Consider the following 94,154-nt stretch of genomic DNA (forward strand, 5'->3'; position numbering starts at 1 on the left):
GGCGATAGCGATGTGTCATTCAACGCAGATGTCGACTGACACACCGCCTTCGCCAGCAAGCCGGCTCCTACAGGGGACCTGCCCGAATTCTCTCTCTCTCGTACTGGATCTTCCCATGAGTTCTGTTGCTGTGTTCAGCAAGGCCTCGCCGTTCGATGCGCTGCAGCGCTGGCTCCCCAAGCTGGTGCTGGCGCCGAGCATGTTCATTGTTCTGGTGGGGTTCTATGGCTATATCCTGTGGACCTTCGTCCTGTCGTTCACCACTTCGACCTTCCTGCCGACTTACAAATGGGCGGGTCTGGCGCAGTACCAGCGGCTGTTCGACAACGATCGCTGGTGGGTAGCGAGCAAGAACCTGGCGCTTTTCGGCGGCATGTTCATCGGTATCACCCTGGTGATCGGTGTGTTGCTGGCGGTGTTTCTTGATCAGCGCATTCGTCGCGAAGGTTTCATTCGCACCATTTACCTGTACCCGATGGCGCTTTCGATGATCGTCACCGGTACTGCCTGGAAGTGGCTGCTCAACCCGGGCATGGGCCTGGACAAATTGCTGCGTGACTGGGGCTGGGAAGGCTTTCGCCTGGACTGGCTGATCGATCCGGATCGCGTTGTGTACTGCCTGGTGATCGCGGCGGTATGGCAAGCCTCGGGCTTTATCATGGCGATGTTCCTCGCCGGCCTGCGTGGCGTTGATCAATCGATCATCCGTGCCGCCCAGATCGATGGCGCGAGCATGCCGCGCATTTACCTGAAAGTGGTGTTGCCGAGCCTGCGCCCGGTGTTCTTCAGCGCAGTGATGATCCTGGCCCACATCGCTATCAAGAGTTTCGACCTGGTAGCGGCAATGACCGCTGGTGGCCCGGGTTATTCCTCCGATCTGCCTGCGATGTTCATGTATTCCTTCACCTTCAGTCGCGGCCAGATGGGCATGGGCTCGGCCAGTGCGATTCTGATGCTCGGTGCGATTCTCGCGATCATCGTGCCTTACCTGTACTCCGAGCTGAGGGCCAAACGTCATGACTAGTTTCGCTACCAAACCTGCCATCAGCCTGAGTCGCATCGCGATCTATGGCGTGCTGCTCCTTGCGGTATTGCTGTACCTGATACCGCTGGTGGTCATGCTGTTGACCAGTTTCAAGACGCCTGAAGACATCAACTCCGGCAACCTGCTGAGCTGGCCGACCGTGGTCAGCGGTATTGGCTGGATCAAGGCCTGGGGCACGGTTGACGGGTACTTCTGGAACTCGATCAAGATCACCGTTCCGGCGGTAATGATCTCCACGGCCATCGGTGCGTTGAACGGCTATGTGCTGTCGATGTGGCGCTTTCGCGGGTCGCAGTTGTTCTTCGGCCTGCTGCTGTTCGGTTGCTTCCTGCCATTCCAGACGGTCCTGCTGCCGGCCTCGTTCACCCTCGGCAAGATGGGCCTGGCCAGCACGACGACAGGCCTGGTGTTCGTGCACGTGGTCTACGGCCTGGCGTTCACCACGCTGTTTTTCCGTAACTACTACGTCAGCGTTCCCGATGCACTGGTGAAGGCAGCGCGGCTCGATGGCGCGGGGTTCTTCACCATCTTCCGCTTGATCATTTTGCCGATGTCCACCCCGATCATCATGGTCTGCCTGATCTGGCAGTTCACCCAGATCTGGAACGACTTCCTGTTCGGCGTGGTGTTCTCCAGCGGTGACTCGCAACCCATTACGGTGGCGTTGAACAACTTGGTCAACACCAGTACCGGGGCCAAGGAATACAACGTTGATATGGCGGCGGCAATGATCGCCGGGCTGCCGACCCTGCTGGTCTATGTGGTCGCAGGTAAGTATTTCGTGCGCGGGCTGACGGCCGGCGCAGTCAAGGGGTAATCATGGCTACGCTCGAACTTCGCAATGTAAACAAAACCTATGGCCCCGGCCTGCCGGACACCCTCAAGAACATCGAGCTGTCGATCAAGGACGGTGAGTTCCTGATTCTTGTAGGCCCTTCGGGTTGCGGTAAATCGACCCTGATGAATTGCATCGCCGGCCTTGAGACCATCACCGGCGGCGCGATCATGATCGGTGACCAGGACGTCAGCGGCATGAGCCCCAAAGACCGCGACATCGCCATGGTGTTCCAGTCCTACGCGCTGTACCCGACCATGAGCGTGCGCGAAAACATCGCGTTCGGTTTGAAGATCCGCAAGATGCCTGCCGCCGACATCGACGCGGAAGTCGCTCGCGTGGCCAAGCTGTTGCAAATCGAACACCTGCTCAACCGCAAGCCGGGTCAGCTCTCCGGTGGTCAGCAACAGCGCGTGGCCATGGGCCGGGCGTTGGCGCGTCGGCCGAAGATCTACCTGTTCGACGAACCGCTGTCCAACCTCGACGCCAAGCTGCGGGTCGAGATGCGCACCGAAATGAAACTGATGCACCAGCGCCTGAAAACCACCACGGTCTACGTGACCCACGACCAGATCGAAGCGATGACCCTGGGCGACAAAGTGGCGGTGATGAAGGACGGGATCATCCAGCAGTTCGGTACGCCGAAAGACATCTACAACAACCCGGCCAACCTGTTCGTGGCGAGCTTCATCGGTTCGCCACCGATGAACTTCATCCCCCTGCGTTTGCAGCGCAAGGACGGCCGTCTTTTGGCGTTGCTCGACAGTGGTCAGGCGCGCTGCGAATTGCCGCTGGGCATGCAGGACGCCGGGCTCGAAGACCGCGAAGTGATCCTCGGCATGCGCCCGGAGCAAATCGTGCTGGCGAACGGCGAAGCCAACGGCCTGCCGACCATCCGCGCCGAAGTGCAGGTCACCGAACCGACCGGTCCCGACACCCTGGTATTCGTCAATCTCAACGACACCAAGGTCTGCTGCCGTCTGGCACCGGACGTCGCACCAGCCCCGGGCGAGACCCTGACGCTGCAATTCGATCCATCGAAAGTGCTGCTGTTCGATGCCAAGACCGGTGAGCGTCTGGGCGTTGCCGGCCTGCCAAAAACCGAAGCTCACAGCGCCAACGTGGCCCAGTTCAAAGGCCGCTGAAGATCAAATGTGGGAGCGAGCAAGCCCGCTCTCACAGGGGGGATTAGTGGCGGATGGAGACATCCGTCGCAATCGATGTAAACCGCGTTAGATAAAAACAGTTAATAACAATAAAACGAGGATGTAGGGATGAAGAAGAAGAACAACGCTCAGCTGATCTGCCAATTGTCAGCGGTTGCGGCGATGATGCTGGCCGGTAGCGTACACGCGGCTGACGCGTTCAGTGCCGATTCCCAGTGGATGACGGGGGACTGGGGGGGCGAGCGGACCAAGCTGATCGAGCAAGGTATCGACATCAAGGCCGACTATGTCGGTGAAGTGGGCGCCAACCTGCACGGCGGCTACAACGACGACAAGACGGCTCGTTACGCCGACCAGTTTGGTCTGGGCGTGGCGCTGGACCTGCAAAAATTGTGGGGCTGGGATAACACCCAGGCCAAGATCCAGCTCACCAACCGTAACGGTCAGAACATCTCCAATGACCGTGTCGGCGACCCGCGTGCCGGCACCTTGAGCTCCTCCCAGGAAGTCTACGGCCGTGGCCACATGGTCCGTCTGACCCAGCTGTGGATCAAGCACCAGTTCCTCGACGGGAAACTGGACGTCAAGGCTGGTTACTTCGGCGAAGGCGAAGACTTCAACACCTTCCCTTGTGAGTTCCAGAACCTGGCATTCTGCGGTTCCCAGGCGGGTAACTGGGCGACCGGTATCTGGTACAACTGGCCGGTCATGCAGGCAGCGGTTCGCGTGAAGTACAACATCACGCCTGAGTTCTATGCGCAGATCGGCGCGTACAACCAGAACCCATCGCAACTTGAGCACGGTAACGGTTTCAAGCTCAGCGGCAGTGGTACCAAAGGCACCGTCTTGCCGGTTGAATTGGTCTGGTCGCCGAAGGTCAACAACCTGCCGGGCGAATACCGTGTTGGTTACTACAAGAGCACGGCCGACGCCAATGACGTCCGTAAAGACGACAACGGCAATGATGCAGCGACCACCGGCAATGCCTATCGCAGCCATGACAGCAAGCACGGCTACTGGTTCGTGGCGCAGCAACAACTGACCACCCATAACGGTGATGCTTCGCGCGGTCTGAACATCGCGGCCAACGCCACCTTCCACGACAAGGACACCAACTTCGTCGACAACTACCAGTCGCTGATGTTTGTTTACAAGGGCCCGTTCGATGCGCGTCCAAAAGACGACGTCGGGATCGGTTTCTCCCGTATCCATGTCAACGATGACGTGAAGAAAAACTCCGAGTTGGTCAACGCCGCCAATGGTGTCACCGACTACAACGATCCACTGTTCGCGCCACTGCGCAGCACCGAGTACAACTACGAGATCAACTACGGTTTCCACGTTACCAACTGGCTGACGGTGCGTCCTAACTTGCAATACATCACTCACCCGGGTGGTGTGGATGAAGTTGATAACGCGCTGGTCGCCGGCCTGAAAATTCAGTCGGTGTTCTAACGCTGTTGCGATAAGCTCCTCTCTATGTGCGCATATTTGCGGACGGCCATGGCTGTCCGCTTTTTTTTGGGGGTGGCGCACCCTCGGGTGACAGATGATTTTCAGGACCGTGGCACATGCTTGAGCATCCGCTACAACGCTTCTTCAAATCCTTGCGCGAACGTCCGGTGTTTGCGTGGGAGCGCTATCAGATGCGCGACGTGCTGGTGATCGACCATCCGCTGTGTCAGGCGGTGTTCAGTCGTCAGGGCGCGCAGTTGTTGCACTTCCAGCCAAAGGGTCAGAAACCCTGGCTGTGGTGCGCGGCGAAATGGCCGCACGTGGGTGCGATTCGCGGCGGCGTGCCGGTGTGCTGGCCGTGGTATGGCCGCCACCCAAGCGAAAACGCCTGGCCGTCCCATGGTTGGGCGCGCCTGCTCGACTGGAAGCTGCTCGACAGCAGCAGTGACGACGATGGCGTGCGCCTGCACTGGCAGTTACAGCTGTGCGACTGGCAAGTGGACTTGCATGCGCACCTGGGCGAACGCATGGATTTGCACATGAGCACCGAGCATCAGGACGACATGCCGTGCCAGTTGAGTCAGGCGTTGCACGCCTATTGGCGTATTGGTGACGTCGGTGAGATAGCGCTGTCTGGGCTCGAAGGAGCGCAAGGTTACGACCAGTTGAACCGCCAGGCTTGCCAACAGGAAGGCGAGTTGCGGGTCGACGGTGGGTGTCAGCGGGTGTTCCAGCATGACGGCGAATTGCAGCTCAAGGACCACGCCTGGCAGCGCGAACTGTGCATCGACACCGGTGATCATGCGGACACGGTGGTCTGGCATCCCGGCTCGCGGCCATTACTGGGCGTGAGCTGGAACGAGATTTCCGAGTTCGTCTGTGTGGAAGCGGCCAGCGGCGGCACCGACAGCCTGTGCCTGGCGCCGGGGGAGCGGGCGTATCTGAGTTTGCAGGCGCGGGTTGGGGCGTAGCTGATAGTGATCATTCCCACGCAGAGCGTGGGAATGATCGTTGTAGGTTAATTAAACTCATCCCCAATCGGATACCGACTGGCATTGAGGCTTTCCTTGATCTTGCGCAAATGCGGCTGGAAGTCCACGCCTCGGCGCAAGGTCATGCCGGTGGCAAGCACATCGAGCACGGTCAGCTGAATGATCCGCGAGGTCATCGGCATGTAAATGTCGGTGTCTTCCGGCAACGGAATGTTCAGGCTCAAGGTACTGGCCTTGGCCAGCGGCGAACCTTCGGCCGTCAGCCCCAGCACCGAAGCGCCGTTTTCCCGGGCGATGCGCGCCACTTCCACCAATTCGCGGGTGCGGCCGGTGTAGGAGATGATCACGAACAACTCACCGGTGTGGGCCACCGAGGCAATCATGCGTTGCATCAGCACATCGGCATGGGCGGTCACTGCCAGGTTGAAGCGGAAGAACTTGTGCTGCGCATCCAGTGCCACCGGGGCCGAGGCGCCGAGGCCGAAGAAGTGGATCTGCCGGGCCTGGATCAACAGGTCGACGGCGCGGCTGATCAGGTTCGGGTCCAGTGCCTGGCAGGCGCTGTCCAGGGACGCGATGGCGCTGCCGAAGATTTTCTGGGTGTAAGCCTCGGGGTTGTCGTCGGCTTCCACCGCACGGCTGACATACGCCGCGCCGCTGGCCAGGCTCTGGGCCAGCTGCAGTTTCAGTTCAGGGTAGCCGCTGACACCGAATGAGCGGCAGAAACGGTTGACCGTCGGCTCACTGACCGACGCGGCCTGGGCGAGGGCGGCGATGCTGAACCGGGTCGCCTGCTGTGGGTTGAGCAGGATCACTTCGGCGACTTTGCGTTCTGCCTTGTTCAGGTCTTCGAGGCGACTCTGGATCTGTTCCAGTAAATTTCGCACGCGGTCCATATGGGGTTCCTAAATTCACCTGCGCAAACAAGCGCTCGGCTATGCAAATTGGGCCTTTGATACGGCCCATAACGGTGGCCTATCCTACTGATGGCTCCGACCGACCACCACTCGGAATCTATATTTTGCGAAAATGTTGTGGTTATTACTACATTTTCCCTTGAGTGATGCCTTGAAAAAAGGTATTTGTAGCTTAACTTGATAAAAGAACAAACATCATGCCTTCGATTACGGTTGAACCGTGCACCTTTGCCTTGTTCGGCGCTCTCGGCGATCTAGCCCTGCGCAAGCTGTTTCCTGCCCTTTATCAACTCGATGGCGCCGGCCTGCTTCATGAGGATACGCGCATTATCGCACTGGCCCGTGAACCTGGCAGCGAGCAGCAGCATCTGGCGTTCATCGCCACCGAGTTGCGTCGCTACGTGGGCGCCAAAGAGCTGGATGAAGCCGTGCTCGAGCGCTTCCTGGCCCGGTTGAGTTACCTGCATGTCGACTTCCTCAAGGCTGACGATTACGTCGCCCTGGCCGAGCAGGCCGGCAGCGCCCAGCGGGTGATTGCCTACTTCGCCACGCCGGCGGCGGTTTACGGTGCTATTTGCGAGAACCTGTCAAAGGTTGGCCTGGCCGAAAACACCCGCGTGGTGCTGGAAAAACCCATCGGTTCTGACCTGGAATCCTCGCGCAAGGTCAACGACGCCGTGGCGCAGTTCTTCCCGGAGAACCGCACCTACCGTATCGACCACTATCTGGGCAAAGAGACCGTACAAAACCTGATCGCCCTGCGTTTCGCCAACAGCCTGTTCGAAACCCAGTGGAACCAGAATTACATTTCCCACGTGGAAATCACCGTGGCCGAGCAGGTCGGGATCGAAGGCCGTTGGGGTTACTTCGACAAGGCCGGCCAGCTGCGGGACATGATCCAGAATCACCTGCTGCAGTTGCTGTGCCTGATCGCCATGGACCCGCCGGCCGACTTGTCCGCCGACAGCATCCGCGACGAGAAAGTCAAAGTGCTCAAGGCACTGGCGCCGATCAGCCCGGAAGGCCTGACCACTCAAGTGGTGCGCGGCCAGTACATCGCCGGTCACAGCGAAGGCAAGTCGGTGCCGGGGTATCTGGAGGAGCCTAACTCCAACACCCAGAGCGACACCGAAACCTTCGTTGCCCTGCGTGCCGACATTCGCAACTGGCGTTGGGCCGGCGTACCGTTTTACCTGCGCACCGGCAAGCGCATGCCGCAGAAGCTGTCGCAGATCGTCATCCACTTCAAGGAACCGTCGCACTACATCTTCGCCCCCGAGCAGCGCTTGCAGATCAGCAACAAACTGATCATCCGCCTGCAACCGGACGAAGGCATTTCCTTGCGCGTGATGACCAAGGAACAAGGCCTGGACAAGGGCATGCAGTTGCGCAGCGGTCCGTTGCAGCTGAATTTTTCCGACACCTGGCGCAGCGCACGGATTCCCGATGCCTACGAGCGGTTGTTGCTGGAAGTGATGCGTGGCAATCAGAACCTGTTTGTCCGTAAAGATGAAATCGAAGCCGCGTGGAAGTGGTGTGACCAGTTGATTGCCGGGTGGAAAAAGTCCGGTGATGCGCCCAAGCCGTACGCGGCCGGGTCCTGGGGGCCGATGAGTTCCATTGCACTGATCACGCGGGACGGGAGGTCGTGGTATGGCGATATCTGAATTGAAACTGCCTCAGGGCGTCAGCGCCCATGAGTTCAAAAAACCGATGCTGCTGGCCGAAGGCCTGGCATTGGCAGTGGCCAAACAACTGAGCGACGCGATTGCCGCACAAGGCACAGCGACGCTGGTGGTGTCCGGTGGGCGCAGCCCGGTGGCATTTTTCCAGCACCTGGCCAAGCAGGCGCTGGACTGGTCGAAGGTGGTGGTCAGCCTGGCTGACGAGCGCTGGGTGCCGGTGGAGCATGCCGACAGTAATGCCGGTCTGCTCAAGCGTTACCTGTTGCAAGGTCCGGCGGCCAAGGCCCAGTTCCTGAGCCTCTACAGTGCCACCGCCAACCTGGAGCAGGCCGCCGAGCAGGCTGATCGCTTGCTCGCCGAATTGCCGGCGATCGATGTGCTGGTGCTGGGCATGGGCGACGACGGTCACACCGCATCACTGTTCCCCAACAGCCCGAACCTGGCCGACGCCTTGAAAGTCGACGGCACTCGTCGTTGCTGGCCGATGCTGGCGCCGACCGTGCCGCGTCAGCGCCTGACCATGAGTCGCGCGCTGCTGGCTTCGGCCAGGCACACCGTTCTATCGATTTCCGGTCAGTCCAAGTTGACCACCCTGAGCGCCGCACTGGCCGGTGACGATGTCGCCGCCATGCCGATTCGGGCGTTTCTGCAACCTACGTTAGAGATTTACTGGTGCCCATGAACCAAGGATCAGCCGCTATGACAAACACATCCCCGACCGTTTCCATGGCGGACAAAGTTGCCCTGATCGACAGCCTCTGCGCCAAGGCGCGGATCCTGCCGGTGATCACCATCGCTCGCGAACAGGACGTGCTGCCGTTGGCCGACGCCCTGGCCGCCGGTGGCCTCACGGCGCTGGAAGTGACCCTGCGTTCGCAGTTCGGCCTCAAGGCCATCCAGATCCTGCGCGAAAAGCGTCCGGAGCTGGTGACCGGTGCCGGTACGGTGCTTGATCGCAGCATGCTGGCCGCTGCCGAAGCCGCCGGTTCGCAATTCATCGTGACGCCGGGCATCACCCGTGACTTGCTCGAAGCCAGTGTCGCCAGCCCGATCCCGCTGTTGCCGGGCATCAGCAACGCCTCCGGCATCATGGAAGGCTATTGCCTGGGCTATCGCCGCTTCAAGCTGTTCCCGGCGGAAGTCAGCGGCGGCGTCGCAGCCATCAAAGCCCTGGGCGGCCCGTTCGGCGAAGTTAAATTCTGCCCGACCGGCGGCGTCAGCCCGGCCAACATCAAGAGCTACATGGCGTTGAAAAACGTGATGTGCGTGGGCGGTAGCTGGATGCTTGACCCCGAGTGGATCAAGAACGGCGACTGGGCCCGTATCCAGGAGTGCACCGCCGAGGCGTTGGCGCTGCTGGACTGATCTGATTTACCGGATATACCGGATTTACCAAACACTTCGTTGTGTGTTCTACGGCTTTACGGTGCGCTTGGTCGGTGCACCGTTTTTTTTTGCCTGGTGAAAATCCCCATGACTGTCGAAATGCTCTTTTTAGGATCGACATCACGCGATACATAGTTACCGCATCTCGCCGCACGTCCAGCGTTAATCTGCGTTCATCTTATGGAAGAGAGAACGTCATGGACGACAACACCTCGGCTGCACCCCCACTACCGGTTTATCAACTGTCACCCGAGCAGATCGCCGGTCCGTATTTTCGAAATCCAAAACTGATCAGGCGAAACGTCAGCGAAGGCATGGACGGCATTCCCTTGGTGCTGCGGCTCACGATCGTCGATGCCATGACCGGTCAACCGGTTACCGGGGCATTGGTCGATATCTGGCATTGCAATGCGCGCGGGGCGTATTCGGGCTGGAGCAAGGTCAACCCGGACAAGGAAGTCGATGTGGATGATATCGGGTCGATCCCGCGCACCGACGACGACACCTACCTGCGTGGTGGGCAATTCACCGACAAAATGGGCATCGTGCGGTTTACCACTATTTATCCGGGGTTCTATGCCGGCCGCGCTTTGCATATTCACGTCGCGGTACGCATCACAGCCGGTAATAACTATCTGGAAGAGCGGCACGTCGCCTGGGTCGGCCAGCTTTACTTTCCCGAGGTCGCATCAAGGTCGGTGCTCAATGCCCGTGAGTACAGCGGTCGAGCCGTCTCACCGCTGACCAATGCGCAGGATATGTTTTATCAGCGCATGGGCGGCGAGGCCTCGACCCTGAATATTCACACCATCGGTCGAGACTCGAATGAGGACGGCTTTTTCGGGCACATGACCATCGGTGTCGACACGTTTGCGGCGTCATCGCAAATCAAGCCCGAGGACTTTGATAAATACACTGTGTGACGTCAGCGCAATTCGTTCAACACCCGGGCCAGTACATCCATGTCCGCTGCCATGGTCGTGAGCCCCGGTGTGATGCGGATGCACGGGCCACACGCCGCGCCGCTGCGCGCCACGGTAAACAGGTTGTAGTCGTTGAGCAGGCGCTCGACCATCGCCTGTTGGTCGGCATGCCGGGTAAAGCGCATCGAGGTGATGCCGCAATACAGGCGCGGGTCATCCGGGGTCAGGACTTCGATCCCCGGTAACTCCCGAACGGCATCGACCCAGCGGTTGCGCAGGTAATTGAGCCGAGCGCCCTTGGCGACGGAACCGCCCATGGCCTGATGCTCTTCGAACACCAGCGGCAGGGTCAGCAGGGCCGGGATGTTCGGGGTGCTGTATGGCGTGCGGGCGCGAATGTCGGTGGCCGGGAAATGCATCTCGCCCATATCGGGATCAATGTCGACCAGGCGCTCGGGCGCGATGTAAATGAAGCCGAGAGTCAGCGGCGCACCGATCCATTTGTGCAGGTTGTAGCCGGCGAAGGCGATGCCCAGTTCATCGAGGTTGAACTCGATCTGGCCCAGAGCATGGGCGCCGTCAAGGATCACATCGATGCCATGCTCCTTGGCGGCAGCGGCGATCGCCTGCACCGGCATTACCAGACCGGTGCGATGGGTGACGTGGGTCAGGGCCATCAACTTCAGTCGCGGATAACGTGTGAAAGCTTCGCGGTACGTGGCCAGCAAGCTGTCGAAACTGGCGGGGCGACGGTGCTCGATCTCGATCACTTCCACGCCTCGATAGCGGGCCAGCCAACGCATTGCGCTCTTGACCGTGTCGTACTCCAGATCGCACAGCAGGACCTGATCGCCCGGTTCCAGGCGATTGTAGTTGCGGATCAGCGACTGCAAGCCGTCCGAGGCGTTGCGGGTGAAGGCGACGGCTTCGGCCGGGGCGCCGATCAGTTTGGCCAGCTGCGCGCGAATCTTGACGCTTTCGCCCTGTTCGAAGCGCTGGCGCACATGCACCGAGTTGCCGCGGTTGATGAGCTCGATGTTGCGTTGATACTCCTCGACCACGGTGCGTGACATGCGCCCGAAGTAACCGTTCTCCAGGTTCAGGGGGCCGGGTTCGACAGCGTAGCGGTCGGCAAAGGTCTGCCAAAAGGCTTCATCACGGGCACGGCGGGTGTTATCGGGCATGGGCGACTCGGTGCGATAGGGCGGTTCAGTGACGAGGGGCAGGTTTGCCGTGCTTGGCGCGCAGCGGTTCGAGCAGTTCCGACAGGCCGTTGTGGTCGATTTCCTGCATCAAGGCCAGCAACCCGCCCAGTTCCCCGTGAGGGAAACCTTCGCGAGCGAACCAGTTCAGGTACTGACCGGGCAGGTCGGCGATGATACGGCCCTTGTATTTGCCGAAGGGCATCTCGCGGGTAATCAGCAGTTCGAGCTTTTCGGGATTCATCATCAGTCGTCTTGATTTAGAACAGTCTGGAAAATACAGGCATTCTGCATGCAGGCCAATTGACAGATCATGCAAAAAAAGCGGATACAGATTTCGACTAAAGATTAAATCATTGAAATATAAGTAAAAAATTTCAATTCGAAGCTGGCATGCAGGGTGCAACGATTGATTGCATCTTTCATCAACCGCAAGGAATTGAAAAATGACCGACATTAATAAAGAAGCGATCTCTGTACTCAACGACCTGATTGAAACCTGTAAAGACGGTCAGGAAGGGTTCAAGACTTGCGCTGAAGACATCAAGAATCCCGAACTCAAAAACCTGTTCATTCAGCGCTCCGCCGACTGCGCCTCTGCCGCTGCCGAACTGCAGGCCACTGTGCGTTCCCTGGGCGGTGATCCGGAAACCTCCACCAGTGTCAGCGGCGATCTGCACCGTCGTTGGGTGGATGTGAAGTCGATGTTCACCGGCAAGGATGAAGAGGCGGTGCTGAACGAAGCCGAACGCGGTGAAGACCATGCGAAGAAGGCTTACAAGGACGCATTGGATAAAATCAACAAGTACAACCTGGTGGGCATTCGTGACATCGTTGAACGCCAGTATCACGGCGTGCAACGCAACCACGATCAGGTCAAAGCCCTGCGCAACCAGGCTCGCGCACGCTCGTAAGCGTTCGTTACCCATCAAAAACGCCAGCCAGTCTGGCGTTTTTTTGTGTTCGAGATTGTAGGAGAACGAAACGCTGCATTCACCGTGGCGAGGGGGGCTTTTTGTGGCGAGGGAGCTTGCTCCCGCTGGGGTGCGCAGCGCCCCCAATCGGGCACCTCGATTCACCTGTTCCGGCGCGGAGCAGCTTTTACGACTGCTGCGCAGCCGAACGGGAGCAAGCTCCCTCGCCACAGAAGCCCATCCAGGCCACGGATGAGTGATGAATCAGCCGATGCTGATCGCCGGCAACGTCGGCAATGTCACGGTCTGCTGTTTACGCGGCGCCAGAATCTCCGCCTCGCCATCCACTACCAGTTCATCACGCTGATTGAACACTCGGGTGGCGATCCGCACACGAAACTTCGGCATTTTCTCGAGAATTTCCAGGCGCACCGTCAGCGTGTCGCCAATCTTCACCGGCTTCTGAAAGCTCATCGTCTGACCGATATAAATAGTCCCCGGCCCAGGCAGCTCGCAAGCCACCGCCGCACTGATCAACGCGCCGCTGAACATGCCGTGGGCGATACGTTCCTTGAACATGGAGGCAGCGGCGAATTCGGCGTCCAGGTGCACCGGGTTGTGGTCGCCGGACATCGCGGCGAACAACTGAATGTCGCGTTCTTCGACGGTTTTGCTGTAGCTGGCGGTCTGGCCGACTTCGAGGGCTTCGTAAGGGGTGTTGGTAACCTGGGTCATCTGTCTCGATTCCTGTGACGAATTAAATGAATCCACAAAAAAACTATTCGGCTCTGGGTGGCCGGCGGTTGCTCAAGGCCTGGGCGATCCAGTTCAGCACGTCGGCAGTCACTTCATCGCGATTGCTCTCATTGAACAGTTCGTGCCGGGCCTGCGGGTAAATATTCAAGTGCAGGCTCTGGCAGCCAGCGTCGCGCAGGGCGTGGGCCAGATCTTTCAGACGTTTGCCTTCGCTCACCGGATCACATTCGCCGCCAATTACCAGCAGCGGCAGGCCCGGATCGATCTGGGCGAGATTGGACGCTTTGCTGATTTGCTGCAAGCCGCCGAGCAAATCGATCCATAGCTGATTGGTGCAGCGAAAGCCGCAGAGCGGGTCGTTGGCGTACTTGTCGACCTCGGCCGGGTCGCGGCTCAGCCAGTCAAACGAGGTGCGAGCTGGTTTGAACTTCTTGTTGAACGAGCCGAACGACAGCCATTCGATCAATGCACTGCGACCCTTGGGGCCCTGGCGCAGGCGTTCGAGACGAGCAATTTGGCGCGCTGCGCGATAGAGCGCCACGGGCTGGAAGTTCGAGCCGCTGAGAATCGCCCCGTGCAGGCTGGCGCTGTGGTGCAGCAAGTAAGCCTGGGCGATGTAGCTGCCCATGCTGTGGCCCAACAGCACGATTGGCACGCCGGGATGCTGTTGGCCGATATGTTGGTTGAGGCAGGCGAGGTCACCGACCACTTTGCCCCAGCCATCGCTGTCGGCGAAGTGGCCCAGGGTGCCGTTTTCAGCGGTTTTGCCATGTCCACGCAGGTCCGGTGCGTAAACACCGTAGCCCTGTTCGCAGAGCTTTTCTGCCAGGCGAGCGTAGCGACCGCTGTGTTCCGCCATGCCATGGGCCAGCAGGATCACGGCTTTGAGCGGTGCAGTCGGCAGCCACTGGTTGACGAAGAGGCGGCTGCGGTCGCTCGCGGTCAGCCAGAAAGTGTCATGGATCATGGCGATTCCTTTGCATGGGACTGCATGCGGCATGGGCGTCGTTGCATTGTATAGCGCATCCCGCGCGCGCCGTCTGATCAGGCAGCGCCGGGGCAGCAAGATTCACGGGATCAATGAGGACTGTGCGCATATTTGCCTGATTCACCATAGCTGCTAGTGTCCGGGAAGCACCGCTTTTCAGAAGTGATAGAAAAAGCGGCCCCGGATAGATTCAGGTAATGAGGACAAGAACAATGCAACCTGATTTCTGGAATGACAAACGCCCGGCCGGCGTGCCCCTGGATATCGACCTTGGGGCCTATAAGTCGGTGATCGAGGTGTTCGAGCGTTCCTGCAAGAAATTTGCTGACCGCCCGGCATTCAGCAACATGGGCGTGACCCTGACCTACGCTGAACTGGAACGTTACAGCGCTGCGTTCGCCGGTTACCTGCAAGCCCACACCGACCTGGTGCCGGGGGATCGCATCGCGGTGCAGATGCCCAACGTCCTGCATTACCCGATTGCCGTGTTTGGCGCCCTGCGTGCCGGGCTGATCGTGGTCAACACCAACCCGCTGTACACCGCGCGGGAGATGCGTCATCAGTTCAAGGACTCCGGTGCCCGGGCGCTGGTGTACCTGAACGTGTTTGGACAGAAGGTCCAGGAAGTGTTGCCCGACACTGACATCCAATACCTGATCGAAGCGAAGATGGGCGACCTGATGCCCACCGCCAAGGGCTGGCTGATCAATACCGTGGTCGCCAAGGTCAAGAAAATGGTCCCGGACTATTCATTGCCCCGGGCCATCTCCTTCAAGAGCGCGCTACGTCTGGGCCGGGGCCTGGGCATCAAACCACTGAATGTCGGTCTCGACGACATTGCCGTATTGCAATACACCGGCGGCACCACCGGGCTGGCCAAGGGTGCGATGCTGACCCACGGCAACCTGGTGGCGAACATGCAGCAGGCGCGGGCATGCCTCAGTCAACTGGGTGCCGACGGTCAGCCGCTGCTGCGCGAAGGCCAGGAAGTGATGATTGCGCCGCTGCCGCTGTACCACATCTATGCCTTCACGGCGAACTGCATGTGCATGATGGTGACCGGCAACCACAACGTGCTGATCACCAATCCACGGGACATCAAGGGCTTCATCAAGGAGCTGAAGAACTGGCGGTTCTCGGCGCTGCTTGGGCTCAACACGCTGTTCGTCGCGCTGATGGACCATCCCGACTTCAAGACCCTGGATTGCTCCAGTCTCAAACTCACCAACTCCGGCGGCACGGCGCTGGTCAAGGCCACCGCCGAGCGCTGGGAACAGCTCACCGGTTGCCGGATCACCGAAGGTTACGGCCTGACCGAAACCTCGCCGGTGGCCTGCACCAACCCTTACGGCGACAAATCGCGCATCGGCACGGTCGGCCTGCCGGTACCGGGCACGACCCTGAAAGTGATCAACGACGAAGGCGTCGAGCAGCCGTTGGGCGAACGTGGCGAACTGTGCATCAAGGGCCCGCAGATCATGAAGGGCTACTGGCAGAAACCCGAAGCCACCGCCGAAGTGCTGGATGCCGACGGCTGGTTCAAGTCGGGCGACATCGGGGTGATCGACCCGGATGGTTTCGTGCGTATTGTCGATCGTAAGAAAGACATGATCATCGTCTCGGGCTTCAACGTGTACCCGAACGAGATCGAAGACGTGGTGATGGCCCACCCGAAAGTCGCCAACTGTGCGGTGATCGGCGTGCCGGACGAGCGTTCGGGGGAGGCGGTGAAACTGTTTGTGGTGGCCCGTGAGTCGGGGGTCAGCCTTGAAGAGCTGAAGGCTTACTGCAAGGAAAACTTCACGGCGTACAAAGTGCCCAAGCACATCGTGTTGCGTGAGTCGTTGCCGATGACGCCGGTGGGCAAGATTTTGCGGCGGGAGTTGCGGGATATCGCATAAACGGTCGTAGACCGAGGTGATGCCAAAAGATCGCAGCCTTCGGCAGCTCCTGAGGGGATCGCATTCCTCTGTAGGCGCTGCCGAAGGCTGCGATCTTTTGCGTTGAAAGCCGCGAATTCAGCGGCTTTCAGGGAGGTATAGGATTTTTGCTCTAAAATGACTGCTTGGCATTCTTGAGTCACAAAAGTGACTGTAGAGGCCTATTTAGGCTCTAGTCGGCCCTTGGCAAAGCTGCTACTCTCGGCGCGCTTTGTGACTTCTCGGCCTATGTAAAGCCAGATTCACCAATAGACAAACACCAATAATAATCGCATCAAATGCGGTGTTGAATTCGCGTTGCTGAGGAGTGGGCTTCCATGATCGAAGACTTTTGGAAGGATAAGTACCCAGCTGGAATTGCTGCCGAGATCAATCCAGACGAGTACCCGAATATTCAGGCAGTGTTGAAGCAATCCTGCCAACGCTTCGCTGACAAACCGGCATTCAGCAACCTGGGCAAGACAATCACCTACGGTGAGCTGTACGAATTGTCCGGTGCCTTTGCCGCTTACCTGCAACAGCATACCGATTTGCAGCCGGGCGATCGAATCGCCGTGCAATTGCCCAACGTGTTGCAGTACCCGGTCGCCGTCTTCGGTGCCATCCGCGCCGGGCTGATCGTGGTCAACACCAACCCGCTGTACACCGCGCGGGAAATGGAACACCAATTCAACGACTCCGGTGCCAAAGCCCTGGTCTGCCTGGCCAACATGGCGCATCTGGCACAGACCGTCGTGCCGAAAACCGGCGTCAAGCACGTGATCGTCACTGAAGTGGCCGACCTGCTGCCGCCGCTCAAGCGTCTGCTGATCAACAGCGTGATCAAGTACGTGAAGAAGATGGTCCCGGCGTATCACTTGCCCAAGGCCATCAAATTCAACGACGTGTTGAGCAAAGGCCATGGCCAGCCAGTGGTTGAAGCCAACCCGGCCAGCAGCGACGTGGCGGTGCTGCAATACACCGGCGGCACCACCGGCGTGGCCAAGGGCGCGATGCTGACCCACCGCAACCTGGTGGCCAACATGCTGCAGTGCAAGGCGCTGATGGGCTCCAACCTCAACGAAGGTTGCGAGATCCTGATCACGCCGCTGCCGCTGTACCACATCTATGCCTTCACCTTTCATTGCATGGCGATGATGCTGATCGGCAACCACAACATCCTGATCAGCAACCCGCGCGACTTGCCGGCGATGGTCAAGGAACTGTCGAAGTGGAAGTTCAGCGGTTTCGTCGGCTTGAACACATTGTTCGTCGCGTTGTGCAACAACGAAGCGTTCCGCAAGCTGGATTTCTCGAACCTGAAAATCACCTTGTCCGGCGGCATGGCCTTGCAACTGGCCGCGGCTGAACGTTGGAAAGCGGTCACCGGCTGCCCGATCTGCGAAGGTTACGGCATGACCGAAACCAGCCCGGTGGCCACGGTGAACCCGAGCCAGAACATCCAGATCGGCACCATCGGTATTCCGGTGCCGTCGACCCGGTGCAAAGTCATCGACGATGCCGGCGTTGAGCAGCCGTTGGGCGGCATCGGTGAACTGTGTGTGAAAGGTCCGCAAGTCATGAAGGGCTACTGGCAGCGTCAGGAAGCCACCGATGAAATACTCGACAGCGAAGGCTGGTTGAAGACCGGTGATATCGCTCTGATTCAGCCCGATGGCTACATGCGCATTGTCGATCGCAAGAAAGACATGATCCTGGTCTCCGGTTTCAACGTGTACCCCAACGAACTGGAAGACGTGCTGGCGACCCTGCCGGGCGTACTGCAATGCGCGGCCATCGGCGTGCCGGACGAGAAGTCGGGGGAGGCGATCAAGATCTTCATCGTTGCCAAACCGGGCGTGACCCTGACCAAGGAACAGGTGATGGAGCACATGCGCGCCAACGTCACCGGCTACAAGGTGCCCAAAGCCGTGGAGTTCCGCGACGCGCTGCCAACCACCAACGTCGGCAAGATCCTGCGCCGCGAGTTGCGCGACGAAGAGCTGAAAAAGCTGGGCGTGAAGAAAGTCAGCGCCTGATCAAACAAAAGCCCCGCAGATGCGGGGCTTTTTGTTTAAAGCGGTATCAAAAGCGCTTTTGTGGCGAGGGAGCTTGCTCCCGCTCGGCTGCGCAGCAGTCGCAAAAGCAGCCAGCGGCCTGATCAGGTGAATCGAGGTACCTGATTTAGGGGCGTTACGCACTCCAGCGGGAGCAAGCGCCCTCGCCACAGGGGACTCTTTGATGGCTTGAGAGGATTACTGGCGGAACTGCGCGAAATTGACGTTGGTGCCCGCCGGACGCATGTCCTGCAGGTACGAGTCCTTGTCGGCGCTCAGTTCCAGGCTCAGGGCGGCCTTGCGTTTACCCTGGTTGCGCACCACCAGGCCTTCGAGCTTCTCGCGCAGGAACACCGTCGGCACTTTCAGGTGCAGCAGTTCGTCGGTATCCGGGGTGTGCATCAGCAAGTGAATCCATTCGTACTGACCAATGGCCAGCCGCGCGACCGGGATATCGAACCAGAAAATGTTGCGGTTACGGTTCAATTCGGTGAAATGGCAGTTGTTGACGCCAAGCACGGCACCGCCAAGTTCCTGGTTTCTGCGGGCAATGGCCTGCTTTTTATCGAGTTTCATAACGTTCCTACGGGATTGGATCTTCAGCGCCATGGCCTGAATACGTTGCGCATTCTCGGGGCAAAGACTGCAAACATAAAGCCTAACCTGCCTTGCGCGATGAAATGTTCTGTTGGGAAATAAATGAAACTCCGCGCAAAGGCTTTCGGTCCACTCTTATGTAACGACTTTCCCCGTTGAAATGTTCTCAGGAGACATACCATGAGCAGCACTGGCGATAAAGTTAAAGGCATGGCAAACGAAGCGGTCGGCAACGTCAAGCAAGGCGTCGGCAAGGCCACCGGTAATGACAAAATGCGCGCCGAAGGCGTCAGGCAGGAACAGAAAGGCGAAGCCCAGCAAGCGATCGGTAAGGTCAAGGATGCTCTTAAAAAAGGTATCGACAAGGCGTAACCCGGCCKTTGACGAGTAACACAAACGGCCATCCGCGGATGGCCGTTTTTGTGTCAGCTTGAACTTGAGCAAGGAAATTGTTTCAAAGTCGCCAAGTAGGCTACTTTGTTGTAGAAAACGGCCCCTGAGTCGCCATGACTTCAACTTTTTTGCGGCGAGACGCTAATGTTTTTCCCGACCATGAAAGGTCTGCCCCTGCATCGCGTGATGATGCGCACGGTCACCGAGTTCGTCGCCGACGAGATGTCGACCTATGCCTCGGCGCTCGCCTATCAGATGCTGTTCTCGCTGTTCCCTTTCATCCTGTTCCTGATCGCCCTGATCGGCTTCCTGCACTTGCCGGACTTCTTCTCCTGGCTGCGCCTGCAATCGGAACTGGTGCTGCCGCCCCAGGCGCTGGAGCAGGTGAACCCGGTGATAGACCAGCTCCAGCAATCCAAGGGTGGTTTGCTCTCGGTGGGTATTGTGATCGCCCTGTGGACCGCGTCCGCTGGTGTGCGGCTGATGATGAGTGCGATGAACGCCGCGTACGACGTGGTTGAAGGCCGTCCGGTGTGGAAGCGTTTTCCTCTGTCGATTTTCTACACCATCGGCATTGCCGGCATGCTGCTGGCCGCCGCTGCGCTGATGGTGCTCGGGCCGCAGGTGATGGCCTGGATCGCTTCGCAAGTGGGCCTTGAAGATTTCATTGTGACCGTCTGGACCATCGCGCGCTGGCCGGTGATCGTGATTCTGTTGATGATGGCGGTGGCGCTGATTTACTACGTCATGCCCGACGTCAAACAAGAGTTTCGCTTCATCACCCCGGGTGCGGTGTTGTCCGTGGTGGTCTGGATCGTCGCTTCGCTGGGCTTCGGTCTGTACGTCAAAACCTTCGCCAACTACAACGCCATGTATGGCAGTATCGGCGCGATCATCGTGTTGTTGCTGTACTTCTATATTTCCGCCGCGGTGCTGCTGCTCGGTGCGGAAATGAACGCGGTGATCGAGCACATGTCATCCGAAGGCAAGAAACCCGGTGAAAAGGTGCACGAAGAACCCAAACAGCATGTCTCAGGACTGGGGCGAGATCACTCAATCCAGCCGACCACCGACGAAGTCATAAAATGATCCGTGAAATTCTGAAAATGGGCGATGAACGCCTGCTGCGCATCGCTCCGCCGGTGCCGGCGGAAATGTTCGACAGCCCCGAATTGTGGCAACTGATCGATGACATGTTCCAGACCATGGAAAGCGTCGGCGGGGTCGGCCTGGCCGCGCCGCAGATCGGTGTCGACCTGCAACTGGTGATCTTCGGTTTCGAGCACAGCGAGCGCTATCCGGACGCCGAAGCGGTGCCGCAGACAATTCTGATCAATCCGCTGATCACGCCCTTGAGCCCGACCCTCGAAGAGGGTTTCGAAGGCTGCCTGTCGGTGCCGGGCCTGCGCGGGGCGGTGGATCGCTATCAGCAGATTCGCTATGAAGGCTTTGATCCCAAGGGCGAGCCGATCGTGCGCATTGCCTCGGGATTTCATGCACGGGTGGTGCAGCATGAATGCGATCACCTGATCGGCCGGTTATACCCCTCGCGCATCACAGACTTCAGCAAGTTCGGGTTTACCGAAGTGATGTTCCCGGACCTTGATCCTGCGGCGGACGATTGAATCGCTAAAGGATCGCTGTTCATGCCGAACCTGGTTGCAAACCCATGGCAATCATCGGTTTGCTGCGCGCATAACGGCTCAACCGTTCGGCCAGGGCGTAGGGCAGGGGCGGGTCGAAGGTAAAACCACGACGCTCATAAAAGCCACGCAAATCCGGATGGCAGAACAGCCAGACCGGCTCTTCAAGGTGCTTGACGGCGTGGGCGATCAACGTCGCGGCGATTCCTTGTTCGCGACAGCTCGGGTCGACAAACAGCCCGGTCAGCCAATGCCCGCCGGCCACCGGCCGCAAACACAGCGCCGCGATGATCTCTTCACGTCTTGCGACCCACAATTGAGCGTCTCGCACCGCTTTCATCGACGATTGGTGGGCGCGGTAAAACTTGTTCATCAACGGCCATAATGGCTCGTCGAGCAAGGTGTACTGGGTGTTGGGCATGGGCTCGGACAGTCGGTGGGCAGGGCACAGATTATAAAAGAACACGCGCGCCGGGATAGGTGTATACCTGATCTCACATCCCCTGTTAGTGGAGTACGCATCATGTCCAAAGGTATGGAATCAAAGAAAGCCGCGAAGAAAAAACCGGCGAAAACCGCAATTGAAAAACGCGCGGACAAGAAAGCCAAGAAGGTGAATGTGTTCGGCCACTGATCCCGCGTCCATGGAGCCCGAGTCCTCGGGCTCCTGTTTTTTGCGTCTATCGAAATAACCAAACAATCTGCAAGAAATCCCGGCGCCGTTGCACAGAGGGGGATTGGTTCCCGTTCTGAGCAAAGCCATGCCCCATTACTTTGACGCTGCCCATCGTGAAGAAATCGAAACCCTGCGCCAACGTTTCACCGCTCGCACCGAGTGGCCGACCTGGCTGTTGCTGATCGGCGTTTACGTCGGCTGGTTCAGTATTGTGCTGGGCAGTGCCCGGTTGGGGCTCTGGTGGAGCACGTTGTTGCTGATTCCACTGCTGGTGTTGTGGTTGTCGGTGCAGCACGAATTGCTGCACGGTCATCCCACCCGTTGGCCAATGCTGAATAAAGTCCTCGGTTATGCGCCGTTTGCGGTCTGGTATCCCTACACCTTGTACCGCGACAGCCATTTGCTGCATCACCGCGACGAAGACCTGACCATCCCAGGTAGCGACCCGGAAAGCCGCTACCTGAGCGCTGAACAGTGGCAGCGCAGTTCGCTGTTCGAACAGGGCCTGCACTGGCTGAACAAAACCGTGCTGGGGCGCTTGGTCCTCGGTGCGCCACTGGCCTTGCTGGCGCTGGTGCGGGAGGAGCTGCAACGGCTGAAAACGGGTGAGCGCCAAGCCTGGTTGATGTGGCTGAGCCATGGTGCGCTGACGCTGCTGATGCTGGCGTTCATCGCGCGCTACAGCGTGCTGCCGGTCTGGTATTACCTGTTGCTGATCAGCGTGCCGGCGCTGTCGATTGCAATGATTCGCTCCTACTATGAACACCGTCCGCATGCGCAACCGGAGCAACGCACCGTCATCAATGAAGCGGGGTGGCCGTGGCGCTGGTTGTTCCTGAATCTCAATCTGCACCTGGTGCACCACGATTTGCCGGGGCTGCCCTGGTACGACTTGCCACGGGTGTACCGCGCGCGTCGCGATCAATGGCTGGCGCGCAGTGGCGGGTTTCTGGTGCGGGGTTATGGCCAGTGGGTGCGTTGGCACGGGGTGAGGGCGATTGACAGTCCGCGGCATCCGTTTCATTGATTTTCACTGGTGAAGAAATATTCGATGACACAACACCTCGCTGAATTACTGATGTACGTCGCTCCCGAGCCGATCCACCAAGCCAACGAGCGTTGGCTGTCGCAGATACTCGAACAGCTCGGCAGCACCCGCCTTGATGCCGAAGAACTGTCGCTGATGGACCTTTGGCTATCCCCGCACCTGCTGCTGACCCAAACCTGTGGTTACCCGTTGATGACAGCCTTGCGCGGTCGCGTCCGGGTCATTGGTCGTCCTCGTTATGAACTGCCGGACAGCAGCGGCGGCAACCATTGCAGCCTGTTGCTGACTCGCGCCGATGATCCTCGAAGAACCTTGTCGGCCTTGCGCGGCAGTCGCGGCGTGATCAACGGCGAAGACTCCAACAGTGGCATGAACCTGTTGCGTCACCGACTGGCGCCGTTGCACCGCGACGGGCAGTTTTTTGCCCGTGTCGCCATCAGCGGCAGCCACCGCGAAAGCCTGCGCTGGCTGCGTGACGACCTGGCGGACCTGGCCGCCATCGACAGCGTGACCTTCGCCTATCTGGCGCAGCACGCCCAGGCAGAAGTCGCTGGCTTGAGAATATTGGCGCGCACCGCGTTCAGTCCGACGTTGCCGTACATCGCGGCGGCTGACACCACTGATGTGCAGGCTGAACAGCTTCGACAGGTGATGAACCAGACATTGAAGGAACTGCCCGAGGTCGCCGAGACGTTGGGCCTGCAAGAAGTGTTGCCCGCCAGCGAGAGCGACTATCAGATTATTCTCGATTATCAGCGGGACGCCGAAGCGCTGGGGTATGGGCGGTTGCGATGAGGCTCATTCATGTAAATTCATTTATGGAATATAAAAATTCATTTTAAGTATTTTTAATGAATAAGGCTCCTTGCTAGGATCGCGCCACCGGATCACCGGACATTCAGCGACCCCTAACCCAAGGAGCCCCTATGTCCGGCGCCGACGTTTCCCATCGCAACGACGTGGGCGGATTGTTCCGCGCCCACTACACCTGGCTGTGCGCACGTCTGCGCCGATATCTGGGAGCCAGTCCCAGTGTCGAAGACATTGCCGCCGAAACCTTCGTGCAATTGCTCGAGTCGCCAGGCCTGACGCCGATTCGCGAACCCCGCGCCTTACTCACTACCATCGCCCAGCGATTGATTTATCAGCTGTGGCGCCATCGGGATCTGGAACGCCAACACCTCGAGCAGTTACTGCCGACTGATCCGATTGGCGGGCCATCGCCTGAAGACCTGGCGCAGTTCTCCCAGACCCTGAAGCACCTGGATCGAACCCTCGACCGCCTGCCGAGCCAGGTCAGGGCAACGTTTCTGCTGTCGCGAGTCGACGGCCTGACCTACCCACAAATTGCCGCCGAACTGGGCATTTCCCAGCGTTCGGTCAGCGTTTACATGACCCGTTCCCAGGCTCTGTGCGCACTGCTCAGCGCCAACGAACCCTTGAACCGAACGTCCTTGAACCGAACACCCCAGACCCGGAGGTCCGCATGAGATCGATCAAAACCCTGCTCGGCAGTTCGCTGCTGGCCCTGAGCCTTGTGGCTGGCCATGTTCCCGCCGCAGAAAAAGCCACACCCATCCATTTCGGCGACATCACCTGGGAAAGCGGCAGCCTGATCACCGAGATCCTGCGGCTGATCGTCGAGAAAGGTTATGGCTACCCAACCGACACCTTGCCCGGCAGCACCGTCAGCCTCGAAGCCGCGTTGGCCAAGAACGACATCCAGGTGATCGGCGAAGAGTGGGCCGGGCGCAGTCCGGCCTGGGTCAAGGCGGCATCGGAGGGCAAAGTGTTTGGTTTGGGCGATACCGTCAAAGGCGCCACCGAAGGCTGGTGGGTGCCGGAATACGTGATCAAGGGCGACCCGGAACGCGGCATTAAACCCTTGGCGCCGGAGCTGAAATCCGTCGCCGACCTGGCCCGCTACAAGGACGTATTCCGCGACCCCGAAGACCCAAGCCGCGGACGCTTCCTCAACAGCCCGACCGGCTGGACGTCGGAGATCGTCAACAGCCAGAAACTCAAGGCCTATGACCTGACCGCCAGCTACGTGAACTTCCGCACCGGTTCCGGCGCTGCGCTGGATGCCGAGGTCGCTTCATCGATCCGCCGGGGCAAACCGGTGCTGTTCTACTACTGGTCGCCGACGCCACTGTTGGGCCGCTTCAAATTGGTGAAACTCGAAGAGCCACCGTTCGACGCGCAAGCCTGGAAAACCCTGGCCGATGCCAACAATCCGAACCCCAAGGGCACGCGTTCGATGCCGGCCAGCCTGGCCATCGGCGTGTCGGCACCGTTCAAGGCGCAGTACCCGGACCTGGTGGCGTTCTTCGAAAAGGTCGAATTGCCGATCGATCTGCTCAACCAGACCCTGGGGCAGATGAGCGAAAAACGCCAGCAACCGCGTCAGGTCGCCGAAGCGTTTTTGCGCGATCAGCCGCAAGTGTGGAAGGGCTGGGTGCCGGGTGAGGTGGCGAGCAAAGTGAGTGCGAGTTTGTAGTTCAGCGGTGTTTGATAGATAGCTATCGCGGGCTTGCCCGCGAAGCGATCTAAAGCCTTACACCAACTCCGCCGCCAATGTCGCTTTCACGCTCGGCCGCTGATCAACCCGCGCCTGAAAGCGCGCCAACGCCGGCCAATCATCCAGATCAATCGCAAACAGCCGAGCCCAACGCAACACCGTAAACAGATACGCATCGGCAATGCTGAACCCGCCGGCCATCAAGTAGTCCTGCCGCTCCAGCGTCCGGCTCAACACGGCAAAGCGCTTGAACAGTTTCTCTTTGATGAGCGCCTTCACCTCGTCCGCAAACTGCGGATTGAACAGCCAACCCAGCCCGCCATGAATCTCGGTCGAAACGAAGTTCAGCCATTCCTGTAACCGCACCCGCTCGAACGTTCCGCTCGCCGGTGCCAGGTTTGCCTCCGGGTGCAGATCCGCCAGGTACTGCAGGATCGCCGGGCCTTCGGTCAGCACATCGCCGTTATCCAGCTGCAATGCCGCGACGTAGCCTTTGGGGTTAATGGCGAGGAAGTCATCGCCGGTGACGGTTTTCTTGCTGCTGTTGTCGACGCGGACCAACTCGAACGGCAGCTCCAGTTCGCGCAGCACAATGTGCGGCGCCAATGAGCAGGCTTGCGGGATGTAATACAACTTCATGGGCAGGGCTCTGGTTGCGGATTTGCGCCAGTGTCATAGTGCGCGGCACCCTCGGTAAAATTAATCTTTCAGAAAACTGCCATAAGGAAAGCTACTGCCATGATGAACCTGATGCATTGGCGAATGGTGGTGGCGGTGGCCGATACCGGCAACATTACCCGCGCCGCTGAACGGGTCGGCATAACCCAATCCGGTGCCAGCCAGGCACTGGCCTTGATTGAAGAAACCCTGGGCGTTCAGCTGTTCAGCCGGGAAAACCGCCAGACCTTGCCGACCGCCATCGGCTTGCCTGTGATCGAACAGGCACGAACCATGCTCGGTGCCCTGGAAAACATCCGCAGCACCGTCGACGCCGCTAAAGGCATCCAGCGCGGGACGATTCGTCTGGCCAGTTTCCCTATGGTGCTGACGACGTTCCTGCCGCCACTGTTGCGCCAGTTCAATCGGCTGTATCCCGGCATTCAAGTGGTGGCGCTAGAGGTCAGCGACGATGAAGTGGAAACGTTGCTCAGTGCCGGGTTGGTGGATGTCGGTGTGGCGTTGAACCCGGCACCTGCGCGCAATGCCGGGCGTTTGGGGCGTGATGCCTGGGTGGCGGTTCTGCCCGGTGGCCATCCTTTGGCGCGCCGCTCGAATGAAGAGGGCGTCTCACTGGCGGAACTGGCGGAGCAACCCTTTGTGCTGGCCACGGGCGGGTGTTCGACCAATGCCCGCAGCCTGGCGGCTGATGCCGGGTTGCAACTGCTGGATGTGCGGGCCGAGGTGCGTGAGTGGAGCAGTGCGTTCACCCTGGTGCGGGAAAACATCGGCGTGACCGTGGTGCCGGAAATGACCCTGCCGACTCATCGCCAAGGCTTGCGGATAGTGCCGGTGACGCCGCGCATCGACCGGGAGTTTGCCTTGGTGGTCGCGCCCGACAAAGAACCTTCGGCGGCGGTGCGGGCGCTGCTGAGGATGCTCGCAGAACATCAGTTATCGGCTGATTCGTCCGGGAACTGAAAAGGAGGGCGATCAACCCTTGCCGCCGAGCGGCAGAGGTCGACCGACCTCAGGCTACAGCGCAAGAACCACGTTGCCCGGATTCTGGAGACGCACCGTCAAGGAAACCCAATGGGAATGTCGAACTCCTGAAATGCATCGTCCACCGGCCTATAACCCAACACCCGGGTAGTTTCACTGAGGTCCAGGCGTTTGAAACGGTTATTGGAGATACCGTGGGCGATCAGGTGTTGCACACCTTCGACCTCCACAGAGAGTTGCAGCAACTGCACTGCATCACGAGGGCTGAGCCATGCACTCAGGTCGCGAGCGTTGGTCAATTCGTGACGGTCCGCAAACTCGAAAGCGCCGATGCGTATGGCAATGCTCGAGAGGTTGTGTTTGGCAGCGTAGAACGCACACAAGGCTTCGCCATAACACTTGCTGACGCCATACAGATTGGCCGGCATCACCTGCATGCCCGGTGTGATCTGCCGGTCCACCGGATAGCCCTCGATGGTCTGCGCGCTGCTGGCGAACACCAATCGTTTACAACCCGCAGCCACGGCGGCTTCGAACAGGTAAGTGGTGGCCAGAATATTGTTGGGCAGTAACTCATCGAAAGAGGCGGTGGCGTGAGGGATGCCGGCCAGATGCACAATGACGTCGATGCCTTTCAGCACTTCGCTTATGGCGGTGAGGTCGGACAGGTCCAGGCGTACAAAGCGATGCGGTGCTTCGACATTGAAGTCGGGCTCGATGCGATCCGTCAGCACGAAGGTGTAGCGGTCCTGCGAAGCTTCAAAAAAGGTTTTGCCGATTCTGCCGCAGGCGCCGGTCAGCAGTACGTTGAGTCCGTTCATGGGGTTCTCTTTTTATGGAAGGGCAGAGGGAGCGGGTTTGGCGTTATGGCACGCCGTTGCAGGCGTGTTCCATGAACCCCGGTCGCAATGCCAGTCGTTGGCAATACGCGTCGACGGCGGGATAGTCCGGGCGTTCCATCGGGGTCATCCGCCAGCGGTTGACCGACAAGCCGATGAGGATATCGGCCAGGGTGAACCGAGGTCCGGCGACATACGCTCCGGTCGACGCGAGTTGCTGTTCGAGGATGCCCATTTTCGCGTTCCAGCCGCGAACGCCATCGGCGATCCGCTGCGGATCCTGGAAGTTCGGCAATTGCCGCACCAGCGCAAAAAAGGCGTAGCCCCAGGACGGATTGAGTTCGGTGGCTTGCCAGTCCATCCACTGTTCCACGCGAGCGCGCGCCGCCGGCTCGATGGGCAACAGATCGGTGTTTTGGTATTTGCCGGCCAGATAGCGGCAGATGGTGTTGGACTCCCACAGCACGCCGGCTTCGTCGATGAGCACCGGCACCTGTGCGTTAGGGTTGAGCTGGAGAAACTCCGGACTCTGGGTCGAGGCAAAACCGCTGCCCCAGTCTTCCCGTTCGTAGGAAACGCCCAGTTCATCGCAGGCCCACAGGACCTTTCTGACGTTGATTGACGAGGCCCGACCCAAAATCTTCAGCGCATGTCCCATTGAGCTTCTCCGTTTGCTGTTACAGGTGCCGGGAATCTAGCACGAGCAAAGGGATGATTGCGTATCAGGTGCTCTCGCGCACCTTCAATTCAAACCCCATGTCTTGCACCGGTTTGGCCACCGAATTGCCGGCCATCAAGGTCAGCATCAACTCGGCCGAACGACGGCCAATGGCCTCTCGAGGCGTATTGATACTACTCAGGCGCGGCACCATGTGTTCGGACATGGGCAGGTCGTTGAAGCCAAGGATCGCCACCTGTTCGGGGATTTTGATGCCGCAGCGCAAGGCTTCGAGCAGTGCGCCCTGGGCCAGGTCGTCGTTACCGAAGAAGATCGCATCGAGGTCTGGATGCGCAGCCAGCAATTGCAGGAACAGTTCGCCACCGAGTCCGACCGATGAGGCCCGTGGCGTCAACACTTCCAGATCCGGGTCGTAGCGCCCGGCCTTTTGCAGCGCCCGACGGAAACCTTCGCCCCGCAGCAACGTACGCTGATCCAGCTGCGCTCCGATATAAGCCAGGCGTTTGCGACCGCGCGACAGCAAATGCTCGGCCGCCGTTTCGCCGGCGGCCAGCTGCGAAAAACCGACGCAATTGAGTCCCGCCGCACTGTCCAGTTCCATCATGTAGACGCAGGGAATGTTGCTGGCCTCGATCATCCGCCGCGAACTTTCGGTGCGGTCGAAACCGGTCAGCAGCAAGCCGCGCGGCTGATAAGCCATGTAGTTGCGCAGCAGGTTTTCTTCTTCATCGCGCGAGTAATGGAAGTTACCGATCAGCACTTCGAAGCCCTTTGGTCGCAAAACCTGATGAATGGCTTCCAGCGTGTCGATGAACAGCAGGTTGGATAATGACGGTACCAACACCACGACGGAATGGCTCTGCGCCGAGGCCAGCGCGCGGGCGGCGGGGTTGACCACGTAGTTCAACTCGAGGGCAGCCTTCTGGACTTTTTCCACCAGTTCGGTGGCCACCGTGCTGACGCCACGCAGGGCGCGGGAGGCTGTAATCGGGCTGACACCGGCCAGGCGCGCGACTTCGTTGAGGGTAGGACGGCCAGTGGTTCGTGTATTTTTATCGTTTTTAGGGGTATTCATCGGACGGCTTGCCAAACAAAATTCAAGGCACTAAGGTAGCGCTGTCTCGATGCAGCTGCAAATGCGTGAGCGGGGTTTGCCTGATCCTCGCTTTTCGGCATCGAGAACGAACATGCTGCAACCCACAAAAATGACAAGAAGGCGTCGGCAACATCTGCTTTTGCACTAGAGTTTTACGTAGCAAAGGTAGCGCTGTCTGCGCGCTGAGGTGTTACATGAATCATTCCATCACCGCCCTGGTCATCATGGGCGTTGCCGGTTGCGGCAAGACGTGTGTCAGCCAGGCCCTGTGCCAGCTCAGCGGCGCCACCGCCATTGAAGGCGACACTTTTCACCCTGCCGCCAATATCGAAAAGATGAGCGCGGGTATCCCCCTGAACGACGAAGACCGTGCCGGCTGGCTCGACAGCCTGTGCGATGAACTGCGCCGCGTCGACGCCCGTGGCGAGCGCCCGGTGCTGACCTGTTCGGCCCTCAAACACAGTTACCGCGAACGCTTGCGCAGTGCCTTGCCGGGCCTGGGCTTTGTGTTCCTTGAGTTGACCCCTGAAGTCGCCGCCGATCGTGTCTCCCATCGGCCGGGCCACTTCATGCCGTCGACCCTGATCGACAGCCAGTTCGCCACCCTTGAATCGCCCGTTGGTGAGCCCCTGACCCTGGCTCTGGATGCTTCAAGTTACAGCGTCGACGAATTGGCCGCTCAGGCCCACCGTTGGTGGCTCGATCACGGCCTGAAACTCGCCAGTTGAGTTTTGCTGCAAAAGATAGCGCTGTCCTGACGGCTTCTGATTAATCGCTTTAATAACAACAACAAACAGGAGACACCCCCCATGTTTGGCATGTCCCACGAGTCGTTTCTGCTGCTCGATGCAGTGGTCACGGTGATCGGCTTGATTGTCCTGATCACCAAGTTCAAGTTTCACCCGTTCATTGCATTGATCATCGCCGCCGCGTTCCTCGGGCTGACCTCCGGCATGCCGATCGGCACCATCATCAAGGCGTTCCAGGATGGTTTCGGCGGCGTTCTCGGTTTCGTCGGGATCATTCTGGCGCTGGGCACCATGCTCGGCAAAATGATGGCCGAGTCCGGCGGGGCGGATCAGATCGCCCAGACCCTGATTCGGGCCTTCGGCAAGGACAAGGTGCAGTGGGCCATGATGTTCGCGGCCTTCCTGGTCGGCATCCCGCTGTTCTTCGAAATCGGCTTCGTGCTGCTGATCCCGCTGGTGTTCATCGTCGCCCGTCGTACCGGCGTGTCGATCATCAAGATCGGTATCCCGCTGCTGGCCGGTCTGTCCGCCGTGCACGGTCTGGTTCCTCCGCACCCGGGTCCGCTGCTGGCGATCGGCGTGTTCGGTGCCGACATTGGTAAAACCATTCTCTACGGCCTGATCGTTGCGCTGCCGACTGCCATCATCGCCGGTCCGATCTACGGTACGTTCATTGCCAAGCACATTCCCGGTCATCCGAATCAGGAACTGGTGGACCAACTGGCGCGGGAGTCGGATTCCGCCGATCTGCCGAGCTTCGGCATTACCCTGGTCACCGTGCTGTCGCCCGTGTTCCTGATGCTGCTCAAGACCTTTGCCGATGTGGTGCTGCCGGATGGCAACTTCTTCCGCACCTTCATGGACCTGATCGGTCACCCGATCTCGGCCCTCCTGCTGGCATTGCTGCTGTCGCTGTACACCTTCGGCTACAAGCAGGGCATCGGTCCGCAACAGATGCTCAAATGGCTGGACTCGAGCCTTGCGCCGACTGCCGCGATCATCCTGATCATCGGTGCCGGTGGCGGCTTCAAGCAGATGCTGGTGACCAGCGGTGTAGGTGATGTGATCGGTCACATGGCGGTGGCGGCTCAGATCTCGCCGATCCTGCTGGCCTGGCTGGTAGCCGCGGTGATTCGCATCGCAACCGGTTCGGCAACCGTGGCGACCATCACTGGCGCCGGCATCGTGGTGCCGGTAGTGGGGATGATTCCGGGCGTGAACCGTGAGCTGCTGGTACTGGCCACCGGTGCCGGTTCGTTGATCCTGTCCCACGTCAACGACGCCGGTTTCTGGCTGGTGAAGCAGTACTTCAACATGACCGTGGCGGAAACCTTCAAGACCTGGACCGCGATGGAAACCATCCTGTCCGTGGTAGGCCTGGGCTTCATCCTGCTGTTGTCATTGTTCGTCTGACACGAACGGCCAACACAAAAAAACCGCAGCGATGCGGTTTTTTTGTGGGCGACTCCTACAGGGGGTTATTTGGTGACTAACCCATCCGCCCGAAACATCCCGCGAATTCCGCGTACGGCCTGACGAATCCGGTCCTGGTTTTCGATCAGCGCGAAGCGCACATGATCGTCCCCGTACTCACCAAACCCGACACCCGGCGAGACGCAAACCTTGGCCTCGGCCAGCAGTTTCTTGGCGAATTCCAGCGAGCCCAGGTGTGCATACGCCTCGGGAATCTTGGCCCAGACGTACATCGACGCCTTCGGGTTCTCGACCATCCAGCCCAATTCATGCAAGCCTTTGACCAGCACGTTGCGACGCTGGCGATACTGTTCGGCAATGTCGCGCACGCATTGCTGATCGCCTTCCAGCGCCGCGATGGCCGCGACCTGCAGCGGGGTGAAGGTGCCGTAGTCGTGGTAGCTCTTGATCCGCGCCAGAGCGTTGACCAGCTCCGGGTTACCGACCATGAAGCCGATGCGCCAGCCCGCCATGTTGTAGCTCTTGGACAGGGTGAAAAACTCCACCGCGATGTCCTTGGCGCCGGGCACTTGCATGATCGACGGGGCTTTCCAGCCGTCGTAGACGATGTCGGCGTAGGCCAGGTCGTGCACCACCAGAACGTCGTACTGTTTGGCGAGGGCGATCACCCGCTCGAAGAAGTCCAGCTCCACGCACTGGGCGGTGGGGTTGGACGGAAAGCCCAGGATCATCATTTTCGGTTTCGGGATCGAACCGCGAATCGCCCGTTCCAGCTCGGCGAAGAAATCCACGCCAGGGATCAGCGGCACCGACCGCACCTGGGCGCCGGCAATCACGGCACCGTAGATGTGAATCGGGTAGCTCGGGTTCGGCACCAGCACGGTGTCGCCCTGGTCGAGGGTGGCCAGCATCAAATGCGCCAGGCCTTCCTTGGAACCGATGGTGACGATGGCTTCGTTTTCCGGGTCGATATCAACCTGGTAGCGATCCTTGTACCAATTGGAAATCGCCCGGCGCAGGCGCGGAATCCCTTTGGACGTGGAGTAGCCGTGGGTGTCTTCGCGCTGGGCGACGGTGACCAGTTTTTCGACGATGTGCGGCGGCGTGGCGCCGTCGGGGTTGCCCATGCTCAAGTCGATGATGTCTTCGCCACGACGACGGGCGGCCATCTTCAGCTCGGCAGTGATGTTGAAAACGTAAGGGGGGAGTCGATCTATGCGCGCAAAGCGGCGCGGCGAACCTTGTTCGGCCATTGTTGCCTCGAATAACGTAAGCGCCCGGAACCGTCCGAGCGACGCTGGCCACTGCGGTGGCCTGTGGCGGAATGTAAGGGCAGGTATGGCAAACTGTCCAGCCTCTACGTAAACAATTTTTTCCGAAGGAAACGGGTTGATGGAATTTACCAGTGGCTTCCTGCTCAGCCTTTCGCTGTGCCTGGACATCGGCGTGGCCAATATCGCGATGATCACGCTGGCGATGCAGCGCGGCTATTTCCAGGGTTTTGCCCTGGGGCTGGGGACTTGCGTCGGCGACCTGATTTACGCAGTGCTGGCACTGGCCGGCATGACCGTATTGCTGCAATACGAAACCGTGCGTTGGGTGTTGTGGATCGGCGGGTCGGCGTTGCTGCTGTACTTCGCGGCGAAGATGATTCATTCGGCGATCTACCACAGTGCCGTGTTGGCCGAGACCGCCGACGTTGGCCACAACTCCCATCGCAAAGAGTTCTTGCGGGGGATTTTCCTCGCCATGTCGTCGCCCAGTGCGATTCTCTGGTTCGCCGCGGTGGGCGGCACCCTGATTGCCCGTTCCGGTGGCGGCGGCACCCTCAGCTCGGCGTTGTTTCTCGGTGGATTTCTCTGTGCGGGAATTCTCTGGTGCGTCACGCTGTGCTTTGCGGCGAGCCATGGCGGCAAGCTGCTCGGAGACAAACTGCTGCGTTATTCCTACATGGCATCGGCCGCGATCTTCTGCTATTTCGCGGTGTACGTGATTCTTTCGGGTTACAACGAGTTTGTCGGTGCGCCCACCGGCGGGCAGCTTCCGGGGCTCTGACTGGGCGAATCGGGTTTGGCTTCTATACTCCCAGCCGAACCCATCTTTTTCGTTCCCAGGAGTCGAGTCATGGATGAGCAAAAACGCGTCGAACCGGCAGAACCACGCTTCGAAAATGGGCACTTCATGCTCATAGCGGGGCTTGGCGGGCGATTTACCCAAGAGACGGCCGGCAAGATTCCCGAGCTCTGGGATAAATTCGTTCCCCACATCGGCAATGTTCCCGGGCAAAAGGGCGAAGTGACCTACGGCGTTTGCTGCAACCCGGACGGCAAGGGCGGTTTCGAATACATCGCCGGTGTCGAGATCAGCAAGCTCGACGACCTGCCCGAGAAATACCGCTGGGTCGAGATTCAGCCCCAGTATTACGCGGTGTTCGAGCACAAGGGCTCGCTGGATACCTTGCCCCAGACCTTTCAGTACGTCTGGAACACCTGGTTGCCGCAGTCCGGTCACGAGGCAGCGGATGCCCCGGAGTTCGAACGCTACAGCGAAGACTTCAACCCGAAGCTCAATACCGGCGTGCTGGAAATCTGGCTGCCGATCAAGTCCTGATCGCACCTGCAGAGGCGGCTCGACCCGCCGCCTCTGAATGTCCTGCGGGCACTATTTTCCCTTGTTCACCCGTCGCGCCCGCAACAGGTCGATCGCCAAAGAAACGAAGCCGAACGTGCTGATGCCCAACAGCATAAGAAGACCGATTTGGACGCTGCTCATGGTGTGTTCCCCTCATGGTGACTAGAGACAGGCAACACAAATAGCCCCGGGCGACGCGCAATGAAAGTGCCTATACGAAGGCTTTACGGCACTTGTCGTGATCGATATGAACACCTTATTAATTTATGATCCCAGCCTTTCCCCCGCCGATTCCGAGCTGCCATGAACACCGTCATCCGCCACGTCATTCCCGCTGACCTGGACCGTTGCTACGCCATCGAAACCGTTGCCTACGAAGGCGACGAAGCCGCCACCCGCGAGAAAATCGCCACCCGCATCGCCACTTGGCCCGAGGGCTTCATCGTCGCCGAAGTGGATGGCGTTGTAGCCGGTTTCGTCAATTCCGGTGCGGCGTTTGAGGTGGAAATGTCGGACGAGGCGTTCAAGGAACTGATCGGCCACGACCCGGCCGGCCCGCACGTGGTGATCATGTCGGTGGTGGTGCATCCGGATTATCAAGGGCAGGGCCTGGCGAAACACTTGATGGGAGAATTCATCCAGCGCATGCGCGCACTGAACAAGGCCAGCATCCACCTGATGTGCAAAGAGCGGCACATTGCGCTGTATGCCGGGTTTGGTTTTGCCTACATCAAGCCTTCGGCGTCTGACCATGGCGGGATGGCGTGGCATGAGATGGTGTTGGCGCTGTAGCAGAAGAAAATGATTTCTTGTGATAAGTTTTTTAATGGCCTAAATTCAGACCTTGTTGCGCTGATCATCCTGTTCGGATGGCGAGCAGAGGAGTGAACGATGCGAGTTGAAACAATCAGTTTTGTTAAAAAAAATGCGGCAGCGCTGGATCTCTCCGAGCCCATGCTGGTCACTCAGAATGGCGTTCCGGCCTATGTGATCGAGTCTTACGAAGAGCGTAAACGTCGAGACGAGGCGATCGCTCTGATCAAGCTGCTGTCGTTTGCCTCCCGAGACAAGGACCAGGGAAGGCTTATTTCTGGCGACACTCTCTTGGACAGGCTGGCCCAGCGACGTCAATTGTTGCAAGACGATAACGATGCCTGAAACCTATAGGGTGGAGTTTGCGACCGCTGCGGAACATGGTGTGATTTCGCTTGAGCACTATCTGACTCAGCAATGCGGCCGCAAAAAAGCGGCTGAAATGGTCGATCAATTGGTCATGCAGATCGTCACGGCTCTCGGCAGTCAGGCTCATGTTTACGGCGTTTGTTTGTCGTGGTCGCCTTGATCATCGGCCAGCGTCAAAGTATCGAGAAGCAACTGCTCGATTACTGCCTATTGCTCTAATCGTTCGCTACATCCTAAAAGGGTTGCCACAAGGCAACCCTTTTCAGTTGTGATCAGTAAAGACTATCGCGCACTCTCGCCGGCGCTTCCCGGTCGTACGTCTCGGCATCGAACTGCCCATCGTTCAGCCGTTTGTGAAACGCCCCTGCCGTCGGCAGGGCAGAGCGGTCGAGGTAGCGTTCAGGGTTCCACAAGTCCGAACGCACAATCGCTTTCGAACAATGGAAATACGCCGCTTCCACCGTCACCAGCATTACCGTGCGCGCTGGTTTGCCATTGACGGCAAAACTCTCCAGCAATGCGGGCTCGGCGCTGATCTGCGCTGTGCCGTTGACCCGCAACGTCTCGCCAATTCCCGGAATGATGAACAGCAGCGATACCCGTGAGTCGAGCACGGCATTGCGCAGCGTGTCGATGCGGTTGTTGCCGGGGCGATCCGGGATCGCCAGCGTGCGCTCATCGATGATCCGCACAAAACCCGGCGTATCGCCGCGCGGTGAGCCGTCCATGCCGTCGGGGCCGACCGAGCTGATAATCACCAGCGGCGAGGCACGGACCATCGCCTGATAGTCCTCGTTCAAAAACGGGATCTGCTTGCGCACCGCGCGCTCATGGGGCAGGCCGTAGATCGCTTCCAGCGCTTCGATTGAGTTCAACATTCGTTCATCCCTCCATGAATCAGAAAACCAGTCCCATCCGTCGTTCGTAACCGATCCGGCCTTTGTACGCTTCGCCGCTGTCGACAAAACCGTATTTGGCATACAGCGCGATGGCCGATTCATTGTCGGCATCCACCGATAACTCCAGCCCCTTGATCTCCGGCCAGGCCTGGCGCGCAACCTCGGGCAGGGCTTGCAGGCAGGCCTTGCCGTAACCTTTGCCCTGGGCGCGGTGATCGACTTGCAGGGCGTGCAGGGTGGCGCTGTGTTCGTCGGCCCAGGCCGGCAGCACCGGCGGGCGCTTGAGCAGCAGGAAGGCCACCGGAACCTCTTCGGCCAGCAGGGCAAAGCCTTTGACGCCGGGCCCCGGTTTGGACAGCAAGGTGTGCAATGCACCGTGGATGTCGCCGGAGAATCTGATTTGTTCGGCGTGGATTTCGATGGCCTCGACCTGTCGGCGCTGCAAGGCGTTCAGGCTTTCGTAAGGCACGAGTCGGGCTGTCACTGGAGTGTCCTTTTTCCAACACAAATGAGCCTCGGATTCTAGCGAGTTTGCCTCCATGGATTATTTTTATTTCGGTTGTCGATTTGGCTTTTCGCCAGACGACTAAAGGTGTCTTCAACAAAAAAACGTGGAGAACCCTCATGAACGCTCAGACACAAATCCATAACTTGATCGAGAACTACCGTCAGGCGGTCATCGCCAAGGATGTGGAAAAGGTCATGGCCCTGTACGCCGACGACATCGTCTCCTTCGATGCCGTCAAAGCCCTGCAATTCAAGGGCAAGGCGGCCTACCGTGCGCATTGGCAGGAATGCATGGAGATGTGCCCCGGCCCGCATATTTTCGAGTTCCATGAAATCAACGTCGTGCCGTCGCAGGAGATCGCTTTCGCTCACTGGCTGGCGCATTGCGGCGGCACCAATGAAAAGGGTGAAACCCAGGCGTGCTGGATGCGCGTCACCGCGTGCTATCGGCAGGAAGCGGGGCTCTGGCAGATCGTCCACGAACACTGGTCGGCTCCGTTCGACATGACCAGCGGCGCGGCGCTGTTCAACCTGGAACCCTGATGGTCGGGTTGTTTATCGGAAAGCAGCGCCAAAGCGCCAATCGACAGCCATAGTTGATCAGTTCGGTCACGGCAAAGCCGCCTGAAATGGAGAGTCCCATGAAGTATCTATGCCTGGTCTACAGCAACGAGCACGAATTGCACTCGCTGCCCGAAAGCCCCAACGACGCCGAGTGCATGGCCTATGCCGAGTCGATCCAGGGCAGCGGCCGGATGATCGCCGCCGAAGCGCTGGAGTCGGTGCAGACCGCGACCACCGTGCGCATGCGCAACGGCAAAATGTCGATCACCGACGGCCCGTTCGCTGAAACCAAGGAGCAGTTGGCCGGCTTCTACCTGATCGATGCCAAAGACCTCAATGAAGCCCTCCAGGTCGCCGGTAACATTCCGGCGGCCCGGGTCGGCTGCGTCGAGGTGCGGCCCGTTCGCCAGTTAAATGTCTGAATAACTATCACAACAGGAGTTCTTTTATGAGTGTGCAATCCGTCCAGCGAAAAATGGCCCCAGGCATGCCGGACTGATGCCGGGCGAATCGGTACGGGCGCAAGTCGAGCAGGTTTACCGCGACGAGTCGCGGCGAATCCTGGCGACCCTGATCCGCTTGCTCGGCGATTTCGATCTCGCCGAAGAAGCGCTGCACGAGGCGTTCTTCGTCGCGGTCGAGCGCTGGCAGCGCGACGGTGTGCCGGACAATCCGCGCACCTGGCTGGTGTCTACTGGCCGTTTCAAGGCCATTGATGTGTTGCGCCGGCGCGCACGTTTTAACGCATCCCGGCCGGTGTTGATCGCTCAACTGGAGGCGCTGGAGCAGGCCGACTGGAGTGACGAAGACGTGGAAGACGATCGCCTGCGCCTGATCTTCACCTGTTGTCACCCGGCACTGGCGGCGGACGCTCAAGTGCCGCTGACCCTGCGTGAAGTCTGCGACCTGACCACGGAAGAAATCGCCCGGGCATTTCTCTCGGCGCCGGCCACCATCGCCCAGCGCATCGTGCGCGCCAAGGCCAAGATCCGTGACGCGAAAATCCCATACCAAGTGCCCACCCTGACGGAACTGCCCGAGCGACTCGACAGCGTGTTGCGGGTGATTTACCTGGTGTTCAACGAAGGGTATTCGGCGTCCATCGGCAACGAACTGATCCGTGAAGACCTGACGCGCGAAGCGATTCGTCTCGGTCGGTTGTTGATGGAGCTGTTGCCTGAACCGGAGGTGATGGGGCTGCTGGCGCTGATGCTGTTGCATGAGTCTCGGCGTCCGGCCAGGACCTCCGCGAGCGGTGAGCTGATTGTGCTGGATGAACAGGATCGCTCGTTGTGGAACGCCGAGCTGATTGCCGAAGGCTGCGCCTTGATTGAGCGGGCGCTGACGACACGGCGCTTCGGACCTTATTGCCTGCAAGCGGCGATTGCCGCGGTGCATGCCGAAGCGCCCTCGGCGGCAGAGACGGACTGGGCGCAGATTGTCGGTCTGTACGACGTGCTGCTGCGGGCGGTGCCGTCGCCGGTGATCGAACTGAACCGCGCGGCGGCGCTGTCCAGGCGCGATGGCCCACAGGCAGGGCTGACGTTGATCGAAGGGATTCTGGCCCGGGGCGAGTTGCTGGATTACCACCTGGCGCATTCGGCACGGGCAGAGTTTTGCCGGCAGTTGGGAAGGGTGGAAGAGGCGCGAGCGGCGTATCAGCGGGCGCTGGAATTGACACAGCAGGTGCCGGAGCGGCGGTTTATCGAGGGACGGCTCCGGGCGTTGGAGTGATGTGATTTCACTGGCCCCATCGTGGGCAAGCCACGCTCCCACAGTCGAATTGCAAAGGTGTGATCGCCTCAATTCTGTGGGAGCGTGGCTTGCCCGCGATAAGGTCCGCAGGACCTTCATTCCAGCATCTTGCCCAATAACCAACTCCCCGCTGGCCCCGGCGGGTGCAAACGCGACCACAGTGCATCGACATACACCGGTTTTGGCCAGCCGCGCACTTTCAATTCCACCAACGAACCAGCCCCGAACCGCCCCACCAGCCATCGCGGCAACGGTGCCCAGCCGAACCCGCCCTGGGCCATTTCCAGCAGCATCAGGTAACTTGGCGCCGACCAGACCCGCCCCTTCGCGCGGCTTTCATACGGATTGACGATCGTCGCCAGACGCAGTTCGCGGTGCTGTTGCAGCACGTCCTGATCGATGTCGTTCAGCGTCGCCAATGGGTGCGCGTGGGACACGAACAGGGTGATTTCCGTGCGCTCGTCCACCGTCGAACTGACCAGATCCGGCGGGTAGCTGTCCTGCATTTCGGCGAAGGCGACGTGCGCGCGGCCGCGTTGTACCAGTGCCACGAGGTCATCGCATTCGGCGATCAGGCATTCAAGTTCCAGGTCCGGGTAACGCTGCTCGAAAGCACTGAGCGCCGCTTCGAAACGGTCGGACTGGTAAGTGTCGGAAATCGCCACGGTCAACTTTGGCTCGATGCCTTGGGACAGTTGGCTGGCGGTCATTTCCAGACGGCTGGTGGCGGCCAGAATCTCCTCGGCCCGTTGCAGCATGACGTGCCCGGCCGGGGTCAGGCTCGGCTTGCGGCTGCTGCGGTCGAAGAGGACAAGGTTCAGGTCGATTTCCAGGCTCGCCACGGCGGCGCTGATGGTCGACTGACTGCGCCCGAGCTTGCGCGCCGCGGCGGAAAACGAGCCTTGGGTCGCGGCCTCTACAAACGCCAGCAACACTTCGTGGGAAGCCATGAACTATCGCCTTGATCGATGGTTATTGGTTATGAAGTATCGGTTCGATGGCAGATCATGGCAACCACAGTCACTCAGGGAGTCTGGCCATGAACGCCAACAAATCCATCACTGAACGCATCTTCCAGGCCATCGGTTTCGAGCTGCTGGCCGTTTTGATCTGTACCCCACTGCTGGCCTGGATCATGGACAAACCCATGTTGGAAATGGGCGTGGCAACCGTGGCGATTGCAGCCCTTGCCCTGGCCTGGAACGTGGTCTTCAACGGCCTGTTCGACCGTTTGCTCAAGCGCTTCGCCATTGTGCGTAACGCTTGGATCCGCGTGGTGCATGCGCTGTTGTTCGAAGGCGGGCTGGTGGCGTTTGGGGTGCCGTTGATTGCCTGGTGGCTGAAGATCAGCCTGTGGCAGGCGTTCCTGCTGGACATTGGCGTGCTGCTGTTTTTCCTGCCGTACACCTACGTGTACCACTGGGGTTACGACGTGGTGCGGGAGCGGCTATTACTGCGCAGGGCTTGCGAAGGCTATTGAATGACCTGTAGGAGCGAGGCTTGCCCGCGAAAGCGGTTTCACAGTCAGAGTCATCGCGGCCACGCCTCGCTCCTACACAGGTTGTGTATGGTCAGAACAGCTTGGTGAACAACCAGTACAAGCTGCCCGACAGCACAATCGCCGCCGGCAAGGTCAGCACCCAGGCCATCAGCAGGTTGCGGATGGTCTTCATCTGCAAGCCGCCACCGTTGGCGACCATGGTCCCGGCCACGCCTGAAGACAACACATGAGTGGTCGATACCGGCAGGCCGAACATGTCGGCGGCGCCGATGGTCAGCATCGCCACGGTTTCTGCCGATGCGCCCTGCGCATAGGTCAGGTGCGTCTTGCCGATTTTCTCGCCGACCGTCACCACGATGCGTTTCCAGCCGACCATGGTGCCCAGTCCCAGGGCGATGGCCACCGCGATCTTCACCCACAGCGGAATGAACCGCGTGGCGTTGTCGATCTGTTGCTTGAACAACTGCAGCTTGCCGGTGGTGTCGGTGTCGAAGTTTCCGACCTTGTTCTTGTCCATCAGGCGAATGGTTTCGCTGGTCAGGTACATATCGTTGCGCACGTTGCCCATCGCTTCGGCCGGGACTTTCGACAGCGAGCCGTAACCCTTCACTTCGTTACCGATCTGGCCCGCCAACGCGGCGAGGGCGGGGATCAGTTGCGGGGTGGCTTCCTTGTTGCGCATGTAGTCGGTCAGCACCGGGCGTGGATCGGTGGGCATCGGCAGCGGTGTGTTTCTCATCAGGGCTTGCTGGGTGACTTCGGCCACCGCGGCGAATTGCAAGGCCTGATCCGCCGGCATGGTGCGGTTCAATGCATACGCCATCGGCAGCGTGCCCACCAGAATCAGCATGATCAGGCCCATGCCTTTCTGGCCGTCGTTGGAGCCGTGGGCGAAGGACACGCCGGTGCAGGTCAGAATCAACATGCCGCGAATCCACCACGGTGGCGGGGTATTACCCTTCGGCGCCTTGTACAGTGCGCGATTTTTGACGAAGACACGCAACGCCAGCAGCAACAACGCGGCGAATGCGAAGCCGATCAGCGGCGACAGCAGCAACGCGTAACCGACCTTGGTCGCCTGGGCCCAGTCCACGCCACTGGTGCCGTCGCGGCCGTGCATCAAGGCATTGGCTACACCGACACCGATGATCGAACCGATCAGGGTGTGCGACGAAGAAGCCGGCAAACCCAGCCACCAGGTGCCGAGGTTCCACAGGATGGCGGCGATCAACAGGGCGAAGATCATCGCGAAACCGGCAGAGGAGCCGACCTGCAGAATCAGCTCCACCGGCAACAGGGCGATGATGCCGAACGCCACCGCGCCGCTCGACAGCAACACCCCCAGGAAGTTGAAGAACCCGGACCAGGCCACGGCGAAATTCGGTGGCAAGGAGTGGGTGTAAATCACCGTCGCCACGGCGTTGGCGGTGTCGTGAAAACCGTTGACGAACTCAAAGCCCAAGGCAATCAGCAGTGCCACGCCCAACAGCAGAAACGGCGTCCAGGTGGTGACCACCGTGCCGAGTTCGCTCATGTCGTGCATCAGGCTGTAGGCGGTGAACAACAGCCCGCTGCCCAGCACGGCAAAGAACATCACGAAGGTGAGCAGGCCGGGTTTTTTATCGAACTGCGGCCTGGCGCCACTGGCGGGCGCCTGGGAGGCGGCGGTGAAGGAAGGCGTAGCCATGCCGGACAATCCTGAGCAGAGAAGGAGTGTCGCCCATGATCGTTGCTAAATATTACAGTGAGACTGCGCTGGGTCAGTGTTTGGTTTTTTTGTGATGCCGGATGCTAAGGCAGGCAAACACCTGTGGCGAGGGAGCTTGCTCCCGTTCGGCTGCGAAGCAGTCGTAAAACCAGAGAATTCTGTTTGAATGAATAAACCGGATAGGGGCCGCTGCGCAGCCCAGCGGGAGCAAGCTCCCTCGCCACAAGGTATCGGTGATGATGGGCGGTTTAATAATCGCGCCGCTTACGAAACGCCCAGCGCCCGGCAATCAGGGTAAACTGGGCGGTTTAATAATCGCGCCGCTTACGAAACGCCCAGCGCCCGGCAATCAGGGTAAACGTCGCCACCAGTGCCACCAGAATCCAGAACCCCTCCGGATCCCCGGCAAGCGGCACCCCGCCGACGTTCATGCCGAAGAAACCGGCAATGATGTTGATCGGCAGCGCCAACACCGTGACCACGGTCAGGGTGAACAGCGTGCGGTTGCTCTGTTCGTTGAGATTGGCGGCGATTTCTTCCTGTAATAGCTTGATCCGCTCACCTAGGGCGGTGAGGTCGTTGATGATCAGCGCAAACTCCTCGGTGGATTTGCGCAGCTCCTTGACGTCCTCCTTCTGCAACCATTGCGGCGGGCGATTGAGCAGGCGCAGCAACGAGCCCGGCTCCAGCGCCAGCAACCGTTGCAGGCGCACCAGCACCCGGCGGTTGGCGCCCAGTTCGGCGCGGTTGGTGGACAGGCGCGACGACAGCAATTCATCTTCGATCTGATCGACACTGAGGCTGGTCTTGCGCACGATCTGCGTCAGCACTTCGCCCTGATCACGCAGCAAATGCACCAGCAATTCCAGCGGTGAGCGAAAGCATTCACCGGCCTTCACCGAAGAGCGCAGCTTGTCCACCGAGTGCAGCGGTTGCAGGCGCGCGCTGATGATCAGCCGACTGCGGGCGCAGACCCACAGCGTCGAGACATCCGAGGAAACCATGCTACTGAGGTTGAACACCACATCGTTGACCACCGCCAGCAACGCCGAATCGACATGCTCGATGCGCGTCGAACGCGACCCCTCGTGCAAGGCTTCGAAAAACTCGTCGGGCAATTCCAGATGGCTTTTCATCCAGCGCTCGCACGCCGCATGGGCCAGGTTCAGGTGCAGCCAGAGAAACTCATCACTGTCGTCCAGTTGTTGCAGGCAGTGCAGTGCCTTGGCCGAATCGATCTCTCGACCGCGCTCGCCGGGGCGAAAACTGAAACCGTAAAGCAGGCCGAACAGGTCGGAATCGCGATGGCGTTGATCAATGCTGTGGTTCATGAAGTCTCGCTGCGGGGAGGCGCCTGTCGCGGGTTTCACAGGTTCACTTGAGCCTCATCATTGCAAGCGCTCATGACGGTTTTGTGACGGCAAGGTGTACGCAAACGATTGCGATACCGATGGTCGGATTTTCCTCAAGAACCGCTCTGGAACGCCGATCACGCTTGGGTTACGTTTGCGCGCCTTCGGCCAAGGGCCAACGTGGCAGACAGGGATGTCCGGATACTTTTCACGCCTTCATCCGCGTGCCTCATTCCTGTTTCGAGTACTTCCCGATGTCTTTACAAAAGTCCCTTCGAGCACAAATTCTCGCCCTGTTGAGCGGCAGCCTGTTGGCGATGTTGTTGATCGCTTTGGCCTGCTTTCACTTTTTGTCCAACGGCGTTCAGAACTACGCGAACCTGATCGAAGGCCCGTTGCACACCTCGCAACTGATCGATGAAGCCAACCTGCAATTCAAGGTGCAGGTTCAGGAGTGGAAAAACGTCCTGCTGCGCGGCAAGCAACCCGCGGACCTGGACAAATACTGGAAGCAGTTCGAGGAGGGTCAGCGCAATGTGCAGGGTATCCTTGGTGAACTGGCGGGGCAGAAGGGTATGGAGCCGCAACTCAAGACCCGCATCGAACGCCTGCGTGAGGAGCATCGTGTATTAGGTGCGGCGTATCAGAAGGGCCGTGATGCCTACGTGGCGGCCGGTGCCGACCCAGCGGCCGGCGACAATGCGGTCAAGGGCGTGGACCGCGCCGCCAGCGAGCAGATGAATGAACTGGTCGGCGAACTGCGCAAGCAGAGTGTCGAACAATCGAAATTGATCAGTGCCAGTGCCGATCAGACGGTGTTGTCGGGGCTCGCGGTGATGCTGGTGTCGGGCCTGCTGATTGGTTTGTTGAGTCTGTGGCTGGTCAATCGCAACCTGGTGGAGCCGATCCGCAAACTGATCGACTACGTGGCGCAACTCAGTCAGGGCCGGTTCGCCGATCGCGTGGCCAGCACCCGTCAGGACGAGTTGGGCAACCTGGCCAGGGCCGCCAACACCTTGCGCGATTTCCTCGCCGAAACCTTCAGTCGTTTGCAGCGCAGCGCGTCGGACCTGGACAGTGCCAGCGGTGAGCTGAACTCGATTGCCGGCCTTATGGCCAGCGGCACCAACGAGCAGTTCAATCGCACCGATCAGGTGGCCACGGCGATGAACGAAATGTCCGCCACCGCGCAAGAAGTCGCGCGCCACGCCGCCGAAGCGGCACGTGCGGCCGACGATGCCGATCAGTCCGCCCAGCAAGGCGAGAAGGTCATGCAGGGCACCATTCACACCATCACCCAAATGCGTGGCGAAATCGCCAACACCGCCACGGTCATCCGTCGCCTGGAAGAAGACAGCGGGCGCATCGGCAAGGTGCTGGAAGTGATTCGCGGCATTGCCGAACAGACCAACCTGCTGGCGCTCAACGCGGCAATCGAAGCGGCCCGTGCCGGTGAAGCCGGGCGCGGTTTTGCGGTGGTCGCTGATGAAGTACGCAGCCTGGCCCAGCGCACGGCAGCGTCGATCATCGAGATCAACCAGATCATTCAAACCGTGCAAACCGGTGCGGTGGACGCGGCCCAGGCCATCGAAAGCGGCCAGTCGCGCAGCGAGCAAAGCGTCGAGCAAGTGACCCAGGCCGGCGCCATGCTCGAGCGGATCACCCATGCCGTGGAAGCCATTCGCGACATGAACCGCCAGATCGCCACCGCCGCAGAAGAACAGACTTCAGTGGCCGAAGACATCTCGCGCAACCTCACCGAAATCACCAGCATCGCCAGCACCAACCTGGACAACGTGCAGCGCACCGAAGCGGCCAGCCACAACCTGCATGGGCTGTCAGGGCAATTGAATGAGGTAACGGCGCGGTTGAGCGCCTAGTGAAATGGATTGTGTATCGAATCGGTTACCGAGTCGGTACACAGGCGTTGCAGGATGAAGGTGGCAGTACGGCGGATTCGGTGGTCAGCACCTCGGCCTGATCCTTAAGCATTACAGCTGTACACCTTGTTAAGGTCGGTGTGCCGTTGATCGGGTACTTGCAACCAAGACGCCCGATTTCAGCGGTACCTGTTATTTCTGACAGTAGACAGTTTTTTTCTCGCGGCGCTAGATATCCCTTGGCGCGCCTACTCAAACTGAACCTGTGCCAGTACTTTCACAAGGAGCATTGCGATGACCGAAACATTGAACCCTATGACTGTTGTCGGTGGACAGTCGATCATTTTTTTCGTCGATGAAGCAGACCCAGTGATTCCGAAAGCAATCATCCCTGCACGGGAAGAATTTGTAGAGGGCGAAGAAATCTTCGTGAAGTTTGGCAACGTGGAGGTTGCTTATCACAAATATCGACAAGGTGATTTCTTTCCCATACACATTCCTTTGGACAAAGGAGCGCTGAGTCAGGTGGCTGTCGCTGCGGAGGCTTACTACACGATCAAGCATCTGGATGGATCGACCTCCACCTCAAGTTCTTTCCGTGCCAAGGTCGAGATGTTTAACAGCCAATCGTCCGTGAGTCACGCTAACGCGGTCTAAGACATTGAGGCTGTCGTCACCGCGTCAAAGGCAACGTGAATATGAACGCCGTTCCATGGGACTGCGTCGATTTCACATCAAGCTGCCCCCCATGGGCCAGCGCAATCTGATTGGCAATGTACAACCCCAACCCGAGGCCGGCCTGCGGTGTTCCGCCGGTCGGTCGCGAGTAGGGCTGGAACAGATGCTGCAGCGCATCCTCGGCAATCAGCCCGTGGTTTTTCACGCTCAATATGAAGTGCCCTTCGTTGACCTGCGCACTGACCTCGACCGGGCCGTCGGGATCGCCGTGGACAACGGCATTCGCCAGCAGGTTGGACAGCAACTGCGCGACCCGTTCGCGATCGCAATGAATGTCGCTCAGGTCGCCAATCGACGACTGAATAATACGCTTGGGGTGAATGCTCTGGATCTCGGCGATCACATGCCGCAGCACATCCCCCAAATCCGGGCACGGCTCGATATTCACCGGGATGCCGCGACCCAATGACCCGCGCGCGAAGTCCAGCACATCGTCGACCAGTTTGGTTGCACGCCGGGCGCTGGTGAGGATATGCCGCACCCGTTGCTCATTTGGCGGGTCTTTGAGTTTGCGCAGGAGCATTTCGGCACCGGCGCTGATGGCGAACAAGGGGTTGCGCAGGTCATGGCCGAGTACGGCGATGAACTGTTCGCGCAGTTCGCTGGTTTTACGTTCCTTGATCGGCGCCGCTTCGGTCTGTTGCAGGTTTTCTTCGGTCTCTATCTGCAGCGCGAGCATCCGGGCGAAGGATTCCATGGTGCTCTGGATCGTGCTGGACTTGAGCGGCGCGGGATCAGGATCGAGGGCGCAGAGGGTGCCGAAGAAGCGCCCGTCGGTGCGAAGTATCGGCACGGCAATGTAGCTTTCGAATGGACAGGTGCGAGGCGTGTGCTGATCGCGGCTGAGCGGGTCTTCACTGACCTTGTCGATGACCACCGAGTGCTGGCCCTGGCGAATTTCGTCGCTCAGCGTGGAGACCAGCTGCAGTTCATCGCCCACTTGCACGCCGAAACCCAGTCGATCGAGCACCGCGCAGGCGATCCAGGTGTTGTCGATGACGCGGGCCACCGCGGCGAACCGCAACCCGGTCAGCTCACTGATCACCTGAAGAACCGCCGGCACCGTGCTGATCCGGCCGATCGTGGCGATGTCTGCTGCCGCTGTTTGCCCCATATCCGTGGTTCTCTGCTTCAACATGCTGAGTGGTGTTGAGGGATTCTAGCGGGCCTGCGCAAAAGGGCGCGACTTCGTTCATGACTTCAGCGATTTGCCTTACGACGAACGCAAAAAAGCCGCACGACCCGAAGATCGTGCGGCTTTTTGCCGTTGAATCACTTGTCTCGTTTGTTGCTCAGGACCTTGCCAGTGGCGGCATCGAAGTCCACGTCCCATTCGGTGTTGTCAGCCAGACGCAGTTCCACTTCATATTCGTAACCGTTGAAGTGGTTATCCAGGTCGGTATCGGTAATTGTGGCGCCCGGATGCAACTTCAGCGCGGCCTGGTTCATTTCTTCCAGGGGTTTGATCTTGCCGCTTTTGACCAACTCGGGGATCTGGTCGACGCGAACATCAGCTTGGGCCAGGCCGGCGGTGAGGGTCAGGGCAGCAGCGATGAACAGGGCAGTTAAGGTTTTCATCAAGTTCTTTCCTTGGAGGAGCTGTTTAAGTGGGATCAGGTTAAACAGCGCAACTTAATTCACCCTTAAAAAAACAATCGCGGGCAACCACGCTCTCACAGGTTTTGCGCAGACCTTGTGGGAGCGTGGCTTGCCCGCGATGGGGACGACGCGGTGCAGCGCCTGGCGCCAATCAGTACCCGTTGTTCTGCAACAACTGCGCAACGCTCGCCGCCGCCGGGCGCTTATAGAACTTCAGCAGTTCGCTGGCGCGATTGGTGAAGATGCCGTCGACACCGGCATCCATCACTTTCTGATAATCCACGGCATCGTCGATGGTGTAGACGTGCACCAGCATGCCCTGATCGTGGGTGAACTGGTTCATCCACGGTTTCACCAGGTCTGAATAGCTCTGATCTCCACCCTTGGTCAGCGCGGCAGAAGGCCCGGTGCCGATAGCGCCCTGGGCCTTGGCGTACTCGACCCATTGCTGGAATTCGGCTTTGTCTTTCGGTTCCTGTTTGGCGTAGTAAGTCGCCTTGTCCTTGTCTCCGGACTCAGCGAACGTCACTTTGGATTTCGGCTCGATGCTGCCTTCGCCGACCCACAACAGCAGGATTTTCGGCACTTGCGGCATCTCCTTCTCGAGCAGTTCGAGGCTGCTCTTCTCGAAGGTTTGCAGCACGACTTTGCCTTTCCCCTGGCCGACCGCCAGATTACTTTTTGCCAGTTTGGAACCCGTCGGGCTCAGCCAACCACGGTCCTGCAATTTATCCTTGAGATCGCGTTCGATGCCGGGAAACTGCTTTGGCTCCTTGGTTTCGATGTACAGGCCAGGCTTGTGCAGTGGATTGCCTTGGGCGATGTCGATGATTTCGTCCAGGGTCAGGATCTTCAGACCCACGTAGCCAGGACGCGCGCGATCCGGGTACGCCGTGTTGAACCAGCTGCCGGCATCCAGGGTTTTCAGTTCGGCGATGGTGAATTCGTTGGCCGGGCTGTCCTTGCGCTCAGGGAATTTGGTAGCGACGTCGGTGGTGCGTTGCAGGTTGTTGTCGTGCAGGGCGAACAGCACACCATCCTTGCTGCGTTGCAGGTCCATTTCCAGGTAGTCGGCACCCAGGTCGCGAGCCAGTTTGTAGGCTGCGGCGGTGGATTCCGGTGCATCGAAAGAGGCGCCACGGTGGGCGATCACCGCCGGGTGCGGAATGCCCAGGCGGGTTGCCAGTGCGCTGGGGCTTGGCTCGCTGGTGGCCTGTGCCTGGCCGAGGCCGAGCATCAGGCTCAGCAGCAGGGCGCTTTTGGTGAAGGAGACAGGCATGGTCGAAGTCCTTTTGCGATGAGTTTTCAAAGACGTATCTTTTAACAACTGAGCGCCGCTTGTGCTATCACCAGACCGACATAAACGTGTTTAAAGAAGATTTCTTCGACGCTTTTGTGCGGCTCTTTGCAGTAATCTTCACACCTGCAGTTTCCCCGGCAGAGGGAAACCCGTTCACTTGCCCTGCGTGTAAACCATCGATCACCGGTCCTTAGCGACCTTTTGTGAGGTTTACCATGCGCATCACTTCCCAGCTCATTTGCCAGGCCGCCGACCAACTCAAAGGCTTCGTCGGCCTCAATCGCAAAACCGGCCAGTACATCGTGCGCTTCAGTGAAGACGCTTTCGGCATGGACGTGGCTGACGACGGCATCATCCCCGCCAGCGAATTCGTCTGGGCACCCGGCCCCGAGCAGACCATGACGCTCAAGCGCGAACTGATTCAGTTGCTGCTGGACCAGAACATCGACGACCGGATCAACATCACCGAACCGTTGCGGGTGTACATGAATCGACAGGACGTGCCGCAGATTACGGCGGTGAGGAGTTTGGTGCGGGGGTGAGGGTTTTGCGGTGGCTGTTCTGGCGTCTTCGCGGACAAGCCCGCGAAGACGCCAGAACACTGCATCATTTACTGTTTGAACGCATAGGCCCGCTCAACCTTGCACACCCGCGTATGACACGCCGAATACCAGGTCGATCGCCCGCGCTCACGAATCGCGCTGTGTTCGGGATGATGCTTCCAGGCCAGGATCGCCGCTTCGCTGGCCCAGTAGGACACCGTAATCCCGAGCCCATCCGCGCCCCGGGCCGATTCCACGCCCAGGAAGCCAGGTTGCTCACGGGCCAGTTCCACCATGCGTTCGGCGRCCTGTTCGTAACCGTGATCGCCTTCGGTGCGCAGCGAAGTGAAAATCACTGCGTAGTAAGGTGCTGCAGGTGTCTGGGCGATCATGATTTTTGCCTCACACAGGCCTCGACCAACGCCTTGACCAATGGCGGCAGCAGGCCTTTGAGCGCGGCGCGTTCCGGTTGGAACAGCGTTGCGACAAAGAATGGATGATCCTTCAGCTCCACTGCCCGCAGATCCCCCGCCGAATCGTGGCCAACCGCGTGCAACTGTCGCGTCAGTAGCTGCCGTTCAAACTCGGGATTCACACCGTAACGGCAGTGATAGCCTTCACGAATCTCCGCATTTTCGTACGCCTTGGCGATCAACGAGCCTTCAACCAAATGAATGCTGTCGACGGCTTCCACCAGCGCACAGGCCAGCGGCGTGAGCAACGCCCGTGTCGCGTCGGGCGAAGTCTCGCCGTGTTCGGCATCTTCCCAGCCCAACACGTTGCGGGCGAACTCCAGTACCGCGTGCTGAAAACCGCCGCACGTGCCGAGGAACGGCCGTTGTAGTTCCCGGGCAAAGCGGATCGCCCGTAACGCGCCATCCATGTTGCGATAAGGGCTGGCGGGTACACACCAGAACCCATCGAAGTCGTCCAGTGGCGTATCGGCGGTGATGCGGTCGGTGGGCAGCCATTCAAACTGCAGGTTCATGCCGGTGTGTTCGGCGGCCATGCCGAGGGCGACGGGGATGGCTTGATGGGCGGTGACGTGTGGATCGTAGTCACCGATCAGGGCAATGCGGATGGCGTTGGTTTCCATGAGTGATCTCGACGCTTGTTGATTTCTGGCACCGACTATAGATTGGCGTTCACGCAATCAATATTGGCGTTATCCCAAGTGATCAATGCATCGACGCACTATCAGCTGGACTATCCCGACCTGTCGCTGATCCTCGCTTTGGTGCGCGGCGGCTCTCTGGCCCGGGCTTCGGCGTTGTTGAAGGTCGACGTCTCGACGGTGTTTCGCGCAGTCCGTCGCCTCGAAGCCGCGCTGGGCGAGCAACTGTTCGAAAAGAGCCGCACCGGTTACCTGCCTACCACGTTGGCTCAGACCCTGGCCGAGCAGGCTGAACGCGCCGAACAAGCACTGGAGGCGGCGCGCATTGGCGTGGAGCAGGGCGGAGAAATCATCAGCGGCACCGTGCGCCTGACCTGCACCGATTCGGTCCTGCAAAGTCTGCTGTTACCGGCACTGGCGCGGTTCATGCCGTCTTACCCGGCACTGACTATTGAACTCTGCACCTCCAACGACTTCGCCAACCTCAGCCGCCGCGACGCCGACATCGCCTTGCGGTTGACCCGTACCCCGCCCGAGCATCTGGTTGGCCGGCGATTGGCAGACATTTCCTACCGGGTCTGTGCCAGCGCGGCCTATCTGCAATCGGTCGAATCCCACGACCTGGCCTCATTAACCTGGATCGCCCCGGACGACTTTCTTCCCGATCACCCCACCGTCGCCTGGCGGCGCCAGCAGTTGCCTGGCGTTACACCCGGTTATCGCTGCAACAGCATGTTGTCGGTGACCGAGTTGGTGCGGGCCGGACTGGGCATCGCGGCGTTGCCGGACTTTTTGATCGGTGACGGACTGCAACCGTTGACCGAGCCCCTGCACGGTTACGACACCGCGCTGTGGCTGCTGACCCGCCCGAACTGCCGCGCATTGCGCTCGGTGGTGACGTTGTTCGACGAGTTGGGGCGGGCGCTCCGGATCAAACCTTCGGTGGCTCCTTGCTGATGAAGTGTTGATGCATTTCCGAGGTCAGGCTTTCGATGCGCTCAGTCAGGGTCTTGGTGATTTCGGTGAGCCGGGTGTTTTGCTCCAGCAACTCCTTCAGTTGCGCAGTGTTCCGCGCGGCTTGGGCCTGACGTTCACTGTTGGCGATGGCCAAGGCTTCACGATGTCGCGCATCGGCTTCGGACTGGGCTTTGTCCCGCGCCGCCTGACGCGTCTGGGCCAGCAGAATCAGCGGCGCGGCGTAGGCCGCTTGCAGGCTGAACGCCAGGTTGAGCAGGATGAAGGGGTACACATCGAATTGGGTTACGCCGGACAGGTTCAGGCAAATCCAGATCACCACCACCAAGGTCTGGGCGCCAAGGAAGGTCGGCGTGCCAAAGAACCGCGCAAAAGCCTCGGCGCGCAGGGCAAAACGGTCGGTACCGAAAGTAGGTGCCAGGTGCGCGTGAGGGCGATGGAAGCGCAGGTGATCGACGGGGCCGGTGATTTCGGTTTCGGTTTCGTGGGTCGGAGTGCTCATGATGCTCTCTGAAGAGGGGATGGGACTGAGGCTCACTATAGCTCCAGCGCCAGTCTCATTCAGAAACACATTTCGGTGTTTTTATTCAGAGCGATCGAACAGCGATAAAGTGGCGGACGTTGTCATTTTTTGCAGCTCGGTTCAGCACTCATAGCACGCCAGGAACATGTCCAGCGCAGATTCCACCACTGTGTGCTGCATCTCGGGCGACAGGCCCGTTTGGCCCATGGAAATCTGCGGCCAGAAGGCAAAGGACTTGAGCAACCCGTGGATCTGTTGCGCAGCGAACTCAGGCGCGACCTGTTTCAAGCGGCCATCGGCCTGGGCGGCACGAATCCACACGGTCAAACTTTCTTCGCGCTCACCCATTCGGGCAACCATGTTCTGCGCACGCTCGGGAGAGTGGATGGTGGCGGCAATCGCCACCCGCGCCAAGTCGAGAAAATTGTCATCGGCCAGCATCTGCAATTTCGCCTGCAACATCAGGCGCAGCTGATCGCGCAGGGGCAGGTCGTGGCGGTAGGCCGTTTCCTGTTCGGCCGTTACTCGGGTCCATAACTGATTGAGGATTTCGGCAAACAACTCTTCCTTGCTCGGGAAGTGGTTGTACACCGTGCGCTTCGACACGCCGGCGGTGGCGGCGATCTTGTCCATGCTGGTGATATCGAAACCGTGGGTACGGAATTCGGCAATCGCTGCCTGGATGATGGCTTCGCGTTTTCGGTCGGTGAGGCGCTGTGGAGCTGTCATAAGTACGCTTCGGCAGGAAAAAGTGGAGAATTACACTTGGTAGTTTACTTGTGATCGGCTTTGATGCAACCTAGAAACTACACTGTGCAGTGTAATGTTGTGTTAATCCTGCACCGTGAGAAATTGAATCTTCGGCTGATGCGTGCATGCCTTGGCCATTTATCGTCCCAAGCGGAAAATCGTCGATTGTGCGGTTTTTCTGGAGTCATTCAGTCATGGACACTTCAACTTCCCCAGCGAACAACGCTTCAACGCCTGAAGCGTCCCGACAGGCTCAAGGGCAGTACCGAAACCATGTGCCGGTGCAGCGCGAAGGCTTTCGCAAAACCTTGCGCATCCTGTGGAACTTCATCTTCAACAAACCGCACGACACCCGGCCGTCGGCCCCCGTTCCGGTGCAAACCCTGACCCAGGCGGCGTTGATTGCCGCGCCTAACCACAGCGTCTATCGCCTGGGCCATTCCACGCTTCTGCTCAAGCTGCAGGACAAGTTCTGGATCACCGACCCGGTCTTCGCCGAACGCGCCTCTCCCGTGCAATGGGCCGGCCCCAAGCGTTTCCACCAGCCGCCGATCAGCCTCGAAGACCTGCCGCCGATTGAAGCGGTGATCCTGTCCCACGATCACTACGACCACCTCGATTATCAGGCCGTGCTCAAACTGGCGGACAAGACCCGCTACTTCCTCACGCCCCTGGGCGTGGGGGACACTCTGATCAAGTGGGGCATCGACGCTAGCAAAGTGCGCCAACTGGATTGGTGGCAGGGCACCGAGGTCGATGGCCTTCAATTCATAGCCACACCTTCGCAACACTTTTCCGGTCGCGGGCTGTTCGACGGTAACAGCACCCTGTGGGCATCGTGGGTGATGATCGACGGCGACACGCGGATCTTCTTCAGTGGCGACAGCGGCTACTTCGACGGCTTCAAACGTATCGGCGAGCAGTACGGCCCATTCGACCTGACCCTTATGGAAACCGGCGCCTACAACGTCGAGTGGCCTCACGTGCACATGCAGCCCGAGCAAACCCTGCAAGCGCACATCGACCTTAAAGGGCGCTGGTTGCTGCCGATCCACAACGGCACCTTCGACCTGTCGATGCACGCCTGGTACGAACCTTTCGACCGTATTCTGGCGCTGGCCTGGGAACGAAACGTGTCGATCACCACGCCGCAAATGGGCGAGGCGTTCAACGTGATGTATCCGCAGCGTGGTGGCGCGTGGTGGTTGGGTGTGGAAGATGTAAGCGATCAGGCGACCGTGCAGAACGCTTGATGTTGTGCTGCCGGGGCGCTTGCGGTGCAAGCGCCCCGGACTTTTCAGCTGCGTTTGTCCAGTAACGGCTTTGTATATTCCGAGATTTTTGCCACGGTCAGATCGCAAAATTCTCCACGGAGTATTTCGTTCAGTTCCTCCTCAGACAATCCAAGCCTATGGGCCGCCTCAGCCTGACTCAGCTGACCGGTTTCGAGGAGCATGCCTATTTTCATAACGTGTTCGGCTTTGGCCCGCATCTGCTGCAACCTCACTCAACCATCGCATAATCCGCCCGCCCCACCGGATTCGGTGTGGACCCTTTCACATTCATCCCTCGGCCCGGTGCAAACCCCGGGAAGAACACCAGGCCTTGCGATTCAAACCGATACGCCAACGCCAGCCGCGTGACATCCAGCACATTACGCTGCGCCTCGAATCGCTGGATGGCGTCAACGGAAACCCCGGATTCCTCGGACAACTCTTCCACACTCCAACCCAGCATCGCTCGGGCCTGGGCGCAGTGGGCGGGGGTGAACTGGAAGAGGGCGATGCGTTCCAGGGTGATTTTCATTGCAAGAGAGGCCATGGTTTTCTCCGGGGATCGAGCGTGGCGATTCGAAAATGTACTGTGTTTTTGTACAGTTGTTTTGCGCCCGGATCAAACTCATTTTTTGATCGATTCTCTTTTTTCGCTCAGGCAGGGGCGTTGGACCGACTACGCTGTCTCTAGGCGGTTTCCTGAAAGCTCCAAATGATTGAACGTCAGCCTTCTGATCTTCAATGCCGGAAAGGTGGCGTTTCAAAAGCAGTGCGCCACAGCGTTACGCGGGGAAGGGAATCATGAAAAGACTACGTCTGCTATGTGCCCTGATCAGCTTTACAACTCTGCCGGTCCTGGCCGATACGGTATCGCCAGACAAAGATGCCTTTGTCACCAACCTCATCAATCAGATGACCCTCGACGAAAAAGTCGGCCAACTGCGGCTGATCGCTATCGATGACAAGATGACGCCCGAAAAAATCTGCCAGGAGATCACTGCCGGGCGAATCGGGGGGACGTATGGCTCTGTGAGCCGTTATGTAAACCGCCCCATGCAGGACGCGGCTCAACAAAGCCGCCTGAAGATACCGATGTTTTTCGGTTGGGACGTGATACACGGTCATCGAACCATTTTCCCCATTGGCCTGGCCTTGGCCTCCAGTTGGGATATGGACGCCATCGAGTTGAGCGGTCGAACGGCGGCGAAAGAAGCCAGTGCGGATGGTATCGATATGACCTTCGCCCCGATGATCGATGTCGCCCGTGATCCTCGCTGGGGGCGCACATCCGAAGGCTTCGGTGAAGACACCTATCTGGTTTCGCGCATTGCCAGAGTGATGGTCCAGGCCTACCAGGGACAAAGCCTGAACGCGCCCGACAGCATCATGTCCAGCGCCAAGCACTTTGCGTTGTATGGGGCTGTCGAGGGGGGGCGCGACTACAACAGCGTCGACATGGGCCTGACCCGAATGTACCAGGACTACCTGCCACCTTATCGTTCGGCGATCGAGGGTGGCGCGGGAGCCGTCATGGCGGCGCTTAACTCGATAAATGGTGTACCGGCGGCGGCCAATAAGTGGTTGATGCAGGACCTCCTCCGCAAAGCGTGGGGCTTCAAGGGACTGGTCATCAGCGACCATAACGGGGTCACCGATCTGGTTCAGCACGGTGTTGCGAGGAATCCTCGCGACGCGGCCAGGCTCGCCATCAGGGCCGGTATTGATATGAGCATGAACGACTCCTCCTATGGGCCGGAGTTGCCAGGGCTGCTTGAGTCTGGCGCCATTTCCCAGAGCGATATTGATAACGCAGTGCGGGAAGTACTGGGTGCCAAGTACGACATGGGGCTGTTCGAAGACCCTTACCGACGCCTCGGCGCTGCCAGTGAGAGCGCTGCTGATAACAACGCCGAAAACCATCTGCACAGAGCGCAGGCCCGTGAAGTGGCACGCAAGACACTGGTGCTGCTGAAGAATGAAAACGGGCTCTTGCCGCTGAAAAAAGAGGGCACGATCGCGCTCATCGGCCCGTTGGCAAAAAGTACCGTCGACATCATGGGCAGTTGGTCTGCAAGTGGTGTGCCCGCGCAATCGGTGACGATCTACGACGGGCTGAAAAGCGCGATGAGCCAGGGCTCGCTGATCTATGCCCGAGGCGCCAATCTCGAGGAGGATCAGGAGGTTGTTAAATACCTGGAATACCAGGGCGTGTCTGAAATCGCCAACGACCCTCGCCCGGCAGAAGAAATGATTGACGAAGCAGTCAAGGTTGCACAGCAAGCCGATGTTGTCATCGCCGTGGTGGGCGAGCCCCGCAGCATGTCCCATGAAGCGGCCAGTCGAACCAGCCTCGATCTGCCGGGGCGCCAGAGTGAATTGATCACCGCCCTGAAAGCCACCGGCAAGCCGCTGGTACTGGTATTGATGAACGGTCGGCCGTTGTCGATCGGCAAGGAGCAGAAACAGGCCGATGCGATTCTGGAAACCTGGTACAGCGGTACCGAGGGAGGCAACGCCGTTGCGGATGTATTGTTCGGTGACTACAACCCGTCCGGCAAATTACCCATCACCTTTCCACGTTCCGTGGGGCAGATCCCCAATTACTACAGCCACCTGAACACCGGCCGTCCGTATCTGCCGGGTGCGCTTCGCAACTACACGTCGCAATATTTCGATCAATCCTATGGGCCGCTTTACCCCTTCGGCTATGGGCTGAGCTATACCGATTTCAGCCTGACCGACATGGCCCTGTCTTCGACCACACTGAACAAGACCGACAACCTCGTCGCCAGCATCATGGTGAAAAATACCGGCCAGCGTGACGGCGAAACGGTGGTTCAGCTGTATATCCGCGATGTCGTTGCCTCCGTCGCCCGGCCGGTCAAAGAACTGAAAAACTTTCAAAAAATCATGCTCAAGGCCGGCGAGGAGAGAGCAGTCCACTTCAGCATTAACGAGAACGACTTGAAGTTCTTCAATGCCCAACTGGAATACGTCGCCGAGCCGGGTGAGTTCCGGGTGCAAATCGGCCTGGATTCCCAGGATGTGAAGGAGCAGAGCTTTGAATTGCTGTCAGAACAAGCCAGTCAAGACAATCATCCGCCCAGTGCAGAACCTGTAGACGCGAGCGGTGCGGCGATCCGACTTGCCCACGAAGAACGATGATGCGTAATCCCTGGAAACCGCGGTGCATTCTTCGCGGGCAAGCTTCGCTCCTACGGGGTCATTTCGCCCCCTCCAACCAAACGGACGGTGCCTGCCCCAGCACACGACGAAACATCGTCGAAAACGCCGCCGGGCTTTCATAACCAAAATCCAGGGCAATGCGCGTCACCGGCGTGCCCACCGCCAACCGCGCCAAGGCCAGCACCACGCAGGCTCGCTGCCGCCATTGGCTGAAACTCAGCCCGGTTTGTTGGCGGAACAGACGATTGAACGTACGCAAACTGATATGCAACTGATCGGCCCATTGCTGCGGCGATTGGTGAGCGTTCGGTTGCCGGAGAAACCTCTGACACAACCCGAGCAACCGCGAATCCACAGGCAACGGAATGTGCAATGGCAGGTGAGCACTGCGCGCCAGTTCATGCAGCAACAAGTCGATCAGCGCCCCATCGCGCCCGGCCTCGTCGTACTCCAGCGCAACCTCCACCGCCTCCATCAGTAAATGCCGCAGCAACGGCGAAACACTGATCACCTGGCAGCGGCTGCCCAGATCAACCGCCCCCGGTTCGATATACACACTGCGAGTGCTCACCCCCAGCATCAACACCTCATGCGCCACCCCCGGCGGAATCCACACCGCCCGCTGCGGCGGCACCACCCAATTGCCGTCGAGCGTGCTCACCTGCATCACCCCGGTGGCGCCATACAACAACTGCGCCCGTCGATGGGTATGGCGCGGCAACCGATGACCGTCGGGATAATCCGTACCGATGGCCACCACCGGCCGTGGCGTGTCGTCCAGCAGATCAATCGAAACATTGCGCATCGAGCGGCACCCAGCGGTTGGCGTAAACGCAAACATTATTGGCTGACTTGCTGAAGCAGGCCAAGCCATATCGCTCTATCGTCGGCCACTCTCAACCCACGGACGATGCGCGATGTTTTTCTACCTCTTGCTGGCACTCTTCGGCTGCATGACCGGCGTCACCGCCGTGCTGTTCGGCTTCGGCGGCGGATTTGTCGTCGTGCCCTTGCTGTACCGCATGCTCACGGCCAGCCACGGCATCGACGACCCCATCGGCCAAGCGGCGATGCACATTGCCGTAGCCACCTCGACCTGCGTGATGATCGTCAATGCGCTAATCGCCACCAGAAAACATCACCACGCCGGCAATCTCATTCGCCATTACTTGTGGCCGTTGGGCGGGTTCATCGGCTTGGGCGCGATCGTCGGAGCTGTGGTCGCGATGCGGGCGAGTGGTGAGTTGATCCGTTTTGCCTTCATCGTTTACCTGGGCGTGACCATTCTGGATTGCTTGTTCAGACGCGGTTTTCTTACACAGTCCTACATCGAAATCCCACGGCGATTGGGCGGGGCAGAAGTGTCTGGCGGCGGTGTGGGAATTGGCGCTATCGCCACGTTTCTTGGGGTGGGCGGCAGCGTCATGACCGTGCCGTTGCTAAGACGCTGTGGCCTCAGCATGTCGCAAGCCACATCCATGGCTAATCCATTGAGTCTTCCGGTTGCGGTGGCCGGAACGCTGACCTATATGGCGATGGCGGGGTTTACCGAGTTTGATCTGGGGGCGTGGTTTGTCGGCTATGTGGACGTGCTGGCGTTTGCGGTGCTGACGGTTGGGTCGCTGGTGGGGATTCGGCTGGCCACGCCGTGGATCGGGCGGATACCGGATCGGGTGCATGCGCGGGTTTATATTGGTTTGCTGGTAGTGGTGATGCTCAGCATGGCGACGAAGTGGGGCGTGCAATGAGGCTCGATTCTCCCCTGCAACCTCGCCATAATCCGTCCCCCGTTCAACTTGCGCCGCATGCAACCTGCCCGGCGCGGCTTCCGACTCATTCAGGGATCGATCAATGTTCAAAGGATTGTTACGCCTGGCGCCAGTCGCCACGCTGTTACTCATGCTGTGTTCCACTGCTCATGCCGAGGACGGGAGACGAGTGTTCACCGGTACCTTGGGCAAGATGCCGATCGTGCTGGAGCTCAACACCAACCAGCCGGACGAAGTCACCGGCCGCTACTTCTATGAGAAATACCATCGCGATCTGGAGCTGAGCGGCTCGCTGCAAGAAGAGACCCTGACGCTAACCGAAGGCAACAACCGCTACGGTGAAGACAAACCCCAGCCAACCCTGAAGCTGCAAGAAACGGCCAACGGCTGGCAAGGCGAATGGAAAGGCCCCAAGGGCAAAGTTCTGCAAATGCAATTGACCGAGGCCAAGCTCCCAACACCGGCAGCAGATGCCTTGCCCTTCATCGCCGCGCTGCCGAAAAGCGATCCTTACGAATATCTGCGCCTGCAAGGCTTGAAACTCAAACCGGGCAAGAAAGAGTCCTTCATGGGCTACGACCTGCAATGGTGGACGGAGCCCGCGTCGGGTCTCTCCATGTTCAGCATCGAGTCCGGCTACCCGAAAGCTGACYAGCAGCGGATCAATCAGCAATTGTTGGAGCGGCTCTGGAGCGAAGTCATCAACTACCACGGCTGCTTGCTGGGAGGTGGGGAATATGCCGAATTCGACCAAGGCGTCGCCCCCCAATTCCTGTCGCCCGATGTGGTCAGCCTGAACATCTCCACCAGCTACAGCTGCGGCGGCGCTCACCCGGATTTTGGCAATTCGCCGATCAACCTCGACGTTCACACCGGCCATAGCCTGTCGCTGGAAGACGTGCTGTGGGTGGGTAACGGCAAGCCGCTGCTGCACGCCGACCGCGACGGCGCGAGCGATACATCGTTGACCGAGGAAGAGAGCAAGGCACGATTCACTTATCAGCGCGAAGTGTTCGTACCATGGCTGATCAAGCAATTCACCGCGCTGTACCCCGAGGAAATGCAGAAGCCGGCGGACGAGGACAGCTGCGACTACACCGACGAAAGCGTTTGGGGTTATTCCAACTGGCACTTCACCGCAAAAGGCCTGTACCTGGGACCGTACTTCGCCCGCGTACAACGCAATTGCGATGACCCGGGCTGGTCAGTGCTGCCGTACTCCGTGGTCAAGCAAAACCCCGGCGCGGTCAAACTCGAACTGCCAAAAAATTAAACCCTAGCCCGACGCCAACCCCGGCGCTTCCCGAATAATGAAGTGATCCAGGTTCTCGATGTTGGCACTGAACACCCCGAACGTCTGTTCGGGGTTTTTCTTGCTCGGCACCTGCTTCAACTCCGGCGTCACGCCATAAAAGAAGCAATACAACTCGGCATCACTGTCGACGGCGTGCTTGATCTCTTCCAGAAACGCTTTGCGCTTGCGGTAGTTGTCGATCAGCTTCTTGCTCAGATAAACGTTGACCGAATAAGGCTTCTTCTTCGCCTCGTCCGGTTGCTTGAACCAGACCTTCTGTTCGAAATCGATGCGAAAGCTCTGGGTGTAATCCTTGATCTCCTTGATCTTGCCCCAGTAAATCAGCCCCTTGTTGTCCTGCAGGTACTCGATCTTCTTGAAGAACGACCCATAAGGCGCCGTGTGCTCGCCAATCTTCAGCGGCATGCGCTTGAGCAGCTCCTTGTCCGCGAAGTTCGACACAAAACACTCAACGGGATGGGCGAAGACACTGGTCTTGTCCGGCGCCGACTCCCGGCTTGGCTGCTCGACGTTACTGCTCGCTGAAGTGAGTGTTGGGGCATCGCGCAAAACATCCGCTGCCACCGCCGGGCTCGCAGGCTTACGCACATACTCACGCCGAGTCAGCAACAACTCCGACGGAAAATGCTCCTCCCGACCGTCATCCGACTCCGCCCCGTCCGTCTCCAGGCCCGATGCCGGCGTCTTCAGACTGACATAAGGACAATCCGCCACATGCCGCGTGCTGGGCATGTTCTTGAAGTGCGGCGTGYGCACGTAATTCACATTCTTGGCGTTGAACGTTCCCAACACGTTGGCGGCATCGAAGGACAAACGACAGGCATCGTTGGGGCACTGGAAGTGCTCTTTGGCGGAATCGAACTCCATGGTTTCGTCGAAATTCAAATCGCGCACGTCATAGATCGACAGCTTGTCGTCGAGGCTGAGGCAGTAGGCGAGGTCGAATTTCATGGCGGGCTCGGGTCCTTGAGTGGGGAAGGGTATTAATAGCGGGAGGGGCGTGATAACGCACCTCTTAATTCGTCAATATCTTCAATCCTGGGGCGTACGCGTGGCACGTTTGGCCGCGCACGATGAGGTGCAGTTACGATTTTGCTATCTACGGCATCTGTAAAAAAGGAGATGTTTCTGCGGGGTTTGATTGAGCTGCTGAAGCTGCTGAAGCTGCTGAAGCTGCTGGAGCGAAACTCTTCCTTTGCTGATCGAAATGTGGGGTTTTTTCGCGAAGCCTGTAGGAATTTTCATGTTGTTTGGTAGGCTTCATCTTCTGTTATGAGGATGAATGGATGCCTGCTGTCATTGCCGAAAATGATGTATCGAAGTGGTCCGATAAAACCGGGGCCCGGTATCACTTCCCAAAGCAGTACAGACCGGTGCTCTCCGAAGGAATGGAGGTGCTGTACTACAAAGGGAAAATGAAAAATAAGGCTTTTTCGGATCAGCGCCTGAGTGCGAACCCACACTATTTTGGTGTTGCTCGAGTAGGGAAGATATATGCGGACAAGGACAGCACAAAGGGTGATCTGTTTGCTGATATTGAGGATTTCAAGCCTTTTGAGTTTGCAGTCCCGAACAAAATTGATGGGGAATACCTTGAGCCAATTCCTCAAAAACTAAAAAACAATTATTGGCGCAGAAGTGCTCGGGAAATTGATCAAGCCGTATTTGACAGAATTTGCTCTCACGCGGTGCTGAAGACGCAACTGGATGACGGTTCTAGCCCAATCGATGGCGCGCAGGAGTTTGAGACTAGAGTTACCGGCATTGAAGGGAAAAAAGTCGCCTATTACGGCGTTAGATATGAGCGCAACCCAAAGCTTAGGCTGCAAGCAATCAAAATTCACGGGCTTCGATGTAACGCCTGTGAATTTGATTTTGAGAAGGCTTACGGCGAGCACGCGAAAGGCTTTATCCACGTACACCATGTGAAGCCCATTTCTGAATATGAAGAAGACCAGGTGGTAGATCCAGCAACCGACATGATTACACTCTGCGCAAATTGCCACGCGGTTGTTCATAAAAAGCCCAACCAGTTGCTGAGCGTTGAACAACTGAAAGGCATTCTCAGTGGGCGTTGGGTTTTCGACAACTTAACCTAAGGTAGCTGTGTGCTGTAAGAGGAGTGTTGCAGGGAAGTTTGAAGTGATTTGCTTGTCGGACGACTGAACTTCGGCTTCTGATCACCCTAACTTGGGATATCGATACAATTGCCCGAGGGTTGAAAACCCTCGGGCAATACTTGGTAATCAAAGCTGTCTGCGAATTGCTAAAAATAGCTACGGATTTCGCTGGCATTCCTAAAACACGGCGCCTAGCCCGTCCAATGCTTCTACGACTGAAACACCTGAACGACCCTCCGCCACCATGGTTTCGGCACATTCACCCGACTTTGAGTCTGATCATTTAACAGGTAAGGCATATCCCGTAACCGAATCCAACCTTCATTATGCCAATGCAGCAGACTCAACGACATTTCCGGCCAATCCAACAAGCTCAACATCGGCCGATCTGAATTTTCAGATTGCTCTGCATCGCGCAAGGCCGGCACCACCTGATGGGTCAACCACTCTCGTAGCAACCGATTCCCTGGAACGTAGTGATACACCAACAGCGCATACACGCCGGACTCACTGAGCATCAGCTGTTTTTCTGGTTGCCGGAAATACTCAATCCACAAGACGCGACGCTGATCTTTATCCAGTTTGCTGACCATGCGATCACTCAGATGGACACCCATCAAACGGCCAATATCGCGGGCGCAGAACCATGGCTGGTTTTCAAGGAGGAGAGCATGGAGGTGGAGGTTGTGGCGGGTGAAGATCGTCGGCCTAAAGGGATCACGCATGACCGATCGGTGTGGAGTTTCTGCAGGCATATCCATTACCTCTACGTATGAGTGGAAGAGGGCCGGAACCCGACGTAGAGGATCTAAGAAATCCCAACAGGCTGTTTCTCCCACTCACAGGATTACGCGTATATCGCTGATATCAGCGCGCGTACTGAGGAAAGGAAGTTAGCTTCTACGTTGGGCGTTTCTTAGGCACCTGCTATAGAGCTTAGAGATGCTCTGAAACGACATCAATGCGGACGGTGCTGGAATTGTTGTAGGAGTTTTAGTAGCGAAGGTCGAAATTAGTGAGAATTTTCTTACCCAATAAAAAGGCCCCGATCAGATCAGGGCCTCTTGCAATTCGATTTTTCGATTTACATCGTCAAATCACGGCGAGCTCGGAAATCAATCCCAGCTCAACGCCCCACCAGTCTGATACTCAATAACCCGCGTCTCGAAGAAATTCTTCTCTTTCTTCAAGTCCATGATCTCGCTCATCCAAGGGAACGGGTTAGTCGTCCCTGGATACTCTTCCTTCAAACCAATCTGGCTCAAACGACGGTTAGCGATGAACTTCAGGTAGTCCTCCATCATCGCCGCATTCATGCCGAGTACGCCGCGTGGCATGGTGTCCCGCGCGTATTCGATCTCCAGCTGAGTGCCCTGCAGAATCATTTGCGARGCTTCTTCCTTCATCTCGGCATCCCACAAGTGCGGGTTTTCGATTTTGATCTGGTTGATCACGTCGATGCCGAAGTTCAGGTGCATGGATTCGTCGCGCAGGATGTATTGGAACTGCTCGGCGACGCCGGTCATTTTGTTGCGGCGGCCCATGGAGAGGATTTGGGTGAAGCCGCAGTAGAAGAAGATGCCTTCCAGAACGCAGTAGTAGGCGATCAGGTTGCGCAGCAGCTCTTTGTCGGTTTCGACGGTGCCGGTTTCGAACTTCGGATCGGAGATCGAACGGGTGTATTTCAGGCCCCAGGTGGCTTTTTTCGCGACCGATGGGATCTCGTGGTACATGTTGAAGATTTCGCCTTCATCCATGGCCAACGATTCGATGCAGTACTGGTAGGCGTGGGTGTGGATCGCCTCCTCGAAGGCCTGGCGCAGGATGTACTGGCGGCATTCCGGGTTGGTGATCAGGCGGTACACGGCCAGGACCAGGTTGTTGGCAACCAGGGAGTCGGCGGTGGAGAAGAAGCCGAGGTTGCGCATCACGATGCGGCGCTCGTCGTCGGTCAGGCCTTCCGGGTTTTTCCAGAGGGCGATGTCGGCGGTCATGTTGACTTCTTGCGGCATCCAGTGGTTTGCGCAGCCGTCCAGGTACTTCTGCCATGCCCAGTCGTATTTGAATGGCACGAGCTGGTTGAGGTCGGCGCGGCAGTTGATCATGCGCTTTTCATCGACAGCTACACGGGCAGAGGCGCCTTCCAGTTCGGCGAGGCCTTCGGCGACGTCGAGGGAATCCAGGGCAGCCTTGGCGCGGGCGATGGCGGCGGAGTCCGTCGCGGTCACGGCGCGGGCCTCTTGAGCGGCGGCACCACCGGCGCTGTCGAGGCGGTCCATGTTGGCTTCAGAAGCGTGGCCGGCATTGGCGCCTTTTACAGCGACTTCGCCGTCATCTTCTTTGTCGAATTCGTCCCAGCTCAGCATGACGTGTCGTCTCCTGCGTGAGGGCCAGATTGCCCGTGTGAAAACTGATAGGTTGGTTTTTCACACGGCCGGTTCTGGCCGCGTTGGATCTAAAGGAAATGTAGCTTGCAGTAGTAAAAATTACGCACGCAGTACATGGATTCTGTACGGAGCAAGCCGACTAGTCGCGTTGTGGTAGGGCGAATTGCCTACCAGCCGCATGGGGCTTGGCTTACCGAGAGTTGAGGCCTGTAGAAGAGTATTTTACGGCCAAATCAACGGCGCAGAGTATAGACTTTGATGAGGTTTTAGGCCGATTTTTTTTTCGATCATATTGCCGCACCTACGGGAAGAGACAGGGCGAAATGATGTGAGGCTAGCGTGTGCTGGGTTTAAGGCGGGGGAGGTACCAAAAATGTATCTCGTCAGTTTTCTAGCTAGAAATGACTAAGCCCGACCGAAGTCGGGCTGTGATGTCGCGCCCGGTTTCAGCTGAAACGAGCGGCACCCACGCGGTCAGTACCATCAGCGGCAACCTTGGCGGCACCGATGTGATCGGCGCCATCGGCAGCGACTTTGGCAGCGCCCGTACGATCAAAACCGTCAGCCGCGAAAGAGGCAGAACCGGTGTGGTCGTATCCGTCAGAAGCGACAGCCGCGTCGTTGAAGGCAGCCGAGCCAGTGCGGTCGTACCCATCGGCGGCGAAGGTGTTGGCGGCCAGGACGGAAAGGGTCAGGGCGAGGATCAGTTTGGTTTTCATGGTAGTGGCTCCAGGTTCGTTGGCGTTTTGCCTTGGTGTGGAATTCATACTACGCCAGATAATTAGATTAAAAAGTGCAAATAAATGCTTAAAACAATCGTATTTATCGATGCAAGGCTCGGCGCTTCATCTGGTCTCTAAAAAAGGATGGGTCGAGCCTCGGGAGATAAAAGTGGGGCGGATCAGCCGTTGGAGCAGCCGTTACCCATGACGCTGTAACGCAGAATGTGTCGCTGGCCTTTGGAGTCGTCGTAGACCATTTTGGCCGGGACCACTTCGCAGACATTCGGGATTTCGCTCATCGAGACAACTTTGGCGATGTCCAGATGGGTGGAGTAGGTGTATTCCTCGACGACGGGTTGTTGTTTTGCGGCATCAGTCGGAGCCTCGTCTGCCATGGCGGTTGCGCACAGACTGCTGAGGGCCAGAACCAATAAAGCTTTCATTTAAAAGTTACCTTTCTGAGGTCGAATGGGGTCACGCAATCTTTTTAGGATTGCGTGTGGAGCTTTAGTAAAGAGTCTTGGATTAACTGCCTTCGTGGGGGCTGCAACTGGGTTAATCACATTGCCGTGTTGGCGAGACCGATTTTAGGCTTGGGAATGGCGGGCATATAGCTGTGCTTTTGATAAACACTTTTGGCAGATTTGGTAACAATCTCCGCGAAGATCAAAAGATCGCAAGCTTCGCCAGCTCCTGCGAGGCCCCGCAATAGCCGGGTTTGAGCGCTTCGTCGCGGTATAGCCACATTTTGTAGGGGCTTGTTACTACCATCGTCGAATGGTTCTATAGGCCCGTCCCGGCTACAACTGGGGCCATACAAAAACAACTATTCCACCGAGGTAAGAAAGATGAGTGCGGCTTCTTTGTATCCCGTTCGTCCCGAGGTAGCAGCCAATACGCTGACTGACGAGGCCACTTACAAGGCCATGTACCAGCAATCGGTCGTCAACCCGGACGGCTTCTGGCGCGAACAAGCCAAGCGCCTCGACTGGATCAAGCCTTTCACCACGGTGAAGCAGACGTCCTTCGACGATCACCATGTCGACATCAAATGGTTCGCCGACGGCACGCTGAACGTTTCCTACAACTGCCTCGACCGTCATCTGGCCGAGCGTGGCGATCAAGTCGCGATTATTTGGGAAGGGGATGACCCTGCCGAAAGCCGCAACATCACCTACCGCGAGCTGCACGAACAAGTCTGCAAGTTCGCCAACGCCTTGCGCGGCCAGGATGTGCACCGCGGCGATGTGGTGACCATCTATATGCCGATGATCCCCGAAGCCGTGGTCGCCATGCTGGCCTGCGCCCGGATCGGTGCGATTCACTCGGTGGTGTTCGGTGGTTTCTCCCCGGAAGCCCTGGCCGGTCGCATCATCGACTGCAAATCCAAAGTGGTGATCACCGCCGACGAAGGCATTCGTGCCGGCAAGAAGATCTCGCTCAAGGCCAACGTCGACGACGCCCTGACCAACCCGGAAACCAGCAGCATTCAGAAAGTCATCGTGTGCAAGCGTACCGGCGGCGACATCAAGTGGAACCAGCATCGCGACATCTGGTACGAAGACCTGATGAAAGTGGCGGGCACCGTCTGCGCGCCAAAAGAAATGGGCGCCGAAGAAGCGCTGTTCATCCTTTATACCTCCGGTTCCACCGGCAAGCCGAAGGGCGTGCAGCACACCACTGGCGGTTATTTGCTGTACGCGGCAATGACCCATGAGCGCGTGTTCGACTACCGCCCGGGCGAAATCTACTGGTGCACCGCCGACGTCGGCTGGGTCACCGGCCATTCTTATATCGTCTATGGCCCGCTGGCCAACGGTGCGACCACGCTGCTGTTCGAAGGCGTGCCGAACTATCCGGACATCACCCGAGTGGCGAAGGTTGTCGACAAGCACAAGGTCAACATCCTCTACACCGCGCCGACCGCGATCCGCGCGATGATGGCGTCGGGCACTGCCGCTGTTGAAGGCGCCGATGGCAGCAGCCTGCGTCTGTTGGGTTCGGTCGGTGAGCCGATTAACCCGGAAGCGTGGGATTGGTACTACAAGAATGTCGGCCAGTCCCGTTGCCCGATCGTGGATACCTGGTGGCAGACCGAAACAGGCGGCAACATGATGAGCCCGCTGCCGGGCGCTCACGCGCTGAAACCTGGCTCGGCAGCACGGCCGTTCTTCGGCGTGGTGCCGGCGTTGGTGGACAACCTGGGCAACATCATCGAAGGCGTTGCCGAGGGCAACCTGGTGATCCTCGACTCGTGGCCAGGCCAGGCGCGTACGCTGTATGGCGACCATGACCGTTTCGTCGACACCTACTTCAAGACTTTCCGTGGCATGTACTTCACCGGTGACGGTGCGCGTCGTGACGCAGACGGTTACTACTGGATCACTGGTCGCGTGGATGACGTGCTCAACGTTTCCGGCCACCGCATGGGCACCGCCGAGATCGAAAGCGCGATGGTCGCTCACCCGAAAGTCGCCGAAGCGGCGGTGGTGGGTGTGCCGCACGACATCAAGGGGCAGGGCATTTATGTCTACGTCACGTTGAATGCGGGCGAAGAGCCGAGCGAGCAACTGCGCCTGGAGCTGAAGAATTGGGTGCGTAAAGAGATTGGCCCGATTGCCTCGCCGGATGTCATTCAATGGGCGCCGGGTCTGCCGAAAACCCGTTCGGGCAAGATCATGCGCCGGATTCTGCGCAAGATCGCCACGGCGGAATACGACGGGTTGGGCGATATCTCCACCCTGGCGGATCCGGGTGTGGTGCAGCATTTGATTGATACGCACAAGACCATGAACGTCGCTTAAGCGCCGATTCCTGAGTCATCGAAGCCCCGCCAGGTGTTGAGCCTGGTGGGGCTTTTTCGTACTGATCTTCAACCAATAATTATCGGCTTCCCCCGTAGGCCATTTCCCATTGTTACCCATCACCTTTCAAGTAACTGAATGTGTAACCTCCCGCCCGATAACGAGGCATTGGGAAACGAAAAGCCCCGTTTCAGGGCTTCTCAATCGCCATGAAAAATAAGACACAACGCTACGCTTGCCGGATTAGAAGGGTTTGCCAATAATAGGCCCGCAATTTGCAACATAGATCGGTTCACTGTCTTTTGCTCTTGCATGAAATTGCGGAGCTGTCAACGTGCCCAGGTGGCATTCTCGGTGCTTCTGTAATTTGTTGTCGCATTGAAGAAATATCGGCTTCGGGCCTGTCGTTAGAATGCCAATCACTCGCTCGTCGTTGCCTGCGTTGAAATCAGCGCACGGTTCCTAGGACGCAGCACCGCTTTTTGGTTTAACCATTCGCATATTGGGCTGTCGCTCACTCTGCCGTTTTTGCCCTTTACCGATGGAGTCCCAAGATGAAGAAACTCGTGCTGCTTGGCGCCCTGGCACTGTCCGTGCTGTCCCTGCCGACATTCGCCGATGAAAAACCTCTGAAAATCGGTATCGAAGCGGCTTACCCTCCGTTCGCCTCCAAAGCACCGGACGGCAGCATCGTGGGTTTCGACTACGACATCGGCAACGCCCTGTGCGAAGAGATGAAGGTCAAGTGCCAGTGGGTCGAGCAAGAGTTCGACGGCCTGATCCCGGCACTCAAAGTGCGCAAGATCGACGCGATCCTGTCGTCCATGTCGATCACTGAAGACCGCAAGAAGTCCGTGGACTTCACCAACAAGTATTACAACACCCCGGCTCGCCTGGTCATGAAGGCCGGCACTCAAGTCAGCGAAAACCTGACTGAGCTGAAGGGCAAGAACATCGGCGTGCAACGTGGTTCGATCCACGAGCGTTTCGCCCGCGAAGTCCTGGCCCCGCTGGGTGCCGAGATCAAGCCTTACGGTTCGCAGAACGAAATCTACCTCGACGTGGCCGCTGGCCGCCTCGACGGCACCGTGGCAGACGCTACCCTGCTGGATGACGGCTTCCTGAAAACCGACGCCGGCAAGGGCTTCGCCTTCGTTGGCCCTGCCTTCACCGACGTCAAATACTTCGGCGACGGCGTAGGGATCGCGGTTCGCAAGGGCGACGCGCTGAAAGACAAGATCAACACCGCGATCGCGGCCATTCGCGCGAACGGCAAGTACAAGCAAATCCAGGACAAATACTTCGCCTTCGATATCTACGGCAAGTAATCGTCCCCGCAACAAGTCCGAAATGGCGCAAGCAACAGGATCTCTGAGGTTTGCGCCATTTTTTCATCCCAACTTTCGAGGACCTGAATCATGTTGAAAGGCTACGGGGCTGTCATCCTCGATGGCGCATGGCTGACGCTTCAGCTCGCCTTGTCGTCCATGGCCCTGGCCATCGTCCTGGGGCTGATCGGCGTTGCGCTGCGTCTGTCGCCGGTGCGCTGGCTGGCCTGGCTGGGCGATCTGTATTCCACGGTGATCCGCGGTATTCCCGATCTGGTGCTGATCCTTCTGATTTTCTACGGCGGCCAGGACCTGCTCAACCGCGTTGCGCCGATGCTCGGCTATGACGACTACATCGACCTGAACCCGTTGGCCGCCGGTATCGGCACCCTGGGCTTCATCTTCGGTGCGTACCTGTCGGAAACCTTCCGTGGTGCGTTCATGGCGATCCCCAAAGGTCAGGCAGAAGCCGGCATGGCGTACGGCATGAGCAGTTTTCAGGTGTTCTTCCGGGTGTTGGTGCCGCAGATGATTCGCCTGGCGATTCCGGGCTTCACCAACAACTGGCTGGTACTGACCAAGGCCACCGCGCTGATTTCGGTGGTGGGTCTGCAAGACATGATGTTCAAGGCCAAGCAGGCGGCAGACGCTACCCGCGAGCCTTTCACCTTCTTCCTCGCGGTGGCGGCGATGTACCTGGTGATCACCAGCGTCTCGTTGCTGGCATTGCGTCATCTTGAGAAGCGCTACTCGGTAGGCGTAAGGGCGGCTGAGCTATGATCTTCGACTACAACGTCATTTGGGATGCCTTGCCGCTGTACTTCGGCGGGCTGGTGACCACCCTCAAACTGCTCGCGCTGTCGCTGTTCTTCGGTTTGCTGGCGGCACTGCCGCTGGGGCTGATGCGCGTCTCCAAGCAGCCGCTGGTCAACATGAGTGCCTGGCTGTTCACCTACGTGATCCGCGGCACGCCGATGCTGGTGCAGCTGTTCTTGATCTACTACGGTCTGGCGCAATTCGAAACCGTACGTGAAAGCTTCCTCTGGCCATGGCTGTCCAGTGCCTCGTTCTGTGCGTGCCTGGCCTTCGCGATCAACACCAGCGCCTACACCGCCGAAATCATCGCCGGCAGCCTGCGCGCCACGCCGAACGGCGAGATCGAAGCGGCCAAGGCCATGGGCATGTCGCGAATCAAGATGTACAAGCGGATCCTGCTGCCATCGGCCCTGCGCCGGGCGCTGCCGCAGTACAGCAACGAAGTGATCATGATGCTGCAGACCACCAGTCTGGCGTCGATCGTGACCCTGATCGACATCACCGGTGCCGCGCGCACGGTCAACGCTCAGTTCTACTTGCCGTTCGAAGCCTACATCACCGCCGGCGCGTTCTACCTGTGCCTGACGTTCATTCTGGTGCGCCTGTTCAAAATGGCCGAACACCGCTGGCTGGGCTATCTGGCCCCGCGGAAGCATTGATATGGAACGTATCGATCATGCTTTGCCGTGGAGCCACCTGGGCAGTGAACGCCGGATCTCGGTGTTCCGCTTCGGTACTGGCGAGCGCAAGGCCTATATCCAGGCCAGCCTGCACGCCGATGAACTGCCGGGGATGCGCACGGCCTGGGAGCTGAAAAAACGCCTGACCGAACTTGAAGCTCAAGGCTTGCTCAACGGTGTGATCGAACTGGTGCCGGTGGCCAATCCATTGGGCCTGGGTCAATTGCTGCAAGGCAATCATCAGGGGCGTTTCGAAGCGGGCAGCGGCAAGAACTTCAACCGGGATTTCGTCGAACTCAGCGCGCCGGYGGCCGCCGAACTCGATGGGCATCTGGGTGATGATCCGCATGCCAATATTCGACTGATCCGTCAGGCCATGAGCGATCACCTGGCAGCTTTGCCAGAGGCGAGCAGCCAGTTGCAAGGCATGCAGCGTATCTTGCTCAGCCATGCCTGCACCGCCGATGTGGTGCTGGATCTGCATTGCGATTGCGAAGCGGCGCTGCACATGTACGCCTTGCCGCAACACTGGTCGCACTGGCGTTCACTGGCTGCGCACTTGAACGTCAAGGTCGGTCTGCTGGCGGAAGATTCCGGCGGCAGTTCCTTTGACGAAGCGTGCTCGCTGCCGTGGCTGCGTTTGTCGCGTCTGTTCCCGGATGCGCAGATTCCACTGGCCTGCCTGGCGACGACCATCGAACTGGGTGGTCAGGCCGATACCGGTCGCGCTGAGGCAGAAGCTCACGCCGAAGGCATTCTGGCGTTCCTCGCCGAGCAAGGCTTGATCGGCGGTGAATGGCCCAAGCCTGCGCAAGACGCGTGCGAAGGCATGCCGTTCGAAGGCACCGAATTGCTGTTCGCGCCGCATCCTGGCGTGCTGAGTTTTCTGCGTAAACCCGGTGAATGGGTTGAAGCAGGCGACGAGATTTTTGAAGTGATCGATCCGCTGGCGGATCGGGTCAGCACGGTGTGTGCTGGTACGTCCGGGGTGCTGTTTGCCATTGAGCGGCTGCGTTACGCCCAACCCGGTTTCTGGCTGGCCAAGGTGGCGGGGCGCGAAGCGCTGCGTCACGGGCGCTTGCTCAACGACTGACTGACTGTTTTTGTGAGAACCGACCGCATGTACAAACTTGAAGTCCAAGACCTGCATAAACGCTATGGCAGTCACGAAGTGCTCAAGGGCGTGTCCCTGAAAGCGGCGGCTGGCGATGTGATCAGCATCATCGGCTCCAGTGGCTCCGGCAAAAGTACTTTCCTGCGTTGCATCAACCTGCTCGAGCAGCCACACGCGGGCAAGATTCTGCTCAACAATGAAGAGCTGAAACTGGTTGCCAACAAGGACGGCGCGCTGAAAGCCGCCGACCCGAAACAGCTGCAACGCATGCGTTCGCGCCTGTCGATGGTGTTCCAGCATTTCAATCTGTGGTCGCACATGACCGCGCTGGAAAACATCATGGAAGCGCCGGTGCATGTGCTCGGTGTGTCCAAGGCGGAAGCCCGCGAGAAAGCCGAGCACTACCTGAACAAGGTCGGCGTGGCCCATCGCAAGGACGCCTACCCAGGGCACATGTCTGGTGGCGRGCAGCAACGTGTGGCGATTGCCCGTGCGCTGGCGATGGAACCCGAAGTGATGTTGTTCGACGAACCGACCTCGGCCCTCGACCCRGAGTTGGTAGGTGACGTGCTGAAAGTCATGCAGGCCCTGGCACAGGAAGGCCGGACCATGGTGGTGGTGACGCACGAAATGGGCTTTGCCCGTGAAGTGTCGAACCAGCTGGTGTTCCTGCACAAAGGCGTCGTCGAAGAAAGCGGCAACCCGCGCGAAGTGCTGGTCAATCCGCAGTCGGAACGCTTGCAACAATTCCTCTCGGGCAGCCTCAAGTAATCGCTCCCGTTACGCACCAAATTAGGTCATGCTGCGCACCGCGCGCCAGATGGTCTAATTTGGTTGCAGCCGCCTTTGGCTTTAACACTGTTTTCGTTTCGGATTGCCCGCCATGACTGCCCATCGAATTGGTTTCCTGATTTGGCCCAGCACTAAAGCTCTGACGCTTGCGCTGGCTGAGGAGGCCTTGCGTGTTGCCCAGCGTGTGCACCCGGACGTTGTTTACGAATTGTCGTTTTTGCAGGCCGAACCGCCGACCGACGGCGCCTGGCAATTGCCCGGTGAGCCATGGGCCGGCAAGCTCGAAAACTTTCAGAAACTGTTCCTGCTCGCCGATGAGCCACCGACTTCTCTCGCGCCGCCGCTCAGCAGTGCGTTGAAACAGCTGGTGCGCGCCGGTTGTGTGATCGGCGGATTGTCCGCCGGTGTTTACCCATTGGCGCAGTTGGGTTTGCTCGACGGTTATCGCGCTGCCGTGCATTGGCGCTGGCAGGACGATTTCGCCGAGCGTTTCCCGAAGGTGATTGCCACCAGTCACCTGTTCGACTGGGATCGTGACCGCTTGACCGCGTGCGGCGGCATGTCGGTGCTCGACCTGTTGCTGGCGGTGCTGGCCCGTGATCACGGCGCCGAACTGGCCGGTGCGGTGTCGGAAGAACTGGTGGTCGAACGCATTCGCGAGGGCGGCGAGCGCCAGCGTATTCCGTTGCAGAACCGCTTGGGTTCCAGTCATCCGAAGCTCACCCAGGCGGTGTTGCTGATGGAAGCCAACATCGAAGAGCCGCTGACCACCGACGAAATCGCCCAGCATGTGTGCGTATCGCGTCGGCAGCTGGAGCGGATCTTCAAGCAGTACCTCAACCGTGTGCCGAGCCAGTACTACCTGGAACTGCGCCTGAACAAGGCCCGGCAGATGTTGATGCAAACCAGCAAGTCGATCATTCAGATCGGCCTGTCGTGTGGCTTCTCTTCGGGGCCGCATTTCTCCAGTGCCTATCGCAACTTCTTCGGTGCTACGCCGCGGGAGGATCGCAACCAGCGGCGCAGCAGCAGCCCGTTCGAGTTGTCGTCGGTGCCGTCGGAGCGCGGTTGATCGATCAACCGCGCCATGATCGAGCGCTGTACTACTCGTCGATCTCCGAACCTTCAGAGTCGGAGATTTCTATTTCACCCCGATTGATCACGGCTTCCACACCAAAATCCGCGCCCGTGCGTTCGAAGTAAGCGATCAGCCGTAACAGGCTTTCCTCGGAAAATGGATTTCCCCTCAACGAAATATTATCTGCGACGTCCACCGGCAGTTCCGACAAGTCACTGGGCACCTCGGTGATGGCGTTGCCGCTCAAGTCTGCCCAGTCCAGCTCGGCCAGCTGTAACAGTCCATCCGGTATCCGGTTGATGCCGGTGTCGTTCAGCAGCACGGTCGCCAGTGCCGGCATCTGACTCACATCAGGCGTCTGTCCTAGCGGGTTCGAGCCCAGGTCGAGATAGTCGAGCTGTTCCATCCCCGCCAGGGCGGCGACCGATTCTGATGACAGACTGACGCGACACTCGGGGAGTGACATAGCCCTGAGTTGACCCATTTTGAACACCGCCTCCGGTATGTCGCCAAGGTCACAGCTGCGCAGCCTGAGGCTTTTCAGGTTGGGAAAGGACTCCAGGAAACGTCCGATGCGCGTCACCCCCTCCGCACTGCGAAACTCCAGTGACGACACATGGCTGAAATCAGCGCTCAGGGCAGGCAGTTCTCCATTGATGACCGTGGAAAGTGTCAGATCGTAGGTGGGTTCAAGCGTATCGCTGAAGTTATCCAGCTCCGCATCCCGTTGCCAGCAGTTCTCAAGGGCTTGCTTGAATTCGTCGCGGTTGGCGTGCTCGACAAGCAGTTGAGCTGCGCTGAAGGGTTCGTCTGTCAGTGGATGCAGGTCCGGAAGAGCGGCGGTCCAGGCAGACAGATCGTTCCTCAATTGGCTCAGCTCTTCTTCCAGGCGCGTCAACGCTACCCGACCTTCCTCCAGCGTGCCGGGCAATTCGTAGACGAACTCGCTGGCTTGCTCGACTTCCATGCCTGGGTAGAGTGCCCTGACACGATCAATGTCTGCCTCGGGTGCGAAAACGCCCATGTCGAAAGCGCTGTCGACGTGATGGTTTTTGATGAGTTGTCGCGAGCTGTCGGAAACCGGATTGTGCGTGAGGTGTATGCCACGCTTTTCATACAGCGGACTGTCGAACAAGGCTGCCGGCAGTTCGCTGATTCCATTGTTCATCAGCAGAAGGGTGTCCAGGCGCGGGTGTTGCAGAGTGCCGGGCGGGATTTCGGTCAGGTTGGTGCTGCTCAGGTCCAGATGGGTCAATTCAGTCATCGAGTCGATGCGGGGCACCGTTTCAAACGGGTTGCGGTAAAGATCCAGCATGGTCAGTTTGTTTAATGACGTCAGCTTCAACCAGGTGGGGGCGTCTACCCTGATGCCGCAATCGCTTAACACCAGCGCTTCAAGCTGCGGCATCCGGGTGATGGCATCGGGGAGGGTGGTCAGGGAGAAACGGCGCAGTTCCAGTCGGCGAAGTCCGCTGAAGCCCTGTAGAAAACCAGCAACACCTTGCGCTGCATGGCTGCCTTCCAGGGACAGCTGCGACACATGACTGAAATCTGCGGTCAACGATGGCAGATCACCCAGCATCGGTTCGTCGAACCTGAGCACGTACCGCTCCATGTCGTCCGCGGTGTCAAAATCCCGATCGGTTTGGCGCCGCCAGGCGCGCTGGATTTCCTGCGCCAGCAACCTGCGAATGTGTTGTTCGGCCTGGCGCTCCAGGGCGCTCAACGCAACCCCGGTGTCGGGGTGCGCCGTCGGGGCTTCGCTGATCCATCGACCCAGATCCAGATGCAATCGGTTCAGCTCGCGGTGTACGCGTGAGAGTGCTACCCGAGCGCCATCGGGGTGGCTTTGCAACGCCTGGACCACGGACTGCAATTGATCCTGGGACAGATCGGGATAAACCTCCCGGACCCTGTCGTTGAGGGTGGGTGTCATGCGATTGCCGCGGTCATAGCCCTCCGCACCACCAGGAAGGCGCATGGTGGTCGGGTCGTAGTAGGGTTTTCGATGGGGATGCCTGGCAAACAGAGTGCGTAGCGTCGGCTGGTCCAGCGCGTTTTCGGCAATGCGCTGTCTGAGGACCTGGGCGTCAGCGATGGCAGGGCTGAACGCATTGCGATGGGCCTGGGGCAACGTTTGAAAGAGTGCCTGGTAGAAATCACCGGGTGTCTCCTGATCAACGTGATAGGTGCCATCCTCGTTGGCCACCAGTGTTTTCACGATGGCTGCATCGGTCGGGCCAATGCTGTCGCGCACGGTGCCCTCGCTGGAGTAATCCCGCACCACTTCGATGCGTAGTCCGTCCGGCCAGCCGGGCAGTGCGTTCAGGCTGTGCAGGGCCACTCTGTGGGTGTCGACGTTTTCCAGCGCGTCGGTATAAAGGCCTTCATAGGCGCGGGTTGCGCGGACTGCCTCCATGGCTTTGTTCGCCGCGTCCTTTAGCCGCTGAGGCACGCGCCCACCGTGCAGCTGGCGTAACTCGGTGCCGGTGGCATTGCTCACCAGCTCTTGCGCCACATCGGTCGGCAGGCCCTGCACATCGGCGAGCAGTTGCTGAACCTGCACATCATCGGTGTGTTCCTGAGTGCTGTAGAGCCGCTCGAACAACGACTTGCGATATTGGCGGGCCAGTGTTGCCGTTTGCTGTCTGAAGGCTGGCGTTTGAGTTGCCGGTGTCGGCAGTGGCGTATCGACCGGCCATGAGTCATGGCGTGTCAGCAGTGCATGCTGCAGGGCGGTATCGGCTTTTTGATAGTGCCCGGGTTGATCGCTGCCGATCTGTTCGATAAACGTTTCGATGTCACGGTTGATCCGCCAACGCTTGATCGTGTCAGTCAGCAGCGAAGGCGGGCGATAGTTTTCGACATGCGCCTGGCGCAATACGTTGTCGTGGTAGCCGCTGATCCGCAGGATCTGTTCGCGCTCGGCACTGGTGAACGACTCGACACTATGGCCAAGACGACGCATGACCTTTTCCCGCTCCCAGTACAGCGGTTGCTCCAGTTCGGTTTGCCAGGCGCCGTGGTGGTTATGCCGCAGCGACGGCTGATAAGCATTGTTGCGGCGCGGATGCTCAATCTGGAACCTGTCCGACATGGGGTCGGGTTTCACTGAATACAGTTTTCCCTCAAGGCGCAGCATCGTTTTGCCCGCGTGTTGGTACAAGCCCAGATGATTGGGCTTTACCCCTTCGGGCAAACTGAGTGTCTGTTCATAAGGTGTGAGATCCGGCATCCAGTAACGGGTTTTGCCTCCGGCTGTGGCGACAGGTTTGAGCGGGTCGATGAGCGCGACGGCTTCACGGGGCAGAAGCCGGCTGAAGGCGCCGGCGGCGATTGCACCGCCCACCGCGAATGTCCCGACTTGAACGACGGTTTCGACGAACGTCATCAGGTGTCCGAACGCCTCTGTTTTCAGCCCTTCAGCCATGTCCACGATGCCTTCGAAGCTCTCGTCCAGTAACTGGTAGGCCATGTATCCCAGCATCAATTCACCAAACAACGGCACCAAGGGCGCCGCCACGAACGACGCAGCTTCAAGGATCCTGGAGGCCACTTTGCTGAAGGCATCCCACAATGCCCAGCGGGCGTCTCGATCGGCGCTGGCGGTGGAGACGGCGACAGTGCTGGCGTCGTTGAGGATTTTGTTCAGCTGCCGCTGATAGCCATGGTTCCACAGGTCCGCTTTGATCGGGAGCACGGAGAAACGCAGATTGGGACGCTCGACCGGCGTTTCGCGCCAGCTCGGCAATGGATCGCCGGGCTGGTGCTGATGCCAGGTCACGGTCTGGAGGCGGCTGTTGAGATCGGCGAAAAAGTGTCCGCGTTCCTTGTGCTCGACGAACCGGCTGAAGAACGTTTGATAAGCGGGTGTCCGCAGCTTGCGGGTCAGGTCGGTCATGAACGCCAGCGTGTCGGGGTATTGCTTGAGCGGATGTTCTGGGTCATCGGGAATATAGGCAATGAGCCGCGTACTCTTGCGTGCCCGCTCAAGGCTCGGCGCGAAAATGACAATGCCGGTCAGCGAGGATGACATCAGGGTCAGGTCGTGGCCATAGAGCGGCTGGCCATTGAGTCGCGCCCTCGAACCTCCTTCAACCATGCGCAGGAGCGCGAGGTGCGCATCATCTGGAATATCCTTGCGGATGTGTGCCATCTGCAGCGCCGACCTGAGTGCGGCCTTGTTCAGGCTGATCGTGCTGGATTTCAACGCGGCACCGGCCAACGGGTTGGTCAGCCCCACAAATTCCTTGAGATACGCGGTGTACTGGCCACCGATATCGAGTTCACGGCATAGCCGGGCGAAGGCCTGGACCGTGATTTTGTGCTTGATCGCCGGCAACGTTTCGAACTGCCCTGTGGACGACGGCTCGGTAATGAAGGTCGAAGCGGATTCGAAGGCATCTGCGGCTGTTTCCGATTCCTGGAAGTTATGCAGCGCGGCATCGAGCAGCGATACCGTCCAGGTGCGGGCGGCCCCGGTGTTGATTTTGAACAGGGTCGCGGTTTGTGGGATGTACAGGCGCAGGAAGGTGGTCTTGACGTCCAGTTCCAGACCAAACCGGGTTTTCAGGGCCGCGATGAGAAGGGGTTCGGCAAATGCCCGTGGGTTTTTCAGCGTGGACAGCTTTGAATCCAGACGATTTCTATGGTGCCAGTGTTCCTGGCTGAGCTTTTTCAGCGAGGCATGCTGTGAAGGTGTCGCGGTGCTATGCCATTGGGGAGTCGCAAGCGTGATGTTCTTGAGAGCGCAGCGGGTTTCAAGCGATGCCTCTAATGCCCAGGCGGGCAGATTGTTGAACAGGTGATGGTAATGATCATCCGGCTGCGTGACGAAGTGATCGTCGTCAGCGGCCCTAGGGTGATCGTTTTCGAGTTGGCTCATGCGCTATTCCCTTAGCGTTTGGATGAGTCGCCAGCAAAACAGACGATGAAGCACTGCGTGCGGTACATATTTACCGCATCGGTCGACAAGCCTGCCTATAACCTGTGCCGGCGGTTTAAACTGCGCCTTTGCGACCCTATATGTCGCATTGCCGTAAACCCGGGCAAAACCGGTGTTTGCGCTATAAGAAGTTGTCGCTTGGCGGCAAGGCCGGGCTGAAAACTGTCCTTACAATCCCCTCATCGCTCGCCAGTTTCAGGCGAGTGTTCCTCATCAGGAGACTCCGATGTCCGTTGAGCACGCTGCGGTAGAACGCGCCGATTTTGACCAGGTAATGGTTCCCAACTATGCGCCTGCCGCTTTCATTCCTGTGCGTGGCGCCGGTTCCCGTGTCTGGGACCAGACTGGCCGCGAGCTGATCGACTTCGCCGGCGGGATTGCCGTTAACGTACTGGGCCATGCGCACCCGGCGCTGGTCGCTGCCTTGACCGAACAGGCGAACAAGCTGTGGCACGTGTCCAACGTGTTCACCAATGAGCCGGCCTTGCGCCTGGCACATAAGCTGGTCGACGCTACGTTTGCCGATCGTGTGTTCTTCTGCAACTCCGGCGCCGAAGCTAACGAGGCCGCTTTCAAGCTGGCCCGTCGCGTGGCCCATGACCGTTTCGGTACCGAGAAGTACGAAATCGTTGCCGCGCTCAACAGCTTCCACGGCCGTACCCTGTTCACCGTGAACGTCGGTGGCCAGTCGAAGTATTCCGACGGCTTCGGTCCGAAGATCACCGGCATCACCCACGTGCCTTACAACGATCTGGCCGCGCTGAAAGCCGCTGTTTCCGACAAGACCTGCGCGGTGGTGCTGGAGCCGATCCAGGGCGAAGGCGGCGTACTGCCGGCCGAGCTGTCTTACCTGCAAGGCGCCCGTGAACTGTGCGATGCGCACAACGCGCTGCTGGTCTTCGACGAAGTCCAGACTGGCATGGGCCGCAGCGGTGAGCTGTTCGCCTACATGCATTACGGCGTGACCCCGGACATCCTGACCAGCGCCAAGAGCCTGGGCGGTGGTTTCCCGATCGCAGCGATGCTGACCACTGAAGACCTGGCTAAACATCTGGTTGTCGGCACCCATGGCACCACTTACGGCGGTAACCCGCTGGCATGCGCGGTCGCTGAAGCGGTGATCGACGTGATCAACACGCCCGAAGTGCTGAACGGTGTCAAAACCAAGCACGACAAGTTCAAGACCCGTCTTGAGCAGATCGGCGAGAAATACGGCCTCTTCACTCAGGTCCGTGGCCTGGGCCTGCTGCTCGGTTGCGTGCTGGCCGATGCCTGGAAAGGCAAGGCCAAGGACATCTTCAACGCCGCCGAGCGTGAAGGCTTGATGATTCTGCAAGCCGGCCCGGATGTGATTCGTTTCGCGCCAAGCCTGGTGGTTGAAGACGCCGATATCGATGCCGGTCTGGACCGCTTCGAACGCGCCGTGGCCAAGCTGACGCAAGCCTGATTCATACAGTGCTCCTCAGCGCCTATCGTAATAGATAGGCGTTGAGATTATTTCCTGTGCCGGGCCTGCCCGGCATTTTTTTCCCTGAGTTGGCGCAATTCGCCAACCTGATGTTAAGAAAGGAGTGACACCATGCTGGTGATGCGCCCCGCGCAAATGGCTGATCTGGGCGAGGTACAGCGTCTGGCTGCGGACAGCCCGATTGGTGTCACTTCCTTGCCGGATGACGTTGAACGCCTGAGCGACAAGATCGCCGCAAGCGAAGCCTCGTTCGCCGCCGAAGTGAGCTTCAACGGTGAAGAGAGCTATTTCTTCGTGCTCGAAGACACCGCCACTGGCAAGTTGGTCGGTTGTTCGGCCATCGTTGCCTCGGCCGGTTATTCCGAGCCGTTCTACAGCTTTCGAAACGAAACGTTCGTGCACGCCTCCCGCGAGCTGAAGATTCACAACAAGATCCACGTGCTCTCCCAGTGCCACGACCTGACCGGCAACAGCTTGCTGACCAGTTTCTACGTGCAGAGGGAGTTGGTGGGCACGCCTTGGGCGGAGCTCAACTCCCGTGGCCGTCTGTTGTTCGTGGCCAGCCATCCGGAGCGCTTTGCCGATTCCGTGGTGACCGAGATCGTCGGTTACAGCGATGAAAATGGCGACTCGCCGTTCTGGGATGCCATCGGTCGCAACTTCTTCGACCTCAACTACGCCGAAGCCGAGCGTCTGTGCGGTTTGAAGAGCCGCACGTTCCTCGCCGAGCTGATGCCGCATTACCCGATCTACGTGCCGTTGTTGCCGGACTCCGCTCAAGAGGCGATGGGCCAGGTGCACCCGCGGGCGCAAATCACCTTCGACATCCTGATGCGCGAAGGCTTCGAGACCGATCACTACATCGATATTTTCGATGGTGGCCCGACTCTGCATGCCCGCGTCTCGGGGATCCGTTCGATCGCCCAGAGCCGTGTGGTCCCGGTGAAAATCGGTGAGACGGTCAAAGGCGCCGGTCGTCAGTATCTGGTGGCCAATGCCCAGTTGCAGGATTACCGCGCCGTATTGCTCGAGCTCGATTACGCGCCGGGCAAACCGGTGACCCTGGATCTTGAAGCGGCCGAAGCCTTGGGCGTCGGTGAAGGTGCCAGCGTGCGCCTGGTGGCGGTTTGACGCCTGCTTCCTGGAGAGAAATGTCTGGAAAGCAGCGAAATTTCGCGGGTGGCGCAAGCGGCCCGTTTGAGGAGATAGCATGATCGTTCGTCCCGTACGCAGCAGCGATTTACCCGCTCTGATCGACCTGGCCCGCAGCACCGGCACCGGCCTGACCACTTTGCCGGCCAACGAAGAGCGTCTGGCCCATCGGGTTGGCTGGGCCGAGAAAACCTTCCGCGGCGAAGCCGGGCGGGGCGATGCGGACTACCTGTTCGTACTCGAAGATGACAATGGCCGCGTGGTGGGTATTTCCGCGATTGCCGGCGCCGTCGGCCTGCGTGAGCCCTGGTACAACTTCCGGGTGGGCCTGACGGTCAGTGCCTCGCAAGAGCTGAATATCTACCGCGAAATTCCGACGCTGTTCCTGGCCAACGACCTGACCGGCAACTCTGAACTGTGCTCGCTGTTCCTGCACGCCGATTACCGCAGTGGCCTCAACGGCCGCATGCTGGCCAAGGCGCGGCTGCTGTTCATCGCCGAGTTCCCGCAACTGTTCGGCAACAAGATCATCGCCGAGATGCGCGGCATGTCCGACGAAGCCGGGCGTTCACCGTTCTGGGAAAGCCTGGGCCGGCATTTCTTCAAGATGGAATTCAGCCAGGCCGATTACCTCACTGGCGTGGGCAACAAGGCGTTCATCGCCGAACTGATGCCGAAATTCCCGCTGTACACCTGCTTCCTGTCGCCAGACGCGCGCAACGTGATTGGCCAGGTTCACCCGGACACCGAGCCGGCCCTGGCGATGCTCAAGAGTGAAGGTTTCAGTTACCAAGGCTACGTCGACATTTTCGACGCAGGCCCTGCGGTGGAGTGCGAAACCGCCAAGATCCGCGCAGTGCGCGACAGCCAGGCGCTGGTGCTGGCCATCGGCACCCCGGGTGATGACGCCACGCCGTTCCTGATCCATAACCGCAAGCGCGAAGACTGCCGGATCACTGCCGCGCCAGCACGCTTTGCCGCTGGCACGTTGGTGGTTGATCCGCTGACCGCCAAACGTCTTCAACTCAACGCTGGCGATCAAGTACGCGCCGTTCCGTTGTCTGCAGCTCGGGAGTCGAAATAATGAATTCGCTATACATCGCCGGTGAATGGCTGGCCGGCCAGGGTGAAAGCTTTCAATCGGTCAACCCAGTGACCCAGCAAGTGCTGTGGGCCGGCGAAGGCGCCACTGCCGCTCAGGTCGAGTCGGCCGTGCAAGCCGCGCGTCAGGCATTCCCGGGCTGGGCCCGTCGTACCCTGGAAGAGCGCATCAGTGTGCTGGAAGCCTTTGCCGCCGCGCTGAAGAATCACGCCGACGAACTGGCTCGTACCATCGGTGAAGAAACCGGCAAACCCTTGTGGGAAGCGGYGACTGAAGTCACCAGCATGGTCAACAAGATTGCCATCTCGGTACAGAGCTACCGCGAACGCACCGGCGAGAAGAGCAGCCCGTTGGGCGATGCCACCGCTGTATTGCGTCACAAGCCGCACGGCGTAGTGGCGGTGTTCGGTCCTTACAACTTCCCTGGTCACTTACCGAACGGTCACATCGTGCCGGCGCTGCTGGCCGGTAACAGTGTGCTGTTCAAGCCCAGCGAACTGACACCGAAAGTCGCCGAACTGACGGTCAAGTGCTGGATCGAAGCCGGTCTGCCGGCCGGCGTGCTGAACCTGCTGCAAGGTGCTCGCGAAACCGGTATCGCCCTGGCGGCGAACCCGGGCATCGACGGTCTGTTCTTCACCGGTTCCAGCCGTACCGGCAATCATCTGCACAAGCAGTTTTCCGGTCGTCCAGACAAAATTCTCGCGCTGGAAATGGGCGGTAATAACCCGCTGGTGGTGGATCAGGTCGCTGATCTCGATGCGGCCGTTTACACCATCATTCAGTCGGCGTTCATTTCTGCCGGCCAGCGTTGCACTTGCGCCCGTCGCTTGCTGGTGCCGCAAGGCGCCTGGGGCGATACTCTGCTGGCGCGTCTGGTGGCGGTCAGCTCGACCCTTTCAGTCGGTGCGTTCGATCAGCAACCAGCACCGTTCATGGGCTCGGTGATTTCCCTCGGTGCTGCGAAAGCCCTGATGGAAGCGCAAGAGCATCTGCTGGCCAACGGCGCCGTGGCGCTGCTGGAAATGACTCAGCCCCAGGCTCAGGCTGCGTTGCTGACCCCGGGCATTCTGGACGTGACAGCGGTTGCCGATCGCCCTGACGAAGAGCTGTTCGGCCCGCTGCTGCAAGTGATCCGCTACGCTGATTTTGAAGCGGCGATCGCTGAAGCCAACGACACCGCTTATGGCCTGGCGGCTGGTTTGCTGTCGGATTCCGAAGCGCGTTATCAGCAATTCTGGCTGGAAAGCCGCGCCGGTATCGTCAACTGGAACAAGCAGCTGACCGGTGCGGCGAGCAGCGCGCCATTCGGCGGCGTCGGCGCCTCGGGCAACCATCGCGCCAGCGCCTACTACGCGGCGGATTACTGCGCGTACCCGGTGGCCTCGCTGGAAACCCCGAGCCTGACCTTGCCAGCGGCCCTTACGCCCGGCGTGCGCATGTCGTAAGACAGACCCTAGTAGCAGCCTATAACAACAGATTCTTGTGGAGCCTCGCTGATGAAATCCTTTGAAGTCAATTTTGACGGTCTAGTGGGGCCGACCCATAACTACGGTGGCCTGTCCTACGGCAACGTCGCCTCCCAGAGCAACAGCCAGCAATCCTCGAACCCGAAGGAAGCTGCGCTGCAAGGTCTGGCGAAAATGAAAGCGCTGATGGATATGGGCTTTCAGCAAGGCGTGCTCGCACCACAGGAACGCCCTGACGTAGCCGCCCTGCGTCGCTTGGGTTTCAGTGGCACCGACGCGCAAGTGATCGAGCAAGCCGCCAAAGACGCGATGCCGCTGCTGGTTGCCAGTTGCTCGGCGTCGAGCATGTGGGTGGCCAACGCCGCCACGGTCAGCCCGAGTGCCGACACCGCCGACGGTCGTGTGCATTTCACCGCCGCTAACCTGAACTGCAAATACCACCGCAGCATCGAGCACCCGACCACCAGTCGCGTGCTGGGCGCGATGTTCGCTGACCAGAAACACTTTGCCCACCACGCCGCGTTGCCGGCCGTGGCGCAGTTCGGTGACGAAGGCGCGGCCAACCACACCCGTTTCTGCCGTGACTACGGCGAAGCTGGCGTCGAGTTTTTCGTGTTCGGTCGTAGCGCGTTCGACACCCGTTATCCGTCCCCGCAGAAGTATCCGGCGCGCCAGACCCTGGAAGCCTCCCAGGCCGTCGCACGCCTGCATGGCTTGAGCGATGACGGCGTGGTCTACGCCCAGCAGAACCCTTCGGTGATCGATCAGGGCGTGTTCCATAACGACGTGATCGCCGTGGGCAACGGCGAGGTGCTGTTCTATCACGAGGACGCCTTCCTCGACACCGACCAGATGCTCGCTGAGCTGCAAGGTAAACTGGCAAAAGTCGGTGGGAAATTTCAGTCGATCTGCGTACCGCGTTCCGCGGTCACCGTGGAAGACGCCGTTCGTTCCTACCTGTTCAATAGCCAACTGCTGTCGCATCCTGACGGCTCCATGTTGTTGATCGTGCCGGAAGAATGCCATGGCAACGAACGCGTCTGGCAGTACCTGCAAGGCCTGACCAGCTCTGGCGGCCTGATCCGCGAAGTGAAAGTCTTCGATCTCAAGCAGAGCATGCAGAACGGCGGTGGCCCGGCTTGCCTGCGGTTGCGCGTCGCCCTCAACGAAACCGAACTGGCGGCCGTCAACCAAGGGGTTATCATGACGGCTCCGTTGTACGGCACATTGACCGAGTGGGTCGAAAAGCACTACCGCGACCGCATGACCGAAAACGATCTGGCGGACCCGCAATTGTTGCTTGAGTGCCGGACGGCACTGGATGAACTGACGCAAATCCTTAAACTGGGCGCGGTTTATCCATTCCAGATCAATTGATAGTCGGCGCGCTTTGGCTTTTTATATGAATGGCAAGCGCGCCGCTTAATCTCCAGATGAGAGCGTAAATACATGAGCGATACCCTGCAGCTGATCCTTGAAGACACCGACGGCACGCAACTGGAAACTTCCTGCACCCGCGTCGCGGTCATGTGGCAAGGCAAAGAGCTGTGGATCCAGCAGGACGGCCGTGGCCAGCTGCTGATCGGCGTGGACGTCGAAGAGGGTGACGCTGAATACGCTAACCTGCTGCTGCGCCCATTGGCGACTAATCTGGTAAGTCTGCAACTGGAGATGGAACCGGCTGATSTCGGTGATGATGAGGACCACGTGCACGGCCCGGATTGCAATCACGACCACTAAGGAAACCGCTCTATGCTCGCCCTCGGCAAACTGCTTGAACTGACCCTCGCCGGCCGCGAACCGGCGGAGAAGACTCAACTGACTGTCGAAGGCGTACGGATGCGCTGGTTGAGCGAAGGTGCGCTGGAAGTCCGGCCACCTGAAGCTCGCGACAATGGCCTGGACCTGCTGCTGTCGGCCGGTATCCATGGCAACGAAACAGCGCCGATCGAGCTGCTCGATCGCCTGTTGCATGACATCGCCCGCGGTGACTTGAAGCCGCGCGCCCGTATTCTGTTCCTGTTCGGCAATCCCGAGGCCATCCGTCGCGGTGAGCGTTTCATCGAGCAGGACGTCAATCGGCTGTTCAACGGCCGTCACGAACAAAGCAGCGGTTCCGAGGCCTTGCGCGCTTGTGAGCTGGAGCGGCTGGCGGCGACGTTCTTCAGCCTGCCGGACCGTAATCGTCTGCACTACGACCTGCACACGGCAATCCGTGGCTCGAAAATCGAGCAATTCGCCCTCTACCCCTGGAAAGAAGGACGTCAGCATTCACGCCAGGAGCTGGCTCGCTTGCGCGCCGCCGGCATGGAAGCGGTGCTGTTGCAGAACAAACCCTCCATCGTCTTCAGCTCCTACACCTACGACAAGCTCGATGCCGAGTCCTTCACCCTGGAGCTGGGCAAGGCCCGGCCCTTCGGGCAGAACGAAGGGGTCAACGTCAGCCTGCTGGAAACCCGCCTGAAGCAGATCATCGAAGGCACCGAGCCGCCAATGACCGATGAAGGGCTGGAAGGGTTGCAGTTGTTCAGCGTGGCCCGGGAAGTGATCAAGCACAGCGATAACTTCCGCCTGAACCTGCCGGCGGACATCGAAAACTTTTCGGAATTGAAAGTGGGTTATGTGCTGGCCGAGGATATCGCCAATACCCGCTGGATCATCGAAGAGCAGGGCGCCCGGATCATCTTCCCGAACCCCAGGGTCAAGAACGGCCTGCGCGCCGGCATCCTGATCGTACCGACCACCGACGAAAACCTGGTCTGACTGTCGTGGAGTGATCGTTCCCACGCAGAGCGCGGGAACGATCGTCTAACTAGACGGCTACCGCGCGAGGCTCGCTGCGGCGCAATGCGCGAGTCTTGTGCAGCGTATCTGCACACGTCTTCGCCGCTTCCTGACCTTTATGCACGAAATGCTCGAAGAAGAACTTCTGGTGTTCTTCACCGGCATGGAAGTGGTGCGGGGTCAAAACCACCGAGAACACTGGCACTTCGGTTTCCAGCTGAACCTGCATCAGGCCGCTGATCACCGACTGGGCGACGAATTCGTGGCGATAGATGCCGCCATCGACCACCAGGCCCGCGGCGACGATGCCGGCATAACGACCGGACTTGGCCAGCAACTTGGCGTGCAGCGGAATTTCAAAGGCGCCACCGACTTCGAAGAAATCGATGTCCGACTCCTGATAACCCTGGGCAATCATTTCAGCGACGAAGCCTTTACGGCTCTGATCGACGATTTCCTTGTGCCAACAGGCCTGGATGAACGCGACGCGCTCGCCCTGATGGTTTTTGCTTTTGCTATCGATTGCGGTGGGTTGCATGTTCTGACTCCTGTTTGTGTGAAAAACAGGGCGTTATGAATCGAATGGGATTTAAGGGTACGCAGGCACACGTGTCTGCGGACGGCGCTTTGGTACGGAACCTGGGCGGCGTCAATCCCGTTCTCTCTTCATCCGGACTATGACCGTCGGCCCCGGGATCACACCGGGTCTGCTGACCTTGCCGCCATCACAGCCATTGCCGTGCCTGTCGCCAAGCGCTCGCGGGCTATGCGCATTGCGCGCAATTACCGCCGGTGGGGAATTACACCCCGCCCTGAGAACGTTTTGCCGCCAGATTGTTTGGCGGCGAAGCGTTTTTAACACATATTTATGGGGCGTGCATGGCTGCTTTCTGATGATTGCTATCGGCTTTTCCGAAGGCATACAGCCTCTTTTCCTCGTTCAAGGCTTGATTAATTGTCGGCATGACCGCAGTAATTCCTTTCCGAAACGGATTTTTCCCCTGTTTACCGAGGCCAGATTCATGAGCGTTATCGATCTTCGCAGCGACACCGTCACCCAACCGACCGCAGGGATGCTCGACGCGATGGCCAATGCCGCCACCGGTGACGACGTTTATGGCGAAGATCCGACGGTCAATCGCCTGGAAGCCGAGCTGGCAACACGACTGGGTTTTGCCGCGGCGCTGTTTGTTCCAACGGGCACCATGAGCAACCTGCTGGGCTTGATGGCCCACTGCGAGCGCGGTGACGAATACATTGTCGGTCAGCAGGCCCACACCTATAAGTACGAAGGTGGTGGCGCGGCGGTGCTTGGTTCGATCCAGCCGCAGCCGCTGGAAGTGCAAGCCGATGGTTCGCTGGACCTGGCGCAAGTCGCCGCCGCGATCAAACCGGACGACTTCCACTTCGCGCGCACCCGTTTGCTGGCACTGGAAAACACCATGCAGGGCAAGGTGCTGCCGCTGGAGTACCTGGCCCAGGCTCGCCGCTTCACTCGTGAGCATGGCCTGGCGCTGCATCTGGATGGCGCACGGCTCTACAACGCGGCGGTCAAGCTGGGTGTCGATGCCCGGGAGATCACTCAGCATTTCGATTCGGTGTCGGTCTGTCTCTCCAAAGGCCTGGGTGCGCCAGTCGGTTCGGTGCTGTGCGGCTCGGTCGAGTTGATCGCCAAGGCTCGGCGTTTGCGCAAGATGGTCGGTGGCGGCATGCGCCAGGCCGGGATTCTCGCGGCGGCGGGGCTGTATGCGCTGGATAATAATGTTCAGCGCCTGGCCGACGACCATGCCAACGCACAATGGCTGGCCGAAGGCCTGCGAGCGGCGGGGTATGAGGTCGAGCCAGTGCAGACCAACATGGTTTACGTGAAAATGGGCGACAAGGCCGAAGCGATCAAGGCCTTCGCCGCGACACGCGGGGTCAAGCTCAGCGCTGCCGCTCGTCTGCGAATGGTCACGCACATGGACGTCAACCGTACGCAAATCGAGCAGGTCGTCGCTACATTCGTCGAGTTTTCCCGCATCTGATCGCGTTAGCGGTCCAATTGACCGTTTCTATCGTATAAACACGCTGTACCCCGCGCGCAGGGCCGATATAATGCGGCCCTTTGCCGTCGCTTCGTCTGTTGACGTTTCGCACAGGCCTTTGGCCGCAGCCTCCGTGGAAGAACCTAATGAAAAGCGCAGAAATCCGTGAAGCCTTCCTTCGCTTCTTCGAAGAGCAAGGCCACACCCGTGTAGCCTCCAGCTCTTTGATTCCGGGCAACGACCCAACCCTGCTGTTCACTAACGCGGGGATGAACCAGTTCAAGGACTGCTTCCTGGGCCAGGAAAAGCGCGCGTACACCCGCGCCGTCAGCAGCCAGAAATGCGTGCGTGCCGGCGGCAAGCACAACGACCTGGAAAACGTCGGTTATACCGCCCGTCACCACACCTTCTTCGAAATGCTGGGTAACTTCAGCTTCGGTGATTATTTCAAGCGTGACGCCATTACCTTTGCCTGGACGTTCCTGACCTCCGACAAATGGCTGAACCTGCCGAAAGAAAAGCTCTGGGTGACCGTCTACGCCAGCGATGACGAGGCCTACGACATCTGGACCAAAGAAGTCGGTGTACCGGCCGAGCGCATGGTTCGCATCGGCGACAACAAGGGCGCGCCGTACGCTTCCGACAACTTCTGGACCATGGGCGATACCGGCCCGTGCGGTCCTTGCACCGAGATCTTCTACGATCACGGCGCCGACATCTGGGGGGGGCCACCGGGCTCGCCGGAAGAAGACGGCGACCGTTACATCGAAATCTGGAACAACGTGTTCATGCAGTTCAACCGCACCGCCGATGGCGTGTTGCACCCGTTGCCAGCCCCGTCGGTGGACACCGGCATGGGTCTTGAGCGGATCAGTGCCGTGCTGCAGCACGTTCACTCGAACTATGAAATCGACCTGTTCCAGAGCCTGCTGAGCGCATCGGCCAAGGCCATCGGTTGCACCAACGACAATCAGGCTTCCCTGAAAGTCGTGGCTGACCACATCCGTTCCTGCGGCTTCCTGATTGCCGACGGCGTGCTGCCGTCCAACGAAGGTCGCGGTTATGTACTGCGCCGGATCATTCGTCGCGCTTGCCGTCACGGCAACAAACTGGGCGCCAAGGGCAGCTTCTTCTACCAGATCGTTGCAGCCCTGGTCGCCGAGATGGGCGAAGCGTTCCCTGAACTGAAATCCCAGCAGGCGCACATCGAGCGCGTGCTGAAGGCCGAAGAAGAGCAATTCGCCAAGACTCTGGAGCAGGGCCTGAAGATCCTCGAGCAGGATCTGGCCGAACTCAAAGGCGACGTGGTGCCGGGCGACGTGGTGTTCAAGCTTTACGACACCTACGGTTTCCCGATGGACCTGACCGGCGACATCGCCCGTGAGCGCAGCCTGACCATCGACGAAGCAGGCTTCGAGCGCGAGATGGAAGCCCAGCGCGTGCGTGCCCGTTCCGCCAGCTCCTTCGGCATGGACTACAACAGCCTGGTCAAGGTTGATGTGGCCACCGAGTTCACCGGTTACACCGCTCACAGCGGTTCCGCCAAAATCGTTGCTCTCTATAAAGAAGGGCAATCGGTTGACGTACTGAGCGAAGGCGAAGAGGGCGTCGTCGTTCTCGATCAGACGCCGTTCTATGCCGAATCCGGCGGTCAGATTGGTGATTGCGGCTTCCTCCAGGCTGGCGCTGCGCGTTTCGACGTGCGCGACACCACCAAGACCGGCGGTGCGTTCCTGCACCACGGTGTGCTGGATTCGGGCAGCCTGATCGTAGGTGCTCCGGTGGAGACTCATGTCGATGCCGAAGTGCGCCATGCGACGTCGCTGAACCACTCGGCGACTCACTTGTTGCACGCTGCATTGCGTCAGGTGCTGGGCGAGCACGTTCAGCAGAAAGGCTCGTTGGTCGACAGTCAGCGTCTACGCTTTGACTTCAGCCACTTCGAAGCGATCAAGCCTGAGCAGTTGAAGGCGCTGGAAGACATCGTCAACGCCGAGATTCGCAAGAACTCCGAAGTTGAAACCGAAGAAACCGACATCGAAACCGCCAAGCAGAAAGGCGCCATGGCGCTGTTCGGCGAGAAGTACGGCGACAGCGTACGTGTGCTGAGCATGGGCGATTTCTCCGTCGAGCTGTGCGGCGGTATTCACGCCACCCGTACCGGCGACATCGGTCTGCTGAAAATCATCAGCGAAGGCGGTGTGGCTTCGGGTGTGCGTCGTATCGAGGCAGTCACCGGTGCCGCGGCACTGGCCTACTTGAATGCTGCAGAAGAACAACTCAAGGAAGCGGCCAACCTGGTCAAGGGCAGCCGCGATAACCTGATCGACAAGCTGTCGGCTGTGCTGGAGCGCAACCGTCTGCTGGAGAAGCAACTCGAGCAGTTGCAGGCCAAGGCGGCCAGTGCGGCGGGCGACGATCTGTCGGCTTCTGCCCTGGACGTCAAAGGCGTGAAAGTGCTGGCCGTGCGTCTGGACGGTCAGGACGGCAAGGCGCTGCTGGCGCTGGTCGATCAACTGAAAAACAAACTCGGCCGCGCAGTGATCCTGCTCGGCAGTGTCCATGAGGAAAAGGTCGTTCTGGTTGCAGGCGTGACCAAAGACCTGACTGGCCAACTCAAAGCCGGTGATTTGATGAAGCAGGCTGCTGCGGCAGTGGGCGGGAAGGGCGGTGGTCGTCCAGACATGGCGCAGGGCGGTGGTACTGACGCTGGCGCACTGGATGCTGCATTGGCCCTGACTGTTCCATTTGTAGAGCAGGGTTTATAAGGCAGTGTGCCTGGTCCGCGGTCTAGTAGCGGGCCAGAACGCTGTTTGAGTGATTTATTGGGCGCCCTTCATGGGCAGAGGCGGCTTTGAAATGGCTTTGATCGTACAGAAATTTGGAGGCACCTCAGTCGGCACTGTCGAGAGAATCGAGCAGGTCGCCGACAAGGTTAAGAAATTCCGCGATGCGGGCGATGACCTGGTGGTTGTGCTGTCTGCAATGAGCGGCGAAACCAACCGTCTGATCGATCTGGCCAAGCAAATCAGTGGCGACGGCCAACCGGTTCCACGCGAACTGGATGTGATCGTTTCCACCGGTGAGCAGGTGACGATTGCACTGTTGGCCATGGCGCTGATCAAGCGTGGCGTGCCAGCGGTGTCGTACACCGGCAACCAGGTACGGATTCTGACGGATAGCGCGCACAATAAAGCGCGTATCTTGCAGATTGATGACCAGAAGATTCGCGGTGACCTGAAGGCCGGTCGTGTGGTGGTTGTCGCCGGTTTCCAGGGCGTCGACGAGCACGGCAATATCACCACGCTCGGTCGTGGCGGTTCCGACACCACTGGCGTGGCGCTGGCGGCAGCCCTGAAGGCTGACGAATGCCAGATCTACACCGACGTCGACGGCGTCTACACCACCGACCCGCGTGTGGTGTCCGTGGCTCAGCGTCTGGACAAGATCACCTTCGAAGAGATGCTGGAAATGGCCAGCCTCGGTTCCAAGGTGTTGCAGATCCGTGCGGTCGAGTTCGCCGGCAAGTACAACGTTCCGCTGCGCGTACTGCACAGCTTCAAGGAGGGTCCGGGCACCCTCATTACTATTGATGAAGAGGAAACCATGGAACAGCCGATCATTTCCGGCATCGCTTTCAACCGCGATGAAGCCAAGCTGACCATCCGTGGCGTGCCAGACACCCCGGGCGTGGCGTTCAAGATTCTCGGCCCGATCAGCGCCGCGAACATCGAAGTCGACATGATCGTGCAGAACGTTGCGCACGATAACACCACCGACTTCACCTTCACCGTGCACCGTAACGACTACCAGGCGGCGCAATCCGTGCTGGAAAACACCGCTCGCGAGATCGGTGCCCGTGAAGTCGTTGGCGACACCAAGATTGCCAAGGTCTCGATCGTTGGCGTCGGCATGCGCTCCCACGCAGGCGTGGCCAGCCGCATGTTCGAATCCCTGGCGAAAGAAAGCATCAACATCCAGATGATCTCGACTTCGGAAATCAAGGTGTCCGTGGTGATCRAAGAGAAGTACCTGGAACTGGCTGTGCGCGCCCTGCACACAGCTTTCGAACTGGACGCGCCGGCCCGACAGGGCGAGTAATGCGTTCCCCCCGAAGGGCGCGGTCTGACCGCGCCCTTCGTTTTTTTGAATGGTGCGTACCAAAACTGTTCTTTTGCTCGCGCTAGTCAATACTCAGGCATGTAGGGCTACGACCTTTTCGGTTGTAGGTCGAATGCCTTTTTTTTGCAGACTGTTGTCCCTGAAATGAAATGCGTGAGGAGAAAGGTATGCTGATTCTGACTCGTCGGTGCGCAGAAAGCCTGATTATTGGTGATGGCGAAATCACCGTGACCGTGCTCGGCGTTAAAGGAAATCAAGTGCGTATTGGTGTCAACGCCCCGAAAGAGGTGGCTGTGCACCGTGAGGAAATTTACCTGCGTATCAAGAAAGAGAAGGACGAAGAACCAAGCCATTAATTTTTATCGTTTTTTATGTTTGCAAACGGGGATAAAGCTGGTTAATATACGCCCCGTGTTGCGGAGAGCTGGCCGAGTGGCCGAAGGCGCTCCCCTGCTAAGGGAGTACACCTCAAAAGGGTGTCGGGGGTTCGAATCCCCCGTTCTCCGCCATTATTTGTTTAGTACGTTGTAATCTGGCTTCTTCGGTAAGTTGTTGAAATTACTAGAAAAAGTGCTTTACAAAAAGATTTAACGGCCTATAATGCGC

The 94,154-nt window shown here is 59.0% G+C and carries 92 protein-coding genes, 1 tRNA gene and 1 riboswitch; of the genes, 59 read left to right on the forward strand and 34 right to left on the reverse strand.

Annotation, left to right across the window (positions count from 1 at the left end; translation table 11 throughout):
• Nucleotides 1-115: 115 nt before the first annotated feature.
• The 5 genes from AC1DIS_RS18855 (at nt 116) to AC1DIS_RS18875 (ending at nt 5,472) form a co-directional block, all read left to right on the forward strand.
• Nucleotides 116-1,024, forward strand: coding sequence for a carbohydrate ABC transporter permease (locus AC1DIS_RS18855; RefSeq protein ID WP_018926470.1), 909 nt, complete (start codon nt 116-118; stop codon nt 1,022-1,024).
• Complete coding sequence (locus AC1DIS_RS18860; RefSeq protein WP_477744589.1) at nt 1,017-1,862, forward strand: carbohydrate ABC transporter permease; 846 nt, start codon at nt 1,017-1,019, stop codon at nt 1,860-1,862. Before AC1DIS_RS18855 ends, AC1DIS_RS18860 begins: the two co-directional genes overlap by 8 nt.
• A gap of 2 nt (nt 1,863-1,864) precedes the next feature.
• Nucleotides 1,865-3,025, forward strand: a complete 1,161-nt coding sequence (locus AC1DIS_RS18865) for an ABC transporter ATP-binding protein (protein WP_018926468.1) — start codon at nt 1,865-1,867, stop codon at nt 3,023-3,025.
• Between the two features lie 129 nt (nt 3,026-3,154).
• Nucleotides 3,155-4,501 (forward strand): carbohydrate porin, encoded by a 1,347-nt coding sequence (locus tag AC1DIS_RS18870; protein ID WP_018926467.1) that lies wholly within the window; start codon nt 3,155-3,157, stop codon nt 4,499-4,501.
• 116 nt (nt 4,502-4,617) lie between these two features.
• On the forward strand, nt 4,618-5,472 hold the full coding sequence (locus AC1DIS_RS18875) for a D-hexose-6-phosphate mutarotase (RefSeq protein WP_111454766.1): 855 nt from the start codon (nt 4,618-4,620) through the stop codon (nt 5,470-5,472).
• Between the two features lie 47 nt (nt 5,473-5,519).
• Here the strand turns inward: AC1DIS_RS18875 and AC1DIS_RS18880 are convergent, their stop codons facing one another.
• Nucleotides 5,520-6,380 carry a MurR/RpiR family transcriptional regulator gene (locus AC1DIS_RS18880; RefSeq protein WP_172901244.1) on the reverse strand — a complete coding sequence of 287 codons (861 nt, stop codon included), beginning with the start codon at nt 6,378-6,380 and terminating at the stop codon, nt 5,520-5,522.
• Nucleotides 6,381-6,607: 227 nt separating this feature from the next.
• Between AC1DIS_RS18880 and zwf the strand changes: the two genes are divergently transcribed.
• The 4 genes from zwf to AC1DIS_RS18900 all read left to right on the forward strand — a co-directional run bounded on the left by zwf (nt 6,608) and on the right by AC1DIS_RS18900 (nt 10,404).
• Nucleotides 6,608-8,077 carry a glucose-6-phosphate dehydrogenase gene (zwf, locus tag AC1DIS_RS18885; protein WP_019581460.1) on the forward strand — a complete coding sequence of 490 codons (1,470 nt, stop codon included), beginning with the start codon at nt 6,608-6,610 and terminating at the stop codon, nt 8,075-8,077.
• Nucleotides 8,064-8,777, forward strand: coding sequence for a 6-phosphogluconolactonase (gene pgl, locus AC1DIS_RS18890; protein WP_018926463.1), 714 nt, complete (start codon nt 8,064-8,066; stop codon nt 8,775-8,777). The genes zwf and pgl overlap by 14 nt, the downstream gene beginning before the upstream one ends.
• A 17-nt stretch (nt 8,778-8,794) precedes the next feature.
• The gene (locus AC1DIS_RS18895) at nt 8,795-9,460 is read left to right on the forward strand and encodes a bifunctional 4-hydroxy-2-oxoglutarate aldolase/2-dehydro-3-deoxy-phosphogluconate aldolase (RefSeq protein ID WP_018926462.1); all 666 of its coding nucleotides are present in this window, start codon (nt 8,795-8,797) and stop codon (nt 9,458-9,460) included.
• Between the two features lie 218 nt (nt 9,461-9,678).
• Nucleotides 9,679-10,404, forward strand: coding sequence for an intradiol ring-cleavage dioxygenase (locus tag AC1DIS_RS18900; RefSeq protein ID WP_064616387.1), 726 nt, complete (start codon nt 9,679-9,681; stop codon nt 10,402-10,404).
• Nucleotides 10,405-10,406: 2 nt separating this feature from the next.
• On the opposite strand, the gene AC1DIS_RS18905 is transcribed toward AC1DIS_RS18900, so the two are convergent.
• The gene (locus tag AC1DIS_RS18905; protein WP_477744590.1) at nt 10,407-11,588 is read right to left on the reverse strand and encodes an aminotransferase class V-fold PLP-dependent enzyme; all 1,182 of its coding nucleotides are present in this window, start codon (nt 11,586-11,588) and stop codon (nt 10,407-10,409) included.
• A 25-nt stretch (nt 11,589-11,613) separates the two neighbouring features.
• Nucleotides 11,614-11,850, reverse strand: coding sequence for a DUF3820 family protein (locus tag AC1DIS_RS18910; RefSeq protein WP_007949456.1), 237 nt, complete (start codon nt 11,848-11,850; stop codon nt 11,614-11,616).
• Nucleotides 11,851-12,052: 202 nt separating this feature from the next.
• Here AC1DIS_RS18910 and AC1DIS_RS18915 point away from each other — a divergent pair, with 202 nt between their 5' ends.
• Nucleotides 12,053-12,520: a ferritin-like domain-containing protein gene (locus tag AC1DIS_RS18915; protein WP_477744591.1), complete on the forward strand. Its 468-nt coding sequence runs from the start codon at nt 12,053-12,055 to the stop codon at nt 12,518-12,520.
• Between the two features lie 264 nt (nt 12,521-12,784).
• Here AC1DIS_RS18915 and AC1DIS_RS18920 read toward each other — a convergent pair whose 3' ends face one another.
• Nucleotides 12,785-13,255: a MaoC family dehydratase gene (locus AC1DIS_RS18920; protein ID WP_018926458.1), complete on the reverse strand. Its 471-nt coding sequence runs from the start codon at nt 13,253-13,255 to the stop codon at nt 12,785-12,787.
• 43 nt (nt 13,256-13,298) lie between these two features.
• Nucleotides 13,299-14,243 (reverse strand): alpha/beta hydrolase, encoded by a 945-nt coding sequence (locus AC1DIS_RS18925; RefSeq protein ID WP_018926457.1) that lies wholly within the window; start codon nt 14,241-14,243, stop codon nt 13,299-13,301.
• 233 nt (nt 14,244-14,476) lie between these two features.
• On the opposite strand from AC1DIS_RS18925, the gene fadD2 reads away from it, so the two are divergent.
• Both fadD2 and fadD1 read left to right on the forward strand, forming a co-directional pair.
• Nucleotides 14,477-16,165: a long-chain-fatty-acid--CoA ligase FadD2 gene (fadD2, locus tag AC1DIS_RS18930; RefSeq protein WP_064616391.1), complete on the forward strand. Its 1,689-nt coding sequence runs from the start codon at nt 14,477-14,479 to the stop codon at nt 16,163-16,165.
• A gap of 356 nt (nt 16,166-16,521) precedes the next feature.
• Nucleotides 16,522-18,222, forward strand: coding sequence for a long-chain-fatty-acid--CoA ligase FadD1 (gene fadD1, locus AC1DIS_RS18935; protein WP_018926455.1), 1,701 nt, complete (start codon nt 16,522-16,524; stop codon nt 18,220-18,222).
• A 216-nt stretch (nt 18,223-18,438) separates the two neighbouring features.
• Here the strand turns inward: fadD1 and AC1DIS_RS18940 are convergent, their stop codons facing one another.
• A complete protein-coding gene (locus tag AC1DIS_RS18940; protein ID WP_018926454.1) occupies nt 18,439-18,816 on the reverse strand; it encodes a hypothetical protein in 378 nt (125 codons plus the stop codon).
• A gap of 201 nt (nt 18,817-19,017) precedes the next feature.
• Here AC1DIS_RS18940 and AC1DIS_RS18945 point away from each other — a divergent pair, with 201 nt between their 5' ends.
• From AC1DIS_RS18945 to def, 3 genes are all read left to right on the forward strand, one after another.
• Nucleotides 19,018-19,209, forward strand: coding sequence for a CsbD family protein (locus AC1DIS_RS18945; RefSeq protein WP_018926453.1), 192 nt, complete (start codon nt 19,018-19,020; stop codon nt 19,207-19,209).
• A gap of 165 nt (nt 19,210-19,374) precedes the next feature.
• Nucleotides 19,375-20,319: a YihY/virulence factor BrkB family protein gene (locus tag AC1DIS_RS18950; protein ID WP_018926452.1), complete on the forward strand. Its 945-nt coding sequence runs from the start codon at nt 19,375-19,377 to the stop codon at nt 20,317-20,319.
• Complete coding sequence (gene def, locus AC1DIS_RS18955; protein ID WP_018926451.1) at nt 20,316-20,855, forward strand: peptide deformylase; 540 nt, start codon at nt 20,316-20,318, stop codon at nt 20,853-20,855. The genes AC1DIS_RS18950 and def overlap by 4 nt, the downstream gene beginning before the upstream one ends.
• Before the next feature lie 19 nt (nt 20,856-20,874).
• Here the strand turns inward: def and AC1DIS_RS18960 are convergent, their stop codons facing one another.
• On the reverse strand, nt 20,875-21,294 hold the full coding sequence (locus AC1DIS_RS18960; protein WP_018926450.1) for a GNAT family N-acetyltransferase: 420 nt from the start codon (nt 21,292-21,294) through the stop codon (nt 20,875-20,877).
• 340 nt (nt 21,295-21,634) lie between these two features.
• Here AC1DIS_RS18960 and AC1DIS_RS18965 point away from each other — a divergent pair, with 340 nt between their 5' ends.
• From AC1DIS_RS18965 to AC1DIS_RS18980, 4 genes are all read left to right on the forward strand, one after another.
• The gene (locus tag AC1DIS_RS18965; protein WP_477744593.1) at nt 21,635-22,576 is read left to right on the forward strand and encodes a fatty acid desaturase; all 942 of its coding nucleotides are present in this window, start codon (nt 21,635-21,637) and stop codon (nt 22,574-22,576) included.
• A gap of 24 nt (nt 22,577-22,600) precedes the next feature.
• On the forward strand, nt 22,601-23,392 hold the full coding sequence (locus AC1DIS_RS18970; protein WP_111454771.1) for a phosphate/phosphite/phosphonate ABC transporter substrate-binding protein: 792 nt from the start codon (nt 22,601-22,603) through the stop codon (nt 23,390-23,392).
• 131 nt (nt 23,393-23,523) lie between these two features.
• Nucleotides 23,524-24,087, forward strand: coding sequence for a sigma-70 family RNA polymerase sigma factor (locus AC1DIS_RS18975; protein ID WP_477744594.1), 564 nt, complete (start codon nt 23,524-23,526; stop codon nt 24,085-24,087).
• Complete coding sequence (locus tag AC1DIS_RS18980; protein ID WP_310397051.1) at nt 24,084-25,097, forward strand: ABC transporter substrate-binding protein; 1,014 nt, start codon at nt 24,084-24,086, stop codon at nt 25,095-25,097. The genes AC1DIS_RS18975 and AC1DIS_RS18980 overlap by 4 nt, the downstream gene beginning before the upstream one ends.
• Before the next feature lie 57 nt (nt 25,098-25,154).
• Here AC1DIS_RS18980 and gstA read toward each other — a convergent pair whose 3' ends face one another.
• The gene (gene gstA, locus AC1DIS_RS18985; protein WP_192351725.1) at nt 25,155-25,757 is read right to left on the reverse strand and encodes a glutathione transferase GstA; all 603 of its coding nucleotides are present in this window, start codon (nt 25,755-25,757) and stop codon (nt 25,155-25,157) included.
• Nucleotides 25,758-25,856: 99 nt separating this feature from the next.
• Here gstA and AC1DIS_RS18990 point away from each other — a divergent pair, with 99 nt between their 5' ends.
• Complete coding sequence (locus tag AC1DIS_RS18990) at nt 25,857-26,756, forward strand: LysR family transcriptional regulator (RefSeq protein WP_018926443.1); 900 nt, start codon at nt 25,857-25,859, stop codon at nt 26,754-26,756.
• A 98-nt stretch (nt 26,757-26,854) separates the two neighbouring features.
• On the opposite strand, the gene AC1DIS_RS18995 is transcribed toward AC1DIS_RS18990, so the two are convergent.
• From AC1DIS_RS18995 to gntR, 3 genes are all read right to left on the reverse strand, one after another.
• Complete coding sequence (locus tag AC1DIS_RS18995) at nt 26,855-27,598, reverse strand: NAD-dependent epimerase/dehydratase family protein (protein ID WP_018926442.1); 744 nt, start codon at nt 27,596-27,598, stop codon at nt 26,855-26,857.
• Nucleotides 27,599-27,641: 43 nt separating this feature from the next.
• Nucleotides 27,642-28,274 carry a glutathione S-transferase family protein gene (locus AC1DIS_RS19000; protein ID WP_019651718.1) on the reverse strand — a complete coding sequence of 211 codons (633 nt, stop codon included), beginning with the start codon at nt 28,272-28,274 and terminating at the stop codon, nt 27,642-27,644.
• A 64-nt stretch (nt 28,275-28,338) separates the two neighbouring features.
• Nucleotides 28,339-29,370 carry an HTH-type transcriptional regulator GntR gene (gene gntR, locus AC1DIS_RS19005; protein ID WP_018926440.1) on the reverse strand — a complete coding sequence of 344 codons (1,032 nt, stop codon included), beginning with the start codon at nt 29,368-29,370 and terminating at the stop codon, nt 28,339-28,341.
• A gap of 215 nt (nt 29,371-29,585) precedes the next feature.
• Between gntR and AC1DIS_RS19010 the strand changes: the two genes are divergently transcribed.
• A complete protein-coding gene (locus tag AC1DIS_RS19010; RefSeq protein WP_064616405.1) occupies nt 29,586-30,119 on the forward strand; it encodes a gluconokinase in 534 nt (177 codons plus the stop codon).
• Nucleotides 30,120-30,200: 81 nt separating this feature from the next.
• Nucleotides 30,201-31,553, forward strand: coding sequence for a GntP family permease (locus tag AC1DIS_RS19015; protein WP_477744595.1), 1,353 nt, complete (start codon nt 30,201-30,203; stop codon nt 31,551-31,553).
• A gap of 65 nt (nt 31,554-31,618) precedes the next feature.
• On the opposite strand, the gene alaC is transcribed toward AC1DIS_RS19015, so the two are convergent.
• Nucleotides 31,619-32,827 (reverse strand): alanine transaminase, encoded by a 1,209-nt coding sequence (alaC, locus tag AC1DIS_RS19020; RefSeq protein WP_007934798.1) that lies wholly within the window; start codon nt 32,825-32,827, stop codon nt 31,619-31,621.
• A 139-nt stretch (nt 32,828-32,966) separates the two neighbouring features.
• Between alaC and AC1DIS_RS19025 the strand changes: the two genes are divergently transcribed.
• The 5 genes from AC1DIS_RS19025 to AC1DIS_RS19045 all read left to right on the forward strand — a co-directional run bounded on the left by AC1DIS_RS19025 (nt 32,967) and on the right by AC1DIS_RS19045 (nt 35,547).
• Nucleotides 32,967-33,629 (forward strand): LysE family translocator, encoded by a 663-nt coding sequence (locus AC1DIS_RS19025; RefSeq protein WP_258613230.1) that lies wholly within the window; start codon nt 32,967-32,969, stop codon nt 33,627-33,629.
• Between the two features lie 69 nt (nt 33,630-33,698).
• The gene (locus AC1DIS_RS19030; RefSeq protein WP_430954224.1) at nt 33,699-34,184 is read left to right on the forward strand and encodes a GyrI-like domain-containing protein; all 486 of its coding nucleotides are present in this window, start codon (nt 33,699-33,701) and stop codon (nt 34,182-34,184) included.
• A gap of 324 nt (nt 34,185-34,508) precedes the next feature.
• Nucleotides 34,509-34,997 carry a GNAT family N-acetyltransferase gene (locus tag AC1DIS_RS19035; protein ID WP_477744596.1) on the forward strand — a complete coding sequence of 163 codons (489 nt, stop codon included), beginning with the start codon at nt 34,509-34,511 and terminating at the stop codon, nt 34,995-34,997.
• 99 nt (nt 34,998-35,096) lie between these two features.
• Nucleotides 35,097-35,363, forward strand: a complete 267-nt coding sequence (locus AC1DIS_RS19040) for a type II toxin-antitoxin system Phd/YefM family antitoxin (protein WP_477744597.1) — start codon at nt 35,097-35,099, stop codon at nt 35,361-35,363.
• A complete protein-coding gene (locus AC1DIS_RS19045; protein WP_477781027.1) occupies nt 35,356-35,547 on the forward strand; it encodes a hypothetical protein in 192 nt (63 codons plus the stop codon). The genes AC1DIS_RS19040 and AC1DIS_RS19045 overlap by 8 nt, the downstream gene beginning before the upstream one ends.
• A 112-nt stretch (nt 35,548-35,659) precedes the next feature.
• Here the strand turns inward: AC1DIS_RS19045 and AC1DIS_RS19050 are convergent, their stop codons facing one another.
• Nucleotides 35,660-36,265, reverse strand: a complete 606-nt coding sequence (locus tag AC1DIS_RS19050; protein ID WP_477744599.1) for a pyridoxamine 5'-phosphate oxidase family protein — start codon at nt 36,263-36,265, stop codon at nt 35,660-35,662.
• Between the two features lie 19 nt (nt 36,266-36,284).
• The gene (locus AC1DIS_RS19055; RefSeq protein WP_018926432.1) at nt 36,285-36,770 is read right to left on the reverse strand and encodes a GNAT family N-acetyltransferase; all 486 of its coding nucleotides are present in this window, start codon (nt 36,768-36,770) and stop codon (nt 36,285-36,287) included.
• Between the two features lie 140 nt (nt 36,771-36,910).
• Here AC1DIS_RS19055 and AC1DIS_RS19060 point away from each other — a divergent pair, with 140 nt between their 5' ends.
• From AC1DIS_RS19060 to AC1DIS_RS19070, 3 genes are all read left to right on the forward strand, one after another.
• The gene (locus tag AC1DIS_RS19060) at nt 36,911-37,336 is read left to right on the forward strand and encodes a YybH family protein (RefSeq protein WP_018926431.1); all 426 of its coding nucleotides are present in this window, start codon (nt 36,911-36,913) and stop codon (nt 37,334-37,336) included.
• A gap of 98 nt (nt 37,337-37,434) precedes the next feature.
• A complete protein-coding gene (locus tag AC1DIS_RS19065) occupies nt 37,435-37,779 on the forward strand; it encodes a YciI family protein (protein ID WP_019651728.1) in 345 nt (114 codons plus the stop codon).
• 76 nt (nt 37,780-37,855) lie between these two features.
• Nucleotides 37,856-39,091 (forward strand): RNA polymerase sigma factor, encoded by a 1,236-nt coding sequence (locus tag AC1DIS_RS19070; protein ID WP_477744600.1) that lies wholly within the window; start codon nt 37,856-37,858, stop codon nt 39,089-39,091.
• A gap of 116 nt (nt 39,092-39,207) precedes the next feature.
• Here the strand turns inward: AC1DIS_RS19070 and AC1DIS_RS19075 are convergent, their stop codons facing one another.
• On the reverse strand, nt 39,208-40,062 hold the full coding sequence (locus AC1DIS_RS19075) for a LysR family transcriptional regulator (protein WP_477744601.1): 855 nt from the start codon (nt 40,060-40,062) through the stop codon (nt 39,208-39,210).
• An 89-nt stretch (nt 40,063-40,151) separates the two neighbouring features.
• Here AC1DIS_RS19075 and AC1DIS_RS19080 point away from each other — a divergent pair, with 89 nt between their 5' ends.
• Entirely contained in the window at nt 40,152-40,592 is a 441-nt protein-coding gene (locus AC1DIS_RS19080) for a multidrug/biocide efflux PACE transporter (protein WP_477744602.1), read from the forward strand.
• A gap of 91 nt (nt 40,593-40,683) precedes the next feature.
• On the opposite strand, the gene AC1DIS_RS19085 is transcribed toward AC1DIS_RS19080, so the two are convergent.
• Nucleotides 40,684-42,300 carry an inorganic phosphate transporter gene (locus AC1DIS_RS19085; protein ID WP_477748577.1) on the reverse strand — a complete coding sequence of 539 codons (1,617 nt, stop codon included), beginning with the start codon at nt 42,298-42,300 and terminating at the stop codon, nt 40,684-40,686.
• A gap of 329 nt (nt 42,301-42,629) precedes the next feature.
• Nucleotides 42,630-43,652, reverse strand: coding sequence for a transporter (locus AC1DIS_RS19090; protein ID WP_018926423.1), 1,023 nt, complete (start codon nt 43,650-43,652; stop codon nt 42,630-42,632).
• 275 nt (nt 43,653-43,927) lie between these two features.
• Between AC1DIS_RS19090 and AC1DIS_RS19095 the strand changes: the two genes are divergently transcribed.
• Nucleotides 43,928-45,553: a methyl-accepting chemotaxis protein gene (locus AC1DIS_RS19095; protein ID WP_477744603.1), complete on the forward strand. Its 1,626-nt coding sequence runs from the start codon at nt 43,928-43,930 to the stop codon at nt 45,551-45,553.
• Between the two features lie 294 nt (nt 45,554-45,847).
• On the forward strand, nt 45,848-46,210 hold the full coding sequence (locus AC1DIS_RS19100; protein WP_018926420.1) for a hypothetical protein: 363 nt from the start codon (nt 45,848-45,850) through the stop codon (nt 46,208-46,210).
• 16 nt (nt 46,211-46,226) lie between these two features.
• On the opposite strand, the gene AC1DIS_RS19105 is transcribed toward AC1DIS_RS19100, so the two are convergent.
• The 3 genes from AC1DIS_RS19105 to AC1DIS_RS19115 form a co-directional block, all read right to left on the reverse strand.
• Complete coding sequence (locus AC1DIS_RS19105) at nt 46,227-47,405, reverse strand: GAF domain-containing sensor histidine kinase (RefSeq protein ID WP_477744604.1); 1,179 nt, start codon at nt 47,403-47,405, stop codon at nt 46,227-46,229.
• Nucleotides 47,406-47,563: 158 nt separating this feature from the next.
• On the reverse strand, nt 47,564-47,869 hold the full coding sequence (locus AC1DIS_RS19110; RefSeq protein WP_477744605.1) for a PepSY domain-containing protein: 306 nt from the start codon (nt 47,867-47,869) through the stop codon (nt 47,564-47,566).
• A 172-nt stretch (nt 47,870-48,041) separates the two neighbouring features.
• The gene (locus tag AC1DIS_RS19115; protein WP_018926417.1) at nt 48,042-49,169 is read right to left on the reverse strand and encodes a glycerophosphodiester phosphodiesterase; all 1,128 of its coding nucleotides are present in this window, start codon (nt 49,167-49,169) and stop codon (nt 48,042-48,044) included.
• 236 nt (nt 49,170-49,405) lie between these two features.
• Here AC1DIS_RS19115 and AC1DIS_RS19120 point away from each other — a divergent pair, with 236 nt between their 5' ends.
• Nucleotides 49,406-49,732 (forward strand): DUF2025 family protein, encoded by a 327-nt coding sequence (locus AC1DIS_RS19120; RefSeq protein ID WP_064616425.1) that lies wholly within the window; start codon nt 49,406-49,408, stop codon nt 49,730-49,732.
• Between the two features lie 68 nt (nt 49,733-49,800).
• Here the strand turns inward: AC1DIS_RS19120 and AC1DIS_RS19125 are convergent, their stop codons facing one another.
• Nucleotides 49,801-50,124 carry an antibiotic biosynthesis monooxygenase family protein gene (locus AC1DIS_RS19125; RefSeq protein WP_477781028.1) on the reverse strand — a complete coding sequence of 108 codons (324 nt, stop codon included), beginning with the start codon at nt 50,122-50,124 and terminating at the stop codon, nt 49,801-49,803.
• Entirely contained in the window at nt 50,121-50,828 is a 708-nt protein-coding gene (locus tag AC1DIS_RS19130; protein ID WP_477744606.1) for a CTP synthase C-terminal region-related (seleno)protein, read from the reverse strand. The genes AC1DIS_RS19125 and AC1DIS_RS19130 overlap by 4 nt, the downstream gene beginning before the upstream one ends.
• A gap of 15 nt (nt 50,829-50,843) precedes the next feature.
• On the opposite strand from AC1DIS_RS19130, the gene AC1DIS_RS19135 reads away from it, so the two are divergent.
• On the forward strand, nt 50,844-51,803 hold the full coding sequence (locus tag AC1DIS_RS19135; RefSeq protein ID WP_477744607.1) for a LysR family transcriptional regulator: 960 nt from the start codon (nt 50,844-50,846) through the stop codon (nt 51,801-51,803).
• Here AC1DIS_RS19135 and AC1DIS_RS19140 read toward each other — a convergent pair.
• Both AC1DIS_RS19140 and AC1DIS_RS19145 read right to left on the reverse strand, forming a co-directional pair.
• Complete coding sequence (locus AC1DIS_RS19140; protein ID WP_018926412.1) at nt 51,778-52,323, reverse strand: DUF1003 domain-containing protein; 546 nt, start codon at nt 52,321-52,323, stop codon at nt 51,778-51,780. The genes AC1DIS_RS19135 and AC1DIS_RS19140 overlap by 26 nt on opposite strands.
• Before the next feature lie 141 nt (nt 52,324-52,464).
• Entirely contained in the window at nt 52,465-53,073 is a 609-nt protein-coding gene (locus tag AC1DIS_RS19145) for a TetR/AcrR family transcriptional regulator (protein WP_018926411.1), read from the reverse strand.
• 215 nt (nt 53,074-53,288) lie between these two features.
• Between AC1DIS_RS19145 and AC1DIS_RS19150 the strand changes: the two genes are divergently transcribed.
• Nucleotides 53,289-54,347, forward strand: coding sequence for an MBL fold metallo-hydrolase (locus AC1DIS_RS19150; protein WP_086944535.1), 1,059 nt, complete (start codon nt 53,289-53,291; stop codon nt 54,345-54,347).
• Between the two features lie 44 nt (nt 54,348-54,391).
• Here the strand turns inward: AC1DIS_RS19150 and AC1DIS_RS19155 are convergent, their stop codons facing one another.
• Both AC1DIS_RS19155 and AC1DIS_RS19160 read right to left on the reverse strand, forming a co-directional pair.
• Nucleotides 54,392-54,586 (reverse strand): XRE family transcriptional regulator, encoded by a 195-nt coding sequence (locus AC1DIS_RS19155; protein WP_477744608.1) that lies wholly within the window; start codon nt 54,584-54,586, stop codon nt 54,392-54,394.
• Between the two features lie 11 nt (nt 54,587-54,597).
• Nucleotides 54,598-54,915, reverse strand: coding sequence for a helix-turn-helix domain-containing protein (locus tag AC1DIS_RS19160; protein ID WP_018926408.1), 318 nt, complete (start codon nt 54,913-54,915; stop codon nt 54,598-54,600).
• Nucleotides 54,916-55,169: 254 nt separating this feature from the next.
• On the opposite strand from AC1DIS_RS19160, the gene bglX reads away from it, so the two are divergent.
• Nucleotides 55,170-57,533 carry a beta-glucosidase BglX gene (gene bglX / locus AC1DIS_RS19165; protein WP_477744609.1) on the forward strand — a complete coding sequence of 788 codons (2,364 nt, stop codon included), beginning with the start codon at nt 55,170-55,172 and terminating at the stop codon, nt 57,531-57,533.
• Between the two features lie 58 nt (nt 57,534-57,591).
• On the opposite strand, the gene AC1DIS_RS19170 is transcribed toward bglX, so the two are convergent.
• Nucleotides 57,592-58,359, reverse strand: coding sequence for an AraC family transcriptional regulator (locus AC1DIS_RS19170; protein ID WP_192379701.1), 768 nt, complete (start codon nt 58,357-58,359; stop codon nt 57,592-57,594).
• A 112-nt stretch (nt 58,360-58,471) separates the two neighbouring features.
• Between AC1DIS_RS19170 and AC1DIS_RS19175 the strand changes: the two genes are divergently transcribed.
• Nucleotides 58,472-59,302 (forward strand): sulfite exporter TauE/SafE family protein, encoded by an 831-nt coding sequence (locus tag AC1DIS_RS19175; RefSeq protein ID WP_477744610.1) that lies wholly within the window; start codon nt 58,472-58,474, stop codon nt 59,300-59,302.
• 103 nt (nt 59,303-59,405) lie between these two features.
• Nucleotides 59,406-60,596 (forward strand): hypothetical protein, encoded by a 1,191-nt coding sequence (locus tag AC1DIS_RS19180; RefSeq protein ID WP_477781029.1) that lies wholly within the window; start codon nt 59,406-59,408, stop codon nt 60,594-60,596.
• A gap of 3 nt (nt 60,597-60,599) precedes the next feature.
• Here the strand turns inward: AC1DIS_RS19180 and AC1DIS_RS19185 are convergent, their stop codons facing one another.
• Nucleotides 60,600-61,589 carry a hypothetical protein gene (locus AC1DIS_RS19185; protein WP_477781030.1) on the reverse strand — a complete coding sequence of 330 codons (990 nt, stop codon included), beginning with the start codon at nt 61,587-61,589 and terminating at the stop codon, nt 60,600-60,602.
• A 335-nt stretch (nt 61,590-61,924) separates the two neighbouring features.
• Here AC1DIS_RS19185 and AC1DIS_RS19190 point away from each other — a divergent pair, with 335 nt between their 5' ends.
• Entirely contained in the window at nt 61,925-62,737 is an 813-nt protein-coding gene (locus AC1DIS_RS19190) for an HNH endonuclease (RefSeq protein ID WP_018926402.1), read from the forward strand.
• A gap of 230 nt (nt 62,738-62,967) precedes the next feature.
• Here the strand turns inward: AC1DIS_RS19190 and AC1DIS_RS19195 are convergent, their stop codons facing one another.
• The 4 genes from AC1DIS_RS19195 to AC1DIS_RS19210 all read right to left on the reverse strand — a co-directional run bounded on the left by AC1DIS_RS19195 (nt 62,968) and on the right by AC1DIS_RS19210 (nt 66,310).
• On the reverse strand, nt 62,968-63,483 hold the full coding sequence (locus AC1DIS_RS19195) for a BRO-N domain-containing protein (protein WP_477744613.1): 516 nt from the start codon (nt 63,481-63,483) through the stop codon (nt 62,968-62,970).
• 390 nt (nt 63,484-63,873) lie between these two features.
• Nucleotides 63,874-65,124: a ribonucleotide-diphosphate reductase subunit beta gene (locus AC1DIS_RS19200; protein WP_007934889.1), complete on the reverse strand. Its 1,251-nt coding sequence runs from the start codon at nt 65,122-65,124 to the stop codon at nt 63,874-63,876.
• A 467-nt stretch (nt 65,125-65,591) separates the two neighbouring features.
• Complete coding sequence (locus tag AC1DIS_RS19205; protein WP_064616452.1) at nt 65,592-65,864, reverse strand: hypothetical protein; 273 nt, start codon at nt 65,862-65,864, stop codon at nt 65,592-65,594.
• A gap of 182 nt (nt 65,865-66,046) precedes the next feature.
• Entirely contained in the window at nt 66,047-66,310 is a 264-nt protein-coding gene (locus AC1DIS_RS19210) for a DUF2790 domain-containing protein (protein ID WP_018926398.1), read from the reverse strand.
• Between the two features lie 405 nt (nt 66,311-66,715).
• Here AC1DIS_RS19210 and acs point away from each other — a divergent pair, with 405 nt between their 5' ends.
• From acs to AC1DIS_RS19245, 7 genes are all read left to right on the forward strand, one after another.
• Nucleotides 66,716-68,671 (forward strand): acetate--CoA ligase, encoded by a 1,956-nt coding sequence (gene acs, locus AC1DIS_RS19215; RefSeq protein WP_477744614.1) that lies wholly within the window; start codon nt 66,716-66,718, stop codon nt 68,669-68,671.
• Nucleotides 68,672-69,225: 554 nt separating this feature from the next.
• Nucleotides 69,226-69,999 carry an ABC transporter substrate-binding protein gene (locus AC1DIS_RS19220; RefSeq protein ID WP_018926396.1) on the forward strand — a complete coding sequence of 258 codons (774 nt, stop codon included), beginning with the start codon at nt 69,226-69,228 and terminating at the stop codon, nt 69,997-69,999.
• 90 nt (nt 70,000-70,089) lie between these two features.
• Nucleotides 70,090-70,779, forward strand: a complete 690-nt coding sequence (locus tag AC1DIS_RS19225) for an ABC transporter permease (protein ID WP_007934894.1) — start codon at nt 70,090-70,092, stop codon at nt 70,777-70,779.
• Nucleotides 70,776-71,474: an ABC transporter permease gene (locus tag AC1DIS_RS19230; RefSeq protein ID WP_018926395.1), complete on the forward strand. Its 699-nt coding sequence runs from the start codon at nt 70,776-70,778 to the stop codon at nt 71,472-71,474. Before AC1DIS_RS19225 ends, AC1DIS_RS19230 begins: the two co-directional genes overlap by 4 nt.
• Before the next feature lies 1 nt (nt 71,475).
• Nucleotides 71,476-72,588 (forward strand): succinylglutamate desuccinylase/aspartoacylase family protein, encoded by a 1,113-nt coding sequence (locus AC1DIS_RS19235; RefSeq protein WP_477781031.1) that lies wholly within the window; start codon nt 71,476-71,478, stop codon nt 72,586-72,588.
• A gap of 27 nt (nt 72,589-72,615) precedes the next feature.
• Nucleotides 72,616-73,380, forward strand: a complete 765-nt coding sequence (locus AC1DIS_RS19240; protein WP_477781032.1) for an ABC transporter ATP-binding protein — start codon at nt 72,616-72,618, stop codon at nt 73,378-73,380.
• Nucleotides 73,381-73,492: 112 nt separating this feature from the next.
• Nucleotides 73,493-74,473 carry a GlxA family transcriptional regulator gene (locus AC1DIS_RS19245; protein ID WP_007934898.1) on the forward strand — a complete coding sequence of 327 codons (981 nt, stop codon included), beginning with the start codon at nt 73,493-73,495 and terminating at the stop codon, nt 74,471-74,473.
• Between the two features lie 31 nt (nt 74,474-74,504).
• On the opposite strand, the gene AC1DIS_RS19250 is transcribed toward AC1DIS_RS19245, so the two are convergent.
• Nucleotides 74,505-79,364 (reverse strand): dermonecrotic toxin domain-containing protein, encoded by a 4,860-nt coding sequence (locus AC1DIS_RS19250; protein WP_477744615.1) that lies wholly within the window; start codon nt 79,362-79,364, stop codon nt 74,505-74,507.
• A gap of 286 nt (nt 79,365-79,650) precedes the next feature.
• On the opposite strand from AC1DIS_RS19250, the gene AC1DIS_RS19255 reads away from it, so the two are divergent.
• The 7 genes from AC1DIS_RS19255 (at nt 79,651) to astE (ending at nt 87,378) form a co-directional block, all read left to right on the forward strand.
• A complete protein-coding gene (locus tag AC1DIS_RS19255) occupies nt 79,651-80,871 on the forward strand; it encodes an aspartate aminotransferase family protein (RefSeq protein ID WP_064616456.1) in 1,221 nt (406 codons plus the stop codon).
• Nucleotides 80,872-81,003: 132 nt separating this feature from the next.
• The gene (gene aruF, locus AC1DIS_RS19260; protein ID WP_428635323.1) at nt 81,004-82,023 is read left to right on the forward strand and encodes an arginine/ornithine succinyltransferase subunit alpha; all 1,020 of its coding nucleotides are present in this window, start codon (nt 81,004-81,006) and stop codon (nt 82,021-82,023) included.
• A 79-nt stretch (nt 82,024-82,102) separates the two neighbouring features.
• Nucleotides 82,103-83,128, forward strand: a complete 1,026-nt coding sequence (gene astA / locus AC1DIS_RS19265) for an arginine N-succinyltransferase (protein ID WP_018926391.1) — start codon at nt 82,103-82,105, stop codon at nt 83,126-83,128.
• Nucleotides 83,125-84,594, forward strand: coding sequence for a succinylglutamate-semialdehyde dehydrogenase (gene astD / locus AC1DIS_RS19270; RefSeq protein WP_477781035.1), 1,470 nt, complete (start codon nt 83,125-83,127; stop codon nt 84,592-84,594). Before astA ends, astD begins: the two co-directional genes overlap by 4 nt.
• 51 nt (nt 84,595-84,645) lie before the next feature.
• The gene (astB, locus tag AC1DIS_RS19275) at nt 84,646-85,992 is read left to right on the forward strand and encodes an N-succinylarginine dihydrolase (protein WP_477744616.1); all 1,347 of its coding nucleotides are present in this window, start codon (nt 84,646-84,648) and stop codon (nt 85,990-85,992) included.
• 72 nt (nt 85,993-86,064) lie between these two features.
• Nucleotides 86,065-86,355: a topoisomerase II gene (locus tag AC1DIS_RS19280; protein ID WP_477781033.1), complete on the forward strand. Its 291-nt coding sequence runs from the start codon at nt 86,065-86,067 to the stop codon at nt 86,353-86,355.
• A gap of 12 nt (nt 86,356-86,367) precedes the next feature.
• Nucleotides 86,368-87,378 (forward strand): succinylglutamate desuccinylase, encoded by a 1,011-nt coding sequence (gene astE / locus AC1DIS_RS19285; protein WP_064616460.1) that lies wholly within the window; start codon nt 86,368-86,370, stop codon nt 87,376-87,378.
• Nucleotides 87,379-87,427: 49 nt separating this feature from the next.
• Here the strand turns inward: astE and AC1DIS_RS19290 are convergent, their stop codons facing one another.
• A complete protein-coding gene (locus AC1DIS_RS19290; protein ID WP_019582888.1) occupies nt 87,428-87,937 on the reverse strand; it encodes a 6,7-dimethyl-8-ribityllumazine synthase in 510 nt (169 codons plus the stop codon).
• 115 nt (nt 87,938-88,052) lie between these two features.
• Nucleotides 88,053-88,223: riboswitch (FMN riboswitch) on the reverse strand.
• Between the two features lie 198 nt (nt 88,224-88,421).
• Between AC1DIS_RS19290 and ltaE the strand changes: the two genes are divergently transcribed.
• From ltaE to AC1DIS_RS19315, 5 genes are all read left to right on the forward strand, one after another.
• On the forward strand, nt 88,422-89,426 hold the full coding sequence (gene ltaE, locus AC1DIS_RS19295) for a low-specificity L-threonine aldolase (protein ID WP_138866954.1): 1,005 nt from the start codon (nt 88,422-88,424) through the stop codon (nt 89,424-89,426).
• Nucleotides 89,427-89,572: 146 nt separating this feature from the next.
• A complete protein-coding gene (gene alaS, locus AC1DIS_RS19300) occupies nt 89,573-92,194 on the forward strand; it encodes an alanine--tRNA ligase (RefSeq protein WP_018926383.1) in 2,622 nt (873 codons plus the stop codon).
• A 91-nt stretch (nt 92,195-92,285) separates the two neighbouring features.
• Complete coding sequence (locus AC1DIS_RS19305; protein ID WP_477781034.1) at nt 92,286-93,527, forward strand: aspartate kinase; 1,242 nt, start codon at nt 92,286-92,288, stop codon at nt 93,525-93,527.
• A gap of 188 nt (nt 93,528-93,715) precedes the next feature.
• Complete coding sequence (gene csrA, locus AC1DIS_RS19310) at nt 93,716-93,904, forward strand: carbon storage regulator CsrA (protein WP_002554426.1); 189 nt, start codon at nt 93,716-93,718, stop codon at nt 93,902-93,904.
• Between the two features lie 62 nt (nt 93,905-93,966).
• Nucleotides 93,967-94,057, forward strand: a tRNA-Ser gene (locus AC1DIS_RS19315).
• Nucleotides 94,058-94,154 lie beyond the last annotated feature (97 nt).

The sequence above is a fragment of the Pseudomonas sp. 05N433 genome (genome assembly GCF_056396925.1).

What these genes read in the sequence shown, in the direction of transcription:
- AC1DIS_RS18855 (WP_018926470.1), top strand. Translation starts at nt 116, where the DNA reads ATGAGTTCTGTTGCTGTGTTCAGCAAGGCCTCGCCGTTCGATGCGCTG.
- AC1DIS_RS18860 (WP_477744589.1), top strand. Translation starts at nt 1,017, where the DNA reads ATGACTAGTTTCGCTACCAAACCTGCCATCAGCCTGAGTCGCATCGCG.
- AC1DIS_RS18865 (WP_018926468.1), top strand. Translation starts at nt 1,865, where the DNA reads ATGGCTACGCTCGAACTTCGCAATGTAAACAAAACCTATGGCCCCGGC.
- AC1DIS_RS18870 (WP_018926467.1), top strand. Translation starts at nt 3,155, where the DNA reads ATGAAGAAGAAGAACAACGCTCAGCTGATCTGCCAATTGTCAGCGGTT.
- AC1DIS_RS18875 (WP_111454766.1), top strand. Translation starts at nt 4,618, where the DNA reads ATGCTTGAGCATCCGCTACAACGCTTCTTCAAATCCTTGCGCGAACGT.
- zwf (WP_019581460.1), top strand. Translation starts at nt 6,608, where the DNA reads ATGCCTTCGATTACGGTTGAACCGTGCACCTTTGCCTTGTTCGGCGCT.
- pgl (WP_018926463.1), top strand. Translation starts at nt 8,064, where the DNA reads ATGGCGATATCTGAATTGAAACTGCCTCAGGGCGTCAGCGCCCATGAG.
- AC1DIS_RS18895 (WP_018926462.1), top strand. Translation starts at nt 8,795, where the DNA reads ATGACAAACACATCCCCGACCGTTTCCATGGCGGACAAAGTTGCCCTG.
- AC1DIS_RS18900 (WP_064616387.1), top strand. Translation starts at nt 9,679, where the DNA reads ATGGACGACAACACCTCGGCTGCACCCCCACTACCGGTTTATCAACTG.
- AC1DIS_RS18905 (WP_477744590.1), bottom strand. Translation starts at nt 11,588, where the DNA reads ATGCCCGATAACACCCGCCGTGCCCGTGATGAAGCCTTTTGGCAGACC.
- AC1DIS_RS18910 (WP_007949456.1), bottom strand. Translation starts at nt 11,850, where the DNA reads ATGAATCCCGAAAAGCTCGAACTGCTGATTACCCGCGAGATGCCCTTC.
- AC1DIS_RS18915 (WP_477744591.1), top strand. Translation starts at nt 12,053, where the DNA reads ATGACCGACATTAATAAAGAAGCGATCTCTGTACTCAACGACCTGATT.
- AC1DIS_RS18920 (WP_018926458.1), bottom strand. Translation starts at nt 13,255, where the DNA reads ATGACCCAGGTTACCAACACCCCTTACGAAGCCCTCGAAGTCGGCCAG.
- AC1DIS_RS18925 (WP_018926457.1), bottom strand. Translation starts at nt 14,243, where the DNA reads ATGATCCATGACACTTTCTGGCTGACCGCGAGCGACCGCAGCCGCCTC.
- fadD2 (WP_064616391.1), top strand. Translation starts at nt 14,477, where the DNA reads ATGCAACCTGATTTCTGGAATGACAAACGCCCGGCCGGCGTGCCCCTG.
- fadD1 (WP_018926455.1), top strand. Translation starts at nt 16,522, where the DNA reads ATGATCGAAGACTTTTGGAAGGATAAGTACCCAGCTGGAATTGCTGCC.
- AC1DIS_RS18940 (WP_018926454.1), bottom strand. Translation starts at nt 18,816, where the DNA reads ATGAAACTCGATAAAAAGCAGGCCATTGCCCGCAGAAACCAGGAACTT.
- AC1DIS_RS18945 (WP_018926453.1), top strand. Translation starts at nt 19,018, where the DNA reads ATGAGCAGCACTGGCGATAAAGTTAAAGGCATGGCAAACGAAGCGGTC.
- AC1DIS_RS18950 (WP_018926452.1), top strand. Translation starts at nt 19,375, where the DNA reads ATGTTTTTCCCGACCATGAAAGGTCTGCCCCTGCATCGCGTGATGATG.
- def (WP_018926451.1), top strand. Translation starts at nt 20,316, where the DNA reads ATGATCCGTGAAATTCTGAAAATGGGCGATGAACGCCTGCTGCGCATC.
- AC1DIS_RS18960 (WP_018926450.1), bottom strand. Translation starts at nt 21,294, where the DNA reads ATGCCCAACACCCAGTACACCTTGCTCGACGAGCCATTATGGCCGTTG.
- AC1DIS_RS18965 (WP_477744593.1), top strand. Translation starts at nt 21,635, where the DNA reads ATGCCCCATTACTTTGACGCTGCCCATCGTGAAGAAATCGAAACCCTG.
- AC1DIS_RS18970 (WP_111454771.1), top strand. Translation starts at nt 22,601, where the DNA reads ATGACACAACACCTCGCTGAATTACTGATGTACGTCGCTCCCGAGCCG.
- AC1DIS_RS18975 (WP_477744594.1), top strand. Translation starts at nt 23,524, where the DNA reads ATGTCCGGCGCCGACGTTTCCCATCGCAACGACGTGGGCGGATTGTTC.
- AC1DIS_RS18980 (WP_310397051.1), top strand. Translation starts at nt 24,084, where the DNA reads ATGAGATCGATCAAAACCCTGCTCGGCAGTTCGCTGCTGGCCCTGAGC.
- gstA (WP_192351725.1), bottom strand. Translation starts at nt 25,757, where the DNA reads ATGAAGTTGTATTACATCCCGCAAGCCTGCTCATTGGCGCCGCACATT.
- AC1DIS_RS18990 (WP_018926443.1), top strand. Translation starts at nt 25,857, where the DNA reads ATGATGAACCTGATGCATTGGCGAATGGTGGTGGCGGTGGCCGATACC.
- AC1DIS_RS18995 (WP_018926442.1), bottom strand. Translation starts at nt 27,598, where the DNA reads ATGAACGGACTCAACGTACTGCTGACCGGCGCCTGCGGCAGAATCGGC.
- AC1DIS_RS19000 (WP_019651718.1), bottom strand. Translation starts at nt 28,274, where the DNA reads ATGGGACATGCGCTGAAGATTTTGGGTCGGGCCTCGTCAATCAACGTC.
- gntR (WP_018926440.1), bottom strand. Translation starts at nt 29,370, where the DNA reads ATGAATACCCCTAAAAACGATAAAAATACACGAACCACTGGCCGTCCT.
- AC1DIS_RS19010 (WP_064616405.1), top strand. Translation starts at nt 29,586, where the DNA reads ATGAATCATTCCATCACCGCCCTGGTCATCATGGGCGTTGCCGGTTGC.
- AC1DIS_RS19015 (WP_477744595.1), top strand. Translation starts at nt 30,201, where the DNA reads ATGTTTGGCATGTCCCACGAGTCGTTTCTGCTGCTCGATGCAGTGGTC.
- alaC (WP_007934798.1), bottom strand. Translation starts at nt 32,827, where the DNA reads ATGGCCGAACAAGGTTCGCCGCGCCGCTTTGCGCGCATAGATCGACTC.
- AC1DIS_RS19025 (WP_258613230.1), top strand. Translation starts at nt 32,967, where the DNA reads ATGGAATTTACCAGTGGCTTCCTGCTCAGCCTTTCGCTGTGCCTGGAC.
- AC1DIS_RS19030 (WP_430954224.1), top strand. Translation starts at nt 33,699, where the DNA reads ATGGATGAGCAAAAACGCGTCGAACCGGCAGAACCACGCTTCGAAAAT.
- AC1DIS_RS19035 (WP_477744596.1), top strand. Translation starts at nt 34,509, where the DNA reads ATGAACACCGTCATCCGCCACGTCATTCCCGCTGACCTGGACCGTTGC.
- AC1DIS_RS19040 (WP_477744597.1), top strand. Translation starts at nt 35,097, where the DNA reads ATGCGAGTTGAAACAATCAGTTTTGTTAAAAAAAATGCGGCAGCGCTG.
- AC1DIS_RS19045 (WP_477781027.1), top strand. Translation starts at nt 35,356, where the DNA reads ATGCCTGAAACCTATAGGGTGGAGTTTGCGACCGCTGCGGAACATGGT.
- AC1DIS_RS19050 (WP_477744599.1), bottom strand. Translation starts at nt 36,265, where the DNA reads ATGTTGAACTCAATCGAAGCGCTGGAAGCGATCTACGGCCTGCCCCAT.
- AC1DIS_RS19060 (WP_018926431.1), top strand. Translation starts at nt 36,911, where the DNA reads ATGAACGCTCAGACACAAATCCATAACTTGATCGAGAACTACCGTCAG.
- AC1DIS_RS19065 (WP_019651728.1), top strand. Translation starts at nt 37,435, where the DNA reads ATGAAGTATCTATGCCTGGTCTACAGCAACGAGCACGAATTGCACTCG.
- AC1DIS_RS19070 (WP_477744600.1), top strand. Translation starts at nt 37,856, where the DNA reads ATGCCGGGCGAATCGGTACGGGCGCAAGTCGAGCAGGTTTACCGCGAC.
- AC1DIS_RS19075 (WP_477744601.1), bottom strand. Translation starts at nt 40,062, where the DNA reads ATGGCTTCCCACGAAGTGTTGCTGGCGTTTGTAGAGGCCGCGACCCAA.
- AC1DIS_RS19080 (WP_477744602.1), top strand. Translation starts at nt 40,152, where the DNA reads ATGAACGCCAACAAATCCATCACTGAACGCATCTTCCAGGCCATCGGT.
- AC1DIS_RS19085 (WP_477748577.1), bottom strand. Translation starts at nt 42,300, where the DNA reads ATGGCTACGCCTTCCTTCACCGCCGCCTCCCAGGCGCCCGCCAGTGGC.
- AC1DIS_RS19090 (WP_018926423.1), bottom strand. Translation starts at nt 43,652, where the DNA reads ATGAACCACAGCATTGATCAACGCCATCGCGATTCCGACCTGTTCGGC.
- AC1DIS_RS19095 (WP_477744603.1), top strand. Translation starts at nt 43,928, where the DNA reads ATGTCTTTACAAAAGTCCCTTCGAGCACAAATTCTCGCCCTGTTGAGC.
- AC1DIS_RS19100 (WP_018926420.1), top strand. Translation starts at nt 45,848, where the DNA reads ATGACCGAAACATTGAACCCTATGACTGTTGTCGGTGGACAGTCGATC.
- AC1DIS_RS19105 (WP_477744604.1), bottom strand. Translation starts at nt 47,405, where the DNA reads ATGGGGCAAACAGCGGCAGCAGACATCGCCACGATCGGCCGGATCAGC.
- AC1DIS_RS19110 (WP_477744605.1), bottom strand. Translation starts at nt 47,869, where the DNA reads ATGAAAACCTTAACTGCCCTGTTCATCGCTGCTGCCCTGACCCTCACC.
- AC1DIS_RS19115 (WP_018926417.1), bottom strand. Translation starts at nt 49,169, where the DNA reads ATGCCTGTCTCCTTCACCAAAAGCGCCCTGCTGCTGAGCCTGATGCTC.
- AC1DIS_RS19120 (WP_064616425.1), top strand. Translation starts at nt 49,406, where the DNA reads ATGCGCATCACTTCCCAGCTCATTTGCCAGGCCGCCGACCAACTCAAA.
- AC1DIS_RS19130 (WP_477744606.1), bottom strand. Translation starts at nt 50,828, where the DNA reads ATGGAAACCAACGCCATCCGCATTGCCCTGATCGGTGACTACGATCCA.
- AC1DIS_RS19140 (WP_018926412.1), bottom strand. Translation starts at nt 52,323, where the DNA reads ATGAGCACTCCGACCCACGAAACCGAAACCGAAATCACCGGCCCCGTC.
- AC1DIS_RS19145 (WP_018926411.1), bottom strand. Translation starts at nt 53,073, where the DNA reads ATGACAGCTCCACAGCGCCTCACCGACCGAAAACGCGAAGCCATCATC.
- AC1DIS_RS19150 (WP_086944535.1), top strand. Translation starts at nt 53,289, where the DNA reads ATGGACACTTCAACTTCCCCAGCGAACAACGCTTCAACGCCTGAAGCG.
- AC1DIS_RS19155 (WP_477744608.1), bottom strand. Translation starts at nt 54,586, where the DNA reads ATGCGGGCCAAAGCCGAACACGTTATGAAAATAGGCATGCTCCTCGAA.
- AC1DIS_RS19160 (WP_018926408.1), bottom strand. Translation starts at nt 54,915, where the DNA reads ATGGCCTCTCTTGCAATGAAAATCACCCTGGAACGCATCGCCCTCTTC.
- bglX (WP_477744609.1), top strand. Translation starts at nt 55,170, where the DNA reads ATGAAAAGACTACGTCTGCTATGTGCCCTGATCAGCTTTACAACTCTG.
- AC1DIS_RS19170 (WP_192379701.1), bottom strand. Translation starts at nt 58,359, where the DNA reads ATGCGCAATGTTTCGATTGATCTGCTGGACGACACGCCACGGCCGGTG.
- AC1DIS_RS19175 (WP_477744610.1), top strand. Translation starts at nt 58,472, where the DNA reads ATGTTTTTCTACCTCTTGCTGGCACTCTTCGGCTGCATGACCGGCGTC.
- AC1DIS_RS19190 (WP_018926402.1), top strand. Translation starts at nt 61,925, where the DNA reads ATGCCTGCTGTCATTGCCGAAAATGATGTATCGAAGTGGTCCGATAAA.
- AC1DIS_RS19195 (WP_477744613.1), bottom strand. Translation starts at nt 63,483, where the DNA reads ATGCGTGATCCCTTTAGGCCGACGATCTTCACCCGCCACAACCTCCAC.
- AC1DIS_RS19205 (WP_064616452.1), bottom strand. Translation starts at nt 65,864, where the DNA reads ATGAAAACCAAACTGATCCTCGCCCTGACCCTTTCCGTCCTGGCCGCC.
- AC1DIS_RS19210 (WP_018926398.1), bottom strand. Translation starts at nt 66,310, where the DNA reads ATGAAAGCTTTATTGGTTCTGGCCCTCAGCAGTCTGTGCGCAACCGCC.
- acs (WP_477744614.1), top strand. Translation starts at nt 66,716, where the DNA reads ATGAGTGCGGCTTCTTTGTATCCCGTTCGTCCCGAGGTAGCAGCCAAT.
- AC1DIS_RS19220 (WP_018926396.1), top strand. Translation starts at nt 69,226, where the DNA reads ATGAAGAAACTCGTGCTGCTTGGCGCCCTGGCACTGTCCGTGCTGTCC.
- AC1DIS_RS19225 (WP_007934894.1), top strand. Translation starts at nt 70,090, where the DNA reads ATGTTGAAAGGCTACGGGGCTGTCATCCTCGATGGCGCATGGCTGACG.
- AC1DIS_RS19230 (WP_018926395.1), top strand. Translation starts at nt 70,776, where the DNA reads ATGATCTTCGACTACAACGTCATTTGGGATGCCTTGCCGCTGTACTTC.
- AC1DIS_RS19245 (WP_007934898.1), top strand. Translation starts at nt 73,493, where the DNA reads ATGACTGCCCATCGAATTGGTTTCCTGATTTGGCCCAGCACTAAAGCT.
- AC1DIS_RS19250 (WP_477744615.1), bottom strand. Translation starts at nt 79,364, where the DNA reads ATGAGCCAACTCGAAAACGATCACCCTAGGGCCGCTGACGACGATCAC.
- AC1DIS_RS19255 (WP_064616456.1), top strand. Translation starts at nt 79,651, where the DNA reads ATGTCCGTTGAGCACGCTGCGGTAGAACGCGCCGATTTTGACCAGGTA.
- aruF (WP_428635323.1), top strand. Translation starts at nt 81,004, where the DNA reads ATGCTGGTGATGCGCCCCGCGCAAATGGCTGATCTGGGCGAGGTACAG.
- astA (WP_018926391.1), top strand. Translation starts at nt 82,103, where the DNA reads ATGATCGTTCGTCCCGTACGCAGCAGCGATTTACCCGCTCTGATCGAC.
- astB (WP_477744616.1), top strand. Translation starts at nt 84,646, where the DNA reads ATGAAATCCTTTGAAGTCAATTTTGACGGTCTAGTGGGGCCGACCCAT.
- astE (WP_064616460.1), top strand. Translation starts at nt 86,368, where the DNA reads ATGCTCGCCCTCGGCAAACTGCTTGAACTGACCCTCGCCGGCCGCGAA.
- AC1DIS_RS19290 (WP_019582888.1), bottom strand. Translation starts at nt 87,937, where the DNA reads ATGCAACCCACCGCAATCGATAGCAAAAGCAAAAACCATCAGGGCGAG.
- ltaE (WP_138866954.1), top strand. Translation starts at nt 88,422, where the DNA reads ATGAGCGTTATCGATCTTCGCAGCGACACCGTCACCCAACCGACCGCA.
- alaS (WP_018926383.1), top strand. Translation starts at nt 89,573, where the DNA reads ATGAAAAGCGCAGAAATCCGTGAAGCCTTCCTTCGCTTCTTCGAAGAG.
- csrA (WP_002554426.1), top strand. Translation starts at nt 93,716, where the DNA reads ATGCTGATTCTGACTCGTCGGTGCGCAGAAAGCCTGATTATTGGTGAT.